We start from the raw sequence: 112,383 nt of genomic DNA on the forward strand, positions 1-112,383 counted from the left end.
CGGCAGGTCGATCACGTAGGGGTCCATCAGGAACTGGTTGAGGTAACGGCGCACATCGGCGACGGAAGTCGAGGCCGGCGAACCCAGGTTGACCAGCAGCAGAGCGTGATCGGTCATGCAACATCCTTTTCAGAGGCGCGGGGACAAATCGTCCAGCGCCGATTGCACATCGTTGAAACGGAAGGTGAAACCCGCCGCCAGGGCCCGGACCGGGCGGGCGCGCTGGCCACCGAGCAGCAGCGTCGACAGTTCGCCCAATCCTGCCTTGAGCACCAGCCCCGGCAGCGGCATGAACGCCGGCCTGTGCAAGGCGCGCCCCAGGCGCCGGGCGAACTCGCGGTTGCGCACCGGCTCCGGCGCGCAGGCATTATAAGGACCGCTGGCATCATCGCGCTGCAAGAGAAAATCGATCAGGGCGATTTCATCCGCGATATGAATCCACGGCATCCACTGCCGGCCATCGCCGATAGGCCCGCCCAGCCCGAGTTTGAACGGCAGGCGCAGGCGCGACAAAAAGCCGCCCTCCGCCGACAGCACCAACCCGGTACGCAGCAGGACCACGCGGATGCCCAATGCCTCGGCACGTTGCGCGGTTTCTTCCCAGGCGATGCACAGCTGGCTGGCAAAATCCTCCTTCACCGGACGCGAGGCCTCGGTCAGCTCGCGCTCGCCGCCGTCGCCATACCAGCCCACGGCGGAGCCGGAAATCAGTGCGGCCGGACGTTGTTCGCGCCGTTCCAGCCAGCTCAGCAAGTGCTCGCTGAGGGTGATCCGGCTGCCCCACAGCAGCGCCCGGCGCGAGGCCGTCCATGGCCGGTCGGCGATGGGCGCGCCGGCCAGGTTGACCACGGCATCCAGCGGCGCATCGCCATAATCCTGCAATTGGGCAATCCCGCGAACTCCTGCGCCACACAGCTTTCCAACCTGCTCGGGGCGCCGACTCCACACAGTCAGGCGATACCCTTGGCCGAGCCAGTGACGACACAGCTGCTGTCCGATAAGACCCGTACCGCCGGTCAGCAATATATTCATGGCCGTGTCCTCTCTAATGCGTGGGCTGGTCTATTTTTAGAGCAAGGCACTTTTTTGACCGTTCGCTCTGGGATAAACATTAGGCCAACCTGTCGTAACGAGCCGTTCAATCTTATACAGAACATCAGAGTTGTACAGGTTTGTCGACAGCCAAGGCTGTCTGTACCTCACACGGGTTCGAAGAGGCCATCATGACTGTACCTATCGCCATCATCGGTGCCGGCATCGCCGGACTCTCCGCAGCACAGGCATTGCAAGAACAAGGGTTGACCGTGCACCTGTTCGACAAGGGCCACGGCAGTGGCGGACGCATGGCCAGCAAACGCAGTGACGCCGGCGCCCTCGACCTCGGCGCCCAATATTTCACCGCCCGCGACCGGCGCTTCGTCGAGCAGGTCCAGCGCTGGCAGGACAAGGGTTGGGTCGCGGAGTGGAAACCCCAGTTGTACAACTACCGCGATGGCCAGCTCAGCCCTTCGCCGGACGAGCAACTGCGCTGGGTCGGTGTGCCGCGCATGAGCGCGATCACCCGCGGCCTGCTCAAGGACGTCACCGTGAACTTCAGTTGCCGCATCACCGAGGTGTTCCGTGGCAAGCAGTACTGGCACCTGCAGGACACCGAAGGCTGCAGCCATGGCCCGTTCAGCCGGGTCATCGTCGCCGTGCCAGCGCCGCAGGCCACGCCGTTGCTGGCGTGTGCACCGAAACTCGCCGCTACCGCCGCCGGCGTGCAGATGGAGCCGACCTGGGCCATTGCCCTCGGTTTCGACACGCCCCTCGATACCCCGATGCAGGGCTGCTTCGTCCAGGGCTGCGCCCTCGACTGGCTGGCGCGCAACCGCAGCAAGCCGGGCCGCGAGGAACGCCTCGACACCTGGGTACTGCACGCCACCTCGGGCTGGAGCAAGCAGCACATCGACCTGCAGAAGGAAGCGGTGATCGAGCAACTGCTGGGCGACTTCGCCGAACTGGTGGGCTGCGCCGTTCCCGCGCCGAGCTTCACCCTGGCCCACCGCTGGCTCTACGCCCGCCCCGCCGGCAGCCATGAGTGGGGGGCCCTCGCCGACGCTGACCTGGGCCTCTACGCCTGCGGCGACTGGTGCCTGTCGGGACGGGTCGAAGGCGCCTGGCTCAGCGGCCAGGAAGCAGCCCGTCGGCTGATCGAGCACCTGGAATAAATTCGGCCGGCACTACGACCTCTACAGGAATATTGACTTGTACAACTATCGGCCTATGCTGACCAACGTTGTACAGGTTTTTATTTTTGTACAAGAAAGGTCGTATCCAGATGCTCGACACCAAGCCGAAAATCGCCATCAGTGCCTGCCTTGCGGGCGAGGAAGTCCGCTTCAATGGCGGCCACAAGCAATCGCGCCTGTGCACCCATGTACTGGCAGAGCACTTCGAACTGGTCCCCGTCTGTCCGGAAGTGGCGATCGGCCTGGGCGTTCCACGGGCGGCGATCCATCTCGCCGGCGACCCCGAACACCCACGCGCGGTCGGCAGCCGCGACCCGTCCCTGGACGTCACGGATGCCCTGCGCGACTACGCCGTGCACACCGCCGCCGCGCTGGATGACATCTGCGGCTACATCTTCATGCAGAAATCGCCGTCCTGTGGCCTTGAGCGCATCAAGGTCTACCAAGCCAACGGCTATCCCGCCCGCCAGCTCGCCAGCGGCCTGTACGCCGAGCGCTTCTGTGAGCTACGCCCGGACCTGCCGGTGGAAGAAGAAGGTCGCCTGTGCGACCCGGTCCTTCGGGAAAACTTCATCACCCGCGTGCTGGCCTACGCCGACTGGCAGCGCCTGTGCAGCGAGGGCCTGAGCCGGCATGCACTGATCGCCTTCCATTCCCGCTACAAGTACCAGTTGATGGCGCACAACCCCGAGCAATACAAGGTGCTCGGCAAGCTGCTGGGCAGCATGACCCGCCAGGACGATGCCGAACAGGTTGGTGCAGCCTACTTCAGCCAGCTCATGACCGCCCTGCGCCGCTGCGCCAGCCGCGGCACCCATGGCAACGTGCTGATGCACCTCAGCGGCTACCTGCGGCGCTTCCTCGGACCGCAGGACAAACAGGAAATCCGCGGCCTGATCGACCAGTACATGGCTGGCGTGGTGCCTCTCGTCGTGCCGCTGACCCTGCTCAAGCACCACTTGCGCCATCACCCCGATCCCTACTTGCTGGCCCAGGTCTACCTGCAGCCCCACCCGGAAAACCTGAGCTTGCGCAATGCCATCTGAACCTCTGCTGCCGATTCGCGACGTGGCCCGGCTGACCGGGGTCAATCCGGTCACCCTGCGCGCCTGGGAACGGCGCTACGGCCTGGTGGTGCCACAACGCACCAGCAAGGGCCATCGGTTGTACAGCCACGACCAGGTGCAACGGATCCAGGCAATCCTGTCCTGGCTCAACCGCGGTGTCGCGGTCAGCCAGGTGCTTCCGCTGCTTGAGCATGACCAGGCGCCGCAGCCTGTGGCCCAAGGTGACGACTGGCAGGCGCAACGCGCTCATCTGACCGACTGCATCGCCCACCTTGCCGAGCGCCGCCTCGACCAGCAGTTCAACCAGGCAATGGCACTCTATCCGGCGTTCACACTGTGCGAGCAACTCTTGCTGCCACTGCTGGGCGAACTGGAAACCCGCTGGCAGATACACCCTTCGGCTCGGGTGGAACAGGCGTTCTTCCATAGCTGGCTGCGCAGCAAGCTCGGGCTGCGGGTGTACCACAACAACCGCCAGTTGCAGGGGACGCCGGTGTTGCTGGTCGGCGCCGGACGCCAGGTCATCGATCCCGCCCTGTGGCTGTGCGCCTGGCTGGTCAGCGATGCCGGCTATCCGGTGGAGGTCTTCGACCTGGCCTTGCAGGGGCGCGACCTGGCGCTGGCCGTGGAGCAGCTCGACGCCCGGGCACTGCTGCTCAGTGTCCCCGAGGTTACCGACAGCGTACCGCTGAACCGCACCCTGGCACTGATCGAGCCACCGAAACTCCTGTTCGGCGCAGCGGTCACCTTATACAGGCAATTACCTGACCTCGATCCCGGGTGTTACCTGCTCGACTCACCCCTGACGGCGTTGCGCCACTTGCAAGGTCTTGGTCCGCTTGCCCGGCCTGCCACACTCCCCGGAAACTGATACATGCAACTGATATGGCTGCGCAGCGACCTGCGCGTTCACGACAATACCGCGCTGGTCGCCGCCTGTGAGCGTGGTCCGACCCTGGCCTTGTGGCTGACCAGCCCCGGCCAATGGAAAGACCATGACGACGCCCCGTGCAAAGTAGACTTTTGGCTGCGCAACCTGCGTGAGCTCAAGGACGCTCTGGCGCACTACAACATCCCCCTGTTGATACGCCACGCCGAACACTGGGCCAGTGCACCACGGGTAATTCACCAGGTCTGCCGCGAGCACGGCGTGCAGGATGTGCACGTAAACGAGGAATACGGCGTCAACGAAGCACGGCGCGACCGCGAGGTCGGCGAGTTGCTGCAAGGTCACGGCATCACCCTGCACAGCCATCTGGACCAGTTGCTGTTCAAGCCGGGCACCGTGCTGACCAAGAGTGGCAGCTATTTCAAGGTCTTCACCCAGTTCCGCAAGGTCTGCTACCAGCGCCTGCACCACGGTCTGCCAGCGTTGCAGCGCCTGCCGCGCCAGCAGGAAAAGCTCAAGGCCACCAGCGACGAGATACCCGCGTCAATCAAGGGGTTCACACAGCCTTCCGAGGCTTTGCGCGATCATTGGCCCGCCGGTGAAGAACACGCCCGCAAACGGTTGAAAAGTTTCGTCGACGACGTCATGGCGGACTATTCTGTAACACGTGATCTCCCCGCAGTCGACGGAACCAGCCAGTTGTCACCGTACCTGGCCGCCGGGGTGATCTCGGTGCGCCAGTGTCTGCATGCGGCGCTGGCGAGTAATCAGGGCGAATTCGAAAGCGGTAACCCGGGAGCGATCACCTGGATCAACGAACTGCTCTGGCGCGAGTTCTACAAGCATGTGCTGACGGGGTATCCGCGCGTTTCGCGGCACCGTGCCTTCCGTCCCGCCACCGAGGCGGTGCCATGGCGCGATGCCCCGGCGGACCTGGCAGCCTGGCAGGAAGGCCGCACCGGCGTGCCCATCGTCGATGCCGCCATGCGCCAGCTGATCACCACCGGCTGGATGCACAACCGGCTGCGCATGGTAGTGGCGATGTTCCTCAGCAAGAACCTGCTGATCGACTGGCGCGAGGGTGAGCGATTCTTCATGCGTCATCTGATCGACGGCGATCTGGCCGCAAACAACGGTGGTTGGCAGTGGAGCGCCTCCACCGGCACCGACTCGGTGCCTTATTTCCGGGTATTCAACCCGGTAAGTCAGTCCCAGCGCTTCGACAGCAAGGGACGCTTTCTGAAACACTGGCTACCAGAACTGCAGGATTTGGATGACAGGGAAGTTCACAGCCCAGGCGGACTGTTCGCGGTGAAGGGTTATCCACAACCCATCGTCGACCTGAGCATGAGCCGTCAGCGTGCAATCGAGGCATTCAGGCAACTTCCCAAAGACTCCGAAGAAGTAGAACCAAACCGTGACTACTGAGCATCCGAAACGAATCTGGGTCACCGGCGCCAGCACTGGCCTCGGTCATGCATTGGCCTTGCACCTGCTCAGCCTTGGTCATCAGGTGGCGATCAGCGGCCGTGCTCCGTTCGACACCCTGCCGGGCAATCTGTTGCCGAGCTGCCTCATGCTCGACGGCGACCTCAGCGACGCCGCGCAGGCCGAGCGCATGAGCCAGTGCATCCAGGAACGCTGGGGCGCACTGGACATGCTGATCCTCAATGCCGGGGCCTGTGACTATCTGGACGAACAGGCCAGCGGCACGGCACTGTTCGAAGCCCTGATCGCCAGCAACCTGGCGGCCAGCGCCCACGGCCTGGACAGTGCCCTGCCGCTGCTGCTCGCTGGCAGGAAGCCCCATGTCGTGGGGATCCTGAGCAACCTGACAGCGATCCAGCAGCACGAAAGCAGTCAGTGGCCGACAGCGCAGAACAGCATGGGCCAGTGGTTCAGCGAAACCCGCAGCCGGCTTTCGCCTCAGGAAATCGATCTGACCCTGGTCGCCCCGCAAACCCTGAAGAAACCCATCACCCCGAGCATCGTCCTGCCACAGCAATGGACGGCGGATACGGCGGCGCTGGCGATCATCGATCGCTTGCCGCGGCGCATGCCGGAGATGGTGCTGGAGGCGATGTCGATCAGCAGTTTGTGGCCGTTGCGGCGGTGAGTCCTGACACACCAGAGTGATCAAGACCGGATGCTGAGCGCGCACCCACAAAGTCCTGTACAAACCGGAAGATCCCGGCAAAAAGAAAGGTTCTTCACGGTATATCGGGAAACTTGGGGGTTGAATGTTCGGTGTCGGTGTCGCGAGCTTATCCATTGCACCTCGCGCTTCGGCTTCGCCGAAGGGTGCTGCGCACCTGCCCCCGCAAGACACCTCCACTCGGCCGGCCGAGGTCGCAATTTGCGGCGTCTGAACCTTCGCGCACCAAGAGCAAAAGCAAGAGCGCGGCGTCTTGTTATGTTGGGCTATCGATGCCGATCTTGTTTTCGAAGATGGGTCTTTCGTGTCGTCACCCGTAACTCGCGACGTCAGGCGCCGGAGGGAGGGGACCCGGAGCGCAGCGCAGGGCCGGATGCAGGAGCAAGCGGTTTTCGTCTATTTTGCCAAGACAAAATGGACCCGCCGTAGAGGCGGAAGGGGCCGGTGGCTTCGCCGCCCGCAATGGATAAGCTCGCGATACCGATTCCGCCACTAAACCCAAAGCTTCCCGGTATTCCGTGATGAACCAAAAGAAACCCCGCCGAAGCGGGGTTTCCTGTTCAGGCCTCAGAGCGCCATGCGGTAATGCAAGGCATAGCTCTCGACACCATCGTTAGGTTCCTTGAGGCCGGCGTTGGAGTAGTGGATCGCGCGAATCCCCACTTCATGCCCGCCGGCAAAACGCAGGCCGAAGCCGATGCGGTCTTCGAACTGGAAGGCCGAGCCCATGTCGTTGCTTTCATACTTGGTGTGGGCAAATGCAGCGACGCCAATACCGGCCTCGATGTACGGCTTGACCGACCCACCACCAAATTCATAGACGAACACCGGAGCGAACGACAGGCTGTGGTTGCTCGACGTATCGTCCCCTTCCCAATAGGTGTATCCGGCGTCCCAGTAGCCGGTCAGACGGCCGACACTGGTCTGCCACCAACTGGCATCCCAGTCGGACTCGAAGCCGAGGCGATAGGTCATGGTGGAATCGCTGGTCTGGCCAACGGCGAATGTCACGCCAGCGGCCTGCGCAGTGAATACGTGCCCCAGGGTTGCGGCTGCAACCACAGCCAAACAAAGTTTCTTCATGAGAAACGTCCTTTATAGGAAAAGCCGTTTATTGGTGTTTTTGTGTCTCATCAGACAACGTAGTAGAAATCAGCGCTTACAAAGGAGTTCAGTGAGTTTTCGACTTTTTGTGAAAATTTTGTCGATTACCGGGAGAAGCTTTGCACAGAGTCAGATTTATTCCACAACAACGGCAGGATGTTTCTCAAATGTTCAGGGTCGGCGCTGGTCCAGAACTGGGTCGGTCGGGACGGGCCAATAGCAAGAAGATCGCGCTCGGCAAGCAAACGCTGGAGCTGGCGAGCCACGGCGGCGCCGGTATCGATGATTGCCACCGAGGCCGGGACCATCTGGCTCAGCAAGGGCCGCAGGAAGGGATAGTGGGTGCAACCGAGGATAATGGTGTCGCAGCCGGCGGCCAGCAGCGGCTCGACATAGCCCTGGAGCAAGTGGCGCAGGAGCGGACTGCCCAGGTCGCCCGCCTCGATGCGCTCGACCAGCCCCGGGCAGGGCTGAGTGACCACCTGCACATCGGTGGCAAACCGGTCGAGCAAGGCCGCGAACTTGGCGCTCTGCAGCGTGCCGGTAGTCGCCAGTACGCCGACCACACCGCTGCGGGTTGCCGCCGCCGCCGGCTTTACCGCCGGCTCCATGCCAACCAGAGGCCAATGCGGAAAGCGTTCACGCAGGTCCGCGGCGGCAGCCACGGTGGCGGTATTGCAGGCCAGGACCACGGCCTTGGCGCCCTGCTCCTGAAAGAACTCGGCCACGCTGCGGCAGCGCTGGCGGATGAACTCCGGAGATTTCTCGCCGTAGGGGATGTTGCCGCAGTCAGCCACATACAGCAGCGATTCGTCGGGCAGCAGGCGGGCGATCTCGGCCAGCACCGACAGGCCGCCGACGCCGGAATCGAACACGCCTACCGGCGCTGCCGCCGCCTCAGTCATGGGTCGTCCCACACACGGCGCAACCCGGATCGCGCTTGACCCGCAGCTCGCGGAAGCGCGTGCCCAGGGCGTCCACCAGCAGCAGGCGGCCCACCAGCGGCTCGCCGAAACCGGCCAGCAGCTTCAGGGCTTCCAGCGCTTGCAGGCTGCCGACCAGCCCCACCAACGGGCCGACCACGCCGGCCTCGCTGCAGGTCAGTTCGGCCTCGCTGCCATGGCCATACAGGCAGTGGTAGCACGGGCTCTCCGGGCGGCGCGGGTCGAACACCGACAACTGCCCTTCCAGGCGAATCGCCGCACCACTGACCAGCGGCTTGCCGGCCTTGACGCAGGCGGCGTTGACCGCCTCGCGGGTACCGAAGTTGTCCGAGCAATCCAGCACCAGGTCGACCGCTGCTACTGCGGCGGCCAGGGAATCCTCGTCCAGCGCACGACGGTGGGCGACCAGTTCGATATCAGGGTTAAGACCGCGCAGGCGGGCCAGCGCCGAATCGACCTTGGGCTGGCCGACGGAAGCGCCGTCGTGAATGATCTGCCGTTGCAGGTTGGTCAGGTCGACCGTGTCGAAGTCCGCCAGGTGCAGGCTGCCGACCCCCGCCGCCGCCAGGTACAAGGCCACCGGCGAGCCGAGGCCGCCAAGGCCGACGATCAGCGCGCTGGCGTTTTTCAGGCGCAACTGGCCGTCGATATCGATCTGCGCCAGCAGGATCTGCCGGCTGTAGCGCAGCAGTTCCTCGTCGCTCAGCACGGCAGGCGCCCCAGGGTGATGCGCTCGTGCGCGTTGAGGTCAAGGCGGCTTTCGATCTGCTCGAAACCGTGGCGGGCCAGCAGTTCACGTACTGCTGCGGCCTGGTCGTAACCGTGTTCCAGCAGCAGCCAGCCGCCGCCTACCAGGTGCGCCGGGGCCTCGGCGATGATCTGACGCAGATCGTCCAGGCCATCGTGTCCGGCCACCAGGGCGCTGCTCGGCTCGAATCGCACATCGCCGGCCACCAGGTGCGGATCTTCTGCGGCGATGTACGGCGGGTTGCTGATGATCACGTCGAAACGCTGGCCATCCAGTGCGCTGAACCAGTGGCTGACCAGCACGCGAGCGTTGTCCAGTTGCAGGCGTTGGCGATTGCGTTCGGCCAGGGCCACGGCCTCGTCCACACGGTCTACTGCGGTGACCTGCCACTGCCGGCGCTCGCTGGCCAGGGCCAGGGCGATAGCGCCGGTACCGGTGCCGAGGTCGAGGACCCGGGCCTGGTCGGCCGGTTGCAACTGCATGGCGGTCTCCACCAGCAGCTCGGTTTCCGGACGCGGAATCAGGGTGTGCGGGGCGACTTCCAGATCGAGATTCCAGAAGCCCTGCTGGCCGAGGATGTAGGCCACCGGCTCGCCGGCGCGGCGCCGCTGCAGGTAGTCGGCGAAGGTCTGCGCCGCCTCGCTGGCGACGATGCGCTCCGGCCAGGTGTGCAGGTAGCTGCGGCTCTTGCCGATGGCGGCAGCCAGGAGCAATTCAGCGTCCAGGCGCGCGGTGGGCGAGTCGGGAAGCTCCGCGCCGCGGAGCAGGCTGGCAATGATGGTCATTTAGTCACCCAGTGCGGCCAGTTGATCAGCCTGATATTCCGCCAGCAGCGGCTCGATTACAGCGTCGACGCCACCCGCCAGGACATCGTCAAGCGAATAAAGGGTCAGGTTGATACGGTGATCGGTGACACGGCCCTGTGGATAGTTGTAGGTGCGGATGCGCTCGGAGCGGTCGCCCGAGCCCACCAGCAGCTTGCGCTCGGAGGCGATGGCGTTCTGCGCGGCGCTGGTCTGCATGTCGTTGAGTTTGGCCGACAGCCAGGACATCGCCCGTGCGCGGTTCTTGTGCTGCGAACGCTCTTCCTGGCACTCCACAACGATGCCGGTGGGCAAGTGGGTGATGCGGATCGCCGAGTCGGTCTTGTTCACGTGCTGGCCACCGGCGCCGGAAGCGCGGTAGGTGTCCACCCGCAGATCGGCCGGGTTGATCTCGATGGCCACCTGCTCATCAGGCTCCGGCAGCACCGCCACGGTGCACGCAGAGGTGTGGATGCGGCCCTGGGATTCGGTCTCGGGGACCCGCTGCACGCGGTGCGCACCGGACTCGAACTTGAGCTTGCCGTAGACGCTTTCGCCCTCGACCCGGGCGATGATTTCCTTGTAGCCGCCGTGTTCGCCCTCGTTCTCCGAGAGAATCTCCAGGCGCCAGCCACGCCGCTCGGCGTAGCGCGAGTACATGCGGAACAGGTCGCCGGAGAAGATAGCCGCCTCGTCGCCGCCGGTACCGGCACGGATTTCCAGGAACACGTTGCGACCGTCGTTGGGGTCCTTGGGCAGGAGCATGCGCTGCAACTGGTCTTCCAGTTGCTGCAGTTGCTCCTTGGCTTCGCGGACTTCTTCCACGGCCATCTCGCGCAGGTCGGGGTCGCTGTCCTTGAGCAGGGCCTGTGCCCCTTCCAGATCGTCCTGCAGCTTGCGCCACTGCGCAAAGGCTGCAGCCACCGGCTCGACCTCGGCGTATTCACGGGAATAGGCGCGGAAGCGGGTCTGGTCGGAAATGACTTCGGCATCGCCGAGCAGGGCGGTCAGTTCCTCGAAGCGGTCCTGGAGGATGTCCAGTTTGTTCAGCAGCGACGCTTTCATTGCGGGGTTTTATCCGTCGGGCCCTCGTTGAGGGCGAAGAGTTCCTGGGCCATGGCCAGCGCATCGAGGCGGCCTTCGGCGGAGAGCTTTTTCAGTTGCACGCTCGGCGCGTGCAGCAGCTTGTTGGTCAGGCCACGGGCCAGTTGCAGCAGCACGTCCTCGGCATTGGCACCGTTGGCCAGCAGGCGCTGGGCCTTTTGCAGTTCCTCGTCGCGCAGGCGCTCGCTTTGCTGGCGGTAGGCCTTGAGCACGTCCACCGCGGCCAGTTCACGCAGGCGCGACATGAAGTCATCGGCACCAACCGTGACCAACTCTTCGGCGGCCTGGGCAGCGCCCTGGCGGCTCTTGAGGTTTTCCGCGACGACATCGTGCAGGTCGTCGACGGTATAGAGATAGACATCGTCCAGTTCGCCGACCTGCGGCTCGATATCCCGCGGCACGGCAATGTCGACCATGAAGATCGGCTTGTGCCGGCGTTGTTTCAGCGCGCTTTCCACCGCGCCCTTGCCGAGGATCGGTAACTGGCTGGCGGTGGAACTGATGACGATGTCGCTGTTGACCAGTTCCTGCGGGATGTCCGCCAGCAGCACGGCGTGGGCACCGAACTGCTCGGCCAGGGTGCTGGCGCGCTCCAGGGTGCGGTTGGCCACGACGATGCGGCGTACGCCCTGCTCGTGCAGGTGGCGGGCGACCAGGGTGATGGTCTCGCCGGCGCCGATCAGCAGGGCCTGGCTGCGCCCGAGGTCGCTGAAGATCTGCTTGGCCAGGCTGACCGCAGCGAAGGCCACGGACACCGGGTTCTCACCGATCGCGGTATCGGTGCGCACCTGCTTGGCAGCGCTGAAGGTAGCCTGGAACAGGCGCCCCAGCAGCGGGCCGATGGTCCCCGCCTCGCGGGCCACGGCGTAGGCCGACTTCATCTGGCCGAGGATCTGCGGCTCGCCGAGCACCAGTGAGTCGAGCCCGGAGGCGACCCGCATCATGTGCCGGACGGCGTCATGGTCCTCGTGGATGTAGGCACTGGCGCGCAGTTCGTCGATGCTCAACTGGTGATAATCGGCCAGCCAGCGCAAAACGCTGTCCGCCGCCAGGTGGTCCTGCTCGATGTACAGTTCGCTGCGGTTGCAGGTCGAAAGGATCGCGGCTTCGCGGCTGGCGGTCAGTCGGCAGAGCTGCTGCAAGGCTTCGACCAGCTGCTCGGGGGTAAACGCCACGCGCTCGCGTACGTCTACCGAGGCAGTCTTATGGTTGATACCGAGGGCAAGAAAGGCCATTCAAGGTCGCTGGTTGTGACGTGAAGCCGATAATTGTCCTACTTCGCTGGATCGAGAACAACCACCGCTCGCGATTGTCTCTATAGACTGTATCCATGAACCCCATCGCGAGTGGGTTTGCCATGACGCTTGTGTCATGATGGCCCGACCGCAGGTTAGCCGCTCAAAATCCTCATTATGAATAGATCTTCCGCGTTGCTTCTCGCTCTCGCCCTGCTCCAGGGCTGCCAGGCCCTGCCCGGTGCCGACGATGCCACGGCGCCCGCCGGGCAGCAGGCCGCCGTGCCGGTGGCCAAGCCCGAGCCGACGGTCTATGGCTCGTTCAGCGAAGACACCCTGTACAGCCTGCTGGTGGCGGAAATCGCCGGGCAGCGCAACCGCTTCGACATCGCCCTGGACAACTACGTGGCCCAGGCCGAGAAGACCCAGGACGCGGCGATCTCCGAGCGCGCCTTCCGCATCGCCGAGTACCTCGGTGCCGACCAGGCCTCGCTGGACACCTCGCTGCTGTGGGCGAAAAACGACCCGGACAACATCGACGCGCAGCGCGCCGCCGCCATCCAGCTGGCCCGCGCCGGGCGCTACGACGACTCCATGAGCTACATGGAGAAAGTCCTGCAGGGCCAAGGCGATACCCACTTCGATTTCCTCGCCCTGTCCGCTGCGGAAACCGACCAGGACACCCGCGATGGCCTGCTGAAGAGTTTCGACCGACTGCTGCAGAAGTACCCCGACAACAGCCAACTGGTGTTCGGCAAGGCCCTGCTTCTGCAACAGGATGGCAAGTCCGAGGAGTCCCTGGCCCTGCTCGAAGCCCATCCGCCCAAGGACGAGACCGAAATCGCCCCGATCCTCCTGCGCGCACGCCTGCTGCAGAGCCTCGACCGCGGCTCCGAAGCCCTGCCGCTGCTGCGCAAGAGCATCGCGCGCAACCCCGACGACAAGCGCCTGCGCCTGACCTACGCGCGCATGCTGGTGGAACAGGACCGGATCGACGATGCCAAGGTAGAGTTCGCCAACCTGCTCCAGCAGTACCCGGACGACGATGAGCTGCGCTATTCCCTCGCCCTGGTCAGCCTGGAAGCCAAGGCGTATGACGAAGCCGCCGGTTACCTGCAAGACCTGATCGACCGCGACAGCCATGTCGACGCTGCGCACCTCAACCTCGGCCGTATCCGCGAAGAGCGCAACGATCCCGAGGGCGCGCTGACCGAATACGCCCAGGTCGGCCCGGGCAACGACTACCTGGCGGCGCAACTGCGCCAGGCCGACATCCTCATCGCCAACGGCCGCACCGACGAGGCCGTGCGTCGTCTCGACCAGGCTCGCGACAGTCAGCCGGACTACGCCATCCAGCTGTACCTGATCGAGGCCGAGACTCTCGGCAACAACAAGAAAGACGACCAGGCCCTGCGCGTCCTGGAAAAAGCCATCAAGCAGTACCCCGACGACCTTAATCTGCTCTACACCCGCGCCATGCTCGCCGAAAAGCGCGACGATCTGCCGCAGATGGAAAAGGACCTGCGCAGCATCCTCGCCCGCGAGCCGGAAAACGCCATGGCCCTGAACGCCCTCGGCTACACCCTGGCCGACCGCACCACGCGCTACGCCGAAGCCAAGGCGCTGATCGAGAAGGCCCACCTGCTGACCCCGGAAGATCCCGCCGTGCTCGACAGCCTCGGCTGGGTCAACTACCGCATGGGCAACCTCGACGAGGCCGAACGCCTGCTGCGCCGTGCCCTGGAGCGTTTCCCCGACCATGAAGTCGCCGCTCACCTGGGCGAAGTGCTCTGGGCCAACGGCAAGCGCCGCGAAGCCCGCCAAGTGTGGGCCAAGGCGTTTGAAACCCAGCCCGACAGCCCCATCCTGCGCAAGACAATCCTGCGCCTGACCGGATCCGAGACCCTTTAAGCCTATGTTTCTGCGCCACGTCATTACCTTCAGCCTGATCGCCCTGCTCGCCGGTTGCGCCGGTTTCGGATCGAAAGAAGCTGTTCAGGGCCAGGGCAGCCCGCAGTTGTGGAAAGAACACAAACAACAGTTGGCTACGCTCGACGGCTGGCAGATCAACGGCAAGGTCGGCATCCGCGCACTGAAGGATTCCGGCAGCGGCACCCTGTTCTGGCTGCAGCGCCAGGACTACTACGACATCCGCCTGTCCGGCCCGCTGGGCCGCGGTGCCGCGCGCCTGACCGGGCGTCCGGGCAATGTGGTGCTGGAAGTGGCCAACCAGGGCCGCTTCGAGGCCACGACCCCTGAAGCCCTGCTCGCCGAGCAGATGGGCTGGGAGTTGCCGGTCTCGCACCTGGTCTGGTGGGTCCGCGGCCTGCCGGCTCCGGACAGCAAGAGCAAGCTGACCCTCGACAGCGACAGCCGCCTGGCCAGCCTGGAACAGGATGGCTGGCAGGTCGAATACACCAGCTACACCGAGCAAAACGGCTACTGGCTGCCGGAGCGCATGAAGCTGCACGGCCAGGACCTGGACGTGACCGTGGTCCTCAAGGAATGGCAACCGCGCCAGTTGGGACATTGAGATGAACTCCACCCTGACCCTTCCGGCCCCGGCCAAGCTCAACCTGATGCTGCACATCCTCGGCCGCCGCGCCGACGGCTACCACGAGTTGCAGACCCTCTTCCAGTTCCTCGACCACGGTGACGAACTGAGCTTCGAACCACGCGCGGACGGTGAAATCCGCCTGGTCACCGAGATTCCCGGCGTCCCCCACGACAACAATCTGATCGTCCGCGCCGCACGCAAGCTGCAGCAACTGACCGGCACCTCGCTAGGCGCCAACATCTGGCTGCACAAGGTGCTGCCCATGGGTGGCGGCATCGGCGGCGGCAGCTCGGATGCCGCCACCACCCTCCTCGGCCTCGATCACTTGTGGAACACCGGCTGCTCCGAGGACCAGCTGGCCGAACTGGGCCTGGGCCTGGGCGCCGACGTGCCGGTGTTCGTCCGTGGCCACGCGGCGTTCGCCGAGGGAGTGGGCGAGAAGCTCACCCCGGTCGACCCGCACGAGCCCTGGTACGTCGTGCTGGTCCCGCAAGTGTCTGTAAGTACGGCGGAAATTTTTTCGCATCCATTGTTGACACGTAATTCAAAGCCCATTAAAGTGCGCCCCGTTCCCGAGGGAAACAGTCGAAATGACTGTCAAGCGGTAGTTGAGCAAAGTTACCCAGAAGTACGTAACGCATTGAATTTGCTAAACAAATTCACTGAAGCAAGACTCACCGGAACTGGAAGTTGTGTGTTTGGGGCCTTCCCAGGCAAAGCTGAAGCTGATAGAGTTTTGGCCCTTCTTGCAGAGACCCAGACAGGATTCGTGGCAAAGGGAAGCAACGTTTCGATGTTGCATCGCAAGCTACGAGGTCTGTAGGAACCGAGTATCAGGTACTCGCAGCAGCAGATACAGGGGCGTCGCCAAGCGGTAAGGCAGCAGGTTTTGATCCTGCCATGCGTTGGTTCGAATCCAGCCGCCCCTGCCATTTTCCTTATACTCATCCAGGTATACCCTCAGCCTTCAGGTACTGCGCGTGTCCAAGATGATGGTCTTTACGGGGAACGCCAACCCCGATCTGGCTCGGCGTGTCGTACGTCAGCTGCATATCCCACTGGGTGATGTTTCTGTCGGCAAGTTCTCCGACGGCGAAATCAGCACTGAGATTAATGAAAACGTCCGCGGTAAGGACGTCTTTATCATTCAGCCGACTTGCGCGCCAACCAACGATAACCTGATGGAACTGGTAGTGATGGCCGATGCCTTCCGCCGCTCCTCAGCGTCCCGAATCACCGCTGTGATTCCTTACTTCGGATATGCCCGCCAGGACCGCCGTCCGCGTTCGGCGCGTGTTGCAATCAGCGCCAAAGTCGTCGCTGACATGCTCACCGTCGTCGGGATCGACCGTGTACTCACCGTCGACCTGCACGCTGACCAGATCCAGGGGTTCTTCGATATTCCGGTAGATAACATCTACGGCTCCCCAGTATTGGTGGATGACATCGAAGACCAGCGTTTCGAGAACCTGATGATCGTCTCCCCGGACATCGGTGGTGTCGTGCGTGCACGTGCCGTCGCCAAGTCCCTGGGTGTCGACCTGGGTATCATCGACAAACGCCGCGAGAAGGCCAATCACTCCGAAGTGATGCATATCATCGGTGATGTCGAAGGACGTACCTGCATTCTCGTCGACGACATGGTCGATACCGCCGGCACCCTGTGCCACGCGGCCAAAGCCCTGAAAGAACATGGCGCTGCCAAGGTTTACGCCTACTGCACGCACCCTGTACTCTCCGGTCGCGCGATCGAGAACATCGAGAATTCCGTGCTCGACGAGCTGGTGGTGACCAACACCATCCCGCTGTCCGCCGCAGCACAAGCCTGTGACCGTATCCGCCAACTGGATATCGCACCGGTCGTAGCCGAAGCGGTTCGCCGCATCAGCAACGAAGAATCGATCAGCGCGATGTTCCGCTGAGGCGCAAGCCCGGCGAACCTCCGTTGACGTAAAGCGCCCCGCCCCAACACCTGTTGTTGGGGCGGGGCTTTTTTGCCCTCTCCGCTTCGGCATTGGTCGCAAATGCCCTGTGGAGCTGGCTAATTTTGGAGATACAAAATGACTGATTTCATCCTGAACGCCCAAGCGCGTACTGACCTGGGGAAAGGTGCGAGCCGCCGCCTGCGTCACGCTCTGAGCATCCCTGCCGTTGTCTACGGTGGTGACAAAGCTGCTGAATCCGTAACCATCCTGGCCAAGGAAATCGCCAAGCTGTTCGAAAACGAAGCTGCCTTCAGCCACGTTATCGAACTGAACGTCGACGGCGCCAAGCAGAACGTCGTTGTCAAAGCGATGCAGCGTCACCCTTCGAAAGGCATCATCCTGCACGCTGACTTCGTTCGCGTCGTAGCTGGCCAGAAACTGACCGCCGTTGTTCCGGTTCACTTCGTCAACGAAGAAGCTCCGGTCAAGAAAGGCGGCGAGATCTCTCACACCCTGAACGAGATCGAAGTTTCCTGCGAAGCCAAGGACCTGCCTGAGTTCATCGAAGTCGACCTGGCCAACGCCGAAATCGGCACCATCATCCACCTGTCGGACCTGAAAGCTCCGAAAGGCGTAGAGTTCGTCGCTCTGGCCCACGGTGATGACAAGGCTGTTGCCAACGTTCACGCCCCGCGCGTTGCTCCAGAAGCAGAAGGCGCTGCCGAGTAATCTACTCGGTTCGCCGGTGTTGCCCGGGTGGCGGTGATCGCGCCGCCACCCCCAACTCCAAGGAAGAGCCCCTGACGTGACCGCCATCCAGTTGATCGTCGGCCTGGGAAATCCAGGCCCCGAGTACGAACAGACCCGGCATAACGCAGGGGCTCTTTTCGTTGAACGCATCGCCAGCGCCCAGCGCGTCAACCTGACCGCTGACCGCAAGTATTTCGGCCTGACGGCAAAATTCAGCCATCAGGGCAACGATGTTCGCCTGTTGATCCCCACCACCTACATGAACCGCAGCGGCCAGTCCGTTGCCGCGCTGGCCAATTTCTTCCGAATCGAGCCGGATGCCATCCTGGTGGCCCACGACGAACTCGACCTGCCTCCCGGCGTCGCCAAGCTCAAGAAGGGCGGCGGCCATGGCGGGCACAACGGCCTGCGCGACATCATCGCGCAGCTCGGCAACAAGAACGACTTTCACCGTCTGCGGCTTGGCATCGGCCACCCGGGTGATGCCAAGCTGGTGTCCAACTTCGTCCTGGGCAAGGCGCCGCGCGCCGAGCAGGACAAGCTCGACGCCAGCATCGACTTTGCCCTCGGCGTGCTGCCGGACATCCTCGCCGGCGAATGGGCGCGTGCGATGAGAGAGCTGCACAGCCAGAAGGCCTGACTTCACGAAGAGGGATTCACCATGGGATTCAATTGCGGCATCGTCGGCCTGCCCAACGTCGGCAAGTCCACCCTGTTCAACGCCTTGACCAAATCCGGTATCGCGGCGGAGAACTTCCCCTTCTGCACCATCGAGCCGAACAGCGGCATCGTCCCGATGCCCGATGCGCGCCTGGACGCCCTGGCAGCCATCGTCAAGCCACAGCGCATCCTGCCGACCACCATGGAATTCGTCGACATCGCCGGTCTGGTGGCGGGCGCGTCCAAGGGTGAAGGCCTGGGCAACAAGTTCCTCGCCAACATCCGCGAGACCGACGCCATCGCCCACGTGGTGCGCTGCTTCGAAGACGAGAACGTGATCCACGTTTCCAACAGCGTCGATCCGAAGCGTGATATCGAGATCATCGACCTGGAACTGATCTTCGCCGACCTCGACAGCTGCGAGAAGCAACTGCAGAAGGTCGCGCGCAACGCCAAGGGTGGCGACAAGGAAGCCCTGGCGCAGAAGGCCATCCTGGAAAAACTGATCCCGCACTTCACCGAGGGCAAGCCGGCGCGCAGCCTGATGAAGAACATGGGTGACGACGAGAAGGCCGTGATCCGTGGCTTCCACCTGCTCACCAGCAAGCCGGTGATGTACATCGCCAACGTTGCCGAAGACGGCTTCGACAACAACCCGCACCTGGACGTGGTGCGAGCCATCGCCGAAGAAGAAGGCGCGGTGGTGGTGCCGGTGTGCAACAAGATCGAAGCGGAAATCGCCGAGCTGGACGAAGGCGAAGAGAAGGACATGTTCCTCGAAGCCCTGGGCCTCGAAGAGCCGGGCCTGAACCGCGTGATCCGCGCCGGCTACGCCCTGCTCAACCTGCAGACCTACTTCACTGCCGGCGTGCAGGAAGTCCGCGCCTGGACCGTCCGCGTCGGCGCCACCGCGCCACAGGCAGCCGGCGTGATCCACACCGACTTCGAAAAAGGCTTCATCCGCGCCGAAGTGGTCGCCTACGACGACTTCATCCAGTTCAAGGGTGAAGGCGGCGCGAAGGAAGCCGGCAAATGGCGTCTGGAAGGCAAGGAATACATCGTCAAGGACGGTGATGTGATGCACTTCCGTTTCAACGTCTGATTCCGGTCCGCACTGAAAAGCCCCCTGCGAGCGATACTCCAGGGGGCTTTTTCGTTCTCAGCCCGATGCCTTGCCCGGCATCAGTTCATAGGGCGACTTCCAGCCTGGCATCGCGCGGATGCGCGCCTTCCACGCCTCGATATGGCTGAACGCATCCAGGTCAATGCCGGTCTCCTCCGGCATGAACACATATCCGGCCAGCGACAGGTCGGCGATGGTCAGGCGCTCGCCGAGCATGAACGGCCGATGAGCCAGGTGCGCGTCGACGATATCGTACGCCGCTACCGCCCGCTCGCGCAGGAACCCGGTGACCGGCGTCTCGCCGATCTGTTTCAGGCCGTAGAGGAAACGCAGGGACGCGTAGTAGGAGGTGAACTTGTGGTTGTCGAAGAGCATCCAGCGCCAGATCTCTTGCCGCTCCTCCTCGTTCCGCGCCGCGAACTTGCCAGTCTGCCCGGCCAGGTACTCGAGAATCAGCGCCGACTGGGTCAGCTTGCGGCCCGCATGTTCCAGCACCGGCACCTCGCCCTGCTCGTTGATCTCGCCGCGCCAGCCCGGCTCGCGCGTCTGCCCGTTGAAGTAGTCGACGAAAACCGCTTCCCAGTCCTGTCCGCTCAGCTCGAGCATCAACGCGACCTTGTAGGCGTTCCCGGATTCGGCAAAACAATGCAATTTGAACTCTGACATGACGCTCCTTCCTCGTCCCTGAACGCGGGATTTGACCCTGAATGGCCATTCATCGCTGGCAGGCCTGCGGAGCAAAACATGTCAGTGCAGCAAGGGTCAATCTGCCATTCGGCTCTGTCTAACGCTTCGCGCCCTCCTCCTCAGTCTGCCGGATGCAACTCGAGCTGGCTTTCGGTATGCCCGGCAACGTCGCGTTCAGACAGGTGCATGGCCTGGTAGCGGCCTTCTACGAACGGCTTGGCCTGGTCCTTGTAATAGCGGTCGAAGAGCACGCCACTCTGGCCCAGCGGCAACGCCCCCAAGGCCTCCCCCGGCGCCCCCATATCGATGATACGGCGAATCGAAGGACCGTAGCTGACCGACCAAGGCGCCGGACCGGGTGGTGCAGAGAAGTTGTTTGGCACTTCGTGGCTACCGCCGACCTCGAACGGTCCGACGTTGTACAGCAGCGCCAGCACCGGCTGGGTGCCCAGCGGGTGCATCTGGGTCAGGCGATGCACCTTGCCCCATTGCCATTGCAGCGGGTCTTCGCCCAGGGTCGAGCGCAGATGGACGATCCCCGCCTGCCAGGCCTTGAGTACCGTTTCGGCGCGTCCCTCCTTCTTCGGCGTGTCGCGATCGTCCCACCACGGCGACTGCGCGTCCGCCACCAGCTTCGGCATCGCGGTGTCCAGCACGCGGCTGCCCAGCAGGTTGTCGAACAGCGCGTCACCCAGTTCGTCATGCAGGGTCGCACGCGCCAGTTCGTAGAAGAACTGGTTGAACACCGTAGCCTCCAGCGAATCCCGCGGATAGCTGCCATCCCACTGTGCCAACCGATCCAGCCACTGCTGCTGGGGTGGATCGGTCACTTGTCGACGCAGCTCAGGCAACAGGGGTTGCAGGACCCGCGCGGCGTAGTCGGTGCGCTCGTCCAATTGCAGGTGCTGGCTGTTGCTGGTATTCCAGTCGCTCCCGCCGGCCAACAGCAGGTTCAGACGCTGGCCGCGGTCCGGCAGGTTGTAGTAGCCGGGAATCACCCGGCCGCTGGGTGACGGCGGCTGGCTGTTGGCAGACAAGATGTAGCCACGCGCCGGGTTTTCCTCGTGGGGATTTTCGCTGAAGGGGTAGTAGCCGGCCTTGTCCGCCTGGTTGCCAGCACCCTCCAGGATGAACGCCGGATCGATCCGCTCAGGCCGTCGCGGCAGGGCGGCAGCGGCCCACCAAGCGATATCGCCGTGAGCATTGGCATACAGCACGTTGAGGCCGGGCGCCTGGATGCCGGCGACCGCGCTGCGCGCCTTGTCCAGGGTGTCGGCGCGATTCAGCCGGTAGAACGCGTCGACGATCGGGTTGGGCGCATCCAGATAGCTCCACCACAGGGCGATGGGACGGGTACCAGCGTTCTGGCCCAGCACATCGTTGATGATCGGACCATGGGGGGAACGACGCAGGCGCAACTCCACCGCCGCCTCGCCCTTGACCGCGATGGATTGCGTCTCCTCTTCCAGGACGACCCACTCGCCGTGGTAAAGCACCTGGCCCGGATGGGCGGCATCGGTGGTCTCGGCGATCAGGTCGATGTCGTCGTTCTGGAACATGGTCAGGGTCCAGGCGAACGCCTGGTTATGTCCCAGCAAGGCGAACGGCACCAGGCTCTGGTAGTCGCCATACAGCTCGAATCCCGGCGCCGACAGCTGGGCCTCGTACCACACCGAGGGCGCGGCGAAGCGGATATGCGGGTCCCCGGCCAGCAACGGCTTGCCGCTGTGGGTGCGGCTGCCGGCGATGACCCAGCCATTGCTGCCCTCGAACTGCGGCAAGCCGGCATTGCCGACAGCGTCCTCGCTCAATTTGGCCAGCGCCGCCATGCCGCGCCAGTCGGCTGCGGTCAACTGGGGCGCAGCCAGGGCGCCATCGGGTTGCCAGGTACTGGCGAACGGTCGCAGGTAATCCTCGCCCAGCGTGTCGCGGATGTAGGTCAGCAAGGGCTCGGTACGGAAGGCGGCGGCAAAGCTGTAGGCCATGTAGCCAATGACGCTGTAGACATCCACCGCCGTGAAGGGACGCGAGGGAATGCCCAGCAGATCGAACTCCAGCGGACGGGCGTGTCGTTGCTGGTATTGATTGATGCCCTCCAGGTACGCCTGCATGGCCTGCGCTTCGGGGCTGGAGGGGTCCGCCGCAGCCGCCTGGGCATCAGCCCGCTGGCGAATGCGCAGGGTCCGAAACAGGGTATCGGTGGGCAACAGGCGCCGGCCCAGCACTTCCGACAGCTCGCCACGTGCCAGCCGACGCAGCATCTCCATCTGGAACAGGCGGTCCTGGGCCTGGACATAACCCAGGGCGCGGTACAGGTCCGTTTCGTTCCCGGCGCGGATATGCGGCACGCCACGTTCGTCATAGCGTACCGTTACCGGCTGGTGCAGGCCGGTCACGGCCTGCGTACCCCCGCGCAAGGGCTGCTTGCCCTGTATGTAAAGAAGCAGGCCGATGGCGACAGCCAACAGCACTGCAGCAAAGCCCAGCATGATGCGTTTGATCACGTTCGATTCTCGGGTCGGGGGAAGGAAAGGACTGCGGTGCACTCACGGAGTGCCCAACAGGCGGCGATTACCGGCCTGTCGTCCCAGCAGGTTGAGCAACGGGCCGGTCATCATGGTGGTGACCACGGTCATGATGACGAACAGGGTGAACAGGCGGTCGTCGATCAGGCCCAGGTCCATGCCAATCTTCAGCACCACCAGTTCCATCAGGCCGCGGGCGTTCATCAGCACGCCGATCTGCAACGACTGCCCGGCGGGGTAGCCCGCCAGCCGGGCACCGAACCCGGCCCCGAGCAACTTGCCCGACACTGCCACCAGCAGGACCAAGGCCAGCAGGCCGAGGCCGACGCCGCTGAATGCGGCAATCGAGGTATTCAGTCCGGCGAGGGCGAAGAAGCTGGGCATCAGCACCACCACCGCCAGATGTTCGACACGCTCGACCAGCATCTCCAGCAGGCGCTGGTCACGGGGTAGGCAAGCACCGAAGAGGAAGGCACCGAACACCGAATGGACCTGCAGCCACTCGGTGATGCTGGCGTAGATCAACGCGCCGCAGACCAGGATCAGCAGCAAATAGGGAGCGTTCGGCCCAACCCGGTTGATCCATGCCTTGAACAACGGGCGCACGCCCCAGAACGAAACCACGCAGAGCAGTCCCAGGCCCAGCAGACGCAGCAGCAGGTCTTGCCAGCGCCCGTCGACCTGCATGCTCAGGGCAATCACCGCGAGCATGATCCACACGCCGATATCGCTAAGCGCTGCGGACATCAACGCCACCGTGCCCTGCTCGCTGTCGACCAGGCGCCGCTCCTTGAGAATGCGCGCCAGCACCGGAAAGGCCGTGACCGAGAACACCGTGGCGACGAACAGGATGAAGCCCAACATTGGTGCACTCTGCGGGGCAAAGGCACGGTATAGCACCGGCGCGACCAGGGCCCCCAGCACGAATGGCACAACGATGCTGCAACTGCCAATCAGCAATACACCATGCCTTGGACCGTGGCTCTTGCGCTCGGGAAAACGAAACTCGGCGCCGACCACGAACATGAAGAGAAGAATTCCCAAATCACTGAGAACTTTCAATTGCAGTTCCGCCGCGCCCCGAAATAGTGCACGATGAAAGTCTGGAAAGAAGTAGCCCAGTACAATAGGCCCCAAAATGAAGCCCGCCATCATTTCACCAATGACTTCGGGCTGACCGGCTTTCTTCAACAATGCGCCAACCGACTTGGCGACAATCAGAATAAGTACCACCTGCAGGAACAACATATCGATCCACCTTGCCTGGCTAGTATTCGAAGTCCCGCAAGTACGGGATGCGCTGCACGACAGCGGATCCTATCCAAGAAGTGTCTCCTGAAAAACCTACCGATTCCGGTAGCTTTTTCCTCGACAGTCAGCCTGTTAATTTCCCCCTGCCGCAAGATAGCCCCCATAGGCAGGCCGGGAATCAACAAGGAGTTGATGATGAGAGAGCAGATATTCGAAATTATCCAACGCACCCTTGGCGAGATTAATGCCACTCGCAAGGAGAAGATCGATCTTTCCGATGTGCGCAACCTGGCACTTTACGGAACAGCCGGCGTATTCGACTCAATGCAACTTGTAAGTTTCCTCGCCGCCGTCGAAGAGGGACTCGACGATGAACTCGATATTGAAATATCGCTGACTTCCGACAAGGCCGTTTCGCAGAAGGTCAGCCCGTTCAGCAGCGTCTCCTGCCTGATCGACTTCATCCTTGCGGAAACCCTTGAAACCCAGGCCGCGTCCGCCTGACCGCCTGCCACGCGAGGAAACAAACGTGAGCGTTACCGTCAGAAAAGCCATCAGCAGCGACATGTACCCGGTCTGCAAACTGCTGCGCGAATCGACGCTCAACTCCAACTGGATAGGCGTCAATATCCGCAAACGCATGTTCCAGGACCCTTGGGCAGGCGGTGAGGACTACTTCGGCTACGTCATGCTCGATGGCGAGGAAATCGTCGGATTTCTTGGCCTGCTGTTCACCCGACAGCCGGTGAATGGTCCGCAAGAGCGCTTTTGCGAGTTGCACAGCTGGTATGTCAAGGACGCCTATCGCAAGGAGAGCCTGAAACTGCTGTTGCCGGCGTTATCCATGCGCAAGGTGACGCTGCTCAACTACACACCGACGCCGGATGTCTATGAAATCAGCAAGAAGTTTGGTTTCACCGATCTGGAGTCTCGCCTGCGCCTGATATACCCGGTATTCAATCCATTGAACATACGCTGGCGCTATCGTCTGGAAAGTAATCTGTTCAGCATTCAGGGGCGCTTGAGTGAACAGGACAAGGTTATATTTCACGATCATGCCGGCCTGGAGTGCCGGCATCTGATGATCATCGACGAATCCAGCGGAAGAAGTTGCTACATGATCGTCAAGAAAATGCGCCGGCGCTGGTTCGAGCCATTCGCCAGATTGCTTTACGTCAGCGATCCTGAATTATGCGCGAAGACGGTCGATAGTTGGCGACTTAAACTGTGCCTGATGATGCGCGTGCAGTGCCTGGCAATAGATGCCGCCGTTCTCGGCGAACGCCGGATTGCATGTTCCAAGGTTATCAAGCGCGAAGTGCCGTCGTTGATAAAGACCCGCTCCGAATTATTGGCGGCACGTTTGATCAATCCGGTCTACAGCTTGCCGCTGCTGATCGGCTACAAGTTGCACTGACATGATTCTATTAATAACCGGCACCCGCAAAGGCATCGGCAAGGAACTGGCCCAACACTTCCTTACCCTGGGCCACCAGGTCATCGGCTGCAGCCGCGGCGAGGGCAGTATCGAGCACCCCGGCTACCAGCACTTCGCTCTCGACCTCGCCGATCCGCTGGCCGTGCGGCGAATGCTCAAACAGGTACGCCTGAGCCACGGCCATCTCGACGTCCTGATCAACAACGCTGCGCAAGCCAGCATGGCGCCATTCCTCCTGACACCGGAGGAAACCACCCGCGAGCTGTTCGCCAGCAATGTCTTCGGACTGATCAACGTCACCCGCGAGGCCGTCAAGCTGATGCAGAAAACCGAGGGCTCCTGCGCCGTGGTGATGCTCTCGACCGTCGCGACTACCTGGGCGATCCCCGGACAGTCGGTCTATGCGGCGAGCAAGGCCGCCGTCGAGCAACTGACGCGCACCCTGAGCAAGGAGCTGTACGCCTTCGACATCCGTATCAACACCCTGGCACTGCCGCTGTTCCGCAGCTCCATGACCCGCACGCTTCCCCAGGAGATCAAGCAGAAAATGATCGAACGCCAAGCCATTCCCAGGCCTTGCGTGCTCGCCGACGTGCTCGGGCCGCTGGAGTTCCTGATCTCGCCACAGTCGTCCTTCATCACCGGCGAAACCCTGAGCCTGGGAGGTGTGCAATGAGCCACCCGCTGCTGGAGACACTGGCCGCCGGCGCCGACACCGTGGCCCTCATTCACGACGGCCAGACGCACAGCTACCGACACCTGCACCAGGAGACCGAAGCAGCCTGGCAGGCGTTGCTGGCCCAGGGCGTGCAGCCCGGGCAGGCGGTGATCCTCAACGGCGACTACAGCCTGGCGACTGTCGCCACGCTGCTGGCGCTGTACCTGAACCGCAATATCGTCGCGCCGCTGGTCGAGCTCGGCGAACGCAATGTCGGCACCCTGCGCGAAGCGGCGCAGTGCGTGTACCTGGTCGCCGCCGGGGCCGACGGCCTGCGAGTCCAGGCGCTTGAGCCAGATGCCGAGGTTGCCGCTCCCGCCCATTACCAGCGCCTGCGCGAGCAGGGTCGCGCCGGCCTGGTCCTGCTCAGCAGCGGCAGCACCGGCGCCCCCAAGGCAATCCTCCATGACTTCGACGAACTGGTCCTGCCCAAGCTCGGCAAGACCCGCAAGAAGCCCACAACGCTGCTGATGTTTCTGCTGTTCGACCATATCGGCGGCCTCAACTCGCTGATCAACAGCCTGACCGTCGGCGGTTGCGCGGTGCTGCCAACCGAGCGCTCGCCCGAAGCCGTGTGCGGCCTGATCGAACGCTACGGGATCAAGGTGTTGCCGGTCAGCCCGACCTTCCTCAACCTGATCCTGATGGGGCGCCATCACGAACAGCACGACCTGTCCTCAGTGCGCCTGATCACCTACGGCACCGAAGCCATGCAACCGAGCCTGCTCGAGCGCATCCAGCGCGCCTTCCCCAAGGCGCGCATGCTGCAGACCTTCGGCACCAGCGAGACCGGGATCAGCACCACCGTCAGCCAGTCCTCGGCCAGCACGTTCTTCAAGCTCGCCGACGACGGCACCGAGTTCCGCATAGTCGACGGCGAACTCCAGCTCAAGACCCAGAGCCAGTTCCTCGGCTACCTCAACCAGGCCACCGACAACGTCACCGAGGACGGCTGGTTCCGCACAGGCGACCTGGTCGAGCAGAACGACGAGGGTTACCTGCGCATCCAGGGCCGGCAGAAGGAGATGATCAACGTCGGCGGCCTCAAGGTGCTGCCGATGGAAATCGAAAACCTGCTGCTCAAAAGCGAGCTGATCGAGGATTGCCTGGTCTACGGCGTGGCCAATGCCATCACCGGCCAGGCAGTGCACATGGACGTGAAGTCCACTGCCATCGAATGTCGCAAGGCCCTCAAGCGCTACGTACTGGACTACCTGGGACAGCACCTGGAAGCCTACAAGCTGCCGGTGAAGATCAACCAGGTCGAGCAGATCGCCTTTTCCAGCCGCTTCAAGAAAACCCGGGTGGTGGCGCTATGAGCACTATCGTCATTCTCGGCAACGAGCGCTTCGCCCTGGAGCTGGCCAGCTACCTGCGCGACATCGAGCCCACGGCGCGACTCACCCACCTCGCGCTGGAAGACCTGCTGGACAGCGACGTGCAGCTTTCGAGCAGCCACCGCTATGTCCTCGGCATCAGCGACATTGCCCGGCGCCAGTCGCTCATCGACCGCTACTTCAGCGACGGCCGCCTGGCGGCGCCGAACTTTGTCCACCCGTCAGTACGCCATCAGCTGGACCTGTCCGCCAGCCGCGGCAACGTCATCGCCGCCGACAGCTACCTGGGCGTCAACGTCCGGCTCGGCTCGTGGAACATGATCAATTACCACTGCTGCATCGGTCACCACAGCACCCTCGGCGACAACAACTTCGTTTCACCGAACTTCAACGCGGGCAACAGCGTAGCCATCGGCAGCCGCTGCTTCTTCGGCCTGAGCACCGTGGTGGTGCCACAGACGGAGATCGGCGACGACGTCACCGCGCAGGCCGGGGTGACCCTCAGCGAACAGATCCCCGAACGCTCGCATTGCAGTTCGTCCGCACGGCAAAAAATCATTCAACTGGTTGAAGGGAGTCACAACGCATGAGCAAGAAAGCCAAAGTCATCGTCATGGGCGGTGGCCCGGCCGGCAGTATCGCGGCCCTGACCCTGCAGAAACTCGGACATCAGGTCACCGTGTTCGAGAAGGAGAAGTTCCCGCGCTACCGGGTGGGCGAATCCTTCCTGCCAGGTACGTTGTCGATCCTTCACCGCCTCGGCCTGAGCGACAAGATCGATGCCGCCGGCTACGTGCAGAAGCCGTCCGCGACCTTCCTCTGGGGCAAGACCGAAGCCCCCTGGACCTTCTCCTTCACCACACCGAAGACCGAGGACTGGGTCTTCGACCACGCCATCCAGGTGCTGCGTTCGGAGTTCGACCAGATGCTCCTGGACACGTGCCGCGAACGCGGCGTGCAGGTGTTCGAAGAGGCCGCGGTGACCGAGGTCGATGTCGAACGCCCCGACCAGGTCAGCGTCCAGGTACGCCACCGCAACGAAAGCAGCGAATTCACCGCCGACTACCTGATCGACGCATCCGGCAGCAACAGCCCGCTGGTGCGCAAGCTGGGGCTGCGCGAATACGACGAGTTCTACAAGAGCGTGGCGCTGTGGTCGTACTTCGAAACCCCGGACCCGTTCCAGAACGACCTCAACGGCACCACCTTCTCGATCACCTTCGAAGACGGCTGGGTCTGGATGATCCCGCTCAAGGATGGCGTGTACAGCGTCGGCGTCATCGTCGATCAGAGCAAGCTGGCGGAAATCAAGGCCGACGGCCTCGAACAGTTCTACGACAAGACCCTGGCCAAGAGCGAACGGGCGCTGTCGATCCTCAAGGGCACGCCGCGTCGCGAAGAGGTCAAGCTGGTCCGAGACTGGTCCTACGAGACCTCGTGCTTCTCGCGCCAGCGCTTCTTCCTCTGCGGCGACTCGGCCTGCTTCACCGACCCGCTGTTCTCACAGGGCGTGCACCTGGCGTCGCAGTCGGCGGTCAGCGCGGCAGCGAGCATCGACTATCTGATGAATCAGCCGGAGCAGGCCGAAGAGGTCCACGCCTGGTACAACCGCACCTACCGCGAAACCTACAACCAGTACCATGAATTCCTCGCGTCCTTTTACACCTTCGCCTCGTTCACCGAGCCGGAGTCAGCGTTCTGGACCAAGCGCCGTATCTCCGAGTCGGCCGACGAGCGCTTCAAGCGCAAGGAATGGTTCGAGCAGCTGGTCAGCGGCGAGAACCAGAGTCGTCCGCAGATCGGCGACTTCAAGGACCGTGCCGCGACCATGATCGCCATCGGCCGCCACCAGCGCCAGGGCCTCACCGACGAGTTCATGGACGCCGAGCTCAACCCGGCGCGGGTGCGCTGGATCTCCGACCTGACCAAGCAGCTGAACCGCATCGTGCGCTTCGAATGGCAGGGCATGCAGGTCGGTACCGAGGGCTTCTTCAAGATCGAACCGCAGAGCTTCAAGCTGCAGCCACAACGCATCCTGTGCAACGGCGCGGGCAAGGACATGACCAAGTATGCCGTGAGCGGGCCGCTGCTCGGCGTGGTCGAGGCCGTGCACGAGCAACACTTCGGCTACAAGGAAATGATGATCCGTCTCAACGACGTGGGCGAGGTGAACTCCTCGCAGTTCATCATCCGCCTGATGGAAGCCGGGCTGCTCGAGGGCTTCGACAAGCACGGCGAGCGTGTGCTGGTGCAGGACCGTCTGCGCTTCGATGGCGTGGGGGTGGAATATGAAGTCTGAGGCCGATCACGACTGGCTGTTCCTCGCCGGCATCGGCAACTCCGGAAAGTCGCATTGGCAGCGCCACTGGCAGACAGGACAGAAAAACGGCCTGTGGCTGGAACACCGCGACTGGGAAGAGCCGCAGTGCGAGGAGTGGGTCGAGGAGCTGCAGCGCATGCTGCAGTCCCTGACCCGTCCGGTGGTCATCGTCGCCCACAGCCTCGGCTGCCTCCTGTTGCTGGAGTGGGCTGCGCGACATCACTCGGAGAAAATCCTCGGTGCCTTCCTGGTGGCAGTGCCTGATCCGGCCAGCGACAACTTCCCACCGCAGGCCCTGGGCTTTCGGCCGGCGGATAGCCTCGGCGCGCCGTTCCCGCTGACCATCGTCGCCAGCGAGAACGACCCTTACGGCGATCTCGACTATGTCGGGCGCAGCGCCCAGCGCCTGGGCTGCTCCTTCCGCAACCTCGGAGCGTTGGGGCACATCAATGGCAAGTCCAGGCTCGGCCGGTGGTCGCAGGGCTTCGAACTGCTGCAGGACTTCAGACGCTCGCTGAACGCCTGAACCACTGGCGCGGGCCGTTCCCACGGCCCGCGCCGCTCTCGATGAGGATCGCGACATGCCAGCTCCGTTTGGCGGGTTGTCGACAACCCGCGCCTCCGCTCTGCCTCTCTCCGCCCTCTCCCGCGACCTTGCCCCAGGCCAGGCGCACCGCATTCCGGTACAGGTGTCATGCGCCGGAAGGCAATTGCCCGGCATGCTCGAGCTGCTCGACCCGCAGCGCTGCCAGATCGACCTGCAACAGGGCAGCTTCCCGGACGACTACAGTGTGGTCACGTTCAGCTACCGGCAGTCTCTGCATCGCCCGGCCCTGCCCGTCTCGCTGCAGGTCCTGGAAATCGGCTCCAGCCGTACCCGGCTGAACGCCAGCCTGCTCAGCCCGCACCCGGACTACCTGCCGCCGGATATGCCATGGGAGGACCCGGCCTTGACCGCCAGCGCCAGCAGCCCGGTGCTGTTCCGCCGGCGCTTCGCGATCGAACTGGGCCATCTGGACCCATACTGCGGAGAATTCCGCGTCATGCCCCATGACCCGGGCCTGCTGCCCGGCCTCGATCTGGAACTCACCTTCGAATGCCGCTGGAGCGGTACCTGCCGCGTATGCGTCCAGGTGACCGGCATCCACCAGCAGGACGAACAGCGCAGTTGCAGCTTCCGCGTGCTTGATCAGGCCTCGAGCCGGGCCTTGGCGCTGCTGCTGTTGTGCCAGCGCGAACGCTTCAGCTTCGACAGCCTGCCCGCCGTGCTACGCAAGTCGACGGCCATCGACCGCCTGCTGGCGGTGAATATCGTGAAGGCCGACGACCCCATGCTCCAGGTCCTGGAATGCCGCCTGGCTGCCAATCGTCACTACGGACGCCTGGGCGACGTGGAAAGCGCCTGGAGCCTGTGGGACGAGTTCGATCCGTACTCCATCCATGTCGCCGCCTCCCTCGGCGGCAAATGTGTCGGCTCCGGCCGCGTGGTGGTCAACGACGGCCATCGCGGACGCTGCGAGATCGAGGTGGCGACGCCGTTACCGACATGGCTGTGGGACGCCGGCTTCGTCGAGATGTCGCGGGTCGCGATACGTCCGGAGTACGCAGGGCACCGGGTGATGCTTGCGCTGTTGCGCGAGCTGGGGCGCATCACCCTGCACCTGCGCAGCCGCTACATCGTCCTCGATGCCATCGAAGTATTGGTGCCGATCTACGTGAAGCTCGGCGCGCGCTGCCTGCCCATCCACAAGAAGCATCCCTACAGCGGCGAGCGGGTACGGATCATGTACTTCGATGTCGGTCAGTTGCTCGCCAGCCTGGACCGTGGCCTGCTGCACTGGCTGTACGTATTCGGACCGACCATCGAGCACAGCATTACCCCGCACAACCTGCCGCAGGTGGCCAGGACCTTCCAGGTTCCCGCGCTGCACCTGCGCCTGAAACGGGGGGTGGCCAGTGTCTTCGGCAAGCTCCTTGGCTGACCCGACAAGGGTCAAGTGGTTCAGCTCACTGTTTTCGGCCTGCCTGTACGCCGGCTGGGTGGCGTACTCGGCGCGCGGCCAGGCTGTGGGGCAGATACTCCTGTCGGCTGCAGGGCAGTGGCTGCTCAGCTTCGCAGCGACCTTCGCCTTCTCCGCGTTGATCAATCGCCTGGTTGGCGACAGTCGGCGTTATCCGGCGGCCGCGGGGGCCGGCGCAACGGCGATGCTGCTGTATGCCGGTGCACTGTTCGGTGTTCACGGGCTGCTCGGTACACCGCATCCGCAGGCCACCCTGCTGCCGGTGCTGCTGCTCGCCGGCAGCTACGCCTTCGTCTTCGCCAGCCTGCAGGTGCGCCACAACCTGAGCCTGGCGACGTGAGCCCGCCGTGGCTGCTGCTGTTCCCGCTCGAACGGCTGGCGCTCGGCGAATACTGGGAATACCTGACGACGGCGGAACTGGGCCATGCGCAAAGTCTCTCCGGCCGTCACCTGGTACGCTTCATCAACGGCCGTATTGCCCTGCGCATCGCGGCCCGGGCGCTGCCCGGCGCGCAGGGCACAGCGCCGTCGATCAGCCGCGATGCCCTCGGGCGATTGTCGCTGGACGTCGGGGAAACGCTGTTCGTCAGCCTTGCGTATGGCACCACCACCGGGGTGGCGGCGCTGTCCCGGCAGCCGATCGGCATCGACTACGAGAGCGATCCGGCACCGGCCTTCTGGACCAGCGCGGCACGACGTTACTGCTGCCCTTGCGAGCAGCGCTGGCTGGCGGCCCGACCGGAGCGGCAGCGCGAAGAGGCGTTCGTCTGGCTGTGGACTCGCCGCGAAGCGGCCCTGAAGTACCTGGGCAGCGGCATTCGCGGCGAGTGCCGCTGCCTGTGCGACATGGCCCGCGATACCACTCAGCGCAGCTTCCGCCTGACCTCGCGGGAAGGCATCGGCACCCTGGTCAGCGGCGCGCCGCTGGACACCGTCGAAGTCCGGGGGATCGGCCTCGGCCTGCTCAGCCCGGACGACCTGTCGCTGAGCTGGCTCGACGCGCCAGGCGTCGGCCTACAACTGGATCAGCTGCATGGCTAACGCCTGCACCGCAGCAGCGCTGCGCGTGCTGACACCGAACTTGCGGCGGATATTCTTGAAGTGGAAGTCGATGCAGGCTTCGGAACGGTTGCAGATGTTGGAGATTTCCCAGTTGGTCTTGCCGATGGCGCTCCAGCGCAAGACCTCCTTCTCGCGCTTGGTCAGCTTGACCGTGCCCTGCGCCTGAAGAAAACCCAGCGCGCCCTGCAGCGCGCAGTCCTTGAGCAGCGACAGCATCGGCAGGTTGGCGCGAAAGGTCGCTGCGGCCCGGGTTTCGTCGTCGCCGCCACAGAAGATGTCCAGGGTGCCGGACTGCCCCTGCGGCCCGAGCAAGGCGAAGGTCATGCCATGCAGCTCACGCCCCGCCGCGCGCACGGGCCGCGCCCAGGTCACCGGCAGGATGCTCGGCGCACCATGAAAACGCGCGCCGTGTTCCAGGTCCGGATCAGTGTCGCCGAAGCACTCCGCGGCGCCCTCGGCGAAGCTGGCGATCTCCAGGACATGGCCGCCGGCACCCAGGCGCAAACGGAAATGGGCGAATCCCAACAACTGCAACTGCTCGTGGAGAGCGACCTGCCAGCCTTCATGGCTGCTGTCGGGGGCTGGGCGCGAAAGCGCTTCGATCAAGGCAAGATCCATCCTGGTGTCTCCGGTTCCCGGTTGTTCGTGAGGGGATGCGCGCTCAGCTGTTAACCAGCCAGATCGCCAGCGCTATCGCCAGCGCGCCCAGGCCTTGCACCCAGGACAGTTGCGTGCCGAGCACGCTGAACGAGAGCAGCACGGCGAACAGCGGCGCGAAAAACAGGAAGCCGCTGACCCGGGTGGCATTGCCCTGCTTCAAAGCCAGGAACCACAAGCCGAAAGAGCCGGTGGAGGCCGGAATCGCCAGCCACAGGAACCAACCCCATTGCGTCGCGCTGACGTCGGCGGGCCACTGCTCACCGGTGAAGCTGGCCGCCAGCAACACGAACAGCGAGCCGATGAACATCTGCCAGAAGCTCAACGACCAGTTGCCCAGCGACAACTGGCTGCGCTTGTTGACCAGTGTCGCCGCCGCCCAGCACAGGGCCGAGGCCAGCCCGCAGGCGAGGCCGCCGAGCATGGCCGGGTCACGACTGAGCAGGGCCTCCGGCCCGATCGCCAGGGCCACCCCGAGGATGCCCAGCAACAAGCCGCTAAACCGTGCCAGGCCCAGCCGCTCGGCGAACAGAACGCGGCTGGCCAGCGCCACCCACAGCGGGTTGGTGAACAGCAGGATGGCGGCGGCGGCGGCCGACAGGGTGCGCATGGCGAGGAACAGCAAGCTCATCACCGCGGCGGTCTGGGCCAGGCCGATGGCCATGACGGTCAGTACTTCCCGACCGCGCACGTCGCGCGGGAACAGACCGGCAAATAATGGGCGACCGTCCAGCAAGACCAGCGGCAGGGTCGCCAGCGCGGCGACGAAAAAGCGCCAGCCCACCAGCAGGAAGGGCGGGAAGCCCTGATCGAGGAGGATCTTGCCGGAAATGAAGCTCGAGCCCATGAGAAAGGTCGAGGCGAGCAGGGTCGTGATCAGAATCAGGCGCGTGTCCGCCTGGCGGGTATGCAATGCCATCCTTGGCGATCCTTGTCCTGGTGAGCCTTCACACAATGTCGATATGCAGGGCCGAGGGCTGCACGATCGGCAGTCCGGTCTTCAGCCAGCGGCGCAGCGCGCTCAGGTAGCCATGGGGCAGCGGCCGGCTCGGTGCGAAGGCAAAGACGCCATCGCCGTTGATCAAGGCCTGCCCCGCATGCAGGATCACGCTTTGCCCTTGCGCCAGCAGCAGGTCGCGGCCATGCCAGCTGATCCAGTGGGTGCCGCTGATCGAGCGCGCCAGGATCGGCCTCCTCACCTCCAGCGACAACAACTGGGCGCGGGTCAGGGTCACCTGCATCCCGTCGTGGTCGAACTCGGAAACCGGGGTGATCACCGACCCCGATGATGTCCAGGCAACTCTCATCGCACACCTCCTGCTTCACCCAAGCACACCAGCCTTCACGATCACCCCTTAGCTGCACTTACAATATTAGGTTTTAGAAAGCCATAATATTTATAATTTTTTCCGGTTAATGTAAGGATCGCTAACATGTCACTGATCCCTCCGCTCAGCAGCCTGCGCAGCTTCGAAGCGGTCGCGCGCCTGGGCAGCGTGACCCTGGCGGCGCAGGAACTCCACGTCACCCACTCGGCGATCAGCCAGCAGCTCAAGTCCCTCGAGGAAATGCTCGGGGTGGGGCTGTTCATCCGCGACGGGCGAACCCTGCAGGTCAGCGAGGACGGCCGCCTCTACGCCTTGCAGGTGCGCGAAACCCTCAGTGCGCTGGTCGAAGCCACCCGTCAGATCAAGACGCAACCCCGGGACACGGAGCTGGTGGTAGCGGTGATGCCGTCGTTCGGCCACTCCTGGTTGCTGCCGCGGATCGAGCGTTTTCTCGAACGTCATCCTGGCTTCTCGGTCCGCCTGCAGGCGAGCCTGAGCCTGTCCAACCTGGCCCAGGAAACCATCGACCTGGGCGTGCGCATGGGTCGCGGCGACTGGCCGGGCCTGGAAAAGCGCCTGATGTTCCACGACGATCTGGTGGTGGTAGCGTCCCCGGGCTTCCGCGATGGCGACCTGCCGCGAACCCCGCAGGAAATCGTCAGCAGCCGGATCATCTTCACCATGGACCCCTGGCAACCCTGGTGCCAGGCGGCGGGACTGGCGACCGAGGTGCCGCGCAGCGGCCTGTGCAGCAACGACTCGAACCTGGTTCTCGAAGCCGTGCGCCTGCGCCAAGGCATCGCCCTGCTGCGGCGCAGCCTGGTCCACGAAGCCATCCGCCGCGGCGAGCTGGTGCAACTGAGCGAGTATGTGACGCCGTACAACTACCCCTACTGGCTGGTCCTGCCCGAGCGTGAGCGTCCCGGGGTGAAGCGCCACCTGTTCGTCGCCTGGCTGTTCGAGGAGGTCGAACGCTACCAGCGCGAGATTGCCTGAGATCGCCATTGAGCGGCCTCGACCGGGCGCTGGATACGTCGAGGACATGGCATGAAAGAGGCCGGCAGATGGTGTCTGGAAGAAGGACTGGATCGTCAAGGACAGTGACGTGATGCACTTGCGCTTCAGCGTCTGGAGCCAACGCTTCAGACAGACCAGCACCACTCCGGTTTTTTTGCACATCCCTCCGGCTTTTCTGCCCGTACTCCCCTACCACCGCCCTGCCTATACTCGGCCAGACCCGCATCGCCCCCATAACAACAATCAAGGGCCGCCTGCCATGAACGAACGTCATGCCTTCCTCGCTGCACGCGACTTCCTGCTTGAGCACCGCACCGACTACGCCATCGCCGCCCGTGATTTCCGCTGGCCACAGCTGGACGAATTCAACTGGGCGCTGGACTATTTCGACGACATGGCCCGCGACAACGCAGCCACGGCCCTGTGGATAGTCGAGGAAGACGGCAGCGAGCGCCGCTACAGCTTCGAAGACCTGGCGCAGCGCTCCAACCGCGTTGCCAACCACCTGCGCGACCTCGGCGTGAAGCGCGGCGACAGGGTGCTGCTGATGCTCGGCAACCATATCGCCCTGTGGGAAACCATGCTCGCCGCGTTCAAGCTCGGCGCGGTGGTGATCCCCGCCACCGCCCTGCTCACCGCCGACGACCTGCGTGATCGCCTGGAGCGTGGCCAGGTGCGCCATCTGGTGGTGGGCAGCGGACATGTGGACAAGTTCGCCGGCCTGGCCGAGGGCTGCACGCGCATCAGCGTCGGCCCGCCGGTAGAGGACTGGATCGATCACGAAGCCGCTCGTGAACACTCCAGCATATTCAACGTCGACGGTGCGACGCGCGCCAGCGACCCGATGCTGCTCTACTTCACCTCCGGCACCACGTCCAAGCCGAAGATGGTCCTGCATAGCCACCAGAGCTACCCGGTCGGGCACCTGTCGACCATGTACTGGATCGGCCTGCAACCCGGCGACCTGCACCTGAACATTTCCTCGCCAGGCTGGGCCAAGCACGCCTGGAGCTGCTTCTTCGCGCCGTGGAACGCCGGCGCCTGCATTTTTATCCACAACACCTCGCGCTTCAGCGCCGCCGCCTTGCTGCGGGTGCTGGAGCAGTATGGCGTGACCAGCCTGTGCGCGCCGCCCACCGTGTGGCGCATGCTGATCCAGGAAGACCTGGCGAGCTATCGTGATCGCCTGCGCCTACGCGAACTGGTGGGTGCCGGCGAGCCGCTGAACCCGGAGATCATCGAACAGATCCAGCACGCCTGGGGCCTCGACCTGCGCGACGGCTTCGGCCAGTCGGAAACCACCGCGCTGGTTGGCAACACCCCCGGCCAGCCGCTCAAGCCCGGGTCCATGGGCCGTCCCCTGCCCGGCTACCAGGTGACCCTGCTCGACCCCGACGGCCAGCCCGCCGACGAAGGCGAAGTCGCTCTACCGCTGGAGCCACACCCGCTGGGCCTGATGCTGCGCTACGAGGACAGCCCGGAGAAAACCACCGAGGTGATGCGCGACGGCTACTACCGCACCGGCGACACCGCGCAGATCGATGACGATGGCTACATCACCTTCGTCGGGCGCGCTGACGACGTATTCAAGGCCTCGGACTACCGCATCAGCCCGTTCGAGCTGGAAAGCGCGCTGATCGAGCATCCGGCGGTGATGGAGGTGGCGGTGGTGCCCAGTCCCGACCCCGTGCGCCTGGCAGTACCCAAGGCGTTTCTGATCCTCGCCCACGACCAGCGGGGCAACGCCGAACTGGCCCGCGAGATCCTCGCCTTCGCCCGCGACAACCTCGCGCCGTACAAGCGGGTGCGGCGTATCGAGTTCGTGGTGGAGTTGCCCAAGACCATCTCCGGGAAGATAAGGCGGGTGGAATTGCGGCAGATGGAGGTGGTGCGGCGGCAGGGGGACGGGCGTGGGGAATGGGAGTACTTCGAGGAGGATTTCATTCAAATCGGCAAGTGAGCTTTGGGGCCGCTATCGCGGCCCAGTCACTCCCCAAGGATTTCTTCGAGAAACGCCACGAACGCCCGGATCCGGCTCGACTCCCGGTGCCCCGGCAGGTACAGCACGTTGATCCCACAGCTGGCACTGCCGGGATTCGCCTCGAACCCCTCCAGCACCCGCACCAGCCGCCCCTGGCGCACATCCTCGGCCACCAGCCAGTCGGCCAGCAGCGCCAGCCCGCCATCGGCCAGCGCGGCCTCACGCAAGACATCGGCATTGTTGCTGTACAGCCGCCCATGGACATTCACCGGGATGCTGTCGCCACCTTCGCGAAATACCCAGTTCTGCAACGACGGTCCATAGTCGAACACCAGGCATTGATGCTCCAGCAACTCCAGCGGATGCAGCGGGATCGCACCGTGCGCGAGGTACCCCGGACTCGCTACCACCCAGCGCTGGAAGCGACCGATGGGCTTGCTGATGATGTCGTCGCTGGCCAGGGTCGAGCCGAGACGCACGCACAGGTCGATGCGCTCCTTGGCCAGGTCGGTCATCTGGTCACTGAGGTGAAGACTGATATCCAGCTCGGGATGCTGTGCCAGCAATCGCCCCAGATGGGGTGCGATCACTCGGCGGCCGAACTCCACCGGCACGCAGACCCGAAGCCGCCCCTTCGCTTCGAGGCCGCGGTCGAACACCGCGCCATCGGCCTCGGCCAGGGCATCGAGGATGGCTATGGCCTTGTCGTAGTAGTCCTGGCCCACCACCGTCGGGCTGCTGTGGCGGGTGGTGCGGTTGAGCAGGGTCGTGCCCAGCTCGGCCTCCAGCGCCGCGACCTGGCGGGTCACCGACGACGTCGCCACACCGAGCTTGCGCGCGGCGGCGGAGTAACCACCGCAACGCACGGTTTCAACGAACATGCTCAACGCCTGTAACTTATCCACAGCCCGGCCCTCGGCAGCTTGAATTCCTGGCCGGTGAGTGTGAACGAAAGCGGCGCCGCGCGCTTGCATCGCCGTGCTCAGCCGCGCGGACGGAAGACGAACAGGGCCAGGGCCGCGGCCGGCGGCAAGGCCGACAGGCAGGCGAACATTTCCCAGCCCGCCTGCTCGTACAGTGGGCTTGCGATCAGCGAGCCGAGGGCGCCACCAACGAAGATGCTGGTCATATACACCGCATTGAGGCGCGCCCGGCTATGCGGGTCAAGGGCGTAGACCTCGCGCTGTCCAAGCACCATGTTCAGTTGCACGGCGAAGTCCAGGGCCACCGCGGTGACCACCATCCACAACCAGCCGGCACCCTGTAGCGAGCCGGCGATCAGTGCCAACGGTGCCAGCACCAACGCCGCCGCAGTACTGCGTACAGCATGCCCGGCATCGGCCAGACGCCCGGCGATCGGTGCGGCGACCGCCCCCACCGCGCCCACCAGCGCGAAGATCGCCACCTCGCCCTGGCTGAAGCCGTAATGGCGCACCAGCTCGATCGGGGCGATGGTCCAGAAACTGCTGAAACTGGCGAACAGCAGGCCTTGGTACAGCGAGCGTTCACGCAACAGCGGATAGCGCCGCGCCAAGGCGAACACCGAGGCGATCAGCGCCGGGTAGCTGGCGCGATGCGCGGGCAGCCGGTGCGGCAGGAGCAGGCCCATCACCACCGCCATCACAGTCATCAGACCGGCAGCGCCAAAGAACACGCCGCGCCAGCCAAAGACTTCGGCGAGCGTGCTGGACAGCGGGCGTGACAGCAGGATGCCCAACAGCAAACCGCTCATGATATTGCCGACCACCCGGCCACGGCTGGCCTCCGGCGCCATGTGCGCGGCCAGCGGCACGAGGATCTGCACCGCCACCGAGGTCAGGCCGATCAGCAGCGAGCTGACCAGGAACAGCGAAGGCGTCGTGCTCAAGGCCGCAGCCGCCATGCACACCGCCGCCGCCAGGGTGAAGCCCACCAGCAGGCGGCGGTTCTCCAACAGGTCGGCCAGTGGTACCAGGAACAGCAGGCCCAGCGCGTAGCCGAACTGGGTCAGCGAGACGATCAGGCTGGCGCTGTGGCTGGACAGGCCGATGCTCGGCGCGATCAGCTCGACGATCGGCTGGGCGTAATACAGGTTGGCGACCACCGCGCCACAGCAAAGGGCGAGGAAGAACACCAGGGATGTGGATAAAACCGGAGTCGCATGCGCTGCGCGGGAGTCGATAGCAGCGGGAGAACCAGGAGACATGGCGAACCTCATCGAATGGGCTGAACGGAATAGCGCCAGACTAGGGGGCCGTGCGATCGCGGGGAATCCGCTCGCAAGGCAAAACAGCGGTGCGTGATTCGCAAAGCCGGGGCTGCTGTGCAGCCATTTGCGAGCAAGCTCGCTCCCACAAAAAAGGTTCATCACGGTATATTGGGAAACTTGGGGGTTGAATGTTCGGTGTCGGTGTCGCGAGCTTATCCATTGCAGGCGGTGACGCCACCGGCCCCTTCCGCCTCTACGGCGGGTCCATTTTGTTGCGGCAAAATGGACGAAAACCGCCCGCTCCCACAGCCGGCCCTGCGCTTCGCTCCGGGTCCCCTCCTTCCGGCGCCTTGCGTGGGCCCGCGGCCTACGACTTGCTTCGCAAGTCTTCACCTCGCGCTTCGGCTTCGCCGAAAGGTGCTGCGCACCTGCCCCCGCAAGACACCTCCACTCGGCCGGCTGAGGTCGCAACTTGCGGCGTCTGAACCTTCGCGCACTAAGAGCAAAAGCAAGAGCGCGGCGTCTTGTTATGTTGGGCTACCGATGCCGATCTTGTTTCCACCCGTAACTCGCGACGTCAGGCGCCGGAGGGAGGGGACCCGCAGCGCAGGGCCGGATGCAGGAGCAAGCGGTTTTCGTCTATTTTGCCAAGACAAAATGGACCCGCCGTAGAGGCGGAAGGGGCTGGTGGCGTCACCGCCCGCAATGGATAAGCTCGCGATACCGATACCGCCACTAAACCCAAAGCTTCCCGGTATTCCGTGATGAACCACAAAAAAGCCCCCACAACCTGTGGAGGCCCTTCTTGTGGAAGCCCTTGCTCGCAAAGCGGCCCCGGCTATCTCAAACTCAACGATAACGTTCCAGCCAGTGCGCATAAGGCGCCGGCAACGTCCAGGAAGCCTTGTCCACCCCCAGCTCCTTGGCCGCGAAATACGCCCAATGCGGATCGGCCAGATGCGCACGCCCTACCGAAACGATATCCAGCTGCCGCGAGCTGACCGCTTCTTCCGCCAGTTGCGGCGTACCGAAGCCCCAGGCCGAGGTCACCGGAATACCGGCTTCATCACGCACACGACGCGACACTTCACCCAGGAACGCCGGGCCCCACGGAATGTTGGTTTCAGCGATGGTGAAACCGACACTGACGCTCAGCAGGTCCAGGCCACCGGCCTTGAAACGACGGGCCAGCTCGATGGATTCGGCGAGGGTCTGCTCGTCGCGGCCGTCGTACTCGATCACGCCAAAACGCGCAGTCAGCGGCAGATGCTCCGGCCACACTTCACGCACGGCGGCGAGGGTTTCCAGGAGGAAGCGGCTGCGGTTGTCGAAGCTGCCGCCGTAGGCGTCGGTGCGCTGGTTGCTGTGCTCGGAGAAGAAGCTCTGGCCCAGGTAGCCGTGGGCGAAATGCAGCTCGATCCACTCGAAGCCGGCGTCACGGGCACGACGCGCGGCATCGACGAAGTCCTGACGGACCCGGGCGATGTCGTCGAGAGTCATTTCACGCGGGGTTTTCGGCAGGTGGTGACCGAAAGGAATCGCCGACGGCGCGAGGGTCTGCCAGCCGCGCGGATCGCTTTCCGGGATATGGTCGTCGCCGTCCCACGGACGGTTGGCGCTGGCCTTGCGCCCGGCGTGGGCGATCTGGATGCCCGGTACCGAACCCGCCGCCTTGATCGCCTTGACCACCGGTACGAAGGCCTGGGCATGGGCGTCGCTCCAGATGCCGGTGCAGTTCGGCGTGATGCGGCCTTCAGGTGCGACCGCGGTGGCCTCGACTACCACCAGGCCAGCACCGCCACGGGCCATGCCGGCGTAATGCACCTGGTGCCAGTCGTTGACGATGCCGTCTTCGGCCATGTACTGGCACATCGGCGGAATGGCGATGCGATTGCGCAGGGTGACGTCTTTCAGGGTAAAGGGCTGGAACAGTGCAGTCATAGGGAAACGTCCTACAGTAGAGATACGATTGTTCGATAGTATTCGAACTTTGGCATTTAGAGAAGCCTCCGGTATCATTCGGCCCATGCGTGCCTATAAACACCCCGAACCTCAAGACTTCGTCCTCGAACGCGTGCTTTATGCGCTGAGCGATCCTGTGCGCATGGAAATCGTCCGCTGCCTTGCCAGTGTGGCCGAGGCCAGTTGTGGCGAGCTGGACGGGGGGCGACCGAAGTCGAGCATGTCCCATCACTTCCGTGTATTGCGCGATGCCGGGCTGGTGCAGACCCGTGCGGTGGGGACCACGCACATGAATTCGCTGCGGACCGAGGCGCTGGACGGGCGCTTCCCGGGGTTGATCGGGGCGATTCTGCAGCACGTGTGAAATTCGTCTTGAGAGGTGCTGCGGCACCTCTTCGTCACGGCTAGCCTGCAAGGCCATCCCACTGACCCGGGATACCTGATATTTATGCCGGTAGACACTCCACCTGAAGCGCTCACACTGAACACCTGACCTCTTGCGCATTGGGCAGATCATCCGCATCAGTCAGCCCGCCCCCCAGGCCCGTGCAAGGCGTTCAAGATGCCCCAGTTCATCTACATCGTTCATGCCGAAAAAAGCGCCACAAAACGGAAAAGGTCCTGCTGATCGCCGACCGAGAGGAAGACGCGCAAAAGCAGGCCAGAGCCCTCTACGACTATCCCGTGCGGCTCGAGCGCTTCGACCCGCTCTTGCATCCCGGCTGGGACATCATGCGTCAGGTGCAAGTCAGCGGTCGTGCCACCGTTGCCCATCCCTTACTCGGTACCTGTCATTTCTGCCAGCTAGACATCTCGCCCGAGACGCGCAGACTGGTGCCGGGGTCATTGCGCGAGTGATGGCTAATCGGCGCTGACCTATTCGTCCACTCAGGCAAATGCAAGGAGTTCAAAATGGCAGAGTTCGGTTACGTAGCCTATGCATCTGACGGCAGCCACAACACCAAGTCGACCAAGTCGGATGTCGTGAATGCGGCCGACAGGAAGGAGGCGGAAAAGCTCATCAGGGCCAGATACAACTACCCCGTAAGAATCGTGTTCGATGAAGACATGTTTGCCGAGCTAGGACTCGGTCGGCCCATGTTCCCAAAGGGCGAATAGACCGAACCCCTTGAGAAACACCGCGATGAATAGCCGGCAATCCGTCTATTCATCGCGGTGTTACCAAGCCAAGAAACTGTCGCATTCCGCCACGAAAATTCACCTATCTCCGACTTTCTTGTAGGCAATTTCCCAAGCATACTCCCCGACCCCGCCTGACGGTTGCGTCCCAGGGAAACGGCACCTAGTCTTCGCCGGTCGTTGCCAAATCAACGACCTCGGATTAGCAGTCCGCGTTGGGATTATCGCCAGCAATCTTTATGGCGGCTGTGCGTGTGGGCACCTTCGGGTGCGCCGAGTCCCAATGTTCGGTCTGCTACCCACGTACAGCCGCCACCCATCGTATAGCAGCGACTGGTGGAGACTCCTGCCAGTTCAGCGTCATTGGGAGTTGCACCATGAAAAAAATCGTCCCCGATCCCCCCCAATCCTCTGCACCCGTCCCGACCTGCCCCCTGCCGAAGCGCTGAGGTATGCCGAGGAGTACCTCAGGGGCGCCATCTGCGGGTTGAAGCTGCTGCCCGAGCAAGCGCTTTCGGGCAATCAGCCCCTGCTCAGCGATGTCCTTCTCGACCTGAAAATCTGCAAGGCCATGTTGACGGTCGCGATGACCGGCACGACGGAAGGCGTACCGATTCAATAACAACCGACGCCAACGCCGACTTCAGAGAATCGGCGTTGGCGTACTACCGGACAAACTCTTCACCAGGCTCCCCCTGAAACAGCCGACTCTCGGATACCTGATATTTCTGCCAGCAGACAGCCGGACGCGAAGCGTCACCATGAAAGCCTGGCCACCAGGAACCACCGGGCCGCGCATCCACTAACGCGCGCACACCGTCAAGGACACCATCAGCGCCGCCGATCGCGACGAAGCGGAAAAAAGATCAGGGCCAAGCATGCCTGGCCAGTGAGAAACGAGTGGCCCGAATCGAGCTCGACAGCGTTCAGCGTTATCACACCTCCCAAGCCCTCGACCCCAGCAGATTCGGGCCTTTTTACGCCCCTTGGGTCCTCGTGCACCGGGGACGAAGCAAAGGTCGAAGCAGCCATCAAGGACATCGAAAAGGCTCTCAAAGACTAACCAGCCCACTTACGCGCTTGAGGTGCAACGAGAGAATCACGGCGTACCAGCATCCTCGAAAATGCCCGCCAGCAAAGCCGCTGTGCTCATCACACAGCGGCTTCACTCCGTCGCCGAGACCCGATACGCCCGCCGGCTCGCCGACTGCGCGAAACACACGAACAAGGCCGCCATCACCGCCAGCGCCATCGGCAGCCCGTGCGGCGCCACATCCATCGCGGCACCACTGACCAGCGGTCCGATCAGGCTGCCCACTCCCCATAGCAGCCCGACGCTGGCATTCGCCGTCACCAGGTCCTGGCCCTTGAACTGTTGCCCGATCAGCACCAGCGCCAGGGTGTACACCCCGCCCGCCACCGCCCCCAACAACACCAGCGCCGGCCACAGCAGCCACTGCACCGAGATCAGCCACGGCAGGGCCAGACCGATCAGCATCGCCACCACGCCGCAGACCAGGTGCAGGGTGGTGCGTTCGCAGCGGTCGGCGAGCCAGCCGATGGGCAACTGGAAAAGCATGTCACCGGTGAGGATCACCGTCACCATCAGCGCCGCCACGCCCACCGCGTAGGCGTGATGGGTGGCGTATACCGGCAGCAGCGAGAGCACCACCGCATCGAAGAAAGAGAAGAACAGCACGCCCATGCACAACGCCGGGGCGACACGGAAGAAGCCGGCCAGCGAGAAGCTTTTTTCACCGTCCTCGCCATGCTCGACATGGTCGTTGGGCACGCTCCAGAGGATGCAGGCCAGCGCCAGCGCATAGCCCGCCGAGACCATCACGATCAGCCACGGCCCCTGTGCGCCGAGCAGCGAAAGCATGGCCGGGCCAAGCATCTGGCAGCCGGTGAAGGCCGTGGCGTACAGGGCCATGACCTTGCCGCGGTTGTGCTCCTCGCTCAGTTCATTGACCCACGATTCGCCGAGGATGATCGCCACGCCCATGCCGATCCCCAGCGCCAGACGCAGGCCCGCCAGCAGGTAGATCGAGGAGAACGCCCACTCGATCAGTCCGACGCTGAGGGCGCAGATGCTGAAGCTGAGCAGGTAGATGACCCGCCGGGTCAGGTGCCGGCAACAGGCATCGACGAGGAACGCCGAGAGCATCATGCCCGCGGCCGGCATGGCCGAGAGGATGCCAATGCGCAGACTGCTCGCCCCGGCATCCAGCAGGCGCAGGGACACCAGTGGAAGGGTCGCGCCCAGGCTGAAACCGATGATGGATACGACGAACAACAGACCACAGAGAAAACGCTTGTTCACAACTCACTCCACAACCGCCGCGCCGGGATGAAAGCCATGCGCGAGCCGGTTCATGCTCGATGACGAATGAAGACGCACGAGCCACCAGAGGCCCGTAGGGATCAGAGAGCGAACGGGTGTGGCGAGAAGGTGAAGGCGAACAGCACGCTGCGCCGGCGCTTGAGCACAGTGTCCTGCGGCCAGGCACGACGAACCGCCCGGAAGACGGGCAGGCTGGCAGTGAAAGGACGGACAACGGCGTTCATGTTCGGCTACAGCAAGGATCGTAGAGAGGGCCGGCACTCTAGGCTAAGCACGTCGTCTGCGTCAATCGTGCCGGGATCGCGCGGCGCAGCTACCTGGCATTTCTGTCAGTAGAGGGAAGATGACTCCGGGAGTAGAACTGGATTTCTCTTCCAACCTGAATGCCCTCCCCGTAGCAGGGGAGAGGCCTAGGAGTTCGACCATGAAATCAACCAAATTCCCCAAGGCCTCCGGCGACCTCGATCCAGGCTTCGGCAACGACGGTCTAGCCCCTTTCCCGGTGGAGCTGCGCATCGTCCAGTCGAAGAGGCTCAGCAATGGAACGATACTGACGGGCGGCAGCGAGATGTACGGCACCCTGCTCATCCTGGTCCGCCACCTGGAAACAGGTGAAATCGATAGCTCGTTCGGTGACCAGGGCCTCGTTCGCATCACGCTGCCGTGGCCTGGCGAAATCGGGGCGGTAAAACTGCGGCCAATGCCGGACGATTCAGTCTTGGTGACCTGTGCAGTCGGCAACCCCTATCAGGGGCCTGCCGTTGTCATGCGTATCCTGCCCAGCGGCGAACTGGACAGCGGCTTCGGTGTTTCCGGGTACTGCATGATCGCCCTGGAGGAACCCTCGACGGTCATCACGGCATCTGGACTGCTGGATGACGGCAAGGTGGTGGTGAGCCTCGTGTCGAGCAACTACAGCACCTTGACCCGACGAAATTACCTCGCACGCCTGGACAACGGCCACCTCGACCCAAGCTTCGGCCCGAACGGCTCCGGCCTGGTCAGGGTCGATGAGGACGAGACCGCCGGACTTTCGATCCTGCCCTCTGGGGGCATTCTGGTAGGGAGTTCCGCCACCAATTTTTCGCGGCTCGTCTTCCGGCAATACCAGGCCAACGGCAAGCCTGATACTCGCTTCGGTGAAAACGGCGAGGCCTCTCTGACGATCGACAACGGCTCGGTCTGGTGCAGCGCCGTGCTACGGCAACCGGACGGCAAGATCGTGGCGGTCGGCAGCGCGGATGTCGGCCTGGGCGTCCATAGCCTGATCACCCGCCTTGATCCCGACGGAGGCATGGACATGAGCTTCAACGGCGGTGAACCCAAGATCATGGTGTACCAGGGCCATGAAACGCAGAACATGGCCGTCGCCTTGCAAGCCGACAACATGCTGGTGACCGGCGGTGAAGCCATCGGTACTGCCGAAACCCACAACTTCGTGCTGATGCGCTTCCTCAGCAACGGCAACCTGGACGTCAGCTTCGGCAACAACGGTCAGGTGATGACCGACTTTGGCGGACTGGACAGCTGCAACAACCTGGACGTCCAGAACGACGGCAAGATCCTCGCCTCCGGTATCAGCGCGCTGTCGTCGCGCGGACGTTACAACATCCTGGCCCGCTACTTCGGCTGACCAACGCCCGGATCCTGGCGACCTGATATTTCTGTCAGTAGACGGCTCCGCCGGCCGGGCTTAAAAACAAGGCTCCGTTTTTCCTTGTTCTCTGCCTCCTGGAGACCCGGCAATGGCGACCGAAAACAACAATCAAGCCCCAGCCCCGCTCGATCCCGCATTCACGACCACGGACTATCTGTCCTTCTCTCCCGGCATGGATCTGGAACAGTCAATACTGCTGGAGGACGAAACGATCCTGACCGCCAGCATCGATCTGGAAAGCAAAGAGTTCGTTCTGGCACGGCACCTGAAAAGTGGCTGGCTCGATCATGGCTTCGGCCTGTATGGCGTGCAACGTATCGCCAGCGATCTGGCGCGCAGCGTGACCACGCTGTCGCTGCGTCTGGAGGCCCATGGCCGGGTCGTGGTGCAAGGCCGCCTGAGGGACCGGGTCACCGGGCGGGAAGGTGTCTACCTGCTGCGCGTACTGCCGAGCGGGGAGGCGTGTCCGCGCCTGGGCATCGATGCCTTTCTCATCGTCTCGCCGTTGCCCATCGCCAGCGCGGCGAACGCCGGCAATGGCGCGCTGGATGAGTGGACCTGGCTACGTTGGCCATCCTGCCAGGTGTAGACCCTGCGAGACTTTTGCCCGACTGCAGACCTGTGGTGCTCTGGATGACTCGGCATGAGCCTTCTCCCTCAAGACACCGGCGTCGATCCCGATGCCTGGACCAAGCGATTACGCCCCCCCTGCTTGGCCTGGTAAAGGCCCAGGTCCGCCACCCGCAAAAGCTCGCCCACGGCCACGCTGGCATCGGGCTGGTCAGGATCATAGCTGGCGCTGCCGATGCTCAGGGTCACCCGCCCCAGTGGACTGGCGGCGTGGGTCAGGTGGGCGTCGAAGACCTGGTGGCAGAGATAGCGGGCGACGCTGCGCGCTCCGTGGGCATCGGTGTCGGGCAGGATCACCGCAAACTCCTCGCCACCGTAGCGGCAGACCTGATCACCCGGACGTTGCAGGGACTGGCTCAGGAGCATGGCGATACGCCGCAGGCACTCGTCGCCGGACTGGTGGCCGTAGTGGTCGTTGAACACCTTGAAGTAGTCCACATCCACCATCAGCAACGACAGCGGCCGACCTTCCCGACGGGCGCGGGCCTTCTCTTGCAGCAGGGCTTCGTCGAAGCGCCGGCGGTTGGGCAAGCCGGTGAGGAAGTCCTCGCTGGCCAGAGCCTGCAAGCGTGCATTGGCCTCTGCCAGCTGCGCATTGCTGTCGGCCAGTGCCTGGCGCATCAGGCATTGTTCGGTAATGTCGCTGAAGGCCAGGGTCATGCCGAGGACCTGCTGGTCCAGATCGCGTACCGCGCCGATTTGCAGCAGGTAGGTGCGCTCGCGCCAGTCCAGTTCGCGGTCGGCCAGGGGGCAACCCTGTTCCAGTTCGGCAAGACAGTGATCCAGATCGAGTTGCGCCACCGGCATCCGCGCCGTCAGCGACTGTCCCACCAGTTCCGTGGCATCGCCGCCAAGCAGTTGGCCAAGGGCATGGTTGACGTTGACCAGCACGCCCTGCCGGTCCACCAGGCCCAGTGCGACCGAAGCAGCGGCGTACAGCGCTTCGAGCTGTACTTCGCGGCGGTCCAGCGGACCAATGGCCGGCGTCACGTCGCGATCGATGCCACGGTAGCCGGTAAGTTCACCTTTGGCGTCGAACAGCGGCACGCCACTCGTTTCAAGGACGACCAGACGCCCGTCAGAACGGACATTGCGGTTGATAAGCCCGGCGAACGGCCGTTGCTCGGCGACGATGCCGGCGAAGATCGCGCCGACCCGCGCCGCTTCTTCCGCGGGCATGAAGTCGAAGGGCGTCTTGCCCAGCACCTCGCTCGGCGCATAGCCGAGCATCTGCCGGCTGTGCTCGGAACAGAAGGTATAGCGTCCCTGGCTGTCGACCTCCCAGAGCCAGTCGGAGTTGTGCGCGATGATTTCCCGCAGGCGAAGAACTTCCTGTCCTTCGGGGAGCGGCTCGGGGTCGGAGGTGTTGGGCATGGAAGGCGACTTCGGCGAACAACCACAGGGGCAAAGCGCAACGTTAATGGATCGGGGCCCTTGCGGGCAAATCCGGCGTTGGGTGGCGGATCTGTCATGATGGGCGGATTCAAGAAAGCGGTTTCGGCTAAGCGGTTGAAAGCGCGTAAAATTTTTTGAAAAAGAGTGTTGACAGTAATCCGTTTCGAGCGAATAATGCGCGCCACTTGGCTACATAGCTCAGTTGGTTAGAGCATAGCATTCATAATGCTGGGGTCCGGGGTTCAAGTCCCTGTGTAGCCACCATACCCCGCCCTGAAGTTGTTGTTCGGCTTCAAGGCAAACGAAAAAGCCCGCCTCGCGCGGGCTTTTTTGTGCCTGGAATTTGATGCAGCACTGCTCGATGTCTCGTTCAAAACATTTCCCTGCGTTTTCGGACATGGGCCGTGCGCAGCCCTGCCGCAGAATCGGCAGGTCGATGAGCTGAGCCGATGGCGCCCTACATGAATGTGTTGAAACAGGCCCTACGCGAACACCAGTTCGTTTGCGTCATGGAGTTCGTGCCCAAGCCGCAACGGATGGCCGCGTTCGAGACGCTGATGCAGCGCGGGCAGTTGTGCGGCTGGCCGATGCTCGCCGGCATCGCCGATCGGGTCGGCAGCAACCTTGACCTGTCGCCACTCGATACCTTCACCGCCCTCTCCCGTCCGGTCCCGGTGATTCCGCACTTTTCCGGCAAGGAGCGCGAACGCCAGGACCTGCTGGCACAACTGGAACGCATGGACAGTCTCGGCCTCGACCAGCTCCTGCTACTCACCGGCGACCGCCTGCACGGCCATGTTCCAGGCGAGCGGCCCGTTCGCTACCTGGAATCGGTGGCCGCCCTCGGCATCGTCCGCCAGGCACGGCCGGAATGGCTGCTGGGTGCCGCGCTCAACCCCTTCAAGTACCGCGAGGAAGAAGGCGGCGCGCAGTACTTCAAGGCGCAGAAAAAACTCGCCGCCGGTGCCGACTTCCTCATCCTCCAGCTCGGCTTCGACATGGCCAAGTACCGCGAAGCCATGGACTGGATGCAGCGCCAGCCAACGCCACGGCCGATGCTGGCGTGCATCATGGGCCTGACCCATGGCCGGGCGAAGATGCTCGAGCATGTGGCCGGGGTCACCGTGTCGCCGTCGATGCGCGCATTGGTGGCGGCGGAGGAAGCGGTGTCGAAAGCGTTTGCCCAGGCGCGCAGTGTCAGCCGCCTGGCCTTGCAGGTGATCGGCCTGCGGCAGATGGGCTATGCCGGGATCAACCTGTCAGGGGTGCATGAGCTGCAATCGTTGCTGGCGTTGGAGCAGGCGCTGGAGGAGTGGGAGGGGAAGATCCGCAGCGAGGAAGAATGGGCAGTCGCCTGGGCCGAGAGCTGGCGTATGCCGCAGGTGCCTGCGGTGACCTTCCATCCGCCCGCGTCGGACTGGAAAGCGGGTGAATCGCAGGTGCAGGCCAGCGCACGGGAGAAGCTGCGCTACCACCTGCTGTCGACATTGCACTCGCTGTTGTTCAATCGCACTACCTTGATGAGCCGGGCTTTTGGCTGGGCGGTGCAGCAGCCATTGTGGTCGACCCCAAGCGGCGCACGCTGGCTGCACCGCCTGGAACGCGGGGCGAAGCGACCGCTGGTGGGCTGCGACACCTGCGGCAGCTGCCGGCTGGAGGACACCCTGTACGTCTGTCCCGAGACCTGCCCCAAGGGCCTGGCGAACGGGCCCTGCGGCGGAACGCAGCTGAACCGCTGCGAGTTCGGCGACCGCGAATGCATCCACAGCTTCAAGTACCGCACCGCGAAATCCGTGGGGCAAACGGCAGTGCTGACGGAGCGGTTGATTCCCTGCGTGGAAGTGGGTGGGCGGCATCGCAGTTCGTGGCCGCAGTGGTTCTCGCCCCTCGATACCGAGAGCCCCCCGGGGAGCGCTGCGCGGTCCATCGCGGGCAACGCCCGCTCCCACAAGGTTGCGTGTCGGACCGAAGAAGTGTGACTCGATGCCGGGATCCTGTGGGAGATCCCCAGCTCTCTTATGAATCCGACACAGACTGTTGCAATCCGCTCAACGCACACTGGCGAACAGCACCGTCATCCCCAGCCCGAGCAAGGCCAGGCCGATCACCCGGTCCACCAGGCGCTGGCGATCGATCATCACCCGGCGCAGGGGCGCGCTGGAAAAACACAGTGCGACGATGCTGAACCACACCCAATGCGCCACGGACATGAACAGGCCATAGCCGAATTGCTGGGCCAGCGAGCTGTCCGGCCCGACCACCTGGGTGTAGGCGCTGACAACGAACAGCAGGGTCTTGGGGTTCAGGGCATTGGTCAGGAAGCCGGAGAGGAAGGTGCCCTTCCTGGCGCTGCCATCACCGTCCAGCGACAGGCGGGAGGTGTTGGTCAGCGAGCTGTAGCCGAGGTAGATCAGGTAGCCGGCGCCGAGCACCTTCATCACCAGGAACAGCGTCGGCGAATGCTGCACCAGCACCGACACGCCGAGCACGGTGTACAGCACGTGCACCTGCACCCCGCAGGCGATGCCCAGGGCAGCGAGCAGGCCGCTGCGCCGGCCGTAGGCGTAGCTGGCACGGGTGACCATGGCGAAGTCCGGTCCAGGGCTGATGACTGCCAGCACGGTGAACAGGGCAACGGCGATAAGTTCGTTCACTGAGGGTTTTCCTTTTTGCAATGCGCTAGCAAATGGCGCCGATCGATATGAAGGCCGCCATTATCGAAAGCCTGACCCAGCGGGGAAAAGCGATTTATAGTGCAGCAAATCCGCTAGTTTTCCTCACAGATATGAAACTGCCCGCCCTCACCGCTTTCCGTTATTTCGATGTCGCCGCGCGCACCGAGAGTTTCGTCCGTGCCGCCGAACTGCTGCATGTCACCCATGGCGCGGTGAGCCGCCAGGTGCGGCTGCTGGAAGCCTCGCTAGGGGTGGAACTGTTCGAGCGGCGCAACCGGGCGATCTTCCTCACGGCCGCCGGTCGCACCTTGCTGGGCACCACCCAGTCGATCTTCGAGCAGTTGGAAGGCACGGTGTCGCGGCTGCAGCAGCAGACCCGGGAAAACGTGCTGGTGCTCTCCTGCGAGCCGACCCTGGCCATGAAGTGGTTGATCCCGCGACTGGCGGATTTTCATGCCCGCCACCCCGGCATCCAGGTGCACCTGATGGCCGCTGGCGGGCCGGTGGATTTCGTGCGCAGCGGGGTCGACCTGGCCCTGCGGCGCGACGATTTCCAGTGGGAGGACGGGCTGCACGTGCAGAAGATCTGCGACGAATGGGTCGGGCCGGTGGTCAGCCCACGCTTGGACCTGCCTGCCAAAGGTTTCGCCGGCCAGCGCCTGCTGCACAGCGCCACTCGCCCCGCTGCCTGGGCGACGTGGCTACGCCTGAACCGAAAAACCGAGCGCGGCACCGAGCGGGCCGACTACGAGCACTTCTACCTGTGCATCCAGGCGGCAGTCGCGGGACTTGGCGTGGCCATGGCCTCGCGCCTGATGGTGGCTGACGAACTGGCCAGCGGGCAGTTGCTGGCGCCCCATGGTTTCGTCCGCGATGGTTCGGCGTACGTACTGTTGTGCCCGCAGGTACTGGCGGAGTCGGAGAAGTGTCAGCGCTTCACCGCCTGGGTCATGGAACAGGCGTCGCCCCAGGTGCGGTAGCCCGCGGTATCGATATGTATCCGCCCTGACGGATAGCGTCCCAGTCCCATGTTCCAGGCTTGGCCGTAGCGCTGCCAGAAACTACAGAGCGACTGCGTGTCGGCACTTTTCTCCAGCAACAGATCGACCGCGAAGGCGCGCATGTGGGCACTGCCCGGCGCACCGCCGGCACAGCGATTGAGCGCCGGGGCGCGGTAGGCGGAGACTACTTCGAAAGGACCGAGGATGCGTTCGTCGCGCAGCAGGTCGAGCAGGCGCAACGTACTGCGCACATCCGCCCAGTGGGACACCGGCGCCACCGCGAACGGCTCGGCCCGGCACTGGCGCCAGTCACTGGCCGAGCGCAGCAACTGGTACAGCGGGACCACGCCATACAGTCGCGCGTCCACCAGCATCTCGCGCAAGGCGCGGGTGTCATGCTCGCCGGTCCACTGGGCGAACATCCACAGATCCCGTTCGTCGGCGCGCGCAGCGCCACCGAGCAGCAACGCCACCAACGCCAGCAGCACTCCATTCATCCGCCCTCTTCCCACGACCACCGCGCGTCCTCCAGTATGGCGTGCCTCCCTCCGCCGGGAGCCATCTGACAAGGAGTTAAGCATGCACAAGATTGCACCGATTGCCTTGAGCCTGGTTGCGTTCGGATTGGCCAGCCAGACACTGGCCGATGCCCGGGTCGAACTGGGCGACCAGGCCCGGGTGACCCGCCTGTTCGCCTACCCTAACAACTGCAGCGTGATCTGCTTTCGCAACTGGACGCTGGAGCAGACCGTCGAGCATTACCTGAACCAGAGCGTACAACGCGATGGCTACCCGGCCGCGAAGGTGACGGTGCATCGCGACAACGACAAGTACTATGCCGATATCAGCAACGTCCCCAGCGAGTACCACAAACCCCTGAACGCCCTGCTCGACACCGGCGAACTGGCCTACAACGGTGCGCAGAAGCTCAACAGCGACGGCAAGTGGTCCTACGACTGGTACCTGTTCCTGCCGCTGGGCATGGCCCTGGAGAACCGCCGCAGCATCGAGCTGCTGCACTTCCCGCCGGATTACTCGCTGACCCAGGCCCAGGACTACCTGCGCTCCAACACCACCGACCGCTGGGCCAGCCTGCTGACCTTCAACGGCATCCCGGCCGAGCAGACCCCGGCCTACCAGACCATCGTCGATATCGCTCCGATCGCCGCGCCGGCCAGCGCGGGCTCGACCCTGGAAGGCACCTATGGCTATTTCCAGGACTACCAGGTACGCATGGTCAAGGAAGTCACGGTGGCCTCGAATGGTGCGTCGCTGCCAATGGTGGCGTTCGGTGCGCCGGTACGCAGCTGGATCAAGCAGCAGTACGGCGTGGACCTGAAGGTGCTGGGTCTCGGAACCATCAGCCCGAACGCCGGGCAGAAGGTGCCGGTGCTGGGCTCCAATCATCCAAGTGCGATCTGGTACACGGCAGACCCGTCCAACTATGGCGGTGATATGGAAAAGGCCGATGCGGCGGGCCTGAAAATGATGGGCCAGGACCTGAGTGCAGCGTGCTGGCAGGCGGGGGTGGGGAGTAATCCGGAGGCGGATCCGCAGTTGACGCTGAATGCCTGTATGCAGAAGTGGCAGGTGACGGCGAAGAAGCAGACCTGTGAGCTGTTCTACCGGACCATTCGCAACCTGACACCGGAGCAGGCCAGTGCCAAGTGCAATACCGGGACGGTGACGCGGAGTTTGAGGGAACTGCAGAAGCCGATCGAAGGGATCTGAAACGAACACCTATCAATGTGGGAGCGGGTTCACCCGCGATTGCGTCGGTGAATTCACTATCGCAATCGCGGGTGAACCCGCTCCCACAGGGTCCGCGTTGCTTTACTCCTGCGGGCGCAACCGATACTGCGGCGGCAACTGCGCCAGCCCGCTGATGGTTACGTCCAGGCTCTTCCACCGCCCGTCCTTGATCCCGTAGATGCAACCATGCACCGACAGCTCCTGGCCACGATGCCAGGCGTTCTGCACGATGGTGGTATGCCCCACGTTGGCCACCTGCTGGATCACGTTCAGCTCGCACAGCCGGTCAACCTGCGCTTCCTCGGTCGGCAGCTTCGACAGCTCCACGCGATGCTCGTAGTAGATGTCACGGATCGAGCGCAGCCAGCCATCGATCAGCCCGAACTGGCGATCCTGCATCGACGCCCGCACCCCACCGCAACCATAGTGCCCGGTCACCAGGATATGGCGGACCTTGAGCACATCCACCGCGTACTGGATCACCGACAGGCAGTTGAGGTCGGTGTGCAGCACCACGTTGGCGACGTTGCGGTGAACGAACAGATCGCCCGGCAGCATGCCGACGATCTCGTTGGCCGGCACCCGCGCGTCGGAACAGCCGATCCAGAGGAATTCAGGGGTCTGCTGTCGCGCCAGCTTGGCGAAGAAGTCCGGGTCGCGCTGTGTGATGGCGTCGGCCCAGCGTTCGTTGTTGTCGATCAGTTCCTGCAGGTCGTGCATGGTCAAGCCTCATGAAATGATGCTTTGTTGTGACAGGCGACGACCCGGGAAGGTCACGCCGCCCTTATTCGATCAGGGTGCAGGCCATCACCAGCGCATCCTCGCGCCCGCCCGGAGCCGGGTAGTAGTCGCGACGCCGGCCCACTTCGTTGAAACCATAGCGCTCGTACAGGCGATAGGCCGACTGGTTGCTGGCGCGGACTTCGAGGAAGCACTCACGACCGTTCATCTCGTAGGCGCGCTTCATCAGTTGCTCCAGCAGTGCCAGGCCGAGACCGCGGCCCTGGCTTTCCGGCTTGACGGTGATGTTGAGCAGGTGCGCTTCGTCGATGATCACATTGATCACGCCATGGCCGACCTGCTGCTCGCCTTCGAACATCAGCCAGATCTCGTAGCTCTTCAGGCCATCGAGGAAGATCCCGCGGGTCCAGGGGTGACTGAACGCGGCGTATTCGATCTTCAGTACTGCATCCAGGTCCGCCTCGGTCATCCGGCGGAAACTGAGGGTGTCACTCATTGCTTGGCTTCCAGCGCGCCATCAGCTGGCGCATGGCTTTCCAGACGTCCGCCTTGCGCTGCGGCTCGTCCATCAACACTTCAAGACCGGGCAGCGCCCAGGCGATGCCCAGGCCCTGAACGGGAAATTCCTGGTAATACGCGTCTTCGTCGCGCTCGCCGGCATGGCGGATGGCTGGCAGGCCGATCAGCCACAGGCAGGCAGCGGGCTCGCGCTCCAGTTGCACCTGCGTGAATCCGTGGACGAAGTCCCGCGCGGCGTCCGGCCCCTGGTCCAGGCTGCCACGCACCAGCAGCGGCCAGCGGATCGGTTCGCCGAGAATCTGCGGGCTGTCCGGCAGGCCAGCGGCACGCAGCATGTCCTTGAGCAGCAGGTAGGACGGGTCGCGGCTCTGGAACGGCTGGCTGGTGGCCAGTTCCACCAGCAACAGGCAACTGCCGGCGCGCAGCAGTTGCAGGGCGAAGCGCGGCGGTGGCGGCGCGACGACACGGACCGGTGCAGGCTTTTCCTCCGCGCTTTCCACCGGTTTGCTGGCGACCCTGGCCGCGGCATTCGGTCGCGGAATCTCGATTTTCGGCCGTTCCGCTGGTTTGTTCACGACCTGCGCGGCGCTCGCCGGTTGAGCCTGGGCCGGCTGCGCCATGGGTAGCTCGTCCAGCAGCGGCTCGACCGGCAGCAGCAATTCCGGGCGCGACGGCGCGGCGAACGGCAGTTCGGTACGCGGCAGCCAGTGCACCACTTGCATGGCATTCAGGTAAGCGCGGCGGCGGGACTCGGTGAGCAAGGACGTTCGGCCATCTGTGGATAAGTCGGGGCGACATTCTAACGCCGTTGTGCGCGCCGCGCCGCTGCCGATCACGACAAATCCGCCGGACAACCGCTGCAAACGATCAAGGGTGAAACCATTCCTGTTCAATGCAGTACAATCCGGCGTTTTATTTGGCAGCGAGTCGACCCGCCAATGATCGAACCGAAACGCGTCCTGCGCGCCCTGGCCGAGCACTGGAACCTGCTGGAACCTTTGTCAGAGCGTTTTGACGGCGGCACCCTGAGCCTGGGCGAACTGCGCCAGCAACTGGCCGCCCAGCAGCTGGAGAGCACGCCACAGGACATCACCGCCCTGCTCGACGTGTGGATCCGCCTGGATATTCTGGTCCCGGTGGCAAAAAGCCCGAACCGCTTCGAGCTGAACGCGCAGATCCACGATTTCCTCGCCTACCTGCGCCGCGAGCACCGCCTCGGCCTGTGCCTGGAGATCGAGGCCTACCTGCGCCACCTTGAGCGCCTGGCCGGGCATATCCAGGACGCCTTCGACATTCGCGACGGCCACGACCTGGCCCGCCAGTTGCGCCTGCTCGACATGCGCGTGCGCGACGTGCTGAAGAAGCTCGACAACGACGAGCAGGCGCTGGTCGGCGTGGCCGAGCGGGCCAAGACCAGCGACCGGCAGATCCCCCTGCGCCAGCGCTACGCCGAGGTCCTGGCGACCTGGGACGAGTACGTCGAGCCGATGATCCAGCTGGTCAACGCCGACGGCGCCTTCGAGCAGGGCGTGCGCAAGGTCGAGACCGTGCTGCTGCGCCTGCTCAGCGAACAGGCGCGGCTCGGCCAGCTGGTCGACGACGACATGCTCCTGCGCACCCACGCGCGCATCCTTGAAATGCAGACCAGCGCCCAGCTGACCCTGCGCCATGCCCGCGAACTGCTGCTGCCGCTGCGTGAAGAAGCGCGCCGGCACAACGCCGTGACCCGCGGTGCCGCCCTGGCCCTCTCGGTGATCCGGCGCAAGGGCATCGACGCCGTGCCGCAGGCGGCCATGCCGCTGTTCACCCGGCCGCAGAGCACCTTCCTCGGCAGCGCCAGCCAGGTCGAGGCCTACGTCTACGCCCTGGCCCGTTTCGAACCCAAACCCGCACGCTTCCCCAAGGCACACAAGAGCCACAAGGGCGAACCGACCCGCGCGCCGCGCACGGTCAAGGAAATGCTCGAGCGCTGCGAGGACGCCCTGCCGCTGCCGGACCTGATGGTGTGGCTGCTGGAACAGGAGCCGGAAGGCGCCACCGACGAGCTGCTGTACTGGTTCTCGCGCCTGTCGCGGGAAAAACGCTTCAAACGCGAACGCCTCGACCGCCGCGACTACACCACCCGCGAACACCTGGTGAGCCTGCGCTCCTTCGCCCTGACATCCAGCCGCGAAGCGTCGCCCGAATCTTCGCCCGAACCTGCTGCGAGCCCGACCCATGCATCTTGATCTTTCCGAACTGTCCCAGCTCGCACCGATCTTCCGCGAGCTGTTCAAGGGCTTCCACATCAGCCGGCGCGATCCGGAGCTGTACGCCCAGCTGTCGAACTTCCAGGACCAGTACCGCGGCCTGTTCAAGGCCCTGGGCTACGAACTGGTCTGCGATACCCGCGGCTTCTACTACTTCGTCCCCGAGCAGGCCGCCGCCCAGGTCAACAAGACCGCGCAGCGCCTGGCTTTGTTCACCTTCATCCTCGTCGAGCACCTGGCCGACCAGGGTCGCGACCCGATGTCGGTACTCGACGGCGGCAGCCTCGGCCGTGACGAACTGCCATCGATGCTCGACAAGTACCGCGACCTGTTCCTCCAGGCCGAGGTCCAGACCCCGGACGAGCTGGAAGAAAAGATCATGCGCCGCATGACCCAGCTCGGCTTCGCCCATGAAGAGAACGGCATCTACCGCTTCCTGCCGCCGATGCACCGCTTCCTCGACGTCTGCCTGTCGGTCCAGCAGGACCGCGACCTGGCCGCCAGCCTGCACAGCAACCTGCCGCTGCCGACCCCGGTGCTGGTGGTCGAGGAAACCCCGGAAGAACTGAACCGTACCGACGATCCGCTGGATCTGGCGCCGTTCGCCGAAGAAAGCGAAGAAGAGGCCCTGGCCCGGGCCATCGCCGAAGAGCAACAGGAGATTGACGCATGAGCCAGGAACGCTACGGCATCCGCCGCTTCGCACTGCTCAACACCGCCGGCTACAGCCTCGGCCTGTTCCCCCTGGAACACCCACTGTCGGTCTACGGCGCCAACAACCTGGGCAAGAGTGCCTCGATCAACGCCCTGCAGTTCCCCATCCTGGCGCGCATGTCGGACATGAGCTTCGGCAAATACAGCCTGGAGCAGTCACGGCGCTTCTACTTCGCCAGCGACACCAGCTACATCCTCTGCGAAGTCAACCTGCCCCACGGCCCCCACGTCATCGGCGTGGTCGGTCGCGGCCCGGGCGGCGGCTTCGGCCACCAGTTCTTCGCCTATGCCGGCGAGCTGGACCTGGCCCACTACCAGAAGAACGACACCTGCCTGCGCCAGAAGGAGCTGTTCTCCAACCTGGAACGCAACGGCCTGAAAGCCTACGAACTGAAGCCGGACGAACTGCGCCGCCTGCTGGTCGGCGGCCACACCTCGATCCCGCTGGACCTGACCCTGATCCCGCTGCGCTCCACCAGCGAGCAGAGCCTGAAGACCTTCCGCGCCCTGTTCATCAACCTGCTGCACATGCGCGAGATCACCGCGGCCAAGCTCAAGCAGCTGTTCCTCGACGCCTTCGAGCACAGCCTGCGTTCCGGCAGCGTTGACTACATCGCCGCCTGCGACGAAGCCTTCCGCGACGTGCGTCGCATGGAGCAGGACTACAACTCGCTGGTGGCCGCCGGCCCGCTGGTGGAAGCCCTGGCCAACGGCGTGGCCCAACGCGACATCCTGCGCGGCAAGCTGCACCGCCTGTCGCCGCTGCTCGACTCGCTGCTGGGTACCTGGCAGGACTATTCCAGCGCACGCAAAGAGGAACTGGTCATCCAGTCCGAGCACTACAAGGGCGAGCAGGACGCGCTGCAGAACGACCAGCGCAGCGGCACCCAGGAACTGATGCGCCTGGAACGCGAGATCAGCGGCATCCAGCGCTGGCTCGGCGAGCTGTCGGTGCTGAAGAACCGCTTTGCCCTGGTGGATGACGTCAAGGTCCTGGAGCAGCAACTGCTGGCGGCCAAGGACGCCCACGACGAACTGGCCGGTGCGCTGGCGCAGTCCCGCCAGTTCAGCGCCGAAGACCTGGAAGAGCGCCTGCGCGACCTGGAAAAACGCCTGAAGTCGGTGAAGCAGCAACTCGATCACGCCGACAACAACAGCTACGCCCGCCTGCGCGAGGAATTCTCCCAGCAGGACGTCGAGCGCCTGATGCGCCTGTTCAACGGCGCGCTGTTCAGCCTGCCGCTGGGCGAGCGCGGCATCGAGCTGGACGAAAGCGATGTCTGGATCAAGACCCTCGAAGCCCTGCTGGACGGTTTCAAGGGCGAGCGCTTCGAAGTGCCGGGCATCTCCGTCGACCTGTCGCATATCGAGCCGCCGGCCCTCCAGGCCCTGGCCGACCGCGCCGCGTTGCGCGACCAGAAGGAACGCCTGGAGAAGGAGCTCAAGCAGCTCAAGACCCAGCAGTCCGTGGCCGCCGACCGTGCCGCGAGCAAGACCCAGACCGAAGCGCTGTACCAGCAGGTACTGGACGCCCAGAAAGCCCTGGAAGACTTCCGCCGCAGCCAGACCCTGAGCGCCGAGGAAGGCGACAAGCTGGAACAGCTGGCGCAACTGGAAGCCGCCCAGGACGAACTGAAGCGCTCCAGCGACGCCTTCACCGAGCGCGTCCAGCAACTGTCCGCCAAGCTGCAGCTGGTGGGCCGGCAGATTGCTGATATGGAAGCCAAGCAGCGTACCCTCGATGACGCCCTGCGCCGCCGTCAGTTGCTACCGGCGGACCTGCCGTTCGGCACGCCGTTCATGGAGCCGGTGGACGACTCCATGGACAACCTGCTGCCGCTGCTGAGCGACTACCAGGACAGCTGGCAGGGCCTGCTGCGGGTCGACAACCAGATCGAGGCGCTGTACGCCCAGGTACGCCTCAAGGGCGTGGCCAAGTTCGACAGCGAAGACGACATGGAGCGCCGTCTGCAGTTGCTGATCAATGCCTATGCGCACCGCACCGACGAAGCCCTGACCCTGGGCAAGGCGCGGCGCGCGGCGGTCACCGACATCGCCCGGACCCTGCGCAACATCCGCAGCGACTACGACAGCCTGGAACACCAGCTGGCCCTGTTCAACCGCGAGATCAACCGGCGCCAGGTGTCCAACCTGGAGAGTTTCCGCATCGTCCTCGCGCCGAACAAGGAAGCGCTCAAGCACATCGACCAGATCATCCACAGCGCCGGCCAGTACGAGGAAGGCGAGACCCTGTCGGTGTTCGACCTGAGCCAGAGCGCCGAGCAGGACAACAAGAACGAGGAAGCCAAGGAATACCTGGCGCGGCTGGTAGCGGCCAACCACAACCAGCTGGGCCTGAAGGACCTGTTCGAGCTGGCGTTCGAGATCACCAAGGTCAATGGCCAGCCGGTGATCCACACCGACATCGATGGCGCGGCGTCCAACGGCACCACCATGACCATCAAGGCGCTGACCAACATGTACCTGTTGCTGCACCTGATGGACCGCGACCTGGCCGGCCGCGTGCGCCTGCCGTACTACCTCGACGAGGCGGCGGACATCGACGAACGCAACCAGGCGGCACTGCTGGAAACCAGCCTGCAACTGGGCTTCGTGCCGATCCTGGCGAGCGTGAAGCCGCAGGTGTCGGCGCGGGTGGCGATCGACCTGGAAGGGGGTAGCGGGCCGAACGGGATCTACATCGACGAGGCGGACTGGAAGTACATCAGCCGGCTGGATGTGGAGAAGGCGGTGGTGCGGGGGGAGGCTGAAGAGGTTTCAGCCTGAAAGTGATGCGGGGCCCTTACGGGCCCTATCGCTGGCAAGCCAGCGATAGGGCCCGAGAGAACACCGAAAATTTACTTGGCCCAGGGCAGGATCGGAATCGCCGTCACCGCGTTCTGCGGGCTGCCCTCGATCACGCGGTCGCTGTACACCAGGTACACCAGCGTATTGCGCTTCTTGTCGAAGAAGCGCACCACCTGCATGGTCTTGAACACCAGCGACGTCCGCTCCTTGAACACTTCATCGCCGTCCTTGAGGTCACCCTTGAACGTGATCGGCCCCACCTGGCGGCAGGCAATCGACGCCTCCGCCCGATCCTCGGCCAGCCCCAGTCCACCCTTCACGCCACCAGTCTTGGCCCGCGACAGGTAGCAGGTCACGCCCTCGACCTTCGGGTCATCGAACGCCTCGACGACGATCTTGTCGTTCGGCCCGACGAACTTGAACACAGTGGAAACCTCACCCACCACTTCCGCCGACGCCAGCACTGGCATCGCCAGCAGGGCAGCGGCAAACAGTCCCTTGAACACGGTCACTCTCCTCACACCAGAATCAGGTTGTCGCGGTGCACAAGCTCAGGCTCGGCGCTGTAGCCCAGCAGGCCCTCGATGGCGTCCGATGGCTGGCCGATGATCTTCTGCGCTTCCAGCGCGCTGTAGTTGGCCAGGCCGCGGGCGACTTCGACGCCGTCCGGACCGACGCAGATCACCATCTCGCCACGGCGGAAGCTGCCTTGAACGGTCTTCACGCCGACCGGCAGCAGGCTCTTGTTGGCCTGGCGCAGCGCCTGCACGGCGCCAGCGTCCAGCACCAGGGTGCCGCGGGTCTGCAGGTGGCCCGCCAGCCACTGCTTGCGCGCGGCCAGCATGCCGCGCTCGGGCGACAGCAGGGTGCCGATGCGCTCGCCGGCCTTGAGGCGATCCAGCACGCGCTCGATGCGCCCACCGATGATGATGGTATGGGCACCGGAACGGGCCGCCAGGCGCGCCGCACGCAGCTTGGTCTGCATGCCGCCACGACCCAGGGCGCCGCCGGTACCGCCGGCCACGGCGTCCAGGGCCGGATCGTCGGCGCGGGCTTCGTAGATCAGCTGGGCTTCGGGGTTGTTGCGCGGGTCGGCGTCGAACATACCGTCACGGTCGGTGAGGATCACCAGCAGGTCGGCTTCCACCAGGTTGGCCACCAGGGCGGCCAGGGTGTCGTTGTCGCCGAAGCGAATCTCGTCGGTAACCACGGTGTCGTTCTCGTTGATCACCGGCACCACGCCCAGCTCCACCAGGGTGCGCAGGGTGCTGCGGGCGTTGAGGTAACGCTTGCGGTCGGAGAGGTCGTCGTGGGTCAGGAGGATCTGCGCGGTGTGCTTGCCGTGCTCGGCGAAGCTCGATTCCCAGGCTTGCACCAGGCCCATCTGGCCGATGGACGCAGCGGCCTGCAGCTCGTTCATCGCACTCGGTCGCTTGGTCCAGCCCAGACGGCTCATGCCGGCAGCCACGGCCCCCGAAGAGACCAGCACCAACTCGACGCCCGCTTCACGCAGGGCCACCATCTGCTCGACCCAGACACCCATGGCCGCGCGATCCAGGCCCTTGCCATCTGCCGTCAGCAGGGCACTGCCAATCTTCACGACCCAGCGCTGGGCACCTGTCACCTTGCTCCGCATCTTCTTCCAACCTATCGATCTGTGTGGATTCTATAGATAACAAAACGCCGCTTGAAAAAGCGGCGTTCAGTGTACTGCAACGGATCAGTCGCGCACGTAAATGATTTCCGGACCGTCTTCGTCGTCCTCATCGCCCCAGAAGTCATCGTCGTCATCGCTGGCATCGGCCACGCTCTTGACGCCAGTGCGGCGCAGGGTGCGAGCGTCGTCCAGGGCCTGCAACTGGGCGCGGGCCTCGTCTTCGATGCGCTGGTCGAGGTCACGCAGCTCTTCGGCGTAGGCCGGGTCGGCCGCCAGGCGGTCGGCGCGATCTTCGAGGTAACGCATCAGGTCGTGGCTGATCTGCTCGGTGCCCTGGCGGGAGATGGCCGAGATCAGGTAGACCGGGCCTTCCCACTGCAGGCGATCGACCACTTCCTTGACCCGCGCTTCGCGCTCGTCTTCCGGGATCATGTCCGACTTGTTCAGCACCAGCCAGCGCTCGCGCTCGCACAGCGACGGGCTGAAGCGCTCCAGCTCGTTGACGATGACTTCGGCGGCATCGGCCGGGCTGCTTTCGTCCAGCGGCGCCAGATCGACCAGGTGCAGCAGCACGCGGGTACGCGCCAGGTGCTTGAGGAAGCGGATGCCCAGGCCGGCACCGTCGGATGCGCCTTCGATCAGGCCGGGAATGTCGGCGATGACGAAGCTCTTCCAGCGGTCGACGCTGACCACGCCCAGGTTCGGCACCAGGGTGGTGAACGGGTAGTCGGCAACCTTCGGCTTGGCGGCCGAGACGGCGCGGATGAAGGTGCTCTTGCCGGCGTTCGGCAGGCCCAGCAGGCCGACGTCGGCCAGGACCTTCATTTCCAGCTTGAGGTCACGCTGGTCGCCCGGCTTGCCCGGGGTGGTCTGGCGTGGCGCACGGTTGGTACTGGACTTGAACCGGGTGTTGCCCAGGCCGTGCCAGCCGCCTTGGGCGACCATCAGTTTCTGCCCGGCCTTGACCAGGTCGCCGATGATTTCCTGGGTGCTGGCGTCGATCACGGTGGTGCCCACCGGGACGCGCAGGACCAGGTCTTCACCCTTCTTGCCGGTGCAGTCGGTGCTGCCGCCGTTGGCGCCACGCTCGGCCTCGAAATGGCGGGTATAGCGGTAGTCGACCAGGGTGTTGAGGTTTTCGTCGGCAACCATGTACACCGAGCCGCCGTCGCCACCGTCACCGCCGTTGGGACCGCCGTTCTCGATGAACTTTTCGCGGCGGAAGGCCATGCAACCGTTACCGCCATCACCGGCCTTGACCCGGATCGATACTTCGTCAACAAACTTCATTCAAAACCGCCTCTCGTCGGATGGACGAGCTGAGTGACCAGATAACGTAAGGCTCTTGCAAAAATGAGCGCGGCGACTCCCGTCCTGCGAATACAGCGCCGGCAGCCCAAGCGGACAGCTTTGCAAGAGACTCACTCCAAAAACGAAAAAGCCCCGTCGCAAGACAGGGCTCTTCCAGCGTGCGCGCGATTACTCGGCGACAACGCTCACGTAACGACGACCGAAGGCGCCTTTTACTTCGAACTTGATCTTACCCGCGATCTTGGCGAACAGGGTGTGATCCTTGCCCATGCCAACGCCGTAGCCAGCGTGGAATTGGGTGCCGCGTTGGCGGACGATGATGTTGCCTGGAACGATAGCCTGGCCGCCATACATCTTCACGCCAAGGCGTTTGGCTTCTGAGTCGCGACCGTTACGGGTACTACCACCAGCTTTTTTGTGTGCCATGAGTTCAATTCTCCTGAAGGGGGATTAGGCTGGAATTAAGCCTGAATACCGGTGATTTTGATCTCGGTGAACCACTGGCGGTGGCCCATGCGCTTCATGTGGTGCTTACGGCGGCGGAACTTGATGATGCGCACTTTGTCGTGACGACCTTGGGAGATCACTTCAGCAACAACTTTTGCACCAGCAACGACTGGAGCGCCGATGTTCACGTCGTCGCCATTGGCAACCAGCAGAACGCGGTCGAAAGTAACGGATTCGCCAGTGGCGACTTCCAGTTTTTCGATCTTCAGGTATTCACCTTCGGCGACTTTGTACTGCTTGCCACCGGTAACAATTACTGCGTAAGACATGGTATTTCTCCGATAATCCTGCTCACCCAGCGCTTTATAGGAAGAGTATTGGCTGGCATGGCTGCATAGGGCTGGAACGGCCCGGTGCAATTGCGTAAGGCAGGTGCTGCCCAGGAAGTAGGGTGCGCGATTGTACGCAAGCCATCCGGCCCTTGCAAGTGGCGCCCCGGCCCGCCGGGCCGGGCGCCTTGACACGCCGGGACCCGCGACCTAGCATGCCGCGCAACCTCTATGGAGCACCTGTGGCCGATGCAACCCCAAGCTTTCTACCGCGCAGTAGCGGACGATTTCAGCGCCGTTGACGAGATCATCAAGAAACAGCTGACTTCCCGCGTTCCGCTGGTATCGAAAATCGGCGACTACATTACCTCGGCCGGCGGCAAGCGTCTGCGTCCGCTGCTGGTGTTGCTCTGCGGCAAGGCCCTGGGCCGTGAAGGCGATGACCTGCGCCTGCTCGCCGCCACCATCGAATTCCTCCACACCGCCACCCTGCTGCACGACGACGTGGTCGACATGTCCGGCATGCGCCGTGGCCGCTCCACCGCCAACGCCCTGTGGGGCAACGCGCCGAGCGTGCTGGTGGGCGACTTCCTTTATTCCCGCTCGTTCGAAATGATGGTCGAGCTGGGTTCGATGCCGGTCATGCAGATTCTCTCCAAGGCCACCCGGGTCATCGCCGAGGGCGAAGTACTGCAGCTGTCGCGAATCCGCGATGCCAGCACCACCGAAGAGATCTACATGGACGTCATCCGCGGCAAGACCGCGATGCTGTTCGAAGCCTCTACCCACAGCGCCGCCGCCCTGGCCAACGCCAGCGACGAGCAGCGCGAGGCCCTGCGCACCTTCGGCGACCACCTGGGCGTGGCCTTCCAACTGGTCGACGACCTGCTGGACTACAAGGGCGACGCGCAGACCCTGGGCAAGAACGTCGGCGACGACCTCGCCGAAGGCAAGCCGACCCTGCCGTTGATCTACACCATGCGCGAAGGCACCCCGGAACAGGCTGCCCTGGTGCGCCAGGCCATCCAGAAAGGCGGGATCGAGGACCTGGAACGCATCCGCGAAGCCGTGGAAGCCTCCGGTTCGCTGGACTACACCGCGAAAATGGCCCGCGACTACGTGGCCCGCGCCATCGCCTGCCTGGAAGTGCTGCCGGCCAGCGAATACCGCGATGCGCTGGTGGAACTCAGCGAATTCGCCGTCGCCCGTACCCACTGATACCCCCTCCCCGGCCCGCTGCTCTGCGGGCCTGCTTTTCCTCTGTCAGGCAAAACCCTATACAATGTGGGTTTTCTGTACGCATGCCCCGAGGAAACGTAGTGAGCACCTTGCCACCCTGCCCCAAATGCAACTCCGAATACACCTATGAAGACGGCGCTCAACTGATCTGCCCCGAGTGCGCCCACGAGTGGTCGGCCAACGGCGAAGCCGAGGCGGCCAATGACGACGTGGTGAAGAAGGACGCAGTGGGCAACGTCCTGCAGGACGGCGACACCATCACCGTGATCAAGGACCTGAAGGTCAAGGGCACCTCGCTGGTGGTCAAGGTCGGCACCAAGGTCAAGAACATCCGTCTGTGCGATGGCGACCACGACATCGACTGCAAGATCGACGGCATCGGCCCGATGAAGCTGAAATCGGAGTTCGTCCGCAAGGTCTGACCCGCCTTTTCCAGGTGCGCCCTGCGACACGGGCGCGCACCTCGGCAGAAAATGCAAATTATTCCCAATTGTCACTTGCTATTCTGATAATAAGAATTATTCTCACTGAAAGCTTTCAAGGAGAATAGCCATGACTTATCTGATCGACGCCTGGCTTGACCGCCCGCAACCTTACCTGCGCATCCTCCACCGCGAGACCGGCGAAGTCTGTGCCGTACTCGAACAAGCGGCACTGGACGAACTGCGCGACCAGGGAGACCTGGACCTGAACGGATTGAATTCGAGTGAGCCGATCGTGCTCAAGGAACTGGTGAGGAACCTGTTCCTGTTCTGTTACGCCCGGGCGTTGCGCCCGAACACGCCGCATGCGGGGTTCTAGCTGATTCCTGTGTTGTTCTTCAGGACCCCATCGCTGGCAAGCCAGCGATGAGACCCGGGAGAGCAAAGAAGATCCTTGCCCTCTGGCCAGAAGCCTTACAGAACGTCCAGCAGCTCGACGTCGAACACCAGCACGCTGTGCGGCGGAATGCTGCCGACGCCTTGCGCGCCATAGGCCAGCTCGCTCGGCACGTACAGGCGCCATTTGCTGCCGGCGTTCATCAGTTGCAGGGCCTCGGTCCAGCCGGCGATCACGCCGCCAACCGGGAATTCGGCAGGCTGGCCACGATCATAGGAGCTGTCGAAGACAGTGCCATCAATCAGAGTGCCGTGGTAGTGGGTACGCACGCTGTCTTCACGGGTAGGCTTGGCGCCTTCGCCAGCGGTCAGCACTTCGAACTGCAGGCCGGAAGCCAGGGTGGTGATGCCTTCGCGCTTGGCGTTCTCGACCAGGAATTCCTTGCCGGCAGCAGCAGCGGCTTCAGCCTTGGCAGCCTGCTCGGCCTGCATGACTTCACGGATGACCTTGAAGCTGGCCGACAGGTCGGCTTCGCTGACGCGGCTGTCGGCGCCGTTGAAGGCGTCGGTCAGGCCAGCCAGGATGGCTTCCAGGCTGACGCCCGGTGGCGGGTTGTCACGCAGTTGGCCGCCCAGTTGGCGGCCGATGCCGTAGCTGACGCGGGATTCGTCGGTGGACAGGTTGAGTTCGGACATTGATCTACTCCGCAGCAGGGCGCACTGACAACCGCGCCCTTCATGAAAAGGGCGAGCAGCCTAGCACACTGCGGCAAAGCGTATCAGCTACCTGGCAGAACGGCTGGACACCGGCAGCTTGAGGTCCTCCTCGGGAACGTCGGGCATGCCGCACATTTCGTCCTGCACCGACCAGTGCACCAGGTGCAGCGGCAGCTTCGGCAGGCCATCGAGCAGATGGTGCGCCTCCTCCACTGAATGCACTTTCAGACGTCCGCCACGGGTGTCGGTCAGGGCGTGGGCGTGCCCGTGGGCGCGGGCTTCCAGCAGGAAGTCGCCGCCCTCGATGGCGATCAGGTTGATCTCCTGGATATGGCCCGTGCGGGCCTGGGCATTCAGTTCGTGCAGGTTCATGGCAGTACCTCGCAGCGGGAACAATCGAGCGTCCGTTCATTTTTTGTACAGCCACGCCCAAAGCACAAGGCAGAAACGCAACCGCCCGTCCGTTTGGCAACGGACGGGCGGCTCGATGATGCGGGCCGGAAGGCCAGTCAGTGCTTGGTGACCTTGTCCAGGTAACCCATGGCAAAGGCCGAAACCACGAAGGTCATGTGGATGATCACGTACCACATCAGGTAGTTCGGCGAGATGTTCTGCGCGTCCATGAACACCCGCAGCAGGTGGATCGAGGAAATCGCCACGATCGACGCCGCGACCTTCATCTTCAGCGACGAAGAGTCCATCTTGCCCAGCCAACTGAGCTTTTCCTTGTCTTCGTCGATGTCCAGTTGCGAAACGAAGTTCTCATAGCCGGAAATCATCACCATCACCAGCAGGCCACCCACCAGGGCCATGTCGATCAGCGACAGGATCACCAGGATCAGGTCGGCTTCGGCCAGGCTGAAGATGTTCGGCAAGACGTGGAAGATCTCCTGAAAGAACTTCAGCGCCAGCGCCAGCAAGCCCAGCGACAATCCAAAGTAGATCGGTGCGAGCAGCCAGCGCGAGGCGTACATCGCATTTTCGATAAAGCGTTCCATTGAGCGAGTCACCTGAAGGCGGGGGAAAATCGGGCGGGAGTATATCAGCCGAACGTGTAGGAAAAAGCCTGCGATACGCGGTCGCAGGCCAATGAATCAAAGGTATGACTACTGGTTTCAGTGATGAACGTGACCGTTGACCCGCCGTAGTTGTGCCTGCAGGTGCACGCTCCAGATCTGCGGATCATCGGCCAACTGGTAGCCATGCAGGGTCAGGCTGTCGACGATGGCATCGAGTACCGATTCAGCGACGGAGGGACCGTGGAACGGGCCCTGGGCCTTGATTGCGGAAGGTTGCTCGCCAGCCATGCCGGCGGCGAAGAGAAGGGTCCACATGCCGGTATCGCCGGCCAGCGGACGTATGCTGCACTCAATGCGGGTGACCAGACCCAGACATTGGCGGGTGAGGCTGAGGCTGCGCGGCATGGCGACGACCCTCGGAAGAATCTCGTTCAGCCTTCGAACAAGGCTGTTTCCATCCTGTACCGACGACTATCCATGCTTTGAAGAATAGAAGAAAACCGGCCGGCACAAGCGACCGGCGGCAAACGGGCGCCGAATGGTAGTGCCATCACGACGCCCGCCAGTATCCCGTCAGGCCGGTTTTACCTCGACAAGTGCCTGTTCTGCCTGATCTTTCTCGGCTTCCTTGAGGTCCTCTTCGCTGATCATCTCGGCGATTACCCGCAGCCGCTCCACCACCCGGGCATTGACGCTACCCTCGGGGAACTGTCCATCGGCGTCCGGCGCACCGGCGGGTTCGCCCACCAGCAGGCTCAATGCCTCGTCGGCCTGGCTCACGGCATAGACATGGAACTGCCCCGCGCGCACGGCTTGCAACACCCGTTCGTCGAGCATCAGGGTGGAGACGTTGGCCTTCGGAATGATCGCGCCCTGCTCGCCGGTCAGACCGCGGGCCTCGCAGAGGCGGAAGAAGCCCTCGATTTTCTCGTTGACCCCGCCGACCGCCTGCACCTCACCGAACTGGTTGATCGAGCCGGTAATGGCGAAGCACTGCTTGAGCGGCGTCTTCGACAATGCCGAGATCAGCGTGCAGGCCTCGCCCAGCGAAGCGCTGTCGCCGTCGACATAGCCGTAGGACTGCTCCAGGGCGATGCTCGCGGAAATCGCCAGGGGGAATTCCTGGGCGTAGCGGCTGCCGAGGTAGCCGGTGAGGATCATCACGCCTTTGGAGTGAATCGGCTGGCCGAGGTTGACCTCGCGCTCGATGTCGACGATGCCGCTGCCGCCCGGGTACACCGTGGCGGAGATCCGCGCCGGCACGCCGAAGGCCGAGTCGCCCACTTCCAGTACGGTCAGGCCGTTGCACTTGCCCACCGCCGCGCCTTCGGTGTCGATCAGGATGATGCCGGCGAGCATGTCGTCGAGGATCCGCGCCGAGACCCGCCCGGTACGGGTGGCCTTGGCCTTCAGCGCACGCTCGATGTGGCCGACGTCGGTCATCTCGTCGTTGGCCAGGTGGCGAATGAAGTCGGCCTCGCTGACCAGCTGGAACAGGTCGCCGATCCGCGCTGACAGACGCTTCTGGTTTTCCGCCAGGCGCGCACTGTAGGTCGCCAGGCGTGCCACCGCGTCGGCGGTCAGCGGCGCCATGCCTTCCTCGCTGGTGCGGGTCTTCAGGAGCTGGGCGAACTGCTCCAGGCTCTCGTCGTGCATCGGGATCTCTTCGTCGAAGTCCACCAGCACGCGGAACATCTCCTGGAAGTCCGGATCATGGTCCTGAAGTGCGTAATAGAGCTGGCGCGCACCGATGATCACCACCTTCACCTGCAGCGGGATCATCTGCGGGGTGAGGGTCACGGTGGCGATGCGGCCCAGTTCGCCCAGCGGCGATTCCATCTTCAGCTTGCGCGACTGCAGGGCGCGCTTGAGGGCATCCCAGACGAACGGCTCGCCGAGCATCTTCTCCGCTTCGAGGATCAGGAAACCGCCATTGGCACGGTGCAGCGCACCCGGGCGCAACTGCCGGTAGTTGGTGTACAGGGCGCCCTGGTCGGTGCTGTATTCGATACGGCCGAACAGGTTGTCGTAGGTCGGGTGCGGCTCGAACACCACCGGCGCACCGCCACTGGCGGAGTGACCGACCACCAGGCTCGGCGAGAGCTGCTCTTCGAGCATCTTGCGGGCCACGGCGTCGACCTTGCTGTCGTCCACCAGTTGCTCGACGACGGTACGCAGCAGGTGCACCTGCATGGCCTGCAGGTAGGCGCAGACCGCGGCGTTCTCCGAGTATTTTTCCGACAGCGGGCCCAGCAGCGGCTGCAGGGCCAGGGTGATGGTTTCCTCGTTGAGCTGGCGCAGCTGGTTGTTCGACTCGCGCTTCCACTGCGGCAGGCTGGCCAGTTCCTCGTTGAGGCGCTCCTCCAGCAGGGCGATGTCTTCGTGGAAACGCTCGCGCTCGGCTTCCGGCAACTGGGCGAACTCGGCTTCGTCGAGAGCCTTGCCATCGCTCATCGGGGTGAAGGCGACGTTGCTGCTGTCGCGGTACAGCGCCACGTCCTTCTCCAGCGAAGCACGCTCGATCACGTCCAGGGCGCGGTCGTAACGCTGGTTGAAGGCGCGGTCGATGGCGCTCTTCTTCTGCTGGTAGGAGGGGTGTTCGAAGACCGCCGGGAAGGTGACCACCAGGTTGTCGATCAGGCTGCCGATATCGGCGATGAAAGTGCTCGCGCTACCCGGCGCCAGCTCTACCGCACGGGGTTCGCGCGGCTCGTCGAAATTGTTGACGTAGACCCAGTCGGATGGGGTCTGCAGGCGCTTGCCCTCGGTCTTGAGGTAGCGCTTGACGAAGGAAAAGCGGCCGGTGCCCGGCTCGCCCATGACGAACACGTTGTAGCCCGGACGGGGCATGGCAACACCGAACTGCAGGGCCTCTACCGCACGTTCCTGGCCCAGCACACCGCGAAATGGCTCCAGATCATTGGTTGTGGAAAAGGCGAACTGTTCAGCGGAAAACGGCCGGGTCAGGGCTTCTGGCGCAAGACGCAGGCTCGCAGCGACAGGATCGGGCATCGGGTTTCCTTACTTCGGCGGGGCAGATGCGGGCATTCTGGCGCCGCCTACAGCCGCGTTGCAAGGCTCTTGGTGCATTTGCCTGCAAGCGTCCAAAACGTGATGAGACACGCGTGTCAAAGCAATATTTCGCAATTAACAACGGAACCGTCAGATCGTGCCTAAACTCAAACACTGCGCGGCCGGGTAGATAACCGGACCCGATCCGGCAGTCCCCCTCCAGGCACGCCGGACAACCCTGACCTTTGGTTTGCAAATCAAAAAGAGAACAAAGCTATGAAACGGATTCTTCTGGGTACTCTGTTCACCGCGGTTTCGATCAACGCCATGGCCCAGGCGCCAGGCGGTCCGGACTGCGGTTGGGGCAACATGCTGTTCGAAGGCCAACGCGGCACCCCCGCTCACTTCCTCGCGTCCACCACCAACGGTACCTCGGGCAACGCCACCTTCGGCATGACCTCGGGCACCAACGGCTGCTCCACCAATGCGGCACTGACCTACGGCGGCAAGTCGTGGATCGCCATGAACGGCATGATGAACGAGCTATCCGAAGACATGGCCAAGGGCCAGGGCGAAGCCCTGACCACCTACGCCGTGGTTCTCGGCGTGGCACCTGAAGACCGCGCGCACTTCGCCGCCGTCACCCACCAGCACTTCCAGGACATCTTCAAGACCGCGGACACCACCGCCGAAGACGTCCACACCAACACCCTCGCCGTGCTCAAGTCCGACGCACGCCTTGCCAAGTACGCCACTCCGGCCTGAGGCTGACGTCGCGTCACCCCGCCCCGCTCAGGGGCGGGCTGTTGATCCCTATCGGCTTCATCGAGAAGTAGTTGCCCGACATGCTCAAACGCCTCGCCTACCTGGCGCTCTGTGCCTGTGCCCCGCTGCACGCGGCACCTTTCATGGACGAATCGCGTCTGCAACGGCTGGCCGCCGATCCCTACTGGATCGCCCTCGGTCATTACGAGACGGGCAAGCTGGGCGGTTGGCGCAGCTATGTCGACGACGACCGGTTCTTCCTCGCCAAAGACGGCGCGCACCACCCCGACCGCGAACTGGCGGCCACCGTAAAGGCCCTGTACGAACCGGCCAGCAAAGGCGACAAGCATGCCCAGTGCGTCTATCCGGCACGAACCCGCTGGCTGCGCGAGCAACTGCAACTCACCGACCTGCCCGCCCCCGACTGCGCCGAATACACCGCGTGGTTCAAGGACGTATCGCCACACAGCGCGGTGCTGATCTTCCCCGCCGCCTACCTGAACAGCCCGTCGTCGATGTTCGGCCACACCCTGCTACGCATCGACCAGGCCGACGTGCAGAGCAACGAGACCGCCCTGCTCAGCTACGCGGTCAACTTCGGTGCCTATATCGAAGGCAACGACAACAGCATCCTCTACGCCTGGAAGGGCCTGATGGGCGGTTATCCCGGCCTGTTCGCCTTCGTCCCCTACCAGGAGAAACTTTCCGAATACCGCAGCCTGGAAAACCGCGACCTGTGGGAATACCGGCTGAACCTTTCGCCCGAGGAAACCGGGCGCATGGTCGAGCATATCTGGGAGCTCAAGCAGATCCGCTTCGACTACTTCTTCTTCGACGAGAACTGCTCCTACCGCCTGCTGGAACTGCTCCAGGTGGCGCGTCCGAGCCTGGACCTGACCTCGCACTTCCCGCTCACCGCCATCCCCACCGACACGGTCAAGGCGGTCAAGCACGCTGGGCTGGTCGAGCGCGTGGACTACCGTCCGTCGCGTGAGCGCGAACTGCTGGCCCGCGCCGAGCCGCTGGACAAGGGCGAGCAGCACCAGGTGCTCGCCCTGGCTGCTGATACCGCCCGGCTGCAAAGCCCCGAGTTTACCGCCCTACCCCAAGAGCGCCAGGCCCTGGTGCAAGACGCCGCCTATCGCCTCGAGCGTTACCGCGCTACCGGTCAAGAACGGGATCCGGCACAAGCCAGGCGCAGCTTCGAGCTGCTGCGGGCGATCAACCGCAACCCGCCGCCGCCGCTGGATATCGAACGTCCGGGCTTGCCCGAGGACGGTCACGAGTCGCGCACCTGGCAGCTCGGCGTCGGTACCCGCGAGGACCGCGCCTTTGCCGAATATGGCCTGCGCATGGCCTATCACGACCTCAACGACAACGCCTACGGTTTCCCGCTGGGGGCGCAGATCGAGATCCTCCAGCTCAAGCTGCGCCAGTACGAGGGCAATGACTGGCAGGTGCAGCGCCTGGACCTGGCGACCATCCGCTCCCTGACCCCGCGCAACGACCTGCTCAAACCGTGGTCCTGGCAGGTGGCCGGCGGCCTGGAGCGTGTGCCGGGCAAGCATGACGACGAGGTGCTGGTCAGCCATGTCAATGGGGGTGCCGGCGGTACCTGGGCACTGGGCGACGACATGCTCGGTTTTGCCTTGGGGACGGTGCGGGTCGAGCATCACAACGATTTCGCCCAGTTCATCGCACCGGCGGCGGGGTTCAACACCGGATTGCTGTGGCGCAACGGGCTGGGCAACCTGACGGTCGAGGCCAAGGGGGATTACTTCATCAACGGCGAAGTGCGGCGCAGTCTCAGCCTGAACCAGCAGTGGGAGCTGAGTGACAGCCTTGGCCTGCGCCTGAGCGCCAGGCGCGAGTTCAGCCAGCTGGCGACGGCGCAGAACGAGGTGATGCTGGAATTGAAGTGGTACAACTATTGAGTTTGATGTCGCTCTTCAGGGCCTCATCGCTGGCAAGCCAGCTCCCACATTGTGGGAGCAACTGTCTTTGAGGATTTATTTTCAAATGATCCCTTCAGACACGGCTTCGCCAGCGATACCGCGTAGCGGTGTCGCTGGCGAAGCCCGCTTTAAAAAATGGTCCTCGGTTTTTATCAGGCCGCGGATGCCTGAGCTTCCTGTTCTCTCCACTCCTTACCGTCTCTCAACATCGCATTGAGACGCACCAGGAGCTTGCGCATACATGCCACAACAGCGACCTTGGGAAGCTTTCCTCGCGCTCTCAAAGCCTGATACTCAGCTTTGACTTCCGGATCATGCCGGACCATCGACCAGGTCGACATATAGGTCGCGCCGCGGACTGCATAGCGCCCACCCTCGATCGATCTGGGGCCGTTCTTCTTGCCGCTGTCGTTGTTGTAGGGCGCCAATCCAGCCAAGGCCGCGATCTTGCGCCCCGTCACGGTTCCGAGTTCTGGCAGAAGCGCCATGAGCGTGCCGCACATGATGACCCCGATCCCTTTAACCGATCTCAAGCGCCTGGCTTTTTCCTTGTCCAGCACGTTCGAGGCATTTTCAATCGCCTTGTCCAAGGCCTTGATCTGGCCGTTAAGGTAAGCGATGTGATCGGTGTAAGTGGATACGGCTGTAGCGCAAGTGGTCTGTTTGATCCGGCGTTTGTCGCTGTCCCGACTCTTGACCAGGCTGCCTCGCAGCTTGATCAGTTCCCCCAACTCATCTCGGTCCTTGTTGGGCTCAACCTGGGGCACGTCCTCGAAATCTCTGGCAAACTTCGCCAGCATTTGAGCGTCGATCTTGTCGGTCTTGGCAATCCTGCCCATGGATTTCGCAAAGTCACGAGCGCGTTTGGGATTGACGCGGACTGCGTTCAGCCCGCCCAGCCGCAAGGCCCTGAATAGAGCCCTTTCATAACCGCCGGTGGCCTCAAGCAATACCCGCTCGACCTCAAGCTCATTCAAACAAGCGATCAACTGAGCGAAGCCTGCAGGGTCATTGCTGACTCGAAACTGTGAGATATTCGCGGGAAAGAAGCCCACGTCTACAGTCGCTTTCGAAACATCGAGACCAACACAGTAGGAAATCATTGCCAAGCCCTCTTACACTCAAGAAGTGAGAGCACTCTGACCTATCCCTAGCTTGTGATTTCGAGTTTCGTGGCTCATCCAACTGTTCGGGCTTCTGGTCAGAGTGAGAGGTGGATGGCGACTTGGCTCCCACTCGTGCTTTAGGCACCGCTGGCATTCAGTCTGCCATCCACTGCTCTCACCCCTTTGAGTTTAAGAGGACTTGAAGACACAAGCTGGCTTGCCAGCGATGAGGCCCTTCCGGTCAGCGAGAGTTTCACGGCCTTTTGACGGCACGCTGACAATCCCCCTCCTAGACTTTCCCCATCTTGTGGAGAGTCTTGCGATGCGCTGGTACTGGGTTGTAGCTGTGCTGTTCCTGGCGGGTTGCCAATCGACCCACCAGCAATTGATCGAGAAGGGGTATCCACCGGCCTATGCCGATGGCTTCCAGGACGGCTGCGGCAGTGGCCGCCAGGCCGCCGGGGTGATGGCCGGGGAGTTCCGCAAGGACGTCCCGCGCTACCTGCACAACCGCCAGTACGAAACCGGCTGGGACGATGGCTTCCGCCAGTGCCAGGCCATGCGCGAGAACCAGGACCAGCAGAACTACTACAACCGCCACTGGGACGAACGCGAGGAACGCTGGCAACAGGAAAAGGACCAGGGCGCGGCCCGGGCCTATCGGCGTTGAAAGGGTCGCAATCGGGCATCCACTGAAACCGCGCACCTGCCAGCATGGTCTTCTGGCAAAGGAGACCAGCAATGAGCCGAGCATTCGTCAACGAGGACCAGGCCGCGGCCCAGGCCAGCCAGCCGGTGGAACGCAAGGTCAGCGACCAGCCCAACTACGTCACCGCCCAGGGCCTGGCCGCCTTGCAGCAGCGCGTGGCCGAACTCAATCGCCTGCGCAGCGACCTGCTCGCCCAGGGCGAACGCGCCGACAAGCAGACCTTGGCCGACACCGAGCGCGACCTGCGCTACTTCAGCGCACGACAGCAGAGCGCCCAGGTAGTACCGGCGGCGACATCACGGGACAAGGTACAGATCGGCAGCCGGGTGACCTACGTCGATGAGCAGGACCGGCAGCATGTGGTGCAACTGGTGGGGGAAGACCAGGCCGACATCGCTGCCGGCCTGGTCAACTGGGGTTCCCCGTTGGGCCGGGCACTGCTGGGAGCAGCACCCGGTGACGAGGTTGTGTGGCGACGACCGGCGGGCGATCAGGCGATCGAGGTCGTCACCATCGAGCCTGAGGCTTAGACCACGCCCTGGGCCAGCATGGCGTCGGCGACTTTCACGAAGCCGGCGATGTTGGCGCCTTTCACGTAGTTGATACGGCCGTTTTCCTCACCGTAGTGCACGCAGGCATGGTGGATCGACTGCATGATGTTGTGCAGCTTGCTGTCCACTTCACCGGCAGTCCACAGCAGGCGCATGGCGTTCTGCGACATTTCCAGGCCGCTGACCGCAACGCCACCAGCGTTGGACGCCTTGCCCGGAGCGAAGAGGATGCCGGCGTCGATGAACAGGTCGACCGCTTCCAGGGTGGTCGGCATGTTGGCGCCTTCCGCTACGCAGATGCAGCCGTTGGCCAGCAGCGCGCGGGCGTCGTCCAGGTCCAGTTCGTTCTGCGTGGCGCACGGCAGGGCGATGTCGCACGGCAGGCTCCATGGGCGCTGGCCGGCACGGAACTCCAGGCCGAACTGGGTCGCCAGTTCGCTCAGGCGGCCGCGCTTGACGTTCTTCAGCTCCATCAGCGCGTCCCACTGGGCATCGGTCAGGCCGGCTTCGGCGAACAGGGTGCCTTCGGAGTCGGACAGCGAGATGACCTTGCCGCCCAGGTCCATGACCTTGCGCGCGGCGTACTGGGCGACGTTGCCCGAGCCGGAGATGGCGACGCGGCGGCCGTCGATGCGCTTGTCTTCACGCTTGAGCATTTCCTCGGCGAAGTACACGCAGCCGTAGCCGGTGGCTTCCGGACGGATCAGGCTGCCGCCGTAGTTCATGCCCTTGCCGGTCAGCACGGAAGTGAACTGGTTGGCCAGGCGCTTGTACTGGCCGAACATGAAGCCGATTTCTCGCGCGCCCACGCCGATATCGCCGGCCGGCACGTCGAGATCGGCGCCGATGTGGCGGTACAGTTCGCTCATGAAGGCCTGGCAGAAGCGCATCACTTCAGCGTCGCTCTTGCCCTTCGGATCGAAGTCGGAGCCGCCCTTGCCGCCGCCCATGGGCAGGGAAGTCAGGGAGTTCTTGAATACCTGCTCGAAGGCCAGGAACTTCAGTACGCCGATGTTCACCGACGGATGGAAGCGCAGGCCGCCCTTGTACGGGCCGATGGCGCTGCTCATCTGGATACGATAGCCACGGTTGACCTGGACCTTGCCTGCGTCATCGACCCAGGACACACGGAACAGCACCGCACGCTCAGGCTCGACCATGCGCTCGAGGATGCCGGCTTCGAGGTAATGCGGGTTGGCTTCGAGGAAAGGCCAGAGGCTGCGCAGGACTTCTTCGACAGCCTGGTGGAATTCGGGTTGGGCAGGATCGCGTTGTTTCAGACGCGCGAGGAAGTGATCGACAGATTCAGTCATGAGTAGACATCTCACCGAGGGAGTTGGACTTTTTGGTTTTTTCGGGACTTTACCAAGAAGCAATCGCACTGGAATAGGGCGAAATGTCGTTTTTCTGAATTTTTTTGGTGCATTTCTATAAGTGTATACAGGCTGTGATGGGCCTCATCGCTGGCAAGCCAGCTCCCACAAGGACCTTTTTCACCCCCAAAATCCTGGCCTGATGCGGATCCTTGGGGAGCTGGCTTGACAGCGACTGGATCAACACAGGACCGAATCACAGGCACAAAAATGGGGCCGCCAAGGGCCCCATTCTTGTGCATAAACAGCCGGCTTTACTGGGCCAGCTTCTTGTGCCGTACCCGGTGCGGCTGGGCAGCAGCATCGCCGAGGCGTTTCTTGCGATCCGCTTCGTACTCGGTGTAGTTACCCTCGAAGAACACCGCCTGCGAGTCATCCTCATAGGCCAGGATGTGGGTCGCGACGCGGTCCAGGAACCAGCGATCGTGGGAAATCACGATGGCGGCGCCCGGGAAGTCCAGCAGCGCTTCCTCCAGCGAACGCAGGGTTTCAACGTCCAGGTCGTTGGACGGTTCGTCGAGCAGCAGGACGTTGCCGCCTTCTTTCAGAGTCAGGGCCAGGTGCAGGCGGCCACGCTCACCACCGGACAGGTCCTTGACGAACTTCTGCTGGTCGCCGCCCTTGAAGTTGAAGCGGCCGACGTAGGTACGCGACGGGATCTCGTAGTTGCCGATGCGGATCTGGTCGGAACCGTCGGAGATCTGTTGGAACACGGTCTTGCTGCCGTCCAGGTCCTCGCGGCTCTGGTCGACGCAGGCCAGTTGCACGGTTTCGCCGATCTCGATGCTGCCGGAGTCCGGTTGTTCCTTGCCCATCAGCATGCGGAACAGGGTCGATTTACCCGCGCCGTTACCACCGATGACACCGACGATCGCGCCTTTGGGCATGGTGAACGACAGGTTGTCGATCAACACGCGGTCGCCATAGCCCTTGGTGACGTTCTTGAACTCGATGACCTTGTCGCCCAGGCGCGGACCGGCCGGGATGTAGATCTCGTTGGTCTCGCTGCGCTTCTGGAATTCCTGCGACTGCATTTCCTCGAAGCGCGCCAGACGGGCCTTGGACTTGGACTGGCGGGCCTTGGCGCCTTTGCGCACCCACTCCAGTTCTTCCTTCATGGCCTTTTCGTGGGCCGACTGCTGCTTGGACTCCTGGGCCAGACGGTCGGACTTGGCTTCCAGCCAACCCGAGTAGTTGCCCTCGTAAGGAATGCCGGCGCCGCGGTCGAGTTCGAGGATCCAGCCAGCGACGTTGTCCAGGAAGTAACGGTCGTGGGTGATCGCTACCACAGTGCCCGGGAAGTCGTGGAGGAAGTGTTCCAGCCAGGCGACGGAGTCGGCGTCCAGGTGGTTGGTCGGCTCGTCGAGGAGCAGCATGTCCGGGGCGGACAGCAGCAGGCGGCACAGGGCCACACGGCGTTTTTCACCACCGGACAGGTGCTCGACCTTGGCGTCCCAGGCCGGCAGGCGCAGGGCGTCGGCGGCGACTTCCAGCTGGCGCTCCAGGTTGTGACCGTCGCTGGCCTGCAGGATGGCTTCCAGCTTGGCCTGCTCGGCGGCCAGCTTGTCGAAATCGGCATCCGGTTCGGCGTAGGCAGCGTAGACCTCGTCCAGGCGGGCCTGAGCGTCCTTGATCACGCTGACGGCTTCCTCGACCACTTCACGCACGGTCTTGGCCGGATCCAGTTGCGGCTCCTGCGGCAGGTAGCCGACGTTCAGTTCCGGCATCGGACGGGCTTCGCCGTCGAATTCGGTGTCGACGCCCGCCATGATCTTCAGCAGGGTGGATTTACCCGAGCCGTTCAGGCCGAGCACGCCGATCTTGGCGCCGGGGAAGAACGACAGGGAGATGTTCTTGAGGATTTCACGCTTGGGCGGAACAACCTTGCTCAGCCGGTGCATGGTGTAAACGTATTGAGCCAAAATGCGGACCTCGCTCGAATCGTTGGAAAAGCCCCGTCCGCGGGACAGGGCTGGAACAAACCGGGTATCGGCGTCACTGCGCTCGCGGGTTTTCCCGGGGCAGGATCGCGGCGGGTACAGGCCGTGGCCTCACCCTTGTGCTACAGATAGTCGGAACCGCTAAGGTTACCCGAACTGGGCGACGGCGGGCAGGGGTCAGGGCGGTACCGCCCCTACCGTCGGGCGAGACGGGAAAAGCGTTCCGACGAACAGGACTGGCACTTTGCCACACTTCAGGGCATGCTAGCCGCCCTTCGGGCGTCCGGCTTATAGTGCAGCCCTGGATCGCCGCCAGCTTGGTCGGCACCGACCATGCGCTGCCGTCCCAGCCTTACCGCAGGATCACCGTTTGACCAATCTCAATCAGCCGTCTTCCTCGCGCAAAGCCTCCGTCGCGTCGGGTCAGTCCTTGCGCGGCTCGTTGAAGGGCGCCTTGGCGATCCTGGTCCTGCTGCTGCTCGCCCTGCTGTTCTGGCAGACCCTGGAACAGTACCGCCACACGCTGGCCGACCGCCGCCAGCACAGCATCGACGCCAGCGCCGAACTGGCCGAGCGGATGAACCTGAGCCTGGCCCTGGAAGCCCAGGGCGCGCGCAACCTGCTGCCCGCCGCCGCGCCGGATGCCGAGACCATGCCTGCGCTGTTCAGCCGCCTGCACCAGCGCCTGCCGGCCCTCGACAGCCTGGCCTGGGTGACCGCCGACGGACGGATCCTGCGCGACAGTCTCGACGAGTCCCCCGACCAGACAGTCATGGCCGAACTGCTACGGCGCAACCAGCAGCACGCGTACTTCTTCAGCAACGCCGCAGGCAATGCTTTCGTGTACCTGCTACTGCACCAAGGCGAGGAGGCAGACAGTGCCTACTGGCTGTTGCGCTTCGAACCGGGCTGGTACCAGCAACTCGCCGAACACCTGGTACATGCCAATCGCGCGCAATGGCAACTGGAAAACGGCCAGACCGCAGAGACACTCAGCGACCACCTGCATCGCCATCCGCCACCCTCGCCCAATAGCGAAGAGACCCCGCTGCAAAGCGTGGTGCTGACCTTCCTCGATCACAGCGACTGGCAACTGCGCGGCTTCCACGACGCCGAGCGCAGTCGCCGCGAACTGCTGCCGGCGCTGGTGGGCAAGGCCATGCTGGTGCTGCTCTGCGCGGTGCTGCCGCTGCTGGCGCTGTTCAACATGCGTCGGCGCAACCTGGCCCTGCAGGAAAGCCGTCGGCGCTACCAGGACATCTTCGAAAGCACCGGCGTGGCTCTCTGCGTGCTCGACCTGTCCGCCCTGCCGGCGCTCCTCGAACGCCTGCGCCTGCGCAGCCGCCAGGAACTCGAGCAACGCCTGGACAACGACCCGGCGCTGCGCGACCTGCTGTTGCGCGAACTGAAGGTCACCGAGGTCAACCAGGTTGCCCTGCAACTGCTCGGTGTCGATTGCAGCGAGGGCGCCTGGCGCCACCTGATCGCCGGCAATGCCCTGGACCGTGACGGCGTCGGCCTGCACCTGGTGGGCGCCCTGCTCGACCAGCAGGCGCAGCTAGAACTGGAAGTGCGCCTGCCAACCGAGCAGGGCCTCGACCAGCACCTGTGGCTGATGGTGCGTTTCCCGGAGCAGCGCCGCGACTACAAGGCGGTGATCCTCAGCATCAGCGACATCACCAGCCGCAAGCGCGTCGAACTGTCGTTGCTGGAGCGCGAGAGCTTCTGGTCCGACGTGGTCCGCACCGTGCCGGACCAGCTCTACGTGCAGGACGTGCAAAGCCTGCGGATGATCTTCAGCAACCGCCACCTCGGCCAGACCCTGGGCTACGAGCGCCACGAACTGGCGCGCATGGGCGAGTTCTTCTGGGAAATCCTCCTGCACCCGGAAGACGCGGCGCTGTACCGTGCCCTGCGCCAGCAACAGCGCGAGAGCGGCTACCTGGAGCAGTTGCACTGCCAGTTGCGCTTCCGCCACCACGACCAGCGCTGGCGCCGCTACGACATCCGCGAGCAGGTGCTGACCCGCGATGCCGCCGGCAATGTCACGCGGATCATCGGCGTGGCCAAGGACGTCACCGACCAGCTCGAAGCCAGCGAGTCCCTGCGTGACAGCGAGCAGCGCTACCGCATGCTCGCCGAAAGCATCAGCGACGTGATCTTCTCCACCGACGACCAGTTGCAGCTCAACTACGTCAGTCCATCGGTACGCTCGGTGCTGGGCTACAACGTCGAGTGGATCTTCAACAACGGCTGGCAATCGACCATCGCCAACCCGGCGCAACTGGCCGGCCTTTACACTCTGATCGAACGGGTCAACCGCGCTCTTGGCGACGCCGCCCAGCTGGAAGCCCTGCGCACCCAGGTGCCGACCCAGCTGTTCCTGTTCGACTGCCTGCGCGCCGATGGCCGCAAGATTCCGATCGAACTGCGCCTGGTGCTGGTCTGGGACGAGCACGACCAGTTCGGCGGCATCCTCGGCGTCGGCCGCGACATCAGTCAGCAGCGCCGCGCGGAAAAAGACCTGCGTATGGCGGCAACGGTCTTCGAACACTCGACCTCGGCGATCCTCATCACCGACCCGGCCGGCTACATCGTCCAGGCCAACGAAGCGTTCAGCCGGGTCAGCGGCTATGCGGTACGCGACGTCCTCGACCAGTTGCCGAGCATGCTCACCGTCGACGGCCAGCAGGACTCGCACCTGCGCTACGTGCTCAAGCAGTTGCACCAGCGCGGCACCTGGGAAGGCGAAGTGTGGCTCAAGCGCCGCAGCGGCGAGCATTACCCGGCGTGGGTGGGTATCACCGCGGTGCTCGACGACGAGGGCGACCTGGCCAGCTACGTGTGCTTCTTCACCGACATCAGCGAGCGCAAGGCCAGCGAACAGCGCATCCACCGCCTGGCCTACTACGACGCCCTCACCCACCTGCCCAACCGCACGCTGTTCCAGGACCGTCTGCATACCGCGCTGCAGCAGGCCGAGCGGCACAAGTCGTGGGTGGTGTTGATGTTCCTCGACCTCGACCGTTTCAAGCCGATCAACGACTCCCTCGGCCACGCCGCCGGCGATCGCATGCTCAAGGACATGGCCGAACGCTTGCTGGACTGCGTCGATGACGACGACACCGTGGCGCGCATGGGCGGCGACGAATTCACCCTGCTCCTGCAACCGCGGGCCACCCGCGAGATGGCGCTGAACCGCGCCATCCATGTCGCCGAACAGATCCTCGGCAGCCTGGTTCGACCGTTCGTCCTGGAGAACCGCGAGTTCTTCGTCACCGCCAGTATCGGTATCGCCCTCAGTCCGCAAGACGGCAGCGAACTGAGCCAGTTGATGAAGAACGCCGACACCGCGATGTACCACGCCAAAGAGCGCGGCAAGAACAACTTCCAGTTCTACCAGGCGGACATGAACGCCAGTGCCCTGGAACGCCTGGAACTGGAAAGCGACCTGCGCCACGCCCTGGAACAGAACGAATTCATCCTTTACTACCAACCGCAGTTCAGCGGCGACGGCAAGCGCCTGACCGGTGCCGAGGCGCTGCTGCGCTGGCGCCACCCGCAACGCGGGCTGGTGCCGCCGGGAGACTTCATCCCGGTCATGGAAGAACTGGGCCTGGTGGTGGACGTGGGCGACTGGGTCATCGCCGAAGCCTCGCGCCAGCTCAAGGCCTGGCACCAGGCGCGGGTGCGGGTGCCGAAGGTCTCGGTGAACATCTCGGCGCGGCAGTTCTCCGATGGCCAGTTGGGCAATCGCATCGCCAGTATCCTCAAGGACACCGGTCTGCCACCGGCGTGCCTGGAGCTGGAGCTGACCGAAAGTATCCTGATGCGCGAAGTGCACGAGGCCATGCAGATCCTCGACAGCCTGAAGAACCTCGGCCTGAGCATCGCGGTCGACGACTTCGGCACGGGTTACTCGTCGCTCAACTACCTCAAGCAGTTCCCCATCGATGTGCTGAAGATCGACCGGACCTTCGTCGACGGCCTGCCGGAAGGCGAACAGGACGCGCAGATCGCTCGCGCGATCATCGCCATGGCCCACAGCCTCAACCTTGCGGTGATCGCCGAGGGCGTGGAAACCCACGAGCAACTGGAGTTCCTGCGCGAGCACGGCTGCGACGAGGTGCAGGGCTACCTGTTCGGCCGGCCGATGCCGGCCAACCAGTTCGAGGCGCAGTTCAGCAACGAAACGCTGTTCATGCTGGAGTAGCCCGGGGATTCATGCTGCTTGAATCCCATTTGTCTGCCAGATGATCCCCTTTCATATGCCAGACAAAAGTCTATGGGGTAGAATGCCCGCCTATTTCAGCCCGATCCTTGAGGACCGCCATGTTCAGCCGTGATTTGACCATTGCCAAGTACGACGCCGAGCTCTTCGAAGCCATGCAGCAGGAAGCCCAGCGCCAGGAAGAGCACATCGAGCTGATCGCTTCGGAAAACTACACCAGCCCAGCCGTGATGGAAGCCCAAGGCTCGGTTCTGACCAACAAGTACGCCGAAGGCTACCCAGGCAAGCGTTACTACGGTGGTTGCGAGTACGTCGACGTGGTCGAGCAACTGGCCATCGACCGTGCCAAGGAACTGTTCGGCGCCGACTACGCCAACGTCCAGCCGCACGCCGGCTCCCAGGCCAACGCCGCCGTCTACCTGGCCCTGCTGCAGGCCGGTGACACCATCCTCGGCATGAGCCTGGCCCACGGCGGCCACCTGACCCACGGCGCCGCCGTGAGCTCGTCGGGCAAGCTGTACAACGCCATCCAGTACGGCATCGACGGCAACGGCCTGATCGACTACGACGAAGTCGAGCGCCTGGCGCTGGAGCACAAGCCGAAGATGATCGTTGCCGGTTTCTCGGCCTACTCGCAGGTCCTGGACTTCGCCCGCTTCCGTGAAATCGCCGACAAGGTCGGTGCCTACCTGTTCGTCGACATGGCCCACGTGGCCGGCCTGGTTGCCGCTGGCGTGTACCCGAACCCGGTTCCGTTCGCCGACGTCGTCACCACCACCACCCACAAGACCCTGCGTGGTCCACGTGGTGGCCTGATCCTGGCCCGTGCCAACGCCGACATCGAGAAGAAGCTGAACTCCGCGGTCTTCCCGGGCGCCCAGGGCGGCCCGCTGGAGCACGTGATCGCCGCCAAGGCCATCTGCTTCAAGGAAGCGCTGCAGCCTGAGTTCAAGGCTTACCAGCAGCAGGTCGTGAAAAACGCTCAGGCCATGGCCAGCGTGTTCATCGAGCGTGGTTTCGACGTGGTCTCCGGTGGTACCCAGAACCACCTGTTCCTGCTGTCGCTGATCAAGCAGGAGATTTCCGGTAAAGATGCCGACGCCGCCCTGGGCCGCGCCTACATCACCGTGAACAAGAACTCCGTACCGAACGACCCACGTTCCCCGTTCGTCACTTCCGGCCTGCGCTTCGGTACTCCAGCGGTCACCACTCGCGGCTTCAAGGAAGCCGAATGCAAGGAACTGGCTGGCTGGATCTGTGACATCCTGGCTGACCTGAACAACGAAGCGGTGATCGACGCCGTTCGCGAGAAGGTCAAGGCCATCTGCAAGAAGCTGCCGGTCTACGGCAACTGATTCAGGGCTGAACTGAAAAAACCGATGCCGGGTGACCGGCATCGGTTTTTTTATGCCTGATGGATCGCCACCGCTCCCACAGGGTCCGCGCTCGGCCGCCTTTTCAGTTACTTGCCAATGACCGCCAAAAATCGCCCAGCAGACGCAACTTGAAACGAACAACCGGGCAAGCCATACTCCCGCCGAGTACGGGTTTCCCGTACTCGGCGGCAATGCGAACAGTGATCGAAACACCAACGTTTCAGAAACACGCTGCCAGGCTTTGGTCTGATGACGAGCGGGTGGCATTCATTGATTGGGGCGCGCTCAACCCGCTGGCGGGGGATGTGGTCCCTGGGGCAGAGGGTGCGCGCAAGGTGCGCTGGACCAGGAGCGGTTGTGGAAAATCTGGCGGTACCCGAGTGATCTATTTCAACCTGACCGAAGATGAAATCGTTCTGCTGGTTGCCCTCTATGCAAAGGCCGAGTGCTCCAACATGAGCCCCGCTGAAATCGGCAAGGTGGTGTGATATGCGTGACATTGATATTGAAGCGGTTGCCAGAGCCATCGAGAGCGATGCTGGCGAAGCCATTCCAGACCTGCGCCAGGCGCTCCAGGAAGCGAAGACGGGGGCAGGACGAGTTACCACCCCGGAGCAGATGCTGGTCCGCCAGGCACGGGAGCGCTCCGGCCTGACCCAGGCGATATTCGCCGAACGTATCGCCACACCGGTGGCGACCCTGCGTGACTGGGAGCAAGGGCGCCATGTTCCGCCGGGGGGGGTGCTCTGCTTGATGCGCCTTATAGCCAGGCATCCCGAACTGTCGCAGGAACTGGCGAATCATTGAGAACGACACCTGACTCATTGATTTAGCAGGGACCTGTGGGAGCTGCGCTGTTACTCGGGTCAGTGCGCCAACGCCTCGAACCCCGCCCGGATCTTCTCTTCCGGCAACTGATCGGCAATGAACACCATCACGCTCTCTCGCACCTCCCCCTCAGCCCACTCGGTATCCCAGTCAAACCCATACAGCTTCAACACCCCCTGGAACACCAGCCGCCGATCCTCGCCAGCGACATTCAGCACGCCCTTGTAGCGCAGCAACTGCTTGCCATGCTCTTCCAGCAACTCGTTCATGAAGTCGCTGAGGCGATCGATATCCAGTGGCGTCTCCGTGCGCAGCACCAGGCTGGTGATCCGGTCCGGCGTGGCGGTTCCGCCCACCGGCCGCAGGATCATCCCGCCACCGAGGTCGGCATTGAGGTTGAAGCCGCGCACATCCAGCAACTCGGCCAGATCGATCTGGCCATGATCCACCACCCGCACCGGCGCGCGCCGGTTGATGCGGCCCAGGCGTGCGGTCAGCGCCTCGACCGTGGCGTCGTCCACCAGGTCGGTCTTGCTCAGCAGCAAGCGATCGGCAAACCCGACCTGGGCCTGGGCGATGGCCTGGGTCAGGTGCAACTCGGCATGCGCCGCGTCCACCAGGGTGATGATGCCGTCGAGGATGTAGCGCTCGCGCAGCTCCTCGTCGATGAAGAAGGTCTGCGCCACCGGCGCCGGGTCGGCCAGGCCGGTGCACTCGATCACCAGGCGGTCGAAGGCGATCTCGCCGCTGTCCAGGCGCTCCAGCAACAGGTACAGGGCCTTGGTCAGGTCGGTGTGGATACTGCAGCAGACACAGCCGTTGGCCAGGGTCATGACCTGCACCGGAGCATCGCCCAGCAGTTGGCTGTCGATGCCGGCATCGCTGAACTCGTTCTCGATGACGGCGATTTTCAGGCCGTGCTCGGCCTTGAGGATGTGCCGCAGCAAGGTGGTCTTGCCGGCACCGAGGAAGCCACTGAGCACGGTCACGGGAATGGGGGAATGCACGCGGAAAACTCTCCTGACGCTGAAAATGACTGTGGGAGCCCGGCGCGCCGGGCTCCCACAGGTTGTGTCACTGGCTCAAGCGCGGCCTTTCAGCAGCACTTGGGCCCACCCTTGCCGCCGTAACGGGCTTCCTGGCGTTCGCGGAAGAACGCCTCGTAGCTCATCACCGGTTTGTCCGGGTGCTTGCTCTTCATGTGCTCGACATAGTTGTCGTAGTCGGGCATACCGACCATCAGGCGGGCTGCCTGCCCCAGGTACTTACCCAGTCGACCCAGGTCGTTGAACATGACGGCGATCCTCTATCAAGCGTCCGGCAGGGCCTGGAACGGGGTTTCCTTGTCGCTGCGCTCCTTCTTGCCGAGGGCGGCGTAACCGACCTTGAGCGCGAAGAACAGCACACTGAACACCACGACCAGAAACAGCACGGTCAGGGTAGCGTTGGTGTAGGCGTTGAAGATCACGTGCTGCATCTGCGCAATGTCCTTGGCCGGGGCAATGACCTGGCCTGCGTCCAGCGCAGCGCTGTACTTCTTGGCCAGGGCCAGGAAGCCGACGGCCGGGTTCGGGTCGAACAGCTTGATCAGGCCCGCAGTGGTGGTGCAGATCAGCAGCCATACGGCCGGTACCAGGGTGACCCAGATGTAGCGCTGGCGCTTCATCTTGATCAGGACCACGGTACCCAGCATCAGCGCGATGCCGGCGAGCATCTGGTTGGAGATGCCGAACAGCGGCCACAAGGTATTGATGCCGCCCAGCGGATCGATCACGCCCTGGTACAGCAGGTAGCCCCAGAGCGCCACGCAACCGGCGGTGGCAAGCAGGTTGGCGCCCCACGACTCGGTACGCTTCAGCGCCGGGATAAAGCTGCCCAGCAGGTCCTGAAGCATGAAGCGTCCGGCACGGGTACCGGCGTCCACTGCAGTGAGGATGAACAGCGCCTCGAACAGGATCGCGAAGTGGTACCAGAAGGCCATGGTATTTTCACCCGGCAGCACCTGGTGGAGGATCTGCGCGATACCCACCGCCAGGGTCGGCGCACCACCGGCACGGGCCAGGATGGTGTGCTCGCCGATGTCACGGGCGGTCGCTTCCAGTTGCTCGGGGGTGATGGTGAAGCCCCAACTGCTGACAGTCTGGGCCACCGACACCACGTCGGCGCCGACCACTGCGGCAGGGCTGTTCATGGCGAAGTACACGCCCGGCTCGATCACCGAGGCGGCGACCATGGCCATGATGGCGACGAACGACTCCATCAGCATGCCGCCGTAGCCGATGTAGCGGGCGTTGACTTCGTTGTCCAGCAACTTCGGCGTGGTCCCCGAGGAGATCAGTGCGTGGAAGCCGGACACCGCGCCACAGGCAATGGTGATGAACAGGAACGGGAACAGGGTGCCCTTCCACACAGGGCCGGTGCCGTCGGTGAACTGGGTCAGCGCCGGCATTTTCAGCTCTGGAGCGATGATCAGGATGCCGATGGCCAGGGCGATGATGGTGCCGATCTTGAGGAAGGTCGACAGGTAGTCACGCGGCGCCAGCACCAGCCATACCGGCAGCACGGCGGCGACGAAGCCGTAGCCCACCAGCATCCAGGTGATCTGCACGCCGGTGAAGGTGAACGCCGGGCCCCATACCGGATCCGCTGCGATCTGGCCCCCCAGCCAGATCGACAGGAGCAGCAGGACGACGCCGATCACCGAGATCTCGCCGATATGCCCCGGACGGATATAGCGCATATAGATGCCCATGAACATCGCGATCGGGATGGTCGCCATCACGGTGAACATGCCCCATGGGCTCTCGGCCAGGGCCTTCACCACGATCAGTGCGAGCACCGCGAGGATGATGATCATGATCAGGAAGCAGCCGAACAGGGCGATGGTCCCGGGGATGCGGCCCATTTCCTCGCGCACCATGTCGCCCAGGGAACGGCCGTTGCGGCGGGTGGAGAGGAACAGGATCATGAAGTCCTGCACCGCACCGGCCAGCACCACGCCGGCGATCAGCCACAAGGTGCCGGGCAGGTAGCCCATCTGTGCGGCGAGCACCGGACCGACCAGGGGACCGGCGCCTGCAATCGCGGCGAAATGATGGCCGAATAGAATGTGCTTGTTGGTCGGGACGTAGTCCAGGCCATCGTTGTTGAGCACCGCAGGCGTAGCCCGGCGCGGGTCCAGTTGCATCACCTTGGTGGCGATGAACAGGCTGTAGTAACGGTACGCGACCAGGTAGATCGCCACCGAGGCGACGACAATCCACAAGGCATTGATGGCTTCGCCACGCCGCAGGGCAACCACCCCGAGCGCACAGGCCCCTAGTACTGCCAGCGCCAGCCAGGGGATATGGCGGGCCAGGCTATTATTGTTGTTCATGGTTCGCTTCCAGCTAGTGGATAAAAGTTAGCCTTCCGAGTCTAGCGAGAGTCGTCGGAAAGGCCAGCCCCAACGTTGGTCTAGAGCCTCCAAGGCCCATGGCCACCAGGCAAGATTGCGCCCCTTGGCGGGCGCTGGCAAGCACTGCGCTATAGTTCAGAAGTCCCCCCGGAGGCCCGAGCATGAACGAGCAGAACGAACGTCGACGCTTCAAACGCATTGCCTTCGATGCCCCCACCGAACTGATCCAGGGCGAGCGCCGCTGGCCGGTCGAACTGATCGATATCTCCCTCAAGGGCCTGCTGGTCGAATCCCCCGCCGACTGGGACGGCGACGGCGAGCAACCGTTCAACGCACATATCCACCTGAACAAGGAAGCTCGGGTGACGATGCAGGTGCAACTGCGTCATGTCGAGGACACCCAGCTGGGTTTTGTCTGTCTGCACATCGATATCGAGTCGATGGGACATTTACGCCGCCTTATCGAGCTGAACCTGGCAAATCGCACCGAACTGGAGCGTGAATTCCACGAATTGATCGAAGTTTAAAAACTTTTAGCTTGCTATCGAATTTCCCTCCCTCGGCTTTCTTGTCCACTAAGACAGCTTTTTTCGCGCTGTACACGGTTTTTTCATAGCTGTGATACAGCGCGCCTGCATAACTGGAACGATTGATGCACAGGATAAACGGCCAAATCTATGGCCCTACTGTTCCTGCGCCAATCGATAAATTGTATACAATTTTGCTGGCAATCGAATGCATGGAGTGTCTACAGTAGCGCCACAACAATAAAACAGAGACCCATGCTCCCATGAACATGTCCGCACCCAGCACGTCTCCCGCTCAACGTCCCGAGGACGAAAACCTCGGTCTCGGCGCCAACCTGGCCTATGGCCTGCAGCACGTCCTGACCATGTATGGAGGGATCGTCGCCGTACCCCTGATTCTCGGTCAGGCGGCTGGCCTGACGCCGGCCGAGATCGGCCTGCTGATCGCCGCCTCCCTGTTCGCCGGTGGCTTGGCCACGCTCCTGCAAACCCTCGGCCTGCCGTTCTTCGGCTGCCAGTTGCCACTGGTCCAGGGCGTATCGTTCGCCGGGGTGGCGACCATGGGTGCGATCATCAGCACCGAAGGCGGTGGTGGCCTGCCGGGCGTGCTCGGTGCAGTGATGGCCGCGTCGTTCATCGGCTTCCTGATCACACCGATCTTCTCGCGCATCACCAAGTTCTTCCCGCCGCTGGTGACCGGCATCGTCATCACCACCATCGGCCTGACCCTGATGCCGGTGGCGGCACGCTGGGTGATGGGCGGCAACAGCAAGTCGCCGGACTTCGGCAGCATGGCCAACATCGGCCTGGCGGCGCTGACCTTCGGTATCGTACTGGCCCTGAGCAAGCTGGGCAGCGCGGCCATCTCGCGGCTGTCGATCCTCCTGGCGATGGTCATCGGCACCCTGATCGCCTGGTCGCTGGGCATGGCCGACTTCAGCAAGGTCATGGAAGGCCCGCTGGTAGCGTTCCCGACGCCATTCCATTTCGGCATGCCGACCTTCCACATCGCCGCGATCCTGTCGATGTGCATCGTGATCATCGTAACCCTGGTGGAAACCTCGGCGGACATCCTCGCCGTCGGTGAAATCATCGACACCAAGGTCGACTCGCGTCGTCTCGGCGACGGCCTGCGCGCCGACATGGCCTCGAGCATCCTTGCGCCAATCTTCGGTTCCTTCACCCAGAGCGCCTTCGCCCAGAACGTCGGCCTGGTCGCCGTGACCGGAGTGAAGAGCCGCTACGTGGTAGCCACCGGCGGCGTGATCCTGGTAGTCCTCGGCCTGCTGCCGATCATGGGCCGGGTGATTGCCGCGGTACCGACCTCGGTACTCGGTGGCGCCGGTATCGTGCTGTTCGGCACCGTGGCCGCCAGCGGCATCCGCACCCTGTCCAAGGTGGAATACAAGAACAACATGAACCTGATCATCGTCGCCGCCTCCCTGGGCTTCGGCATGATCCCGATCGCCGCACCGAACTTCTACGATCACTTCCCGCGCTGGTTCGAAACCATCTTCCACTCGGGCATCAGCTCGGCGGCGATCATGGCCATTGCCCTGAACCTGCTGTTCAACCACCTCAAGGCCGGCAATTCCGACCAGCAGTCCGTGTTCGCTGCCGGCTATGAGCGCACAGTGGTTTACTCCGATATCTCTGCCCTGCGTGACGGCGATTACTTCAAGGACGGCAAGCTGTTCGATGCCGACGGCAAGGAAATCCCGATGGTCGCCGAAGGAGAACATGCCGGAACGGCGTCACGACGAAAGGCCGTCGCTGAACACTGATGACACGGCAGTAGCAACAGGGGTCGATGCGCAAGCATCGGCCCCTTTTTCATTGGTTGGCGCACAGATGTTTAGTACAACAAACCGACACAGGGATATGGCATTTTGCCGTCACGGGTCTATCGTCATCGAGCCCGAACGGAACACACCCCATCACAAGGAACAGGGAGAACGTGAACATGACTTATGTGCGCAAGGATCTGTGGAAGCTCGGCGAAACCTGGAACCCGACCCTGCTGTGGTATGCCAAGGCGATCCAGGTACTTCAAAAGCGTCCGATCACTGACCCCACCAGCTGGCGTTTCCTCGCCGCCATCCACGGTTTCAAGGAAGCATTGTGGATAACCGATGGCTACTACCAGAAAGGCGAGAAACTGCCATCCGCCGATGACCGCGAACTGTTCTGGGACCAGTGCCAGCACCGCACCTGGTTCTTCCTGCCGTGGCACCGTCCCTATCTGTTGGCGTTCGAACAGATCATCCGTAGCGAAATCATCAAGCTAAACGGCCCTGCAGACTGGGCCCTGCCCTACTGGGACTACGACGATTACGTGGCGCGTCCGGAAACTCTCGGGTTGCCCCAGGAGTTCTATGACGAAACCCTCCCCGACGGCACGCCGAATCCCCTGGCCCTGCCGGTCAACCTGCGCTATGGCACACAGGGCGATGGTGTCATCCAGCTCGACCCCGTGCAGCTTGACCTTGCCACCGCAATCAAAGCCGTGCCCTACACCAGTGACGATGACGTCGCCACCGGCTTTGGCGGCCCGGTCACCGGTTTCAACCACGGTGAGCGACGCGACCATATCTTCGGCCTGCTGGAAAGCAGTCCACACAACAACGTCCACGACATGGTCGGGGGCAACAACGGCCTGCCGGACACTTCGCCCGACTACCACGAGGGCCTGATGGCCGATCCGCGCACCGCAGGTCTGGATCCGGTGTTCTGGCTGCATCACGCCAACATCGACCGTCTCTGGCAGGTCTGGCTCAACCGTGACCCCAGCCATCAGAACCCGACCGAGTCAGAGTTCGTCGACGGCCCACCAGCAGGACGTCCCTTCATCTTCCCGGACGAGAACGGCGAGAGCACTTTCTGGAAAGTTCATCAGACTCTTGATCTGAACGCGCTGGGCTATGCCTACGAGAGCTACCACGATCCGATCCCCAAAACGTCGCAGGCACCGAAGGAAGCTGTTGCCTTCAGCGCTCGACCAACGGTGGCCAGCGTGAAGAAACCTGTAGTCGAACTGATCGGCGCCAACAGCGACAAGCTGCAATTGCACGGCCACAAGAGCACTACCCAGGTCCGTCTGGACAAACCAGGCGTGGCCAAAGTGGCAAAAGGCCTCGCAGCAAAAAGCCTGCTTGCTGAAAACGCCGCGGCGCCAACCCACGAACGGGTATTCCTCAATCTGGAAAACATCCGTGGACGCAGGAACAGCCTGTTTATCGAAGTCTATGTCAACTTGCCCGACGGCGAGTCACCTTCGACCCATCCGGAATTGCGTGCTGGTGGGGTATCGCTGTTCGGTGTCGCCGCAGCCAGTGATGCCAACGACCCTCACGGCGGCAGTGGTATCAGTGCCTCGTTGGAGATCACCGGGATCGTCGATGCACTGCGTGCCAAGGGCGAGCTCGACCTGAGCCATCTACAAGTCAGCTTGCATCCCCGCAAACCGCTGGTCAGCGGCGACGATATCTCCATCGGACGCATCAGCATCTACCGTAAAGGCGAGTGAAGATGGGCGTCAGGCAACGTAGCATCGCCTGGCTGAACAGTCCCTGGCCCTGGCTGGCAACCGCCAGCCTGGCGGGTTGGGCGGCACTGCTGGGAGCGCCGACGCAAGCGGCGCTCCCAGTGTTCTGCGGTTCGATTGCCGATCTGCTCTCGGCACTGGGCTGGCGCGGCATCACTCAGGCGCTGGTACTCGACCCAATGGGGCTGTGGCAATCCTGGTTGGTGATGTTGCTAGCCATGATGCCCTTGCTGCTCAACAACCCCATGCGCACGTTGTGGCAACGCAGCCTGCCACGCCGCCGCCCAGTGGCGGTGATGCTCTTCGTGACAGGCTACGTGTTGGTGTGGAGTGTCGCCGGGGTCGTGCTGACCTTGTTGTCAATCGGCCTCAAGTTGCTGGCCGGCGATGCCATCTGGCCTGCGACGCTATCGGCGATCCTGATCGTGCTGGTCTGGCAAGCCACGCCGCTCAAGCAGAAAAGCCTGAATCGCTGCCATGCGTCCCCCCGGATCTCCGCGTTTGGCTGGCAGGTCGTGCGCGATTGCGTGGGCTACGGCGTCACCAAGGGTAGTTGGTGCGTCCTGGCCTGCTGGCCGGCGATGCTCTTGCCGATGCTGGTACAGCAAGGTCATCTGCTGGTGATGCTGCTGTGCATGGCCTGGTTGATACATGAACGCCAGCGCCGAGCCCGCTCGATTCGCTGGCGCTGGCCAGTGCCGACGCCTCAGCGGCTGGCGGTGGCCTTTGCGCCGCGGCTGACGAAATATCTGTCCAGCTTCTGCAAGTCACTGGCTTCCAGAGTCCCCGCCAGATAGTGAACCTGCAGCCAGGCCCGCAAGTAGTCATAGCGGGCCTGGGCCAGGTCACGTCGGGCGCTGTACAGCTGCTGCTCGGCATTCAACACATCAAGATTGACCCGCTCCCCGCCCGCCACACTCTTGCGCGTCGCCTCGATCAAGCGATCCGCTGAATCCTCCGCCAGTTCATAGGCACGAATCTTCGCCACGCTGCTGGCACACAGGTTGAACTGCTTGCGCAACTCGTTGAGGGTCTCGTTGAGCAAGCCGTCCAGTTGGTATTGCACCTGGTCGCGCTGGGCTGTGGCCTGGCGGGTCGCCGCCGAGACACCACCGCCAGCGAACAGCGGCATGCTCAGCTGGATACCGACGCTGTCGGTGTCGTAGCGCTGGTTGTAGGTGCTCTCCGAACTGGAACTGGAACGCCCGGTACTGGCATAGGCGCTGAGGCTGGGCAGGTGCCCGGCGCGGTTGCGTTCGATGCCATGGTCGGCGACTTCGACAGCATGCCGCTGGGCGATCAGTTGCGCGTTGTTGCCCACCGCCAGGCTGCGCCAATGCTCGAAGTTACCCGGCGCCAGCGGCTCGACCTTGAAGCCCTTGGCCAACGGCGCCAGGTCTTCCACTTCCACCGGCTCGCCGATGATCGCCTGCAGGGCGCGTAAGGCCGCGTCCAGGTTGTCCGTGGACTCGATCTCCTGGGCCTTGGCCAACTCGTAGCGGGCGCGGGTTTCCAGGACATCGGTGCGGGTGCCCTCGCCGCCCTTGAACAGACGTTCATTGAGGGTCAGTTGCTCGGCGTAGGCGCGCCGTTGCGCCTGGGCCAGGGCGATCTGCTCGCTGGCGAACAGCGCTTCGCTGTAGGCCTGGAACAGGCGCACCGCCAGCTCCTGGCCGCGCCCGCGAAACTGCGCATCGGCCAGCAGCGCCTTGGCCACGCCCTGGCGATAGTCGGCCCAGGCGGCGTAGTCGAACAGCGGTTGCTGCAGGGTCAGGGTCGAGGTGTAGCTGCGGTAGTCGCGCTGGGTGGTGAGATTGCCGACCGTGGTGCTCTGGGTCACCTCGGAGTCGTTGCGCGCGTTGGTGTAGCGGTACGACAGGTTGGGCAGCAGACGCGCCCGGCCGATGGCACGGTTCTCCTGGCCGGCATCGCGCTCGGCGATGGCGGCATGAAAGGTCGGATCGTTGCGCAGAGCCAAGGCATAGGCATCGCTCAGTTCGAGGGCCGCGGCGGGCAGGCTCAGGCCCAGCAGAATCAGGCAGGACAACAGGCGCATCATTCCTCCGCCAGGGCGACGTGGGCCCGGTCGGTCAGCGGCTTGAACAGGTAATTGAGCAGCGAGCGCTCGCCAGTGCGGACGAAGGTCTCCACCGGCATACCCGGTCGGATGTCCTTGCCGACCAACTGGCGCAGGCCGTCCTCGCCGACACGCACGCGGACCTGGTAATAGGGCTGGCCGTTCTTCTCGTCCACCAGACGATCGGCGGACACCAGGGTCACCTCGCCCTCGACCCGCGGCGTGGTGCTCTGGTTGAAGGCGACGAACAGCAGTTCCACCGGCAGTCCAGGATGCAGACGGTCGATCAGTTCCACCGAAGCCCTGGCATCCACCAGCAGCGGCACGTCACGGGGCACGATTTCCATCAGCGACTGGCCGCGGGCAATCACCCCGCCGTTGGTGAACACGCTGGAGCCCACCACGGTGCCACTGGCGGGAGCCTTGACCTCGGTGCTGGCCAGGTCGAAAGCGGCGCTGCGCAGGCGGTTGCCGAGGTCGGCAGCACTGGACTGCGCCTCAGTCAGTTGCTGGCTGACTTCTCGCTGGTATTCCTGCTGGCGCTGAGCGATACGCAGCCTGAGTTCCTGCAACTGGCGGCGGGTCCGGCCAAGGTTGCCGAGGTCTTCGGAGATCGCGCCGTTGACCTGCGCATACAAGCGTTCGTTTTCCAGCAGACGGTTGCGCGGGATATAGCCGTCGCGGGCGAGCTCGCGCAGGCCTTGTAGTTGCTCTTGCAAGGCGGCGCGCTGCTCCTGCTTGGCCACCATCGAACCCTGCAGGCCATCGAGACTGGCCTGGGAGCCGGCAATGTTCTCGCGCAGCCCGTCCAGCTCCATGCCCAGCGCCTGATGGCGACTGGTCAGCAGTTGCCGCTGGGTTTCAAGGATGGCTGCAAGCCAGGGTTCGCTGGCATCCTTCAACAATTCAGGAGAAAACTGCACCGTCGCCTGGCCCGCACGCTCGGCCAGCAGTCGGGCCTGCATGGCCCGAGCGGTGAGCAACTGGACCCGCAGCGACTCGTGCTGGGCACGCGCCTGTGTCGCGTCGAGGCGCAGCAGCACCTGCCCCGCGGTGACCTGATCGCCATCGCGCACCAGCAACTGTTCGATCACTCCGCCAGTGGGGTGCTGCACGGCCTGTCGACTGCCGGCCACCACCACGTTGCCGGACAACGGCACGCCCTTGTCCAGCGGGGCCAGGGCGGCCCAGAGCATGAAGCCGCCGAAGCCGGCGAGGACCATCCACAGCCCGATCCGCGCCGGGCGGCGCTCGTCCATGTTCAGGACATTGTCGGCCCGTACCGCGTCTTTCGGCTCGGGCAGTTGAACGCTTGCATTCATCGGTCAGGCTCTCGGTGTGCCGTAGCTCATGCTCACGGTGGTGGGACTGCGCAGGGCGGTAGGGGCAGCGGTGGGCACGGCGGCGGGACGGGCATTGCGCTGCAGGTCCTGGAGCACCCGCGCGGTGGGACCGAAGGCCTGCAACTGGCCGTTCTGCAGGACCAGGAGTTTTTCCAGACCGGCCAGCAAGGCGGGCTTGTGCGTAATGAGGATCAACGTGCGGCGCTGCTCGCGGACCTTGGCGATGGCCGCCAGCAGCGCCTGCTCGCCGGCTTCGTCGAGGTTGGAGTCAGGCTCGTCGAGGACGATCAGCGCCGGCAGGCGGTACAGCGCCCGGGCCAGACCGATGCGCTGGCGCTGACCGCCGGAAAGGCCGCTGCCACCGTCGCCCAGCAGCGTGTCGTAGCCAGCCGGGAACTTGAGGATCATGTCGTGCACGCCAGCCAGTTGCGCCGCGGCGACCACGGCCTCGGCGTCCACCTCGCCGAGCCGGGCGATGTTGTCGGCGATGCTGCCGGCGAACAGTTGCACGTCCTGCGGCAGGTAGCCGATGTGCTGGCCGAGGGCGACCTTATCCCACTGTTGCAGGTCGGCGCCGTCGAGGCGGACCTTGCCGTCGAAGGGTTTCGCCGCGCCGACCAGCAGTCGCGCGAGGGTCGATTTACCTGAGCCGGAAGCGCCGATGATGCCCAGGGAATCGCCCGCGTCGAGGGCAAACCCGAGATTGCTCAGGCACGGCTTGCGCGTCCCCGGCAGCATCGCTACCACCTGCTCCACCGCCAGGCGGCCGGTAGGGGCCGGCAGCGGCATGGCCTCGGGTCGAGCAGGTTGGGCCTGCAGCAGTTCGTTGAGACGGACATAGGCCTGGCGCGCCGAGCCCCACTGGCGCCAGACCGCGATCAGTTGGTCGATCGGCGCCAGCACCCGGCCCATGAGGATCGAGCCGGCGACCATCATCCCCGGGCTCACCTGCTTCTCCAGAGCCAGCCAGGCGCCGAGGCCGAGCACCAGGGATTGCAGGGTCATGCGCAGGGTCCGCGACAGCGCCGCGATCACCGCCGCACGTTCACTGCCATGGTTCTGCAGCCCGAGAAAGCCATGGTGCAACGTGGTCCAACGCTGGCGCACGGCATCGAGCATGCCCATGGCCTCAATGGCCTCGGCGTTGCGCAGGTTGCCGCCGGCCTGCAGGCTGGCTTGCCGGGACAGGCGCCCGGCCTCGGCGAACGGCTCGCGGGTCAGGCGCTCGTTGAGCCAGGCCAGCACCGTCAGCAGCACCGCGCCGACCAGCGCCATCAGCCCCAGCCACGGACTGAACAGGAACATCACCCCCAGGTACACCGGGAACCACGGCGCATCGAAAAAGGCGAACAGCGCCTGGCCGGTGGCGAACTGGCGCAGGCTGGTCAGGTCAGCCAGCACCTGCCCGGCGGCGCCCTTGCTGCCAGCCAGGCTGGCTTCATAGGCGGCCTGGAACACCCGCGGGTTGAGACGCAGGTCCATCCGCGTACCGAGGCGGATCACCACCAGACTGCGCACCCACTCCAGCAGGCCCATGAAGCCGAACAGACCGACAATCATCAGGCTCAGCATCAGCAGGGTCATCTCATTGCCCGAGGACAGCACCCGGTCGTAGACCTGCAGCATGTACAGGGCCGGCGCCAGCATCAGCAGGTTGATCACCGCGGTGAACACACCGACATTGGCGAAGCCGGCGCGGCAGGCCTTGAGCGCCTGGCGCACTTCATTGCCCGAAACGGGAGCGGTTCCCATTGCTTGGATTCCTCGCAGACAGCGACGGCAGGTGATTGCTTTCACCGCACCCTCGCCACAGAATTCGCACCACCGCAGCCTGGGCCCGGCAAAGACACGGGCTGCGGGGTAAATGCAGCAGATCAGCGAATGCCAGGGTGACCTGCCATTCGCTTTTTATTGCCCGCTATCACGCAGCCAGGGCCAGGTCGTCGACCTGCGACTGAACACCGACGGCGGTGGCCGAGGAGGCAGCCAGGGCAGCACTGATATCGGCGAAGGTGCTGTCGGTGGACACGCCGTAGCTGGCCAGCAGGGTGTCCAGCACGCCTTCCAGGGCCGAAGTGTTGCCTTGCATCAGGCCGTAGATGACCTGGTGCACGTCGTTGCCGGTGCGGCCGGCGCCCAGTACGGAGTCCAGATCCAGGCCGGAGAAGGTGACCACGTAGTTGCTCAGGGTGAAGTCGCTGCCGCTGCCGCCACCCAGCACTTCGCCGAGGGAAACCTTGTCCAGCGAGCCGTACAGGTAGTGATTCAGGTTGTCGGTGGCACCCAGCGCCGGGTTCCACACGTAGTGCAGACCGTTGGTGTCGTTGCTGTCGGCAATGAACGCGTAGTCGGAGGTACCGCGACCGTGAGTACCGTATTGGTCGCCATCACGGCTGCCGTTGCTGAAACCGCCGGTGTTGCTGTAGCCGTGGCCGGCGGTGACGAAACCGGCAGTCCAGAAGGCCAGGTAGTCGTCAACGGTCGAGCTGGCAAAGGCGGCATCGTAAGTAACGGAGATGGTCATAACGCTTCCTCGTTGTTGCATCGTGAAGTCGAAGGCAGCATCCGTGCCTTCGCGTTGCCCGGAATGGGCGAACACGGTGGATCAGAATCGGTATTCGAGCATGCCGCTCAAGGTGCGGCCGCGGGCCAGCGACAGGTTGTTGCCGTCGCCCATGGCCACCAGATAGGCCTCGTCGGTGGCGTTTTCCAGCGCCAGCGACAGGTTCAGGTCAGGTGTCGCCCAGTAGCTGGCGTAGAGGTCGTAGACCTTGTACTTGGGCCATTGCGCCTGATCCATCAGGTTGTAGTTGTGGCTATCGAGGTTCTTGCCGTTACCCTCGCTGTAGCGCATACGCATGCCGACATCGAGGGTACGTTCCAGCAAGCGCATGCCCAGGGTCAGCGCGCCGCGGTCGGCCGGCATGTAGCTGGCGTTGCCCATGATGTCGTTGCATCTGACGCTGGCATCGAGGTCGGGCGCGGATTCGGCCCGCGAGACGCGTACCGGCAGCATGATGATCCGGCTGCCAACCCGCACGGGACGCAGCTCGGTGCCCACGTTTACCAGGCGCTGGGCGCCGCCCATGTACCACTGGTTCGAGCAGAATTCGTTGGTGCCGATCATGTGCGTGTAGCTGAGCTGCCCGTAGTAGGCGCCAGCGTCGTAGTCGAGGCTGTACTCCACGCCACGGAACTTGGTGGTTTCCAGGTTGTTCTGGTAGGCCGAGCGGCCCAGGGCGATGCCGCCCACGCTTTCTCCGGGCAGGGTGACGTTGGTGTCCATGAACGAGAAGTTGTCGATGCGCGTATCGAAGTAGGCAACTTTGGCGCCGAAGCGGTCGCCCTCACGCAGCAGTGACTCCTTGAAGATGTTCAGCCCCAATTCCCAGTTGTGCGACTCCTCGGGCTTGAGGAAGGGGTTGGGATAAACCATCTCGGCGCCACCGCCGCCATGCGGGCGGCCGCTCATGAAGACCTCGGTGACCGCTGGCGGACGCCAGCCGCGGCCCCAGCGGGTGTAGACCTGGAGCCAGTCCAGGCCCGGCTTCACCGCGACCCCGAAGGTTGGGGAGAAACGCCCTTCTTCGGTTTCGTCGTCGAAGATCATGTGGGTTTCCTGACGGGTCAGGCTGGTCTCGGTGACGCCCATCGGGTACATCCAGGTGGTCACCCCGGTGTTGCCGCTGAGGCGGTAACGGTCATAGCGCAAGCCGGCGTCCAGGGTCAGCCAGTCGGCATGTTCGTAGGTCAGGTTGCCGAACGCGCTGGCCATCGCCCGCTTGCCCTTGGGGTTGGCCCCGCCAGGAATGTAAGGCAGCGACACCACCTCGTTAGGTGCGGCGATACGATTGGTGCTGGGCCGGAAGGTGTCCTGGAACAACTCGGTGCCGTAGTTGAAGATCAGGGTGTCGGCCGTACCGATGTGCCAGCGCGAGGTGTTTTCCAGTTGCAGGCCGAGGGTGTCAGTGCGGAACTGGTCGGTGTAGGCCTCGACTCGGTTGCCGCTGCTGGCGGACGAACCGTTGCTCTCGTTCCAGCGATCCTGCCGGGTAGTCACGTAGTAGAGCTTGGCCTTGAAGTCGATCAGGTCATTGTCAGGGTTGAAGCTGTAGTCGAGCGCAGCGTTCTTCGCGTTGATGTCGTTGGTGCCGGTGACATGGTAGTAGTAGCGGTCGGTCGTGGAGTCGAGGTAGGTCCAGGCGTCCTTGCTGTCGGTGTCTGTCTCGAAGTAGCTGAACTGCAGGCGCTGGTCTTCGGCGAAGTTGAGGCCGAGCTTGAATATTTCGGAACGGGTGATGCTATCCATCGCACCGACTTCGCCGTTCAGCCAGCCTTTCCAGGCTTGCGGCCTGAAGGTCTTGGTGCGGATCTCGGTGCCGAGGTTGTCGGCGTTCTGCGTACCGCTGCGGTAATCGCCGAAATGTCGCTCGCTGTAGCCGACCATCACGTCACCGATTTCGTTTCCCGCTGCAAACAGCGCGCTGCCGTTGAAATAAGTGCCATTGCCCAGCTCGCCAATGCCGTGACCGGCACGGATACGACCACCGATTTCCTTGCCTGGGCCGAGCAGGTCGCTGGCCTGGAGCGTGTCGAAGCTGGCGATGCCGCCGATCACCCCGGCGCCACCCATGCCGGCTGAGGTGCCCTTGTCGATCTCGATGTCCTTGACGAACTCCGGGTCGATGAACATCACGCCATTGCGTTGCTGGTGGCCATTGACGCTGAAGTTCTGGCGCATGCCGTCGATGTTCATGTTGACCCGGCCGTAGTCCTGCACGCCGCGAATGTTTACCGACAGGCCCGGGTCGCGCTGGTTGACTGCGGTGTAGACGCCGGCGGTCTGCTCCAGCATGTCGGCGGCATGACGCGGCGGGCGCTTGTCGATCTGGTCGCGGGTGATCACGCTGACCGAGCGTGGCGTGGTGTAGACCCAGTCCGCATCGCCGTGCGACTGGACACGCGTGGCGCCCAGCTCCAGGGCCTTGCCATCCTCGCTCAGACGTTCCAGGCCGACCTGGTCGTTGCCGCTGAAGCGGTAGCGAACCGGGTTGCCGCCCAGCAGCAGGGCCAGGCCCTGTTCGGCGGTATGTTCACCGTGCAGGCCCTCGCTGCGCAGGCCGGCCAGCTTGCGGCTGTCGAAGAACACCTGGACCTTGGCCTGCTCGGCGAAGGCCAGCACGGCGCTGTCGAGGGCCTGGGCCGGGATGTCGAAACGGACCAGCGCGCTGCGCTGGCTGGCGTTCGGGTTCTGCTCGGCCGCCTGGGCCATGCCGATCCCCATCGGCATCAGGCAGGCGCCCAGCGCCAGGCTGCAGGCCAGGGCAACCGGGTTGAGGCGAAAACGTCGTTGTTGTGGATTGGTCACTTGGTGTGGCTCGCTGTGTTGGCGTTTTTCTAGTAATGAAAATCAATCTCAACAAACAGACGAGCGGGGCTGAGAAAGTCAGTAAATTATTTTTTAGGACATTTCATGGAGGGGGTTGGGAGGCAGGATTTGCGGGGCTTTCAAGGGCCTCATCGCGGGCAACGCCCGCTCCCACAAGGCCAGCGGTGCATGCGCTCCTTATGGGAGCGGGCGTTGCCCGCGATGAGGCCCTCAAGGGCAAAGAAAATCTGTCAGTAGAGCAGGGTCAGCCCAGCCACATCGACCCGCTTGACCTTCAGCTCATCAGTGAGCATCACCAGCGCCTGGTCCAGGTTGTCCAGGCGGAACATGCCACTGACCTCACGCTTTGCCAGCGCCGAATCGGTGATCAGCACATGCCCGCCGCGATAGCGATTGATCTGTTCGGCCACCCGCACCAGTGGCTCGCGCTCGAAGATCAGCAGCCCGCGCTGCCAGGCACTGGCCCGCCGCGGATCCTGCTCCGGCCAGGCACGAATGCCATGCTGGAGGTCGTAGCGCAGGCTTTCCCCTTCGTTGAGCACGCGCTCGGCCGGCGGCTCGGCCAGGCTCACCCGGGTGCTGTGTTCGAGCATGCCGACCCAGCCGCCCTGCCCTTCCTCGCCGACCACGAAACGCGTACCCAGCGCCCGGGTAGTGGCCCCCGCGTATTCGACCACGAACGGCCGAGACTCCCGCGCGCCGATCGGCGCCGCCTCGAACACCGCATCACCGGACAACAACCGCACCCGTCGCTCGCTGGCGCTGTAGGCGACGCTGATGGCGCTGCGGCTGTCGAGATCGACCTTGCTGCCATCCGGCAGGGTCACCTGGCGGATCTCGCCGCGAGCGGTGACGTAGTCGGCACTCATGCGCTGCAACAGGTCCGGGGCACGATCCACGGCGAACACAGCGACCAGCAATGCCGCCGCCGTGCTGCTCGCCCAGCGCAGGCGCGAGCGGCGGCGTCGGCCGCCAAGCGGTCGTGAAGTCTCGGGCAACGCATGGGTTGCCGGCATGACTTGTGTTTCGTCCAGATGCCCGAGACGCCCCAGATCGGCCCAGGTCGTCCGGGCGAAGGCCAACGCCCGTTCGTGCCGCGGATCGCTGTCGCGCCAGGCGGCCAACGCCTGCTCCTGCGCGGGGCTCAGGCACCCGGCGTCCAGCAGCACCGCCCACTCGGCGGCCTGCTCGCGAATTGCTTGCTCTGGCGGGTTCTGGCTCACACGGTTCTCTCGAATTCTGCTTATGAAAGGACTGACGTCTGAAGGCGCATTGTTCAGTAAACCGTTCGTCATTCCTGTTCCTGCAAACACTGCATCACATAGGCCAGTGCCCGGGAAAGATGCTTCTGCACCGAACTGTCGGAAATATCCAGGCGCCTGGCCACTTCGGCGTGGGTCAGGCCCTCCAGGCGATTAAGGCGGAAGATCTCGCGGGTGCGCGGCGGCAGTTCGTTCATCGCCGCGCGCAGCCGGCGCATGTGCTGCTCGGCGGCGGTGCTCTCTTCCAGGCCGAGGCTGTCTTCGACGATGCCTTCAAGAGCCTCGTGGGGGACCAGGTCGGTCTTGCGCCGCTGTTGCTGGCGCAGGTGATCGATCATCAGGTTGTGCGCCGTGCGATAGAGGTATGCCGGCGTGTTGTCGATACGCTCGCCGGACTGCTGCTCGGCCAGGCGCAGGAAGCTTTCCTGCACCAGGTCGGCGGCCAGTTGCGGATCGCGCACCTTGCGCGTGAGCAGGCCCTGCAGGGTCTTCGCGTGCTTGAGGAACAGGCGCTTGAGGTCGGACTCCGCCACGCGAACTCCAGGGGGCTATCGGAATGGAGGCGCCATGCTACTCGTTAGTGAGAATCACTTGCAAGAAGACGCTTCCCCTCGGTTCACTCCTCGAACAGCGCGTCCAGGGCCTGTTCCAGGCGGGTCACCGCGATCACCTGCAAGCCCGCCGGCGACTCCTTCGGCGCGTTGCCCTTGGGCACGATGGCGCGCTTGAAGCCGTGCTTGGCCGCTTCCTTCAAGCGCTCCTGCCCGCTCGGCACCGGGCGCACCTCGCCGGACAGGCCAACCTCGCCGAATACCAGCAACCCCTGGGATAAGGGCTTGTTGCGCAGGCTCGACATCACCGCGGCCAGCAGCGCCAGGTCGGAGGCGGTCTCCAGCACCTTTACCCCACCGACCACGTTGAGGAACACGTCTTGGTCGTGGGTCGGAATGCCACCGTGGCGATGCAGCACCGCCAGGAGCATGGCCAGACGGTTCTGATCGAGGCCGAGCGTCACCCGCCGCGGGTTGGCCAGGTGGCTGTCGTCCACCAGTGCCTGCACTTCCACCAGCATCGGCCGGGTACCTTCCCAGGTGGCCATGACCACGCTGCCGGGCACGGCTTCCTGGGTGCGAGTGAGGAAAATCGCCGAGGGGTTGGAGACTTCTTTCAGGCCACGGTCGGTCATGCCGAACACGCCCAGTTCGTTGACCGCGCCGAAGCGGTTCTTCACCGCCCGCAGCAGGCGCAGGCGGCCGTCGGACTCGCCTTCGAAATACAACACGGTGTCGACCATGTGCTCCAGCACCCGCGGACCGGCCAGGGCGCCTTCCTTGGTCACGTGGCCGACGAGGAAGATCGCCGTACCGCTCTGCTTGGCGTAGCGCACCAGCAAGGCGGCGCTTTCGCGGACCTGGGCAACGCCGCCCGGCGCCGATTGCAACTGCTCGGTGAAGATGGTCTGGATCGAGTCGATCACCATCACCTTGGGCTTCTCGCTGCGGGCAGTGGCGATGATGCTTTCGATGCAGGTCTCGGTCATTACCCGCAACTGGTCCAGGGGCAGGCCCAGGCGCCGGCCGCGCATGGCCACCTGTTGCTGGGACTCCTCACCGGTGACGTACAGCGCCGGCATGCGCGAGGCGATATGGCAGAGGGTCTGCAGGAGGATGGTCGATTTGCCGATGCCAGGGTCGCCGCCAATCAGCACCACCGAGCCGTCCACCAGGCCGCCGCCGAGGACCCGGTCAAGCTCGGCGCTCGCGGTGGAGAAACGCGGGATTTCCTCGATGGAGACTTCGGCGAGGGTCTTGATCTGCGCCTGCTGCCCGGCCCAGCCGGTGCGGCCACTGGGTGCCGCCGCGCCGCCGCTCTCGATCATGGTTTCGGTCAGGGTGTTCCAGGCGCCGCATTCACCGCACTGGCCGGCCCATTTCGGAAAGGTCGCGCCGCACTCGGTGCAGCCGTACAAGCGCTTGGCCTTGGCCATGGGCAATCTCCTAGAAAAAGTCGCCATGATAGCCGCCGCGTCGCGCCAGGCGCCAATCGCGACCAAACCATTGGCGATGAGCGGGGTCATTTGTAGTTCGCGCAGCGCATGAAGCCAGCGGCTGAATTACACTGCGTTGACCCTTTCAATTGTTACAAGGAATAAACCATGGGCCTGATCAGTGAATTCAAAGCCTTTGCGGTCAAGGGCAATGTCGTCGACATGGCCGTCGGTATCATCGTCGGCGCCGCCTTCGGCAAGATCGTTTCTTCGTTTGTCGGCGATGTGGTGATGCCGCCCCTGGGGTTGTTGATTGGCGGGGTGGACTTCAGTGATCTGGCGGTGGTGCTGAAAGCGGCACAAGGCGATACGCCAGCGGTGGTGCTGGCCTACGGCAAGTTCATCCAGACCGTGATCGACTTCCTGATCGTGGCGTTCGCGATCTTCATGGGCATCAAGGCGATCAACCGGCTGAAGCGCGAAGAGGCGGTGGCGCCGTCCGTACCGCCGGCGCCGACGCCGCAGGAGACCCTGCTGACCGAGATTCGGGACCTGCTCAAGGCGCAGAACAACAAGCCTTGAAAGCTTCGCGGCCCCTGTGGCAGCGGGTTTACCCGCTCCCACAGGGGATCGCGTCCAGCTTTACCAGTAGGTCTCGACCGCCACCTGCCCCGGTCGCCGGCTCAGGCTCAGGTTCAGGTCACGCGCTTTCAGCACCTTGCGCGTATCGTCGATCATCTCGGGGTTGCCACAGAGCATCACCCGCGAATGCTCCGGAATCAGCTCCAGCCCCGCCGCCCGCTCCAGCTCGCCGTTTTCGATCAGCGTGGTGATGCGCCCGTTCAGCGCCCCCGGATGCTGCTCGCGGGTCACCACCGGAATGAACTGCAGCTTGCCAGCGTACTCCGCGAGGTATTCACGTTTCTCCAGGCCTTCGATCAGGTCGAGATAGGCCAGCTCGCGCGCCTCGCGTACCGAATACACCAGCTTGATCCGCTCGAAGCGCTCCCAGGCCTCGAAGTCCTGCAGGATCGAGAGGAAGGGCGCGATCCCCGTCCCGGTCGCCAGCAACCAAAGGTCGCGACCATCGACGAAACGGTCAAGGGTCAGGTAGCCGAAGGCCTGGCGGTCGATCAGCAGCTCATCGCCCTCGCGCAGGCGGCTCAGCTCACTGGTGAACTCCCCACCCGGGACGACGATGGAATAGAAGTCCAGGTGTTCGTCGAACGGCGACGACACCATCGAATAGGCGCGCCAGACCACGCTGCCGTCAGCCTTGGTCACGCCCAGGCGGGCGAACTGTCCGGCGCGGAAGCGGAAACCGGCATCGCGGGTGGTGCGCAGGCTGAACAGGTTGGGGGTCAGCGGCTGGACGTCGAGGAGGGTCTGGCGGGTGTGTTTCTCCGCGCTGGCAGTCATGGTTCGCTCCACAAATCAGGTGCGCCCAGTTTCGCGCAAAGCCGGGGGAATAAACACCGTCGGTTTGTAGTGACTTCGTCAGTGGCCAGACCCAAACATCGCGTTTAACCCGGATACCCTTTACTAGCCATGACATAGGTCAACTTATAGCGAAAAAAACCAATCACGCTGTAGGACAATTCCTATACTCACCTGACACCGCTCGGCTAATTGGATCCATAGACAGGGAGCAACCACCAATGCCGCACTGGAAGCAGGAGCAGCTCGAACGCCTGACCTCGGAACAAGACCCCGAGCGCATCTTCGAATCCGCCGTGTCCCTGGCACAACAACTGGAGATGGAGTATCTCGGGCTGGTGGTGCAAAGCCAGACTACCGGCATGACCCCGCAAGTGCTGATGTTCAACAACTATTCCGCCGAGTGGAACGCCCATTACCAACAGCACAACTATCTCGCCCTCGATCCGACCTTCAGCCATTGCCGGCATTCACTGATTCCACTGCTCTGGGAAGACGACCTGTTCAATGAAGTCCCGCAATTGCGCGAGGACGCCAAGGCTCACGGACTGGCGCACGGCTGGAGCCAGGCAGCCCACGATATCCGCGGCAACAACAGCATGCTCAGCCTGGCGCGCAGCGAACAGCCCATCAGTATCATCGAGTTCTACGACAAGACCGGCCAAGCCCTGTGGCTGTGCAATGTCATGCACACGGTCATGCTCGAACGCATCAATCCCCTGCAGCCCAATGGTTTCGGCCTCTCGTGCCGAGAGCGCGAAGTGTTGAAATGGTCCGCCGCCGGCAAGACCGCCTCGGACATCGCCTGCATCCTCACCCTGTCGCAGAGCACGGTGAACTTCCATATCCGCAGCGTCATCACCAAGATGCACGCCAACAACAAGGCCGGTGCCGTGGCCATCGCCGCCCTGCACGGACTGCTCTGACCCCGCAGCACGGCAAAGCCCTGTAGAATCGGCGCCTGTCTGTCACTGCCCGGGCAGTGCACGCCCATGCCCCAGAGCCTCGACCCATGCCTTTGCTGACCAGCCCCTTCGCCCAACTCGACCTGATCCGCCAGCCCGACTACGCCAACGATCCCCTGCAGGCCTTCGACGCCGCCGACGAATACCTGCTGGAGCACCTGGCCGCACGGGGATTGCCCGACGGTGCACGGGTGCTGGTGCTCAATGACAGTTTCGGCGGCCTGGCCATCAGCCTGCGCGCACGTTTCGCGGTGACTAGCAGCGGCGATTCCTTCCTCGCCCGACTTGGCCTGGAAAAGAACCTGCCCCGTAACGACCTGCCCTGGGATGGCGTGCCATTCGTCCCATCCAGCGAAACCTGGCAGGGCCCGTTCGACCATGTGCTGGTACGGGTGCCGAAAACCCTGGCGCTGCTGGAAGAACAGCTGATCCGCCTGCAAGGGCACCTGGCACCGGGCGCGCAAGTGGTCGCCGGAGCGATGATCAAGCACCTGCCACGGGCTGCGGGCGAACTCCTGGAGCAGTACATCGGGCCGATGCAGGCATCGCTGGCACAGAAGAAGGCACGCCTGCTGGTCGCCACTTTCGAGCAGAAGCCCGCAGCAGTGTCTCCATACCCGACACGCTACCGCTTGGACAAACCAGCACTGGAGCTGGTCAACCACGCCAACGTGTTCTGCCGCGAAGGTCTGGATATCGGCACCCGCGCCTTCCTCCCGCACCTGCCGCGCAACCTCGGCGCAGCCCGGATAGCGGACCTGGGCTGCGGCAACGGCGTGCTGGCCATTGCCAGCGCACTGGAGAACCCGCAGGCGCACTACACCCTGGTCGATGAGTCGTACATGGCGGTGCAGTCGGCCGCAGAGAACTGGCGGGCGGCACTGGGTGAAAGGGACGTGGAGATCCGCGCAGCGGATGGCCTGGACGGGCAGGCGGCGAACTCGCTGGATGTGGTGCTGTGCAATCCGCCGTTCCACCAGCAGCAGGTGGTGGGCGACTTTCTCGCCTGGCGCATGTTCCAGCAGGCCCGGGAAGCGCTGGTGGTGGGTGGGGCCCTGTATATCGTCGGCAATCGTCACCTGGGCTACCACACCAAGCTGGCGCGGTTGTTCCGGGGAGTGGAACAGGTGGCGGCGACGCCGAAGTTCGTGATCCTCAAGGCCCGGAAGTAATAGAGAACAAAATCACGACGCGGACCACTGTGGGAGTGGGTTTACCCGCGATTACGATGGTGGATTAACTACCGCAATCGCGGGTGAACCCGCTCCCACAGGGTCCGCGTCGTGTGTCAGCTACTCAGTGCGTACTGAGCCCCGCCGCACTCATGAACATCCGCATCAGATACGCCACCACCGCCAGGCTCGCCACGCTCAGCCCCCAGATCAGCGCCAGCCAGCCGAGCCGCTGCAACAGCGGTTTCTTCTCCGGCTCGAAGGTATCGTTGCCTTTCATGCCCTGAACCCTCCTAGTGATAGCCATGTTCGTGGGTCACCTTGCCGCGGAACACGTAGTAGCTCCAGAAGGTGTACCCAAGGATGAACGGCAGGATGAACAGTGTGCCGACCAGCATGAAGCCCTGGCTCTGCGGCGGCGCGGCGGCATCCCAGATCGAGATCGACGGCGGGATGATGTTCGGCCACAGGCTGATGCCCAGGCCGCTGTAGCCGAGGAAGATCAGCACCAGGGTCAGCAGGAACGGCGTGTAGTGCGCGTTGCGCTTCACCGCCTGGAGCAGGCCGTAGAAGGTCACCAGGACCAGCAGCGGAACCGGCATGAACCACAGCATGTTGGGCATGCTGAACCAGCGCTCGGCAATCTGCGGATAGGCCAGCGGCGTCCACAGGCTAACGATGCCGATCACCAGCAGCAGCACCAGCGCCAGCGGCCGGCCGAGGTTGTGCATCTGCTCCTGAAGCTTGCCTTCGGTCTTCATGATCAGCCAGGTGCAGCCGAGCAGCGCGTAGGCGACGATCAGGCCGAGACCACTGAAGATGCTGAACGGCGTCAGCCAGTCCAGGGTGCCGCCAGCGTACTGCCGGTCGACCACCTTGAAGCCCTCGATGAAGGCCCCCAGGGCCACGCCCTGGAAGAACGTCGCAGCCAGCGAGCCCCAGATGAACGCTTTGTCCCACAGGTGGCGCTTGTCGGCCTTGGCCTTGAAGCGGAACTCGAAGGCCACGCCGCGGAAGATCAGGCCCACCAGCATCAGCATCAGCGGCAGGTACAAGGCCGAGAGCACCACCGAGTAGGCCAGCGGGAAGGCGCCGAACAGACCCGCTCCCCCCAGCACCAGCCAGGTCTCGTTACCGTCCCACACCGGCGCCACGGTGTTCATCATCACATCGCGATCCTGCTCGCCCTTGACGAAGGGGAAGAGGATGCCGATACCCAGGTCGAAACCGTCCATGACCACGTACATCATCACCCCGAAGATGATGATCACGGCCCAGATCAGCGGAAGATCGATTCCCATGATTCAGTGTCCTTCTTGGTTCAGGCTGACGTCGCCGGTGTCGTGGTCGTCCTTCGCCGCGGACAGCGGTCGCGCCGGGGTGCGTGGCTGGCCAGGGCCGCCCGGATTGGTCTCGTTGCCTTCGCCGGTCTTCGGCCCCTTGCGCACCAGACGCATCATGTAGCCCAGGCCCGCGCCGAACAGGGCGAAGTACACCACCACGAACATGATCAGCGTGAAGCCGAGCTGCGCGTAGCTGTGGTTCGACGCGCCATCGGCAGTGCGCATCAGGCCGTAGACCACCCACGGCTGGCGACCGACTTCGGTGGTGAACCAGCCGGCGAGGATGGCGATCAGCCCGGACGGGCCCATCCACAGGGTCAGGTAAAGGAACGGCCGCGAGCTGTACAGGGTGCCGCGCTTGCGCAGCCACAGGCTCCACAGGCCGACGAAGATCATCAGCATGCCGAGACCGACCATGATGCGGAACGACCAGAACACCACGGTGGAATTGGGCCGGTCCTCAGGCGGGAAATCCTTCATCGCCGGGACCTGCTTGTCCAGGCTATGAGTGAGGATCAGGCTGCCCAGCGCCGGAATTTCCAGCTTGAAGTGGGTGGTCTCGGCCTTCATGTCGGGGATGCCGAAGAGGATCAGCGGCGTCGGTTCATCGCCGACATTCTCCCAATGGCCCTCGATGGCGGCGATCTTGACCGGCTGGTGCTTGAGGGTATTGAGGCCGTGGAAGTCACCGATCACCGCCTGGATCGGAGCGACGATCAGGGCCATCCACATAGCCATCGAGAGCATCTTGCGGATCGCCGGGTTATCACGCCCGCGCAGCAAGTGCCAGGCTGCCGAGGCGCCGACGAAGAAGGCGGTGGCGACGAAGGCCGCGGTGGCCATGTGCATCAGGCGGTAGGGGAACGACGGGTTGAAGATCACCGCCAGCCAGTCCACCGGGATCACCCGGCCATCGACAATCTCGAAGCCCTGCGGGGTCTGCATCCAGCTGTTGGAGGCAAGGATCCAGAAGGTCGAGACCAGCGTGCCGATCGCCACCATCACCGTGGAGAAGAAGTGCAGGCCTCGACCGACACGGTTCCAGCCGAAGAGCATGACGCCGAGGAAGCCGGCCTCGAGGAAGAACGCGGTGAGCACCTCGTAGGTCAGCAAGGGGCCGGTCACCGCGCCGGCGAAGTCGGAGA

106 protein-coding genes and 2 tRNA genes (2 of these 108 cut by a window edge) are annotated in these 112,383 nt (G+C 63.6%); 55 read left to right on the forward strand and 53 right to left on the reverse strand.

Annotated features, from left to right (window positions below):
- Positions 1-117: the 5' portion of a ferrochelatase gene (hemH, locus tag AC5QPF_RS27650; protein WP_494960799.1), read on the reverse strand. Its footprint begins 897 nt before the window's first position; the window shows 117 of its 1,014 coding nt (coding positions 1-117); it begins with the start codon at positions 115-117; its stop codon lies beyond the left edge, outside the window.
- A 12-nt stretch (positions 118-129) separates the two neighbouring features.
- Complete coding sequence (locus AC5QPF_RS27655; RefSeq protein WP_494960800.1) at positions 130-1,032, reverse strand: TIGR01777 family oxidoreductase; 903 nt, start codon at positions 1,030-1,032, stop codon at positions 130-132.
- A 191-nt stretch (positions 1,033-1,223) separates the two neighbouring features.
- Here AC5QPF_RS27655 and AC5QPF_RS27660 point away from each other — a divergent pair, with 191 nt between their 5' ends.
- From AC5QPF_RS27660 to AC5QPF_RS27680, 5 genes are all read left to right on the forward strand, one after another.
- Entirely contained in the window at positions 1,224-2,210 is a 987-nt protein-coding gene (locus tag AC5QPF_RS27660) for an FAD-dependent oxidoreductase (protein WP_494960801.1), read from the forward strand.
- Between the two features lie 110 nt (positions 2,211-2,320).
- Positions 2,321-3,277 (forward strand): DUF1722 domain-containing protein, encoded by a 957-nt coding sequence (locus AC5QPF_RS27665; protein WP_494964265.1) that lies wholly within the window; start codon positions 2,321-2,323, stop codon positions 3,275-3,277.
- Positions 3,267-4,169 (forward strand): MerR family transcriptional regulator, encoded by a 903-nt coding sequence (locus AC5QPF_RS27670; protein ID WP_494960802.1) that lies wholly within the window; start codon positions 3,267-3,269, stop codon positions 4,167-4,169. Before AC5QPF_RS27665 ends, AC5QPF_RS27670 begins: the two co-directional genes overlap by 11 nt.
- A gap of 3 nt (positions 4,170-4,172) precedes the next feature.
- Entirely contained in the window at positions 4,173-5,615 is a 1,443-nt protein-coding gene (gene phrB / locus AC5QPF_RS27675; RefSeq protein WP_494960803.1) for a deoxyribodipyrimidine photo-lyase, read from the forward strand.
- Positions 5,605-6,303, forward strand: a complete 699-nt coding sequence (locus AC5QPF_RS27680) for an SDR family NAD(P)-dependent oxidoreductase (protein WP_494960804.1) — start codon at positions 5,605-5,607, stop codon at positions 6,301-6,303. The genes phrB and AC5QPF_RS27680 overlap by 11 nt, the downstream gene beginning before the upstream one ends.
- A gap of 606 nt (positions 6,304-6,909) precedes the next feature.
- On the opposite strand, the gene AC5QPF_RS27685 is transcribed toward AC5QPF_RS27680, so the two are convergent.
- The 6 genes from AC5QPF_RS27685 to hemA form a co-directional block, all read right to left on the reverse strand.
- Positions 6,910-7,425, reverse strand: coding sequence for an acyloxyacyl hydrolase (locus AC5QPF_RS27685; protein WP_494960805.1), 516 nt, complete (start codon positions 7,423-7,425; stop codon positions 6,910-6,912).
- A gap of 125 nt (positions 7,426-7,550) precedes the next feature.
- Positions 7,551-8,351, reverse strand: a complete 801-nt coding sequence (murI, locus tag AC5QPF_RS27690; protein ID WP_494960806.1) for a glutamate racemase — start codon at positions 8,349-8,351, stop codon at positions 7,551-7,553.
- Positions 8,344-9,099, reverse strand: a complete 756-nt coding sequence (locus tag AC5QPF_RS27695; RefSeq protein ID WP_494960807.1) for a molybdopterin-synthase adenylyltransferase MoeB — start codon at positions 9,097-9,099, stop codon at positions 8,344-8,346. Before AC5QPF_RS27695 ends, murI begins: the two co-directional genes overlap by 8 nt.
- Positions 9,093-9,923, reverse strand: coding sequence for a peptide chain release factor N(5)-glutamine methyltransferase (gene prmC / locus AC5QPF_RS27700; protein WP_494960808.1), 831 nt, complete (start codon positions 9,921-9,923; stop codon positions 9,093-9,095). Before prmC ends, AC5QPF_RS27695 begins: the two co-directional genes overlap by 7 nt.
- Complete coding sequence (gene prfA / locus AC5QPF_RS27705; RefSeq protein ID WP_494960809.1) at positions 9,924-11,006, reverse strand: peptide chain release factor 1; 1,083 nt, start codon at positions 11,004-11,006, stop codon at positions 9,924-9,926.
- On the reverse strand, positions 11,003-12,280 hold the full coding sequence (gene hemA, locus AC5QPF_RS27710; RefSeq protein WP_494960810.1) for a glutamyl-tRNA reductase: 1,278 nt from the start codon (positions 12,278-12,280) through the stop codon (positions 11,003-11,005). Before hemA ends, prfA begins: the two co-directional genes overlap by 4 nt.
- A 177-nt stretch (positions 12,281-12,457) precedes the next feature.
- Here hemA and AC5QPF_RS27715 point away from each other — a divergent pair, with 177 nt between their 5' ends.
- The 8 genes from AC5QPF_RS27715 (at position 12,458) to ychF (ending at position 19,274) form a co-directional block, all read left to right on the forward strand.
- Positions 12,458-14,191: a tetratricopeptide repeat protein gene (locus AC5QPF_RS27715; RefSeq protein WP_494960811.1), complete on the forward strand. Its 1,734-nt coding sequence runs from the start codon at positions 12,458-12,460 to the stop codon at positions 14,189-14,191.
- A 4-nt stretch (positions 14,192-14,195) separates the two neighbouring features.
- Positions 14,196-14,813, forward strand: coding sequence for a lipoprotein insertase outer membrane protein LolB (lolB, locus tag AC5QPF_RS27720; RefSeq protein ID WP_494960812.1), 618 nt, complete (start codon positions 14,196-14,198; stop codon positions 14,811-14,813).
- Position 14,814: 1 nt separating this feature from the next.
- Positions 14,815-15,660 (forward strand): 4-(cytidine 5'-diphospho)-2-C-methyl-D-erythritol kinase, encoded by an 846-nt coding sequence (ispE, locus tag AC5QPF_RS27725; RefSeq protein WP_494960813.1) that lies wholly within the window; start codon positions 14,815-14,817, stop codon positions 15,658-15,660.
- A 34-nt stretch (positions 15,661-15,694) separates the two neighbouring features.
- A tRNA-Gln gene (locus tag AC5QPF_RS27730) sits at positions 15,695-15,769 on the forward strand.
- Between the two features lie 48 nt (positions 15,770-15,817).
- Positions 15,818-16,759: a ribose-phosphate pyrophosphokinase gene (locus AC5QPF_RS27735; protein ID WP_009405962.1), complete on the forward strand. Its 942-nt coding sequence runs from the start codon at positions 15,818-15,820 to the stop codon at positions 16,757-16,759.
- Between the two features lie 138 nt (positions 16,760-16,897).
- A complete protein-coding gene (locus tag AC5QPF_RS27740; RefSeq protein ID WP_476745955.1) occupies positions 16,898-17,491 on the forward strand; it encodes a 50S ribosomal protein L25/general stress protein Ctc in 594 nt (197 codons plus the stop codon).
- A gap of 76 nt (positions 17,492-17,567) precedes the next feature.
- On the forward strand, positions 17,568-18,152 hold the full coding sequence (gene pth, locus AC5QPF_RS27745) for an aminoacyl-tRNA hydrolase (protein ID WP_494960814.1): 585 nt from the start codon (positions 17,568-17,570) through the stop codon (positions 18,150-18,152).
- Positions 18,153-18,173: 21 nt separating this feature from the next.
- Positions 18,174-19,274 carry a redox-regulated ATPase YchF gene (gene ychF, locus AC5QPF_RS27750; protein WP_494960815.1) on the forward strand — a complete coding sequence of 367 codons (1,101 nt, stop codon included), beginning with the start codon at positions 18,174-18,176 and terminating at the stop codon, positions 19,272-19,274.
- 57 nt (positions 19,275-19,331) lie between these two features.
- On the opposite strand, the gene AC5QPF_RS27755 is transcribed toward ychF, so the two are convergent.
- The 3 genes from AC5QPF_RS27755 to AC5QPF_RS27765 all read right to left on the reverse strand — a co-directional run bounded on the left by AC5QPF_RS27755 (position 19,332) and on the right by AC5QPF_RS27765 (position 23,662).
- On the reverse strand, positions 19,332-19,961 hold the full coding sequence (locus AC5QPF_RS27755; protein ID WP_494960816.1) for a glutathione S-transferase N-terminal domain-containing protein: 630 nt from the start codon (positions 19,959-19,961) through the stop codon (positions 19,332-19,334).
- A gap of 140 nt (positions 19,962-20,101) precedes the next feature.
- A complete protein-coding gene (locus tag AC5QPF_RS27760; RefSeq protein WP_494964266.1) occupies positions 20,102-22,483 on the reverse strand; it encodes a penicillin acylase family protein in 2,382 nt (793 codons plus the stop codon).
- A 45-nt stretch (positions 22,484-22,528) separates the two neighbouring features.
- On the reverse strand, positions 22,529-23,662 hold the full coding sequence (locus tag AC5QPF_RS27765) for a cation:proton antiporter domain-containing protein (protein ID WP_494964267.1): 1,134 nt from the start codon (positions 23,660-23,662) through the stop codon (positions 22,529-22,531).
- Between AC5QPF_RS27765 and AC5QPF_RS27770 the strand changes: the two genes are divergently transcribed.
- Genes AC5QPF_RS27770 through AC5QPF_RS27815 form a run of 10 tightly spaced genes read left to right on the forward strand, consistent with a single transcriptional unit; the run spans position 23,603 to position 32,633 of the window.
- Positions 23,603-24,262 (forward strand): hypothetical protein, encoded by a 660-nt coding sequence (locus AC5QPF_RS27770; protein WP_494964294.1) that lies wholly within the window; start codon positions 23,603-23,605, stop codon positions 24,260-24,262. The genes AC5QPF_RS27765 and AC5QPF_RS27770 overlap by 60 nt on opposite strands.
- 25 nt (positions 24,263-24,287) lie before the next feature.
- Positions 24,288-25,175: a GNAT family N-acetyltransferase gene (locus AC5QPF_RS27775; RefSeq protein ID WP_494960817.1), complete on the forward strand. Its 888-nt coding sequence runs from the start codon at positions 24,288-24,290 to the stop codon at positions 25,173-25,175.
- Position 25,176: 1 nt separating this feature from the next.
- Complete coding sequence (locus tag AC5QPF_RS27780; RefSeq protein WP_494960818.1) at positions 25,177-25,872, forward strand: SDR family oxidoreductase; 696 nt, start codon at positions 25,177-25,179, stop codon at positions 25,870-25,872.
- Complete coding sequence (locus AC5QPF_RS27785; protein ID WP_494960819.1) at positions 25,869-27,233, forward strand: AMP-binding protein; 1,365 nt, start codon at positions 25,869-25,871, stop codon at positions 27,231-27,233. The genes AC5QPF_RS27780 and AC5QPF_RS27785 overlap by 4 nt, the downstream gene beginning before the upstream one ends.
- Positions 27,230-27,841 (forward strand): LbetaH domain-containing protein, encoded by a 612-nt coding sequence (locus AC5QPF_RS27790; protein ID WP_494960820.1) that lies wholly within the window; start codon positions 27,230-27,232, stop codon positions 27,839-27,841. Before AC5QPF_RS27785 ends, AC5QPF_RS27790 begins: the two co-directional genes overlap by 4 nt.
- Positions 27,838-29,550, forward strand: coding sequence for a chloramphenicol-biosynthetic FADH2-dependent halogenase CmlS (gene cmlS, locus AC5QPF_RS27795; protein ID WP_494960821.1), 1,713 nt, complete (start codon positions 27,838-27,840; stop codon positions 29,548-29,550). The genes AC5QPF_RS27790 and cmlS overlap by 4 nt, the downstream gene beginning before the upstream one ends.
- A complete protein-coding gene (locus AC5QPF_RS27800) occupies positions 29,540-30,097 on the forward strand; it encodes an alpha/beta fold hydrolase (RefSeq protein WP_494960822.1) in 558 nt (185 codons plus the stop codon). The genes cmlS and AC5QPF_RS27800 overlap by 11 nt, the downstream gene beginning before the upstream one ends.
- A 55-nt stretch (positions 30,098-30,152) precedes the next feature.
- Positions 30,153-31,553 (forward strand): GNAT family N-acetyltransferase, encoded by a 1,401-nt coding sequence (locus AC5QPF_RS27805; protein ID WP_494960823.1) that lies wholly within the window; start codon positions 30,153-30,155, stop codon positions 31,551-31,553.
- Positions 31,546-31,932 carry a hypothetical protein gene (locus AC5QPF_RS27810; protein ID WP_494960824.1) on the forward strand — a complete coding sequence of 129 codons (387 nt, stop codon included), beginning with the start codon at positions 31,546-31,548 and terminating at the stop codon, positions 31,930-31,932. Before AC5QPF_RS27805 ends, AC5QPF_RS27810 begins: the two co-directional genes overlap by 8 nt.
- Positions 31,929-32,633, forward strand: coding sequence for a 4'-phosphopantetheinyl transferase superfamily protein (locus AC5QPF_RS27815; protein WP_494960825.1), 705 nt, complete (start codon positions 31,929-31,931; stop codon positions 32,631-32,633). The genes AC5QPF_RS27810 and AC5QPF_RS27815 overlap by 4 nt, the downstream gene beginning before the upstream one ends.
- Here the strand turns inward: AC5QPF_RS27815 and AC5QPF_RS27820 are convergent.
- Genes AC5QPF_RS27820 through AC5QPF_RS27830 form a run of 3 tightly spaced genes read right to left on the reverse strand, consistent with a single transcriptional unit; the run spans position 32,607 to position 34,618 of the window.
- Positions 32,607-33,272 (reverse strand): LuxR C-terminal-related transcriptional regulator, encoded by a 666-nt coding sequence (locus tag AC5QPF_RS27820; RefSeq protein WP_494960826.1) that lies wholly within the window; start codon positions 33,270-33,272, stop codon positions 32,607-32,609. The genes AC5QPF_RS27815 and AC5QPF_RS27820 overlap by 27 nt on opposite strands.
- A 43-nt stretch (positions 33,273-33,315) precedes the next feature.
- Entirely contained in the window at positions 33,316-34,230 is a 915-nt protein-coding gene (locus AC5QPF_RS27825; RefSeq protein WP_494960827.1) for an EamA family transporter, read from the reverse strand.
- A gap of 28 nt (positions 34,231-34,258) precedes the next feature.
- The gene (locus AC5QPF_RS27830; protein WP_494960828.1) at positions 34,259-34,618 is read right to left on the reverse strand and encodes a Rossmann-fold NAD(P)-binding domain-containing protein; all 360 of its coding nucleotides are present in this window, start codon (positions 34,616-34,618) and stop codon (positions 34,259-34,261) included.
- A gap of 126 nt (positions 34,619-34,744) precedes the next feature.
- Between AC5QPF_RS27830 and AC5QPF_RS27835 the strand changes: the two genes are divergently transcribed.
- Together AC5QPF_RS27835 and AC5QPF_RS27840 are read left to right on the forward strand one after the other, a co-directional pair.
- Positions 34,745-35,635 (forward strand): LysR substrate-binding domain-containing protein, encoded by an 891-nt coding sequence (locus AC5QPF_RS27835; RefSeq protein WP_494960829.1) that lies wholly within the window; start codon positions 34,745-34,747, stop codon positions 35,633-35,635.
- A 280-nt stretch (positions 35,636-35,915) separates the two neighbouring features.
- Positions 35,916-37,616 (forward strand): AMP-binding protein, encoded by a 1,701-nt coding sequence (locus tag AC5QPF_RS27840; protein ID WP_494960830.1) that lies wholly within the window; start codon positions 35,916-35,918, stop codon positions 37,614-37,616.
- A 26-nt stretch (positions 37,617-37,642) separates the two neighbouring features.
- Here AC5QPF_RS27840 and AC5QPF_RS27845 read toward each other — a convergent pair whose 3' ends face one another.
- The 3 genes from AC5QPF_RS27845 to AC5QPF_RS27855 all read right to left on the reverse strand — a co-directional run bounded on the left by AC5QPF_RS27845 (position 37,643) and on the right by AC5QPF_RS27855 (position 41,766).
- Complete coding sequence (locus AC5QPF_RS27845) at positions 37,643-38,542, reverse strand: LysR substrate-binding domain-containing protein (protein ID WP_494960831.1); 900 nt, start codon at positions 38,540-38,542, stop codon at positions 37,643-37,645.
- 77 nt (positions 38,543-38,619) lie between these two features.
- Positions 38,620-39,822, reverse strand: coding sequence for an MFS transporter (locus tag AC5QPF_RS27850; protein ID WP_494960832.1), 1,203 nt, complete (start codon positions 39,820-39,822; stop codon positions 38,620-38,622).
- An 852-nt stretch (positions 39,823-40,674) separates the two neighbouring features.
- Positions 40,675-41,766, reverse strand: coding sequence for an oxidoreductase (locus AC5QPF_RS27855; protein ID WP_494960833.1), 1,092 nt, complete (start codon positions 41,764-41,766; stop codon positions 40,675-40,677).
- Between the two features lie 85 nt (positions 41,767-41,851).
- On the opposite strand from AC5QPF_RS27855, the gene AC5QPF_RS27860 reads away from it, so the two are divergent.
- The 3 genes from AC5QPF_RS27860 (at position 41,852) to AC5QPF_RS27870 (ending at position 43,549) form a co-directional block, all read left to right on the forward strand.
- Entirely contained in the window at positions 41,852-42,151 is a 300-nt protein-coding gene (locus AC5QPF_RS27860) for an ArsR/SmtB family transcription factor (RefSeq protein WP_330073849.1), read from the forward strand.
- Positions 42,152-42,699: 548 nt separating this feature from the next.
- Positions 42,700-42,906, forward strand: a complete 207-nt coding sequence (locus AC5QPF_RS27865) for a hypothetical protein (RefSeq protein ID WP_494960834.1) — start codon at positions 42,700-42,702, stop codon at positions 42,904-42,906.
- A 508-nt stretch (positions 42,907-43,414) separates the two neighbouring features.
- Positions 43,415-43,549 carry a hypothetical protein gene (locus AC5QPF_RS27870; protein WP_494960835.1) on the forward strand — a complete coding sequence of 45 codons (135 nt, stop codon included), beginning with the start codon at positions 43,415-43,417 and terminating at the stop codon, positions 43,547-43,549.
- Between the two features lie 543 nt (positions 43,550-44,092).
- Here the strand turns inward: AC5QPF_RS27870 and AC5QPF_RS27875 are convergent.
- Together AC5QPF_RS27875 and AC5QPF_RS27880 are read right to left on the reverse strand one after the other, a co-directional pair.
- Positions 44,093-45,250, reverse strand: a complete 1,158-nt coding sequence (locus AC5QPF_RS27875) for an MFS transporter (protein ID WP_494960836.1) — start codon at positions 45,248-45,250, stop codon at positions 44,093-44,095.
- A 101-nt stretch (positions 45,251-45,351) separates the two neighbouring features.
- Entirely contained in the window at positions 45,352-45,495 is a 144-nt protein-coding gene (locus tag AC5QPF_RS27880; RefSeq protein WP_494960837.1) for a hypothetical protein, read from the reverse strand.
- Between the two features lie 200 nt (positions 45,496-45,695).
- Between AC5QPF_RS27880 and AC5QPF_RS27885 the strand changes: the two genes are divergently transcribed.
- Together AC5QPF_RS27885 and AC5QPF_RS27890 are read left to right on the forward strand one after the other, a co-directional pair.
- A complete protein-coding gene (locus AC5QPF_RS27885; RefSeq protein WP_494960838.1) occupies positions 45,696-46,904 on the forward strand; it encodes an NHL repeat-containing protein in 1,209 nt (402 codons plus the stop codon).
- Positions 46,905-47,016: 112 nt separating this feature from the next.
- A complete protein-coding gene (locus tag AC5QPF_RS27890) occupies positions 47,017-47,517 on the forward strand; it encodes a hypothetical protein (protein ID WP_494960839.1) in 501 nt (166 codons plus the stop codon).
- Positions 47,518-47,585: 68 nt separating this feature from the next.
- Here the strand turns inward: AC5QPF_RS27890 and AC5QPF_RS27895 are convergent, their stop codons facing one another.
- A complete protein-coding gene (locus AC5QPF_RS27895) occupies positions 47,586-48,932 on the reverse strand; it encodes a diguanylate cyclase (protein ID WP_494960840.1) in 1,347 nt (448 codons plus the stop codon).
- A gap of 208 nt (positions 48,933-49,140) precedes the next feature.
- Between AC5QPF_RS27895 and AC5QPF_RS27900 the strand changes: the two genes are divergently transcribed.
- Both AC5QPF_RS27900 and AC5QPF_RS27905 read left to right on the forward strand, forming a co-directional pair.
- Positions 49,141-49,217 (forward strand) — tRNA-Met (locus tag AC5QPF_RS27900).
- A gap of 197 nt (positions 49,218-49,414) precedes the next feature.
- Positions 49,415-50,932 carry a methylenetetrahydrofolate reductase C-terminal domain-containing protein gene (locus tag AC5QPF_RS27905; protein WP_494960841.1) on the forward strand — a complete coding sequence of 506 codons (1,518 nt, stop codon included), beginning with the start codon at positions 49,415-49,417 and terminating at the stop codon, positions 50,930-50,932.
- A 69-nt stretch (positions 50,933-51,001) separates the two neighbouring features.
- Here the strand turns inward: AC5QPF_RS27905 and AC5QPF_RS27910 are convergent, their stop codons facing one another.
- Positions 51,002-51,607, reverse strand: coding sequence for a LysE family transporter (locus AC5QPF_RS27910; protein WP_494960842.1), 606 nt, complete (start codon positions 51,605-51,607; stop codon positions 51,002-51,004).
- 131 nt (positions 51,608-51,738) lie between these two features.
- On the opposite strand from AC5QPF_RS27910, the gene AC5QPF_RS27915 reads away from it, so the two are divergent.
- The gene (locus AC5QPF_RS27915) at positions 51,739-52,608 is read left to right on the forward strand and encodes a LysR substrate-binding domain-containing protein (RefSeq protein WP_494960843.1); all 870 of its coding nucleotides are present in this window, start codon (positions 51,739-51,741) and stop codon (positions 52,606-52,608) included.
- Here the strand turns inward: AC5QPF_RS27915 and AC5QPF_RS27920 are convergent.
- Positions 52,557-53,126 carry a D-Ala-D-Ala carboxypeptidase family metallohydrolase gene (locus AC5QPF_RS27920; RefSeq protein WP_494960844.1) on the reverse strand — a complete coding sequence of 190 codons (570 nt, stop codon included), beginning with the start codon at positions 53,124-53,126 and terminating at the stop codon, positions 52,557-52,559. The two genes, AC5QPF_RS27915 and AC5QPF_RS27920, sit on opposite strands and share 52 nt — an antisense overlap.
- Before the next feature lie 82 nt (positions 53,127-53,208).
- Here AC5QPF_RS27920 and AC5QPF_RS27925 point away from each other — a divergent pair, with 82 nt between their 5' ends.
- Entirely contained in the window at positions 53,209-54,360 is a 1,152-nt protein-coding gene (locus AC5QPF_RS27925) for a hypothetical protein (protein WP_494960845.1), read from the forward strand.
- Positions 54,361-54,462: 102 nt separating this feature from the next.
- Here AC5QPF_RS27925 and can read toward each other — a convergent pair whose 3' ends face one another.
- From can to AC5QPF_RS27940, 3 genes are all read right to left on the reverse strand, one after another.
- On the reverse strand, positions 54,463-55,101 hold the full coding sequence (can, locus tag AC5QPF_RS27930; protein ID WP_494960846.1) for a carbonate dehydratase: 639 nt from the start codon (positions 55,099-55,101) through the stop codon (positions 54,463-54,465).
- Positions 55,102-55,165: 64 nt separating this feature from the next.
- A complete protein-coding gene (rimI, locus tag AC5QPF_RS27935) occupies positions 55,166-55,618 on the reverse strand; it encodes a ribosomal protein S18-alanine N-acetyltransferase (RefSeq protein ID WP_458979150.1) in 453 nt (150 codons plus the stop codon).
- A complete protein-coding gene (locus tag AC5QPF_RS27940; protein WP_494960847.1) occupies positions 55,611-56,402 on the reverse strand; it encodes an energy transducer TonB in 792 nt (263 codons plus the stop codon). Before AC5QPF_RS27940 ends, rimI begins: the two co-directional genes overlap by 8 nt.
- A 177-nt stretch (positions 56,403-56,579) precedes the next feature.
- Here AC5QPF_RS27940 and mksB point away from each other — a divergent pair, with 177 nt between their 5' ends.
- The 3 genes from mksB to mksF are packed head-to-tail and all read left to right on the forward strand — an operon-like array spanning position 56,580 to position 61,391.
- On the forward strand, positions 56,580-57,869 hold the full coding sequence (gene mksB / locus AC5QPF_RS27945; RefSeq protein WP_494960848.1) for an Mks condensin complex protein MksB: 1,290 nt from the start codon (positions 56,580-56,582) through the stop codon (positions 57,867-57,869).
- Positions 57,859-58,563, forward strand: coding sequence for an Mks condensin complex protein MksE (mksE, locus tag AC5QPF_RS27950; RefSeq protein WP_075801493.1), 705 nt, complete (start codon positions 57,859-57,861; stop codon positions 58,561-58,563). The genes mksB and mksE overlap by 11 nt, the downstream gene beginning before the upstream one ends.
- Complete coding sequence (gene mksF / locus AC5QPF_RS27955) at positions 58,560-61,391, forward strand: Mks condensin complex protein MksF (protein ID WP_494960849.1); 2,832 nt, start codon at positions 58,560-58,562, stop codon at positions 61,389-61,391. The genes mksE and mksF overlap by 4 nt, the downstream gene beginning before the upstream one ends.
- 71 nt (positions 61,392-61,462) lie before the next feature.
- Here mksF and AC5QPF_RS27960 read toward each other — a convergent pair whose 3' ends face one another.
- From AC5QPF_RS27960 to rplU, 5 genes are all read right to left on the reverse strand, one after another.
- Positions 61,463-61,882: a CreA family protein gene (locus AC5QPF_RS27960; RefSeq protein ID WP_494964268.1), complete on the reverse strand. Its 420-nt coding sequence runs from the start codon at positions 61,880-61,882 to the stop codon at positions 61,463-61,465.
- A 47-nt stretch (positions 61,883-61,929) separates the two neighbouring features.
- Positions 61,930-63,048: a glutamate 5-kinase gene (gene proB, locus AC5QPF_RS27965; protein WP_494960850.1), complete on the reverse strand. Its 1,119-nt coding sequence runs from the start codon at positions 63,046-63,048 to the stop codon at positions 61,930-61,932.
- Positions 63,049-63,132: 84 nt separating this feature from the next.
- Positions 63,133-64,359 (reverse strand): Obg family GTPase CgtA, encoded by a 1,227-nt coding sequence (gene cgtA, locus AC5QPF_RS27970; RefSeq protein ID WP_494960851.1) that lies wholly within the window; start codon positions 64,357-64,359, stop codon positions 63,133-63,135.
- Between the two features lie 189 nt (positions 64,360-64,548).
- Complete coding sequence (rpmA, locus tag AC5QPF_RS27975; RefSeq protein WP_009398991.1) at positions 64,549-64,806, reverse strand: 50S ribosomal protein L27; 258 nt, start codon at positions 64,804-64,806, stop codon at positions 64,549-64,551.
- Positions 64,807-64,841: 35 nt separating this feature from the next.
- Positions 64,842-65,156, reverse strand: a complete 315-nt coding sequence (gene rplU, locus AC5QPF_RS27980) for a 50S ribosomal protein L21 (RefSeq protein ID WP_009398990.1) — start codon at positions 65,154-65,156, stop codon at positions 64,842-64,844.
- Positions 65,157-65,405: 249 nt separating this feature from the next.
- On the opposite strand from rplU, the gene AC5QPF_RS27985 reads away from it, so the two are divergent.
- The 3 genes from AC5QPF_RS27985 to AC5QPF_RS27995 all read left to right on the forward strand — a co-directional run bounded on the left by AC5QPF_RS27985 (position 65,406) and on the right by AC5QPF_RS27995 (position 67,196).
- Complete coding sequence (locus AC5QPF_RS27985) at positions 65,406-66,374, forward strand: polyprenyl synthetase family protein (protein WP_494960852.1); 969 nt, start codon at positions 65,406-65,408, stop codon at positions 66,372-66,374.
- 101 nt (positions 66,375-66,475) lie between these two features.
- Positions 66,476-66,817 (forward strand): zinc ribbon domain-containing protein YjdM, encoded by a 342-nt coding sequence (locus AC5QPF_RS27990; RefSeq protein ID WP_316921428.1) that lies wholly within the window; start codon positions 66,476-66,478, stop codon positions 66,815-66,817.
- 130 nt (positions 66,818-66,947) lie between these two features.
- Positions 66,948-67,196 carry a PA4570 family protein gene (locus AC5QPF_RS27995; RefSeq protein WP_494960853.1) on the forward strand — a complete coding sequence of 83 codons (249 nt, stop codon included), beginning with the start codon at positions 66,948-66,950 and terminating at the stop codon, positions 67,194-67,196.
- A 95-nt stretch (positions 67,197-67,291) separates the two neighbouring features.
- Here AC5QPF_RS27995 and bamJ read toward each other — a convergent pair whose 3' ends face one another.
- From bamJ to AC5QPF_RS28020, 5 genes are all read right to left on the reverse strand, one after another.
- On the reverse strand, positions 67,292-67,909 hold the full coding sequence (bamJ, locus tag AC5QPF_RS28000) for a BamJ family beta-barrel-assembly machinery protein (protein ID WP_494960854.1): 618 nt from the start codon (positions 67,907-67,909) through the stop codon (positions 67,292-67,294).
- A gap of 87 nt (positions 67,910-67,996) precedes the next feature.
- A complete protein-coding gene (locus AC5QPF_RS28005) occupies positions 67,997-68,302 on the reverse strand; it encodes a DUF6482 family protein (protein ID WP_494960855.1) in 306 nt (101 codons plus the stop codon).
- Between the two features lie 137 nt (positions 68,303-68,439).
- The gene (locus tag AC5QPF_RS28010) at positions 68,440-68,928 is read right to left on the reverse strand and encodes a TIGR00645 family protein (RefSeq protein WP_494960856.1); all 489 of its coding nucleotides are present in this window, start codon (positions 68,926-68,928) and stop codon (positions 68,440-68,442) included.
- A 117-nt stretch (positions 68,929-69,045) separates the two neighbouring features.
- Complete coding sequence (locus tag AC5QPF_RS28015; RefSeq protein ID WP_458979161.1) at positions 69,046-69,354, reverse strand: PA4575 family protein; 309 nt, start codon at positions 69,352-69,354, stop codon at positions 69,046-69,048.
- 168 nt (positions 69,355-69,522) lie between these two features.
- Entirely contained in the window at positions 69,523-71,961 is a 2,439-nt protein-coding gene (locus AC5QPF_RS28020; protein WP_494960857.1) for an AAA family ATPase, read from the reverse strand.
- A gap of 276 nt (positions 71,962-72,237) precedes the next feature.
- Here AC5QPF_RS28020 and AC5QPF_RS28025 point away from each other — a divergent pair, with 276 nt between their 5' ends.
- Positions 72,238-72,726: a DUF3015 domain-containing protein gene (locus tag AC5QPF_RS28025; RefSeq protein WP_458979163.1), complete on the forward strand. Its 489-nt coding sequence runs from the start codon at positions 72,238-72,240 to the stop codon at positions 72,724-72,726.
- Between the two features lie 80 nt (positions 72,727-72,806).
- The gene (locus AC5QPF_RS28030) at positions 72,807-74,660 is read left to right on the forward strand and encodes a DUF7840 domain-containing protein (protein ID WP_494960858.1); all 1,854 of its coding nucleotides are present in this window, start codon (positions 72,807-72,809) and stop codon (positions 74,658-74,660) included.
- 173 nt (positions 74,661-74,833) lie between these two features.
- On the opposite strand, the gene AC5QPF_RS28035 is transcribed toward AC5QPF_RS28030, so the two are convergent.
- Complete coding sequence (locus AC5QPF_RS28035) at positions 74,834-75,784, reverse strand: IS110 family transposase (protein ID WP_494960164.1); 951 nt, start codon at positions 75,782-75,784, stop codon at positions 74,834-74,836.
- 325 nt (positions 75,785-76,109) lie between these two features.
- On the opposite strand from AC5QPF_RS28035, the gene AC5QPF_RS28040 reads away from it, so the two are divergent.
- Together AC5QPF_RS28040 and AC5QPF_RS28045 are read left to right on the forward strand one after the other, a co-directional pair.
- Entirely contained in the window at positions 76,110-76,457 is a 348-nt protein-coding gene (locus tag AC5QPF_RS28040; protein ID WP_494960859.1) for a hypothetical protein, read from the forward strand.
- Between the two features lie 71 nt (positions 76,458-76,528).
- Positions 76,529-77,026: a GreA/GreB family elongation factor gene (locus AC5QPF_RS28045; RefSeq protein WP_494960860.1), complete on the forward strand. Its 498-nt coding sequence runs from the start codon at positions 76,529-76,531 to the stop codon at positions 77,024-77,026.
- On the opposite strand, the gene gdhA is transcribed toward AC5QPF_RS28045, so the two are convergent.
- Together gdhA and ettA are read right to left on the reverse strand one after the other, a co-directional pair.
- Positions 77,023-78,360: an NADP-specific glutamate dehydrogenase gene (gdhA, locus tag AC5QPF_RS28050; RefSeq protein ID WP_494960861.1), complete on the reverse strand. Its 1,338-nt coding sequence runs from the start codon at positions 78,358-78,360 to the stop codon at positions 77,023-77,025. The genes AC5QPF_RS28045 and gdhA overlap by 4 nt on opposite strands.
- Before the next feature lie 314 nt (positions 78,361-78,674).
- Positions 78,675-80,342 (reverse strand): energy-dependent translational throttle protein EttA, encoded by a 1,668-nt coding sequence (gene ettA / locus AC5QPF_RS28055; protein ID WP_458979168.1) that lies wholly within the window; start codon positions 80,340-80,342, stop codon positions 78,675-78,677.
- A 388-nt stretch (positions 80,343-80,730) separates the two neighbouring features.
- Between ettA and AC5QPF_RS28060 the strand changes: the two genes are divergently transcribed.
- From AC5QPF_RS28060 to AC5QPF_RS28075, 4 genes are all read left to right on the forward strand, one after another.
- Entirely contained in the window at positions 80,731-84,573 is a 3,843-nt protein-coding gene (locus AC5QPF_RS28060; protein ID WP_494960862.1) for an EAL domain-containing protein, read from the forward strand.
- 119 nt (positions 84,574-84,692) lie between these two features.
- On the forward strand, positions 84,693-85,946 hold the full coding sequence (glyA, locus tag AC5QPF_RS28065; protein WP_494960863.1) for a serine hydroxymethyltransferase: 1,254 nt from the start codon (positions 84,693-84,695) through the stop codon (positions 85,944-85,946).
- Positions 85,947-86,095: 149 nt separating this feature from the next.
- Entirely contained in the window at positions 86,096-86,455 is a 360-nt protein-coding gene (locus tag AC5QPF_RS28070; RefSeq protein ID WP_494960864.1) for a transcriptional regulator, read from the forward strand.
- A gap of 1 nt (position 86,456) precedes the next feature.
- Positions 86,457-86,774, forward strand: a complete 318-nt coding sequence (locus AC5QPF_RS28075; protein ID WP_494960865.1) for a helix-turn-helix domain-containing protein — start codon at positions 86,457-86,459, stop codon at positions 86,772-86,774.
- A 59-nt stretch (positions 86,775-86,833) separates the two neighbouring features.
- Here the strand turns inward: AC5QPF_RS28075 and yjiA are convergent, their stop codons facing one another.
- The 3 genes from yjiA to AC5QPF_RS28090 all read right to left on the reverse strand — a co-directional run bounded on the left by yjiA (position 86,834) and on the right by AC5QPF_RS28090 (position 90,171).
- The gene (gene yjiA, locus AC5QPF_RS28080) at positions 86,834-87,802 is read right to left on the reverse strand and encodes a GTPase (RefSeq protein ID WP_494960866.1); all 969 of its coding nucleotides are present in this window, start codon (positions 87,800-87,802) and stop codon (positions 86,834-86,836) included.
- 89 nt (positions 87,803-87,891) lie between these two features.
- Positions 87,892-88,089 (reverse strand): YbdD/YjiX family protein, encoded by a 198-nt coding sequence (locus AC5QPF_RS28085; protein ID WP_330073925.1) that lies wholly within the window; start codon positions 88,087-88,089, stop codon positions 87,892-87,894.
- 15 nt (positions 88,090-88,104) lie between these two features.
- The gene (locus tag AC5QPF_RS28090) at positions 88,105-90,171 is read right to left on the reverse strand and encodes a carbon starvation CstA family protein (RefSeq protein WP_494960867.1); all 2,067 of its coding nucleotides are present in this window, start codon (positions 90,169-90,171) and stop codon (positions 88,105-88,107) included.
- A 182-nt stretch (positions 90,172-90,353) separates the two neighbouring features.
- On the opposite strand from AC5QPF_RS28090, the gene AC5QPF_RS28095 reads away from it, so the two are divergent.
- The 4 genes from AC5QPF_RS28095 to AC5QPF_RS28110 all read left to right on the forward strand — a co-directional run bounded on the left by AC5QPF_RS28095 (position 90,354) and on the right by AC5QPF_RS28110 (position 95,060).
- Positions 90,354-90,719 carry a PilZ domain-containing protein gene (locus AC5QPF_RS28095; RefSeq protein ID WP_494960868.1) on the forward strand — a complete coding sequence of 122 codons (366 nt, stop codon included), beginning with the start codon at positions 90,354-90,356 and terminating at the stop codon, positions 90,717-90,719.
- 269 nt (positions 90,720-90,988) lie between these two features.
- Positions 90,989-92,503: a solute carrier family 23 protein gene (locus AC5QPF_RS28100; protein ID WP_494964269.1), complete on the forward strand. Its 1,515-nt coding sequence runs from the start codon at positions 90,989-90,991 to the stop codon at positions 92,501-92,503.
- Between the two features lie 179 nt (positions 92,504-92,682).
- Entirely contained in the window at positions 92,683-94,245 is a 1,563-nt protein-coding gene (locus tag AC5QPF_RS28105; RefSeq protein ID WP_494964270.1) for a DUF7868 domain-containing protein, read from the forward strand.
- A 2-nt stretch (positions 94,246-94,247) separates the two neighbouring features.
- Positions 94,248-95,060: a copper chaperone gene (locus AC5QPF_RS28110; protein ID WP_494960869.1), complete on the forward strand. Its 813-nt coding sequence runs from the start codon at positions 94,248-94,250 to the stop codon at positions 95,058-95,060.
- Here the strand turns inward: AC5QPF_RS28110 and AC5QPF_RS28115 are convergent.
- The 8 genes from AC5QPF_RS28115 to radA form a co-directional block, all read right to left on the reverse strand.
- On the reverse strand, positions 94,970-96,319 hold the full coding sequence (locus AC5QPF_RS28115; protein WP_494960870.1) for a TolC family outer membrane protein: 1,350 nt from the start codon (positions 96,317-96,319) through the stop codon (positions 94,970-94,972). The genes AC5QPF_RS28110 and AC5QPF_RS28115 overlap by 91 nt on opposite strands.
- On the reverse strand, positions 96,319-97,662 hold the full coding sequence (locus tag AC5QPF_RS28120; RefSeq protein WP_494960871.1) for an HlyD family type I secretion periplasmic adaptor subunit: 1,344 nt from the start codon (positions 97,660-97,662) through the stop codon (positions 96,319-96,321). The genes AC5QPF_RS28115 and AC5QPF_RS28120 overlap by 1 nt, the downstream gene beginning before the upstream one ends.
- Positions 97,663-97,665: 3 nt before the next feature.
- Positions 97,666-99,435, reverse strand: a complete 1,770-nt coding sequence (locus AC5QPF_RS28125; protein ID WP_494960872.1) for a type I secretion system permease/ATPase — start codon at positions 99,433-99,435, stop codon at positions 97,666-97,668.
- Positions 99,436-99,604: 169 nt separating this feature from the next.
- Entirely contained in the window at positions 99,605-100,207 is a 603-nt protein-coding gene (locus AC5QPF_RS28130) for a heme acquisition protein HasA (protein WP_494960873.1), read from the reverse strand.
- Positions 100,208-100,288: 81 nt separating this feature from the next.
- A complete protein-coding gene (locus tag AC5QPF_RS28135) occupies positions 100,289-102,973 on the reverse strand; it encodes a TonB-dependent hemoglobin/transferrin/lactoferrin family receptor (RefSeq protein ID WP_494964271.1) in 2,685 nt (894 codons plus the stop codon).
- A gap of 329 nt (positions 102,974-103,302) precedes the next feature.
- Positions 103,303-104,295, reverse strand: coding sequence for a FecR domain-containing protein (locus AC5QPF_RS28140; RefSeq protein ID WP_494960874.1), 993 nt, complete (start codon positions 104,293-104,295; stop codon positions 103,303-103,305).
- A gap of 68 nt (positions 104,296-104,363) precedes the next feature.
- Entirely contained in the window at positions 104,364-104,867 is a 504-nt protein-coding gene (locus AC5QPF_RS28145) for a sigma-70 family RNA polymerase sigma factor (protein WP_494960875.1), read from the reverse strand.
- 83 nt (positions 104,868-104,950) lie between these two features.
- Positions 104,951-106,321, reverse strand: a complete 1,371-nt coding sequence (gene radA, locus AC5QPF_RS28150; protein ID WP_330073936.1) for a DNA repair protein RadA — start codon at positions 106,319-106,321, stop codon at positions 104,951-104,953.
- A 168-nt stretch (positions 106,322-106,489) separates the two neighbouring features.
- Here radA and mscL point away from each other — a divergent pair, with 168 nt between their 5' ends.
- Positions 106,490-106,903, forward strand: coding sequence for a large-conductance mechanosensitive channel protein MscL (gene mscL / locus AC5QPF_RS28155; RefSeq protein WP_494960876.1), 414 nt, complete (start codon positions 106,490-106,492; stop codon positions 106,901-106,903).
- 60 nt (positions 106,904-106,963) lie between these two features.
- Here mscL and AC5QPF_RS28160 read toward each other — a convergent pair whose 3' ends face one another.
- Complete coding sequence (locus tag AC5QPF_RS28160; protein ID WP_494960877.1) at positions 106,964-107,740, reverse strand: FAD-binding oxidoreductase; 777 nt, start codon at positions 107,738-107,740, stop codon at positions 106,964-106,966.
- A 239-nt stretch (positions 107,741-107,979) separates the two neighbouring features.
- On the opposite strand from AC5QPF_RS28160, the gene AC5QPF_RS28165 reads away from it, so the two are divergent.
- A complete protein-coding gene (locus AC5QPF_RS28165) occupies positions 107,980-108,684 on the forward strand; it encodes an autoinducer binding domain-containing protein (protein WP_494960878.1) in 705 nt (234 codons plus the stop codon).
- Between the two features lie 86 nt (positions 108,685-108,770).
- Complete coding sequence (locus tag AC5QPF_RS28170) at positions 108,771-109,895, forward strand: methyltransferase (protein ID WP_494960879.1); 1,125 nt, start codon at positions 108,771-108,773, stop codon at positions 109,893-109,895.
- Positions 109,896-110,019: 124 nt separating this feature from the next.
- Here AC5QPF_RS28170 and AC5QPF_RS28175 read toward each other — a convergent pair whose 3' ends face one another.
- The 3 genes in view from AC5QPF_RS28175 to AC5QPF_RS28185 are tightly spaced (at most 13 nt apart) and all read right to left on the reverse strand, a layout consistent with a single transcriptional unit that may run on beyond the window.
- Positions 110,020-110,175: a DUF2474 family protein gene (locus AC5QPF_RS28175; protein ID WP_494960880.1), complete on the reverse strand. Its 156-nt coding sequence runs from the start codon at positions 110,173-110,175 to the stop codon at positions 110,020-110,022.
- Between the two features lie 13 nt (positions 110,176-110,188).
- Positions 110,189-111,196 carry a cytochrome d ubiquinol oxidase subunit II gene (gene cydB, locus AC5QPF_RS28180; protein WP_494960881.1) on the reverse strand — a complete coding sequence of 336 codons (1,008 nt, stop codon included), beginning with the start codon at positions 111,194-111,196 and terminating at the stop codon, positions 110,189-110,191.
- A gap of 3 nt (positions 111,197-111,199) precedes the next feature.
- Positions 111,200-112,383 carry the 3' portion of a cytochrome ubiquinol oxidase subunit I gene (locus AC5QPF_RS28185; RefSeq protein ID WP_494960882.1) on the reverse strand. It continues 256 nt past the right edge of the window, so the window shows 1,184 of its 1,440 coding nt (coding positions 257-1,440); the start codon falls outside the window, past its right edge; its stop codon occupies positions 111,200-111,202.

The organism is Pseudomonas sp. Con_6, assembly GCF_059379395.1.

What these genes read in the sequence shown, in the direction of transcription:
- AC5QPF_RS27765 (WP_494964267.1), bottom strand. Translation starts at nt 23,662, where the DNA reads ATGATGGCGGGCTTCATTTTGGGGCCTATTGTACTGGGCTACTTCTTT.
- ychF (WP_494960815.1), top strand. Translation starts at nt 18,174, where the DNA reads ATGGGATTCAATTGCGGCATCGTCGGCCTGCCCAACGTCGGCAAGTCC.
- AC5QPF_RS28085 (WP_330073925.1), bottom strand. Translation starts at nt 88,089, where the DNA reads ATGTTCAACGACCTGGGTCGACTGGGTAAGTACCTGGGGCAGGCAGCC.
- AC5QPF_RS27905 (WP_494960841.1), top strand. Translation starts at nt 49,415, where the DNA reads ATGAATGTGTTGAAACAGGCCCTACGCGAACACCAGTTCGTTTGCGTC.
- AC5QPF_RS27850 (WP_494960832.1), bottom strand. Translation starts at nt 39,822, where the DNA reads ATGTCTCCTGGTTCTCCCGCTGCTATCGACTCCCGCGCAGCGCATGCG.
- AC5QPF_RS27825 (WP_494960827.1), bottom strand. Translation starts at nt 34,230, where the DNA reads ATGGCATTGCATACCCGCCAGGCGGACACGCGCCTGATTCTGATCACG.
- AC5QPF_RS28040 (WP_494960859.1), top strand. Translation starts at nt 76,110, where the DNA reads ATGCGCTGGTACTGGGTTGTAGCTGTGCTGTTCCTGGCGGGTTGCCAA.
- cmlS (WP_494960821.1), top strand. Translation starts at nt 27,838, where the DNA reads ATGAGCAAGAAAGCCAAAGTCATCGTCATGGGCGGTGGCCCGGCCGGC.
- lolB (WP_494960812.1), top strand. Translation starts at nt 14,196, where the DNA reads ATGTTTCTGCGCCACGTCATTACCTTCAGCCTGATCGCCCTGCTCGCC.
- AC5QPF_RS28035 (WP_494960164.1), bottom strand. Translation starts at nt 75,784, where the DNA reads ATGATTTCCTACTGTGTTGGTCTCGATGTTTCGAAAGCGACTGTAGAC.
- can (WP_494960846.1), bottom strand. Translation starts at nt 55,101, where the DNA reads ATGCACGACCTGCAGGAACTGATCGACAACAACGAACGCTGGGCCGAC.
- AC5QPF_RS27785 (WP_494960819.1), top strand. Translation starts at nt 25,869, where the DNA reads ATGAGCCACCCGCTGCTGGAGACACTGGCCGCCGGCGCCGACACCGTG.
- AC5QPF_RS28075 (WP_494960865.1), top strand. Translation starts at nt 86,457, where the DNA reads ATGCGTGACATTGATATTGAAGCGGTTGCCAGAGCCATCGAGAGCGAT.
- AC5QPF_RS28105 (WP_494964270.1), top strand. Translation starts at nt 92,683, where the DNA reads ATGACTTATGTGCGCAAGGATCTGTGGAAGCTCGGCGAAACCTGGAAC.
- AC5QPF_RS27860 (WP_330073849.1), top strand. Translation starts at nt 41,852, where the DNA reads ATGCGTGCCTATAAACACCCCGAACCTCAAGACTTCGTCCTCGAACGC.
- cydB (WP_494960881.1), bottom strand. Translation starts at nt 111,196, where the DNA reads ATGGGAATCGATCTTCCGCTGATCTGGGCCGTGATCATCATCTTCGGG.
- glyA (WP_494960863.1), top strand. Translation starts at nt 84,693, where the DNA reads ATGTTCAGCCGTGATTTGACCATTGCCAAGTACGACGCCGAGCTCTTC.
- rplU (WP_009398990.1), bottom strand. Translation starts at nt 65,156, where the DNA reads ATGTCTTACGCAGTAATTGTTACCGGTGGCAAGCAGTACAAAGTCGCC.
- AC5QPF_RS27660 (WP_494960801.1), top strand. Translation starts at nt 1,224, where the DNA reads ATGACTGTACCTATCGCCATCATCGGTGCCGGCATCGCCGGACTCTCC.
- AC5QPF_RS27895 (WP_494960840.1), bottom strand. Translation starts at nt 48,932, where the DNA reads ATGCCCAACACCTCCGACCCCGAGCCGCTCCCCGAAGGACAGGAAGTT.
- AC5QPF_RS27855 (WP_494960833.1), bottom strand. Translation starts at nt 41,766, where the DNA reads ATGACTGCACTGTTCCAGCCCTTTACCCTGAAAGACGTCACCCTGCGC.
- AC5QPF_RS27655 (WP_494960800.1), bottom strand. Translation starts at nt 1,032, where the DNA reads ATGAATATATTGCTGACCGGCGGTACGGGTCTTATCGGACAGCAGCTG.
- AC5QPF_RS27915 (WP_494960843.1), top strand. Translation starts at nt 51,739, where the DNA reads ATGAAACTGCCCGCCCTCACCGCTTTCCGTTATTTCGATGTCGCCGCG.
- AC5QPF_RS28170 (WP_494960879.1), top strand. Translation starts at nt 108,771, where the DNA reads ATGCCTTTGCTGACCAGCCCCTTCGCCCAACTCGACCTGATCCGCCAG.
- AC5QPF_RS27780 (WP_494960818.1), top strand. Translation starts at nt 25,177, where the DNA reads ATGATTCTATTAATAACCGGCACCCGCAAAGGCATCGGCAAGGAACTG.
- murI (WP_494960806.1), bottom strand. Translation starts at nt 8,351, where the DNA reads ATGACTGAGGCGGCGGCAGCGCCGGTAGGCGTGTTCGATTCCGGCGTC.
- cgtA (WP_494960851.1), bottom strand. Translation starts at nt 64,359, where the DNA reads ATGAAGTTTGTTGACGAAGTATCGATCCGGGTCAAGGCCGGTGATGGC.
- AC5QPF_RS28010 (WP_494960856.1), bottom strand. Translation starts at nt 68,928, where the DNA reads ATGGAACGCTTTATCGAAAATGCGATGTACGCCTCGCGCTGGCTGCTC.
- AC5QPF_RS28115 (WP_494960870.1), bottom strand. Translation starts at nt 96,319, where the DNA reads ATGCGCCTGTTGTCCTGCCTGATTCTGCTGGGCCTGAGCCTGCCCGCC.
- AC5QPF_RS27995 (WP_494960853.1), top strand. Translation starts at nt 66,948, where the DNA reads ATGACTTATCTGATCGACGCCTGGCTTGACCGCCCGCAACCTTACCTG.
- AC5QPF_RS27985 (WP_494960852.1), top strand. Translation starts at nt 65,406, where the DNA reads ATGCAACCCCAAGCTTTCTACCGCGCAGTAGCGGACGATTTCAGCGCC.
- hemA (WP_494960810.1), bottom strand. Translation starts at nt 12,280, where the DNA reads ATGGCCTTTCTTGCCCTCGGTATCAACCATAAGACTGCCTCGGTAGAC.
- AC5QPF_RS28110 (WP_494960869.1), top strand. Translation starts at nt 94,248, where the DNA reads ATGGGCGTCAGGCAACGTAGCATCGCCTGGCTGAACAGTCCCTGGCCC.
- AC5QPF_RS27790 (WP_494960820.1), top strand. Translation starts at nt 27,230, where the DNA reads ATGAGCACTATCGTCATTCTCGGCAACGAGCGCTTCGCCCTGGAGCTG.
- AC5QPF_RS27755 (WP_494960816.1), bottom strand. Translation starts at nt 19,961, where the DNA reads ATGTCAGAGTTCAAATTGCATTGTTTTGCCGAATCCGGGAACGCCTAC.
- mksE (WP_075801493.1), top strand. Translation starts at nt 57,859, where the DNA reads ATGCATCTTGATCTTTCCGAACTGTCCCAGCTCGCACCGATCTTCCGC.
- AC5QPF_RS27925 (WP_494960845.1), top strand. Translation starts at nt 53,209, where the DNA reads ATGCACAAGATTGCACCGATTGCCTTGAGCCTGGTTGCGTTCGGATTG.
- prmC (WP_494960808.1), bottom strand. Translation starts at nt 9,923, where the DNA reads ATGACCATCATTGCCAGCCTGCTCCGCGGCGCGGAGCTTCCCGACTCG.
- AC5QPF_RS27880 (WP_494960837.1), bottom strand. Translation starts at nt 45,495, where the DNA reads ATGAACGCCGTTGTCCGTCCTTTCACTGCCAGCCTGCCCGTCTTCCGG.
- AC5QPF_RS28015 (WP_458979161.1), bottom strand. Translation starts at nt 69,354, where the DNA reads ATGCCGCGCAGCCTCAGCCTCACCCGCCAATGTCTGGGTCTGGTCACC.
- proB (WP_494960850.1), bottom strand. Translation starts at nt 63,048, where the DNA reads ATGCGGAGCAAGGTGACAGGTGCCCAGCGCTGGGTCGTGAAGATTGGC.
- AC5QPF_RS28005 (WP_494960855.1), bottom strand. Translation starts at nt 68,302, where the DNA reads ATGAACCTGCACGAACTGAATGCCCAGGCCCGCACGGGCCATATCCAG.
- AC5QPF_RS27800 (WP_494960822.1), top strand. Translation starts at nt 29,540, where the DNA reads ATGAAGTCTGAGGCCGATCACGACTGGCTGTTCCTCGCCGGCATCGGC.
- AC5QPF_RS28030 (WP_494960858.1), top strand. Translation starts at nt 72,807, where the DNA reads ATGCTCAAACGCCTCGCCTACCTGGCGCTCTGTGCCTGTGCCCCGCTG.
- AC5QPF_RS27835 (WP_494960829.1), top strand. Translation starts at nt 34,745, where the DNA reads ATGTCACTGATCCCTCCGCTCAGCAGCCTGCGCAGCTTCGAAGCGGTC.
- AC5QPF_RS27805 (WP_494960823.1), top strand. Translation starts at nt 30,153, where the DNA reads ATGCCAGCTCCGTTTGGCGGGTTGTCGACAACCCGCGCCTCCGCTCTG.
- AC5QPF_RS28165 (WP_494960878.1), top strand. Translation starts at nt 107,980, where the DNA reads ATGCCGCACTGGAAGCAGGAGCAGCTCGAACGCCTGACCTCGGAACAA.
- AC5QPF_RS27685 (WP_494960805.1), bottom strand. Translation starts at nt 7,425, where the DNA reads ATGAAGAAACTTTGTTTGGCTGTGGTTGCAGCCGCAACCCTGGGGCAC.
- AC5QPF_RS28160 (WP_494960877.1), bottom strand. Translation starts at nt 107,740, where the DNA reads ATGACTGCCAGCGCGGAGAAACACACCCGCCAGACCCTCCTCGACGTC.
- gdhA (WP_494960861.1), bottom strand. Translation starts at nt 78,360, where the DNA reads ATGACTGAATCTGTCGATCACTTCCTCGCGCGTCTGAAACAACGCGAT.
- AC5QPF_RS27885 (WP_494960838.1), top strand. Translation starts at nt 45,696, where the DNA reads ATGAAATCAACCAAATTCCCCAAGGCCTCCGGCGACCTCGATCCAGGC.
- AC5QPF_RS28125 (WP_494960872.1), bottom strand. Translation starts at nt 99,435, where the DNA reads ATGGGAACCGCTCCCGTTTCGGGCAATGAAGTGCGCCAGGCGCTCAAG.
- AC5QPF_RS28020 (WP_494960857.1), bottom strand. Translation starts at nt 71,961, where the DNA reads ATGCCCGATCCTGTCGCTGCGAGCCTGCGTCTTGCGCCAGAAGCCCTG.
- mksB (WP_494960848.1), top strand. Translation starts at nt 56,580, where the DNA reads ATGATCGAACCGAAACGCGTCCTGCGCGCCCTGGCCGAGCACTGGAAC.
- AC5QPF_RS27820 (WP_494960826.1), bottom strand. Translation starts at nt 33,272, where the DNA reads ATGGATCTTGCCTTGATCGAAGCGCTTTCGCGCCCAGCCCCCGACAGC.
- AC5QPF_RS28025 (WP_458979163.1), top strand. Translation starts at nt 72,238, where the DNA reads ATGAAACGGATTCTTCTGGGTACTCTGTTCACCGCGGTTTCGATCAAC.
- AC5QPF_RS27890 (WP_494960839.1), top strand. Translation starts at nt 47,017, where the DNA reads ATGGCGACCGAAAACAACAATCAAGCCCCAGCCCCGCTCGATCCCGCA.
- AC5QPF_RS27740 (WP_476745955.1), top strand. Translation starts at nt 16,898, where the DNA reads ATGACTGATTTCATCCTGAACGCCCAAGCGCGTACTGACCTGGGGAAA.
- prfA (WP_494960809.1), bottom strand. Translation starts at nt 11,006, where the DNA reads ATGAAAGCGTCGCTGCTGAACAAACTGGACATCCTCCAGGACCGCTTC.
- bamJ (WP_494960854.1), bottom strand. Translation starts at nt 67,909, where the DNA reads ATGTCCGAACTCAACCTGTCCACCGACGAATCCCGCGTCAGCTACGGC.
- AC5QPF_RS28045 (WP_494960860.1), top strand. Translation starts at nt 76,529, where the DNA reads ATGAGCCGAGCATTCGTCAACGAGGACCAGGCCGCGGCCCAGGCCAGC.
- ispE (WP_494960813.1), top strand. Translation starts at nt 14,815, where the DNA reads ATGAACTCCACCCTGACCCTTCCGGCCCCGGCCAAGCTCAACCTGATG.
- radA (WP_330073936.1), bottom strand. Translation starts at nt 106,321, where the DNA reads ATGGCCAAGGCCAAGCGCTTGTACGGCTGCACCGAGTGCGGCGCGACC.
- AC5QPF_RS27830 (WP_494960828.1), bottom strand. Translation starts at nt 34,618, where the DNA reads ATGAGAGTTGCCTGGACATCATCGGGGTCGGTGATCACCCCGGTTTCC.
- rimI (WP_458979150.1), bottom strand. Translation starts at nt 55,618, where the DNA reads ATGAGTGACACCCTCAGTTTCCGCCGGATGACCGAGGCGGACCTGGAT.
- AC5QPF_RS28100 (WP_494964269.1), top strand. Translation starts at nt 90,989, where the DNA reads ATGTCCGCACCCAGCACGTCTCCCGCTCAACGTCCCGAGGACGAAAAC.
- AC5QPF_RS28090 (WP_494960867.1), bottom strand. Translation starts at nt 90,171, where the DNA reads ATGAACAACAATAATAGCCTGGCCCGCCATATCCCCTGGCTGGCGCTG.
- AC5QPF_RS28175 (WP_494960880.1), bottom strand. Translation starts at nt 110,175, where the DNA reads ATGAAAGGCAACGATACCTTCGAGCCGGAGAAGAAACCGCTGTTGCAG.
- AC5QPF_RS28120 (WP_494960871.1), bottom strand. Translation starts at nt 97,662, where the DNA reads ATGAATGCAAGCGTTCAACTGCCCGAGCCGAAAGACGCGGTACGGGCC.
- phrB (WP_494960803.1), top strand. Translation starts at nt 4,173, where the DNA reads ATGCAACTGATATGGCTGCGCAGCGACCTGCGCGTTCACGACAATACC.
- AC5QPF_RS27665 (WP_494964265.1), top strand. Translation starts at nt 2,321, where the DNA reads ATGCTCGACACCAAGCCGAAAATCGCCATCAGTGCCTGCCTTGCGGGC.
- AC5QPF_RS27920 (WP_494960844.1), bottom strand. Translation starts at nt 53,126, where the DNA reads ATGAATGGAGTGCTGCTGGCGTTGGTGGCGTTGCTGCTCGGTGGCGCT.
- AC5QPF_RS27960 (WP_494964268.1), bottom strand. Translation starts at nt 61,882, where the DNA reads ATGCCAGTGCTGGCGTCGGCGGAAGTGGTGGGTGAGGTTTCCACTGTG.
- AC5QPF_RS28135 (WP_494964271.1), bottom strand. Translation starts at nt 102,973, where the DNA reads ATGCCGATGGGGATCGGCATGGCCCAGGCGGCCGAGCAGAACCCGAAC.
- AC5QPF_RS28095 (WP_494960868.1), top strand. Translation starts at nt 90,354, where the DNA reads ATGAACGAGCAGAACGAACGTCGACGCTTCAAACGCATTGCCTTCGAT.
- rpmA (WP_009398991.1), bottom strand. Translation starts at nt 64,806, where the DNA reads ATGGCACACAAAAAAGCTGGTGGTAGTACCCGTAACGGTCGCGACTCA.
- mksF (WP_494960849.1), top strand. Translation starts at nt 58,560, where the DNA reads ATGAGCCAGGAACGCTACGGCATCCGCCGCTTCGCACTGCTCAACACC.
- AC5QPF_RS27865 (WP_494960834.1), top strand. Translation starts at nt 42,700, where the DNA reads ATGGCAGAGTTCGGTTACGTAGCCTATGCATCTGACGGCAGCCACAAC.
- AC5QPF_RS28130 (WP_494960873.1), bottom strand. Translation starts at nt 100,207, where the DNA reads ATGACCATCTCCGTTACTTACGATGCCGCCTTTGCCAGCTCGACCGTT.
- AC5QPF_RS27715 (WP_494960811.1), top strand. Translation starts at nt 12,458, where the DNA reads ATGAATAGATCTTCCGCGTTGCTTCTCGCTCTCGCCCTGCTCCAGGGC.
- AC5QPF_RS27770 (WP_494964294.1), top strand. Translation starts at nt 23,603, where the DNA reads ATGAAAGTCTGGAAAGAAGTAGCCCAGTACAATAGGCCCCAAAATGAA.
- AC5QPF_RS27840 (WP_494960830.1), top strand. Translation starts at nt 35,916, where the DNA reads ATGAACGAACGTCATGCCTTCCTCGCTGCACGCGACTTCCTGCTTGAG.
- mscL (WP_494960876.1), top strand. Translation starts at nt 106,490, where the DNA reads ATGGGCCTGATCAGTGAATTCAAAGCCTTTGCGGTCAAGGGCAATGTC.
- AC5QPF_RS27670 (WP_494960802.1), top strand. Translation starts at nt 3,267, where the DNA reads ATGCCATCTGAACCTCTGCTGCCGATTCGCGACGTGGCCCGGCTGACC.